This window comes from Burkholderia sp. Bp8994 (genome assembly GCF_003853805.1).
Lineage (GTDB): Bacteria > Pseudomonadota > Gammaproteobacteria > Burkholderiales > Burkholderiaceae > Burkholderia.
On sequence record NZ_QTQH01000007.1, the window covers coordinates 55335 to 167889 of the forward strand.

103 protein-coding genes, 1 tRNA gene, 1 pseudogene and 1 riboswitch (1 of these 106 running past the window's edge) are annotated in these 112555 nt (G+C 68.3%); of the genes and pseudogenes, 46 read left to right on the plus strand and 59 right to left on the minus strand.

What is annotated here, in order from left to right; all coding sequences use genetic code 11:
* Positions 1-39, plus strand: the end of a protein-coding gene (locus DIE04_RS08955) for a sugar-binding transcriptional regulator (protein WP_044844466.1). Its footprint begins 918 nt before the window's first position; only the last 39 of its 957 coding nucleotides appear in the window; its start codon lies off the left edge, out of view; the stop codon is at positions 37-39.
* A 13-nt stretch (positions 40-52) separates the two neighbouring features.
* On the opposite strand, the gene DIE04_RS08960 is transcribed toward DIE04_RS08955, so the two are convergent.
* Both DIE04_RS08960 and DIE04_RS08965 read right to left on the minus strand, forming a co-directional pair.
* Positions 53-1291 (minus strand): MFS transporter, encoded by a 1239-nt coding sequence (locus DIE04_RS08960; protein WP_124522977.1) that lies wholly within the window; start codon positions 1289-1291, stop codon positions 53-55.
* Positions 1288-2490 (minus strand): serine hydrolase, encoded by a 1203-nt coding sequence (locus tag DIE04_RS08965; RefSeq protein ID WP_124522975.1) that lies wholly within the window; start codon positions 2488-2490, stop codon positions 1288-1290. The genes DIE04_RS08960 and DIE04_RS08965 overlap by 4 nt, the downstream gene beginning before the upstream one ends.
* A gap of 113 nt (positions 2491-2603) precedes the next feature.
* Between DIE04_RS08965 and DIE04_RS08970 the strand changes: the two genes are divergently transcribed.
* Positions 2604-3488, plus strand: a complete 885-nt coding sequence (locus tag DIE04_RS08970) for a LysR family transcriptional regulator (protein ID WP_124522973.1) — start codon at positions 2604-2606, stop codon at positions 3486-3488.
* A gap of 13 nt (positions 3489-3501) precedes the next feature.
* Here DIE04_RS08970 and DIE04_RS08975 read toward each other — a convergent pair whose 3' ends face one another.
* The 8 genes from DIE04_RS08975 to DIE04_RS09010 all read right to left on the minus strand — a co-directional run bounded on the left by DIE04_RS08975 (position 3502) and on the right by DIE04_RS09010 (position 11857).
* A complete protein-coding gene (locus DIE04_RS08975; protein ID WP_124522971.1) occupies positions 3502-4611 on the minus strand; it encodes an ABC transporter ATP-binding protein in 1110 nt (369 codons plus the stop codon).
* A gap of 62 nt (positions 4612-4673) precedes the next feature.
* Positions 4674-5402: an HAD family phosphatase gene (locus DIE04_RS08980; protein WP_124522969.1), complete on the minus strand. Its 729-nt coding sequence runs from the start codon at positions 5400-5402 to the stop codon at positions 4674-4676.
* Positions 5399-6250 carry a carbohydrate ABC transporter permease gene (locus DIE04_RS08985; RefSeq protein ID WP_124486945.1) on the minus strand — a complete coding sequence of 284 codons (852 nt, stop codon included), beginning with the start codon at positions 6248-6250 and terminating at the stop codon, positions 5399-5401. Before DIE04_RS08985 ends, DIE04_RS08980 begins: the two co-directional genes overlap by 4 nt.
* Entirely contained in the window at positions 6247-7194 is a 948-nt protein-coding gene (locus DIE04_RS08990; protein WP_044844473.1) for a carbohydrate ABC transporter permease, read from the minus strand. The genes DIE04_RS08985 and DIE04_RS08990 overlap by 4 nt, the downstream gene beginning before the upstream one ends.
* Before the next feature lie 102 nt (positions 7195-7296).
* Positions 7297-8622, minus strand: coding sequence for a sugar ABC transporter substrate-binding protein (locus DIE04_RS08995; protein ID WP_044844474.1), 1326 nt, complete (start codon positions 8620-8622; stop codon positions 7297-7299).
* A gap of 89 nt (positions 8623-8711) precedes the next feature.
* Positions 8712-10064 (minus strand): D-tagatose-bisphosphate aldolase, class II, non-catalytic subunit, encoded by a 1353-nt coding sequence (locus tag DIE04_RS09000; protein ID WP_124522967.1) that lies wholly within the window; start codon positions 10062-10064, stop codon positions 8712-8714.
* Positions 10052-11008 carry a sugar kinase gene (locus DIE04_RS09005; protein ID WP_185500338.1) on the minus strand — a complete coding sequence of 319 codons (957 nt, stop codon included), beginning with the start codon at positions 11006-11008 and terminating at the stop codon, positions 10052-10054. Before DIE04_RS09005 ends, DIE04_RS09000 begins: the two co-directional genes overlap by 13 nt.
* A gap of 72 nt (positions 11009-11080) precedes the next feature.
* Positions 11081-11857 (minus strand): L-iditol 2-dehydrogenase, encoded by a 777-nt coding sequence (locus tag DIE04_RS09010; protein WP_124486942.1) that lies wholly within the window; start codon positions 11855-11857, stop codon positions 11081-11083.
* Positions 11858-12185: 328 nt separating this feature from the next.
* Here DIE04_RS09010 and DIE04_RS09015 point away from each other — a divergent pair, with 328 nt between their 5' ends.
* The 5 genes from DIE04_RS09015 (at position 12186) to DIE04_RS09035 (ending at position 15769) form a co-directional block, all read left to right on the plus strand.
* A complete protein-coding gene (locus DIE04_RS09015) occupies positions 12186-12647 on the plus strand; it encodes a Fur family transcriptional regulator (RefSeq protein WP_014896195.1) in 462 nt (153 codons plus the stop codon).
* A gap of 48 nt (positions 12648-12695) precedes the next feature.
* Entirely contained in the window at positions 12696-13610 is a 915-nt protein-coding gene (locus tag DIE04_RS09020) for a metal ABC transporter solute-binding protein, Zn/Mn family (RefSeq protein ID WP_044844477.1), read from the plus strand.
* A 13-nt stretch (positions 13611-13623) separates the two neighbouring features.
* Positions 13624-14517, plus strand: a complete 894-nt coding sequence (locus DIE04_RS09025; protein WP_124522963.1) for an ABC transporter ATP-binding protein — start codon at positions 13624-13626, stop codon at positions 14515-14517.
* Entirely contained in the window at positions 14510-15295 is a 786-nt protein-coding gene (locus tag DIE04_RS09030; RefSeq protein ID WP_044844479.1) for a metal ABC transporter permease, read from the plus strand. The genes DIE04_RS09025 and DIE04_RS09030 overlap by 8 nt, the downstream gene beginning before the upstream one ends.
* 195 nt (positions 15296-15490) lie before the next feature.
* Positions 15491-15769 carry a hypothetical protein gene (locus DIE04_RS09035; protein ID WP_124522961.1) on the plus strand — a complete coding sequence of 93 codons (279 nt, stop codon included), beginning with the start codon at positions 15491-15493 and terminating at the stop codon, positions 15767-15769.
* Between the two features lie 28 nt (positions 15770-15797).
* Here DIE04_RS09035 and fghA read toward each other — a convergent pair whose 3' ends face one another.
* Genes fghA through DIE04_RS09050 form a run of 3 tightly spaced genes read right to left on the minus strand, consistent with a single transcriptional unit; the run spans position 15798 to position 18355 of the window.
* Positions 15798-16646: an S-formylglutathione hydrolase gene (fghA, locus tag DIE04_RS09040; RefSeq protein WP_124522959.1), complete on the minus strand. Its 849-nt coding sequence runs from the start codon at positions 16644-16646 to the stop codon at positions 15798-15800.
* Positions 16647-16661: 15 nt separating this feature from the next.
* Positions 16662-16883, minus strand: coding sequence for a hypothetical protein (locus DIE04_RS30365; protein ID WP_185500333.1), 222 nt, complete (start codon positions 16881-16883; stop codon positions 16662-16664).
* Positions 16884-16903: 20 nt separating this feature from the next.
* A complete protein-coding gene (locus DIE04_RS09050; protein WP_124522957.1) occupies positions 16904-18355 on the minus strand; it encodes a xylulokinase in 1452 nt (483 codons plus the stop codon).
* Between the two features lie 449 nt (positions 18356-18804).
* Between DIE04_RS09050 and DIE04_RS09055 the strand changes: the two genes are divergently transcribed.
* Complete coding sequence (locus DIE04_RS09055; RefSeq protein ID WP_185500334.1) at positions 18805-20181, plus strand: nucleobase:cation symporter-2 family protein; 1377 nt, start codon at positions 18805-18807, stop codon at positions 20179-20181.
* A 258-nt stretch (positions 20182-20439) separates the two neighbouring features.
* On the opposite strand, the gene DIE04_RS09060 is transcribed toward DIE04_RS09055, so the two are convergent.
* From DIE04_RS09060 to DIE04_RS09070, 3 genes are read right to left on the minus strand one after another with little or no spacing between them, the layout of a single operon-like run.
* The gene (locus DIE04_RS09060) at positions 20440-21963 is read right to left on the minus strand and encodes an efflux transporter outer membrane subunit (RefSeq protein ID WP_044844485.1); all 1524 of its coding nucleotides are present in this window, start codon (positions 21961-21963) and stop codon (positions 20440-20442) included.
* A complete protein-coding gene (gene bpeB, locus DIE04_RS09065; protein WP_044844486.1) occupies positions 21963-25163 on the minus strand; it encodes an efflux RND transporter permease BpeB in 3201 nt (1066 codons plus the stop codon). Before bpeB ends, DIE04_RS09060 begins: the two co-directional genes overlap by 1 nt.
* Before the next feature lie 15 nt (positions 25164-25178).
* A complete protein-coding gene (locus DIE04_RS09070; RefSeq protein ID WP_124486935.1) occupies positions 25179-26456 on the minus strand; it encodes an efflux RND transporter periplasmic adaptor subunit in 1278 nt (425 codons plus the stop codon).
* Positions 26457-26854: 398 nt separating this feature from the next.
* Between DIE04_RS09070 and DIE04_RS09075 the strand changes: the two genes are divergently transcribed.
* Positions 26855-27496, plus strand: coding sequence for a TetR family transcriptional regulator (locus tag DIE04_RS09075; RefSeq protein ID WP_124486934.1), 642 nt, complete (start codon positions 26855-26857; stop codon positions 27494-27496).
* 5 nt (positions 27497-27501) lie between these two features.
* Here the strand turns inward: DIE04_RS09075 and DIE04_RS09080 are convergent, their stop codons facing one another.
* Positions 27502-28155 carry a cysteine hydrolase family protein gene (locus DIE04_RS09080; RefSeq protein WP_124486933.1) on the minus strand — a complete coding sequence of 218 codons (654 nt, stop codon included), beginning with the start codon at positions 28153-28155 and terminating at the stop codon, positions 27502-27504.
* 152 nt (positions 28156-28307) lie between these two features.
* Between DIE04_RS09080 and DIE04_RS09085 the strand changes: the two genes are divergently transcribed.
* On the plus strand, positions 28308-29309 hold the full coding sequence (locus tag DIE04_RS09085) for a helix-turn-helix domain-containing protein (protein WP_124521101.1): 1002 nt from the start codon (positions 28308-28310) through the stop codon (positions 29307-29309).
* 73 nt (positions 29310-29382) lie between these two features.
* Here the strand turns inward: DIE04_RS09085 and DIE04_RS09090 are convergent, their stop codons facing one another.
* The 6 genes from DIE04_RS09090 to DIE04_RS09115 all read right to left on the minus strand — a co-directional run bounded on the left by DIE04_RS09090 (position 29383) and on the right by DIE04_RS09115 (position 34768).
* Complete coding sequence (locus tag DIE04_RS09090) at positions 29383-30093, minus strand: CoxG family protein (RefSeq protein WP_124521099.1); 711 nt, start codon at positions 30091-30093, stop codon at positions 29383-29385.
* A 28-nt stretch (positions 30094-30121) separates the two neighbouring features.
* Entirely contained in the window at positions 30122-30481 is a 360-nt protein-coding gene (locus tag DIE04_RS09095; protein ID WP_044844491.1) for a DUF427 domain-containing protein, read from the minus strand.
* A 138-nt stretch (positions 30482-30619) separates the two neighbouring features.
* Positions 30620-31057 (minus strand): carboxypeptidase-like regulatory domain-containing protein, encoded by a 438-nt coding sequence (locus DIE04_RS09100; RefSeq protein WP_124521097.1) that lies wholly within the window; start codon positions 31055-31057, stop codon positions 30620-30622.
* A gap of 93 nt (positions 31058-31150) precedes the next feature.
* A complete protein-coding gene (locus DIE04_RS09105; RefSeq protein WP_044844493.1) occupies positions 31151-32635 on the minus strand; it encodes a DegQ family serine endoprotease in 1485 nt (494 codons plus the stop codon).
* 120 nt (positions 32636-32755) lie between these two features.
* Entirely contained in the window at positions 32756-34102 is a 1347-nt protein-coding gene (locus tag DIE04_RS09110) for an ATP-binding protein (RefSeq protein ID WP_124486929.1), read from the minus strand.
* 3 nt (positions 34103-34105) lie between these two features.
* A complete protein-coding gene (locus tag DIE04_RS09115) occupies positions 34106-34768 on the minus strand; it encodes a response regulator (RefSeq protein ID WP_044844495.1) in 663 nt (220 codons plus the stop codon).
* Positions 34769-34951: 183 nt separating this feature from the next.
* On the opposite strand from DIE04_RS09115, the gene dacB reads away from it, so the two are divergent.
* The 3 genes from dacB to DIE04_RS09130 all read left to right on the plus strand — a co-directional run bounded on the left by dacB (position 34952) and on the right by DIE04_RS09130 (position 39084).
* Positions 34952-36487: a D-alanyl-D-alanine carboxypeptidase/D-alanyl-D-alanine-endopeptidase gene (gene dacB, locus DIE04_RS09120; protein WP_124486928.1), complete on the plus strand. Its 1536-nt coding sequence runs from the start codon at positions 34952-34954 to the stop codon at positions 36485-36487.
* 441 nt (positions 36488-36928) lie between these two features.
* Positions 36929-37843, plus strand: coding sequence for a sterol desaturase family protein (locus DIE04_RS09125; protein WP_124521095.1), 915 nt, complete (start codon positions 36929-36931; stop codon positions 37841-37843).
* A gap of 95 nt (positions 37844-37938) precedes the next feature.
* A complete protein-coding gene (locus DIE04_RS09130) occupies positions 37939-39084 on the plus strand; it encodes an SGNH/GDSL hydrolase family protein (RefSeq protein WP_124486926.1) in 1146 nt (381 codons plus the stop codon).
* 91 nt (positions 39085-39175) lie between these two features.
* Here DIE04_RS09130 and DIE04_RS09135 read toward each other — a convergent pair whose 3' ends face one another.
* The 6 genes from DIE04_RS09135 to pyk all read right to left on the minus strand — a co-directional run bounded on the left by DIE04_RS09135 (position 39176) and on the right by pyk (position 45972).
* A complete protein-coding gene (locus DIE04_RS09135; protein ID WP_044844499.1) occupies positions 39176-40204 on the minus strand; it encodes an L-threonylcarbamoyladenylate synthase in 1029 nt (342 codons plus the stop codon).
* 11 nt (positions 40205-40215) lie between these two features.
* Positions 40216-41409, minus strand: a complete 1194-nt coding sequence (locus tag DIE04_RS09140) for a 5-(carboxyamino)imidazole ribonucleotide synthase (protein WP_044844500.1) — start codon at positions 41407-41409, stop codon at positions 40216-40218.
* An 88-nt stretch (positions 41410-41497) separates the two neighbouring features.
* Positions 41498-42019 carry a 5-(carboxyamino)imidazole ribonucleotide mutase gene (gene purE, locus DIE04_RS09145; RefSeq protein WP_044844501.1) on the minus strand — a complete coding sequence of 174 codons (522 nt, stop codon included), beginning with the start codon at positions 42017-42019 and terminating at the stop codon, positions 41498-41500.
* A gap of 17 nt (positions 42020-42036) precedes the next feature.
* Positions 42037-42927, minus strand: a complete 891-nt coding sequence (locus DIE04_RS09150) for a phosphoribosylaminoimidazolesuccinocarboxamide synthase (RefSeq protein WP_124521093.1) — start codon at positions 42925-42927, stop codon at positions 42037-42039.
* Positions 42928-43158: 231 nt separating this feature from the next.
* A complete protein-coding gene (gene fba, locus DIE04_RS09155; protein WP_044844503.1) occupies positions 43159-44223 on the minus strand; it encodes a class II fructose-bisphosphate aldolase in 1065 nt (354 codons plus the stop codon).
* Positions 44224-44535: 312 nt separating this feature from the next.
* Positions 44536-45972: a pyruvate kinase gene (gene pyk / locus DIE04_RS09160; protein ID WP_044844504.1), complete on the minus strand. Its 1437-nt coding sequence runs from the start codon at positions 45970-45972 to the stop codon at positions 44536-44538.
* On the opposite strand from pyk, the gene DIE04_RS30080 reads away from it, so the two are divergent.
* Positions 45971-46099 carry a hypothetical protein gene (locus DIE04_RS30080; protein WP_257773798.1) on the plus strand — a complete coding sequence of 43 codons (129 nt, stop codon included), beginning with the start codon at positions 45971-45973 and terminating at the stop codon, positions 46097-46099. The genes pyk and DIE04_RS30080 overlap by 2 nt on opposite strands.
* A 157-nt stretch (positions 46100-46256) precedes the next feature.
* On the opposite strand, the gene DIE04_RS09165 is transcribed toward DIE04_RS30080, so the two are convergent.
* The 3 genes from DIE04_RS09165 to DIE04_RS09175 form a co-directional block, all read right to left on the minus strand.
* Positions 46257-47453, minus strand: coding sequence for a phosphoglycerate kinase (locus DIE04_RS09165; RefSeq protein ID WP_124521091.1), 1197 nt, complete (start codon positions 47451-47453; stop codon positions 46257-46259).
* A gap of 279 nt (positions 47454-47732) precedes the next feature.
* The gene (locus DIE04_RS09170; protein ID WP_124486924.1) at positions 47733-48056 is read right to left on the minus strand and encodes an AzlD domain-containing protein; all 324 of its coding nucleotides are present in this window, start codon (positions 48054-48056) and stop codon (positions 47733-47735) included.
* Entirely contained in the window at positions 48053-48808 is a 756-nt protein-coding gene (locus DIE04_RS09175) for an AzlC family ABC transporter permease (RefSeq protein WP_124486923.1), read from the minus strand. The genes DIE04_RS09170 and DIE04_RS09175 overlap by 4 nt, the downstream gene beginning before the upstream one ends.
* A 207-nt stretch (positions 48809-49015) precedes the next feature.
* On the opposite strand from DIE04_RS09175, the gene DIE04_RS09180 reads away from it, so the two are divergent.
* The 6 genes from DIE04_RS09180 (at position 49016) to DIE04_RS09205 (ending at position 53594) form a co-directional block, all read left to right on the plus strand.
* The gene (locus DIE04_RS09180; protein WP_047898927.1) at positions 49016-49939 is read left to right on the plus strand and encodes a branched-chain amino acid transaminase; all 924 of its coding nucleotides are present in this window, start codon (positions 49016-49018) and stop codon (positions 49937-49939) included.
* A gap of 50 nt (positions 49940-49989) precedes the next feature.
* A complete protein-coding gene (locus tag DIE04_RS09185; protein ID WP_006749970.1) occupies positions 49990-50184 on the plus strand; it encodes a zinc-finger domain-containing protein in 195 nt (64 codons plus the stop codon).
* A 141-nt stretch (positions 50185-50325) separates the two neighbouring features.
* Positions 50326-51363 (plus strand): lipopolysaccharide heptosyltransferase II, encoded by a 1038-nt coding sequence (gene waaF / locus DIE04_RS09190; protein WP_044844509.1) that lies wholly within the window; start codon positions 50326-50328, stop codon positions 51361-51363.
* 115 nt (positions 51364-51478) lie between these two features.
* A complete protein-coding gene (locus DIE04_RS09195; protein WP_006749968.1) occupies positions 51479-51925 on the plus strand; it encodes a nuclear transport factor 2 family protein in 447 nt (148 codons plus the stop codon).
* A gap of 33 nt (positions 51926-51958) precedes the next feature.
* Entirely contained in the window at positions 51959-52996 is a 1038-nt protein-coding gene (locus DIE04_RS09200) for a hydrolase (RefSeq protein WP_044844510.1), read from the plus strand.
* The gene (locus DIE04_RS09205) at positions 52989-53594 is read left to right on the plus strand and encodes a DUF2946 family protein (RefSeq protein ID WP_044844511.1); all 606 of its coding nucleotides are present in this window, start codon (positions 52989-52991) and stop codon (positions 53592-53594) included. Before DIE04_RS09200 ends, DIE04_RS09205 begins: the two co-directional genes overlap by 8 nt.
* A 30-nt stretch (positions 53595-53624) precedes the next feature.
* On the opposite strand, the gene DIE04_RS09210 is transcribed toward DIE04_RS09205, so the two are convergent.
* A complete protein-coding gene (locus DIE04_RS09210; RefSeq protein WP_124521089.1) occupies positions 53625-55319 on the minus strand; it encodes a M48 family metalloprotease in 1695 nt (564 codons plus the stop codon).
* A gap of 275 nt (positions 55320-55594) precedes the next feature.
* On the opposite strand from DIE04_RS09210, the gene moaC reads away from it, so the two are divergent.
* From moaC to DIE04_RS09230, 4 genes are all read left to right on the plus strand, one after another.
* On the plus strand, positions 55595-56083 hold the full coding sequence (gene moaC / locus DIE04_RS09215; RefSeq protein WP_044844513.1) for a cyclic pyranopterin monophosphate synthase MoaC: 489 nt from the start codon (positions 55595-55597) through the stop codon (positions 56081-56083).
* 215 nt (positions 56084-56298) lie between these two features.
* The gene (locus DIE04_RS09220) at positions 56299-58986 is read left to right on the plus strand and encodes a type VI secretion system Vgr family protein (protein WP_124521087.1); all 2688 of its coding nucleotides are present in this window, start codon (positions 56299-56301) and stop codon (positions 58984-58986) included.
* Positions 58979-59848, plus strand: coding sequence for a hypothetical protein (locus tag DIE04_RS09225; RefSeq protein WP_124521085.1), 870 nt, complete (start codon positions 58979-58981; stop codon positions 59846-59848). The genes DIE04_RS09220 and DIE04_RS09225 overlap by 8 nt, the downstream gene beginning before the upstream one ends.
* A 79-nt stretch (positions 59849-59927) precedes the next feature.
* Positions 59928-61076, plus strand: a complete 1149-nt coding sequence (locus tag DIE04_RS09230; RefSeq protein WP_124521107.1) for a glycosyl hydrolase — start codon at positions 59928-59930, stop codon at positions 61074-61076.
* An 82-nt stretch (positions 61077-61158) separates the two neighbouring features.
* On the opposite strand, the gene DIE04_RS30085 is transcribed toward DIE04_RS09230, so the two are convergent.
* From DIE04_RS30085 to recA, 9 genes are all read right to left on the minus strand, one after another.
* Positions 61159-61863 carry a TonB family protein gene (locus DIE04_RS30085; protein WP_260426205.1) on the minus strand — a complete coding sequence of 235 codons (705 nt, stop codon included), beginning with the start codon at positions 61861-61863 and terminating at the stop codon, positions 61159-61161.
* A 62-nt stretch (positions 61864-61925) separates the two neighbouring features.
* Positions 61926-63704 (minus strand): Wzy polymerase domain-containing protein, encoded by a 1779-nt coding sequence (locus tag DIE04_RS09240; RefSeq protein WP_124521083.1) that lies wholly within the window; start codon positions 63702-63704, stop codon positions 61926-61928.
* 171 nt (positions 63705-63875) lie between these two features.
* Positions 63876-64472, minus strand: coding sequence for a pilin (locus DIE04_RS09245; protein ID WP_124521081.1), 597 nt, complete (start codon positions 64470-64472; stop codon positions 63876-63878).
* A 97-nt stretch (positions 64473-64569) separates the two neighbouring features.
* On the minus strand, positions 64570-65274 hold the full coding sequence (locus DIE04_RS09250) for a TerC family protein (protein WP_044844520.1): 705 nt from the start codon (positions 65272-65274) through the stop codon (positions 64570-64572).
* A gap of 166 nt (positions 65275-65440) precedes the next feature.
* A complete protein-coding gene (sucD, locus tag DIE04_RS09255; protein ID WP_006477916.1) occupies positions 65441-66322 on the minus strand; it encodes a succinate--CoA ligase subunit alpha in 882 nt (293 codons plus the stop codon).
* 68 nt (positions 66323-66390) lie between these two features.
* Positions 66391-67557: an ADP-forming succinate--CoA ligase subunit beta gene (gene sucC / locus DIE04_RS09260; protein ID WP_006755512.1), complete on the minus strand. Its 1167-nt coding sequence runs from the start codon at positions 67555-67557 to the stop codon at positions 66391-66393.
* A 68-nt stretch (positions 67558-67625) separates the two neighbouring features.
* Positions 67626-68234 (minus strand): DUF2889 domain-containing protein, encoded by a 609-nt coding sequence (locus DIE04_RS09265; protein WP_044844521.1) that lies wholly within the window; start codon positions 68232-68234, stop codon positions 67626-67628.
* 146 nt (positions 68235-68380) lie between these two features.
* Positions 68381-69250, minus strand: a complete 870-nt coding sequence (gene recX, locus DIE04_RS09270; protein WP_124521079.1) for a recombination regulator RecX — start codon at positions 69248-69250, stop codon at positions 68381-68383.
* The gene (gene recA / locus DIE04_RS09275; protein WP_044844523.1) at positions 69250-70320 is read right to left on the minus strand and encodes a recombinase RecA; all 1071 of its coding nucleotides are present in this window, start codon (positions 70318-70320) and stop codon (positions 69250-69252) included. The genes recX and recA overlap by 1 nt, the downstream gene beginning before the upstream one ends.
* A gap of 190 nt (positions 70321-70510) precedes the next feature.
* On the opposite strand from recA, the gene DIE04_RS09280 reads away from it, so the two are divergent.
* The 5 genes from DIE04_RS09280 to DIE04_RS09300 all read left to right on the plus strand — a co-directional run bounded on the left by DIE04_RS09280 (position 70511) and on the right by DIE04_RS09300 (position 76036).
* Positions 70511-71239: a response regulator transcription factor gene (locus DIE04_RS09280; RefSeq protein ID WP_124486916.1), complete on the plus strand. Its 729-nt coding sequence runs from the start codon at positions 70511-70513 to the stop codon at positions 71237-71239.
* Positions 71240-71256: 17 nt separating this feature from the next.
* Positions 71257-72810, plus strand: coding sequence for a sensor histidine kinase (locus DIE04_RS09285; protein ID WP_124486915.1), 1554 nt, complete (start codon positions 71257-71259; stop codon positions 72808-72810).
* Between the two features lie 238 nt (positions 72811-73048).
* Entirely contained in the window at positions 73049-74707 is a 1659-nt protein-coding gene (locus DIE04_RS09290; RefSeq protein WP_124486914.1) for an MFS transporter, read from the plus strand.
* A 124-nt stretch (positions 74708-74831) separates the two neighbouring features.
* Positions 74832-74908: transfer RNA gene (locus DIE04_RS09295), tRNA-Met, on the plus strand.
* 354 nt (positions 74909-75262) lie between these two features.
* Entirely contained in the window at positions 75263-76036 is a 774-nt protein-coding gene (locus tag DIE04_RS09300) for a hypothetical protein (protein WP_124572980.1), read from the plus strand.
* 110 nt (positions 76037-76146) lie between these two features.
* Here DIE04_RS09300 and DIE04_RS09305 read toward each other — a convergent pair whose 3' ends face one another.
* Both DIE04_RS09305 and DIE04_RS09310 read right to left on the minus strand, forming a co-directional pair.
* The gene (locus DIE04_RS09305) at positions 76147-77121 is read right to left on the minus strand and encodes a LysR family transcriptional regulator (RefSeq protein WP_044844527.1); all 975 of its coding nucleotides are present in this window, start codon (positions 77119-77121) and stop codon (positions 76147-76149) included.
* Between the two features lie 197 nt (positions 77122-77318).
* Positions 77319-78287: a GlxA family transcriptional regulator gene (locus DIE04_RS09310; protein WP_124521075.1), complete on the minus strand. Its 969-nt coding sequence runs from the start codon at positions 78285-78287 to the stop codon at positions 77319-77321.
* Between the two features lie 116 nt (positions 78288-78403).
* Here DIE04_RS09310 and DIE04_RS09315 point away from each other — a divergent pair, with 116 nt between their 5' ends.
* Both DIE04_RS09315 and DIE04_RS09320 read left to right on the plus strand, forming a co-directional pair.
* Entirely contained in the window at positions 78404-79087 is a 684-nt protein-coding gene (locus DIE04_RS09315) for a DJ-1/PfpI family protein (RefSeq protein WP_124521073.1), read from the plus strand.
* 82 nt (positions 79088-79169) lie between these two features.
* The gene (locus tag DIE04_RS09320) at positions 79170-79481 is read left to right on the plus strand and encodes a cupin (protein WP_124486910.1); all 312 of its coding nucleotides are present in this window, start codon (positions 79170-79172) and stop codon (positions 79479-79481) included.
* A 43-nt stretch (positions 79482-79524) separates the two neighbouring features.
* Here the strand turns inward: DIE04_RS09320 and DIE04_RS09325 are convergent, their stop codons facing one another.
* The 4 genes from DIE04_RS09325 to DIE04_RS09340 form a co-directional block, all read right to left on the minus strand.
* On the minus strand, positions 79525-79809 hold the full coding sequence (locus DIE04_RS09325) for a PAAR domain-containing protein (protein ID WP_044844531.1): 285 nt from the start codon (positions 79807-79809) through the stop codon (positions 79525-79527).
* A 127-nt stretch (positions 79810-79936) separates the two neighbouring features.
* Positions 79937-81139, minus strand: coding sequence for a porin (locus DIE04_RS09330; RefSeq protein WP_124521071.1), 1203 nt, complete (start codon positions 81137-81139; stop codon positions 79937-79939).
* A 114-nt stretch (positions 81140-81253) separates the two neighbouring features.
* Positions 81254-82726: an amidase gene (locus DIE04_RS09335; RefSeq protein ID WP_124521070.1), complete on the minus strand. Its 1473-nt coding sequence runs from the start codon at positions 82724-82726 to the stop codon at positions 81254-81256.
* A gap of 28 nt (positions 82727-82754) precedes the next feature.
* A complete protein-coding gene (locus tag DIE04_RS09340) occupies positions 82755-84071 on the minus strand; it encodes an MFS transporter (RefSeq protein WP_124486907.1) in 1317 nt (438 codons plus the stop codon).
* A gap of 199 nt (positions 84072-84270) precedes the next feature.
* Between DIE04_RS09340 and DIE04_RS09345 the strand changes: the two genes are divergently transcribed.
* On the plus strand, positions 84271-85188 hold the full coding sequence (locus tag DIE04_RS09345) for a LysR substrate-binding domain-containing protein (protein ID WP_044844534.1): 918 nt from the start codon (positions 84271-84273) through the stop codon (positions 85186-85188).
* Positions 85187-85507 (plus strand): annotated as a pseudogene (locus tag DIE04_RS09350) (LysR substrate-binding domain-containing protein); the annotation flags it as partial. The gene DIE04_RS09345 and the pseudogene DIE04_RS09350, both read left to right, overlap by 2 nt.
* 225 nt (positions 85508-85732) lie before the next feature.
* Here the strand turns inward: DIE04_RS09350 and DIE04_RS09355 are convergent.
* On the minus strand, positions 85733-86125 hold the full coding sequence (locus tag DIE04_RS09355; protein WP_124521067.1) for an MAPEG family protein: 393 nt from the start codon (positions 86123-86125) through the stop codon (positions 85733-85735).
* A gap of 420 nt (positions 86126-86545) precedes the next feature.
* Between DIE04_RS09355 and DIE04_RS09360 the strand changes: the two genes are divergently transcribed.
* Positions 86546-89644, plus strand: coding sequence for a transglycosylase domain-containing protein (locus tag DIE04_RS09360; protein ID WP_124521066.1), 3099 nt, complete (start codon positions 86546-86548; stop codon positions 89642-89644).
* Positions 89645-89678: 34 nt separating this feature from the next.
* Here the strand turns inward: DIE04_RS09360 and DIE04_RS09365 are convergent, their stop codons facing one another.
* The gene (locus DIE04_RS09365; protein ID WP_124486903.1) at positions 89679-90026 is read right to left on the minus strand and encodes a GFA family protein; all 348 of its coding nucleotides are present in this window, start codon (positions 90024-90026) and stop codon (positions 89679-89681) included.
* 152 nt (positions 90027-90178) lie between these two features.
* Between DIE04_RS09365 and DIE04_RS09370 the strand changes: the two genes are divergently transcribed.
* On the plus strand, positions 90179-90424 hold the full coding sequence (locus DIE04_RS09370; protein WP_124486902.1) for a DUF1272 domain-containing protein: 246 nt from the start codon (positions 90179-90181) through the stop codon (positions 90422-90424).
* Between the two features lie 27 nt (positions 90425-90451).
* Here the strand turns inward: DIE04_RS09370 and DIE04_RS09375 are convergent, their stop codons facing one another.
* Positions 90452-91171, minus strand: coding sequence for a FadR/GntR family transcriptional regulator (locus tag DIE04_RS09375; RefSeq protein WP_260426203.1), 720 nt, complete (start codon positions 91169-91171; stop codon positions 90452-90454).
* A gap of 119 nt (positions 91172-91290) precedes the next feature.
* Between DIE04_RS09375 and dgoD the strand changes: the two genes are divergently transcribed.
* Entirely contained in the window at positions 91291-92439 is a 1149-nt protein-coding gene (gene dgoD, locus DIE04_RS09380; RefSeq protein WP_044844540.1) for a galactonate dehydratase, read from the plus strand.
* 139 nt (positions 92440-92578) lie between these two features.
* Here the strand turns inward: dgoD and DIE04_RS09385 are convergent, their stop codons facing one another.
* Positions 92579-93511 (minus strand): CopD family protein, encoded by a 933-nt coding sequence (locus DIE04_RS09385; RefSeq protein WP_124486900.1) that lies wholly within the window; start codon positions 93509-93511, stop codon positions 92579-92581.
* A gap of 377 nt (positions 93512-93888) precedes the next feature.
* On the opposite strand from DIE04_RS09385, the gene DIE04_RS09390 reads away from it, so the two are divergent.
* The 3 genes from DIE04_RS09390 to DIE04_RS09400 all read left to right on the plus strand — a co-directional run bounded on the left by DIE04_RS09390 (position 93889) and on the right by DIE04_RS09400 (position 97555).
* Positions 93889-94653 carry a c-type cytochrome gene (locus tag DIE04_RS09390; protein ID WP_044844542.1) on the plus strand — a complete coding sequence of 255 codons (765 nt, stop codon included), beginning with the start codon at positions 93889-93891 and terminating at the stop codon, positions 94651-94653.
* 19 nt (positions 94654-94672) lie between these two features.
* Entirely contained in the window at positions 94673-95971 is a 1299-nt protein-coding gene (locus tag DIE04_RS09395) for a cytochrome c (RefSeq protein WP_044844543.1), read from the plus strand.
* A gap of 129 nt (positions 95972-96100) precedes the next feature.
* A complete protein-coding gene (locus DIE04_RS09400) occupies positions 96101-97555 on the plus strand; it encodes a DEAD/DEAH box helicase (RefSeq protein ID WP_124521065.1) in 1455 nt (484 codons plus the stop codon).
* On the opposite strand, the gene DIE04_RS09405 is transcribed toward DIE04_RS09400, so the two are convergent.
* The 3 genes from DIE04_RS09405 to DIE04_RS09415 form a co-directional block, all read right to left on the minus strand.
* On the minus strand, positions 97549-98058 hold the full coding sequence (locus DIE04_RS09405; RefSeq protein WP_044846780.1) for a hypothetical protein: 510 nt from the start codon (positions 98056-98058) through the stop codon (positions 97549-97551). The two genes, DIE04_RS09400 and DIE04_RS09405, sit on opposite strands and share 7 nt — an antisense overlap.
* Positions 98059-98126: 68 nt before the next feature.
* Positions 98127-98954: a ferritin-like domain-containing protein gene (locus tag DIE04_RS09410; protein ID WP_044846781.1), complete on the minus strand. Its 828-nt coding sequence runs from the start codon at positions 98952-98954 to the stop codon at positions 98127-98129.
* Between the two features lie 314 nt (positions 98955-99268).
* Positions 99269-100909, minus strand: a complete 1641-nt coding sequence (locus DIE04_RS09415) for a gamma-glutamyltransferase family protein (RefSeq protein ID WP_124521063.1) — start codon at positions 100907-100909, stop codon at positions 99269-99271.
* Between the two features lie 223 nt (positions 100910-101132).
* Here DIE04_RS09415 and DIE04_RS09420 point away from each other — a divergent pair, with 223 nt between their 5' ends.
* Positions 101133-101912, plus strand: coding sequence for a DeoR/GlpR family DNA-binding transcription regulator (locus DIE04_RS09420; protein ID WP_044846783.1), 780 nt, complete (start codon positions 101133-101135; stop codon positions 101910-101912).
* Between the two features lie 315 nt (positions 101913-102227).
* Entirely contained in the window at positions 102228-102425 is a 198-nt protein-coding gene (locus DIE04_RS09425) for a hypothetical protein (protein WP_044846784.1), read from the plus strand.
* Positions 102426-102516: 91 nt separating this feature from the next.
* On the opposite strand, the gene DIE04_RS09430 is transcribed toward DIE04_RS09425, so the two are convergent.
* Positions 102517-102885: a hypothetical protein gene (locus DIE04_RS09430; protein WP_185500335.1), complete on the minus strand. Its 369-nt coding sequence runs from the start codon at positions 102883-102885 to the stop codon at positions 102517-102519.
* A gap of 162 nt (positions 102886-103047) precedes the next feature.
* Here DIE04_RS09430 and glpD point away from each other — a divergent pair, with 162 nt between their 5' ends.
* The 4 genes from glpD to DIE04_RS09450 all read left to right on the plus strand — a co-directional run bounded on the left by glpD (position 103048) and on the right by DIE04_RS09450 (position 108023).
* On the plus strand, positions 103048-104571 hold the full coding sequence (gene glpD, locus DIE04_RS09435) for a glycerol-3-phosphate dehydrogenase (RefSeq protein WP_124486896.1): 1524 nt from the start codon (positions 103048-103050) through the stop codon (positions 104569-104571).
* A gap of 105 nt (positions 104572-104676) precedes the next feature.
* Positions 104677-106179, plus strand: a complete 1503-nt coding sequence (glpK, locus tag DIE04_RS09440) for a glycerol kinase GlpK (protein WP_124486895.1) — start codon at positions 104677-104679, stop codon at positions 106177-106179.
* Between the two features lie 96 nt (positions 106180-106275).
* The gene (locus DIE04_RS09445) at positions 106276-106992 is read left to right on the plus strand and encodes an MIP/aquaporin family protein (protein ID WP_044846788.1); all 717 of its coding nucleotides are present in this window, start codon (positions 106276-106278) and stop codon (positions 106990-106992) included.
* Positions 106993-107336: 344 nt separating this feature from the next.
* Positions 107337-108023 (plus strand): HAD family phosphatase, encoded by a 687-nt coding sequence (locus tag DIE04_RS09450; protein ID WP_124488633.1) that lies wholly within the window; start codon positions 107337-107339, stop codon positions 108021-108023.
* A gap of 91 nt (positions 108024-108114) precedes the next feature.
* On the opposite strand, the gene ribB is transcribed toward DIE04_RS09450, so the two are convergent.
* From ribB to DIE04_RS09465, 3 genes are all read right to left on the minus strand, one after another.
* Positions 108115-108825 (minus strand): 3,4-dihydroxy-2-butanone-4-phosphate synthase, encoded by a 711-nt coding sequence (gene ribB / locus DIE04_RS09455; RefSeq protein WP_124488632.1) that lies wholly within the window; start codon positions 108823-108825, stop codon positions 108115-108117.
* A gap of 118 nt (positions 108826-108943) precedes the next feature.
* Positions 108944-109092: riboswitch (FMN riboswitch) on the minus strand.
* A 189-nt stretch (positions 109093-109281) separates the two neighbouring features.
* Positions 109282-109965 (minus strand): helix-turn-helix domain-containing protein, encoded by a 684-nt coding sequence (locus tag DIE04_RS09460; RefSeq protein ID WP_044846799.1) that lies wholly within the window; start codon positions 109963-109965, stop codon positions 109282-109284.
* A gap of 217 nt (positions 109966-110182) precedes the next feature.
* A complete protein-coding gene (locus tag DIE04_RS09465) occupies positions 110183-111358 on the minus strand; it encodes an MFS transporter (protein ID WP_124488631.1) in 1176 nt (391 codons plus the stop codon).
* Positions 111359-111505: 147 nt separating this feature from the next.
* On the opposite strand from DIE04_RS09465, the gene DIE04_RS09470 reads away from it, so the two are divergent.
* On the plus strand, positions 111506-112438 hold the full coding sequence (locus DIE04_RS09470) for a LysR family transcriptional regulator (protein WP_044846801.1): 933 nt from the start codon (positions 111506-111508) through the stop codon (positions 112436-112438).
* Positions 112439-112555 lie beyond the last annotated feature (117 nt).

The following is a 112555-nucleotide window of genomic DNA, read 5'->3' on the forward strand; positions in this document are numbered from 1 at the left end:
ACCTGCGCACGCGCGGCGCTCGACGCGAAGGCGGCCTGACGCCGCCGCACGCTCACGCGGCCGCGCGCGGCGCCGGAAACGCATGCCGGCGCGCGCACCATGCGCCGAGCCACGCCGCCGCCAGCAGCGCGACCAGCACCCACGGAATCGCGCCCGCGCCCGTCGCGCCGAGCAGCATCCCGCCCGCGATGCCGCCGCCCGCGATCGCGAGGTTCCACACCGTCACGAGCATCGACTGCGCGACGTCGGCCGCATCGCCCGCCGCGTTCGCGGTGGCCGTCTGGAACAGCGTCGGCGCGCCGCCGAACGCGAGCCCCCACAGCGCGACACCCGCATAAACGATCGTCATCCCGGACCCGGCACCGAGCATCGCCGCCGCAAGCGCGAACAGCGCGATGCTCGCGAGCGTCAGCCGCCGCTGCGCGGCGCCGATCCATGCGCCCGTCAGCGCGATGCCGACCAGCGACGCGATACCGAACACGAACAGCACCGCATCGACCTGCGCGCCCATCCGCACGCCGGCAAGGAACGGCGCGACGTACGTGTACAGCATGTTGTGCGCGAGCACATAGGCGAACATCACGACCAGCACCGGCCGCACGCCGGGCAGTGCGATCACGCCGAGCACCGGCTCGCGGGCGCCGGCGGGCTGCCCCGGATAGTCGGGCACGCGCAGCCGGATCCAGCCGATCAGCGCGAGCGCCGCGACCGTGATGCCCGCGAACGCGATGCGCCAGCCGAACATCGCGCCGAGCGCGGTGCCGGCCGGGATGCCGATCGACATCGCGACCGGCGCGCCGAGCATCGCGACCGCGATCGCCCGGCCGCGCAGCGATGCGTCGACCATCCGGCTCGCATAGCCGGCCAGGAGCGCCCACAACAGCCCGGCCGACATGCCCGCGACGAAGCGCGCGGCGAGCGTGAGCGCGTAATACGGCGACGCTGCCGTCAACGCATTCGACACGACGAACCCCGCAAGCGCCGCGAGCAGCAGCCGGCGCCTGCGCATCGCGCGCGTCGCGGCGACGAGCGGGATCGCCGCGACGATCGAGCCGAGCGCGTAGACGGTCACGAGCTGGCCGATCAACGCCTCGGTCACGCGCAGGTCGATGCTCATCAACGGGAGCAAGCCGGCCGGCAACGCTTCGGTGAGGATCGTGATGAACCCGGCGGTGGCGAGCGCCAGCAGGTTCGCGACCGGCAGGCGTTCGCGCACCGGTGCGGACAGACCGGACGCCGGGTCGGCGACGCGGTCGGAAGCGCGGTCGGGAACGGATACGCACCCGCTCATGCCGCGCTCCGGTCGTCGACGCCATACACCGCGTCGCGCACGTCGGTGACGACACGCCCGTGCATCCCTTCGTACAACGTATTGGTCAGCGCGACGACCGTCAGCCCGGCCGCGCGGTCGACGAACCACGCATGCCCGTACGCACCGCCCCAGCGCCACGTGCCGACCGACTCCGGCGACTGCGCGGCCGCCGGATCGCGCAGCACCGAAAAACCGAGCCCGAAACCGAATCCCGGCGCGTCCGGCAGGTCGTGCGCGCCCGGCTGCACGCGCGCCATCTCGTCGATCCAGCGGCGCGCGAGCCAGCCGTCGCGGCCGGTGCGCAACGCATCGAGCAGCGTCATGCAGTCCAGCGCGGTGCCCACCATTCCCGCGCCGCCCGACGGCCACGCGGCCGCGTCGAACGCGCGCGCCGGCGCGAAGCGGATGCCGACCGTGCCGTCGTACACCGGCGCGAGATCGTCGTCGGCCATCCGGCGCGGCGCGCCCGGCGTGCTGACGTACGGCGTCGCGAAGCGCGCGGCGTCATTCGAGTAGAACGCGGTGTCGGTCATCCCGAGCGGCGTCGTGACGAGCGCGGCCACGGCTTCGGCGAGCGGCCGGCCGTCGACCGCCTCGATCAGCGCGCCGACCACGTCGGTCGCGAGCGAGTAGTCCCACGACGTGCCGGGCGCGAACCGCAGCGGCACGCCGGCGATGCGCCGCACGTTCTCCGCGAGCGACAGGTCCGCGCGGTCCATCCCGTCGGACACGCCGGCACGCGCATACGGGCCGTCGGCGTCGGCTTCGAGGAAGCGGTAGCCGAGCCCGGCCGTATGCGACAGCAGATGACGCAACGTGATGTCGGCCGGCGTGCCGTCGGGCAGCGTCGGCCGGAACGCGGGCAACCAGCGCGCGACCGGCTCGTCGAGCCCGATGCGCCCCGCCGCGACCAGCCGCATCGCGGCGGCCGTCACGATCGGCTTCGACACCGATGCGAGCCGGAACAGCGTGTCCTCCCGCATCGGCGAGCCGGCCTCGCGATCGGCCAGACCGGCCGCGCGCGCATAGCGAAGTTGGCCGTGGCGGGCGACCAGCACGACCGCGCCGACCACGCGCGCATCGGCCAGCGCGCGATCGAGCGCGGCGTCGAGGCGCTCGGGCAGCGCGGCGTCGGCATCCGGTTCGGCGCGGTGGGCGGTGACAGGCAGGGATGACATGGCGTGACCTCGAACAGTGAAGGAACGCCCATCGTAGGGAGCCGGCGCGAGAAGAAAAACCGGGTTAGAGTTCCGGACACTCCGGACATCGATGTCCGCAATCGAGAACCAGCATGGAAAATCTTGGCGGCTTCGTCGTGTTCGTCCAGGTCGCGGAAACGCGCAGTTTCGTCGCGGCCGGCCGCGCGCTCGGGCTGTCGGCGTCGGCGATCGGCAAGCGCATCGCGCGGCTCGAGGCGCGGCTGAACGTAAGGCTCTTTCACCGCAGCACGCGCAGCATCACGCTGACCGCGGAAGGCACGCGCTTCCTGGAACGGTGCCGACGCGTGATCGCCGAGATCGACGCGGCCGAGCAGGAACTGACGCACAGCGCCGAAGCGCCGCGCGGGCGCCTGCGCGTGAGCCTGCCGACGATCGGCACGCTGCTGCTGCCGCTGCTCGCCGATTTCATGGCCGCATATCCGGAGATCGAACTCGACATCGATTTCAGCGACCGCCTCGTCGACGTCGTCGAGGAAGGCTTCGACGCGGTGCTGCGCACCGGCCAGCCGACGGATTCGCGGCTGTCGTCGCGGCTGCTCCGCCATTTCCGCCAGCACCTCGTCGCGTCGCCCGACTACCTCGCGCGGCACGGCACGCCGCGCACGCCGGCCGATCTCGCGCAGCATCGCTGCCTGCACTACCGCTTTCCGAGCAGCGGCAAGCTCGAGACTTGGCCGCTGCGCGTGCCGCATGCGAGTACGCCGCCCGAGGTGCCGGTCGCGATGGTCAGCAACAGCGCGGAAGCGCGCCTGTGCTTCACGCTGCGCGGGCTCGGCATCGCGTGCCTGCCCGAGTTCTTCGTGCGCGACGCGCTCGACGACGGCACGTTGTGCGCGGTGCTCGACGAACACGTCGCGAGCTGCACGCCGATCTACGTCCTGTGGCCGTCAGGCCGCCATCCGACGCCGAAACTGCGTGCCTTCGTCGATTACATGGCCGACCACCTGCGGCTCTGACCGGCGCGCGCCCTCACGCCGCCTTCGCGTGCGCGCTCAAGCGCCGGAACGCCTGGCCTTGCTCGTCGAACAGGTGGCAGTGCTCGGCCTGCGCATGCACGTGCAGCGCCTCGCCGGTGCGGTACATGTCGAGCGGCGGAATCCGCGCGATCAGCCCGTCCGGCGCGACCGCCGACTCCGCATACAGGTACGCGGCATCGCCGAGCGATTCGACGGCCATCGTCCGCGCGGCCACGCCGGTCTCCGCCTGCCCCACCATCAGATGCTCGGGCCGCACGCCGACGGTCACCGCCGCGCCGCGCAGCAGCCCGGCCGCCTCGACCGCGACGCGCTGCGTCTCGCCGCTGCCGAAGCGCACCAGCACGCCGGCCGCGTCGACCGACTCGACGGTGCCTTTCAGGAAGTTCATCTTCGGCGAGCCGATGAAGCCCGCGACGAACTGGTTGGCCGGCGCGTGGTACAGCGCGTTCGGCGTGCCGACCTGCTGCACCGCGCCGCCCGACAGCACGACGATCTTGTCGGCGAGCGTCATCGCCTCGACCTGGTCGTGCGTCACGTAGATCATCGTGGTCTTCAGCTCGTCGTGCAGCCGCGCGAATTCCAGCCGCATCTTCACGCGCAGCGCCGCGTCGAGGTTCGACAACGGCTCGTCGAACAGGAACACCTTCGGCTTGCGCGTGATCGCGCGGCCGATCGCGACGCGCTGCCGCTGGCCGCCCGACAGCTGCTTCGGCTTGCGGTCGAGCAGGTGGTCGATGTGCAGGATCTTCGCGGCCTGCTTCACCGCCTGGTCGATCTCGGGCTTCTTCGCGCCGGCGAGCTTCAGGCCGAACGCCATGTTGTCGTACAGCGTCATGTGCGGGTACAGCGCATACGACTGGAACACCATCGCGATGCCGCGCTTGGCGCTCGGCACGTCGTTGACCTTCGCGCCGTCGATCAGCAGCTCGCCGCTCGAGATGTCCTCGAGCCCGGCGATCATCCGCATCAGCGTGGATTTGCCGCAGCCGCTCGGCCCGACGAACACGACGAATTCGCCGTCGGCGATGTCGAGGTTCACGTTGCGCAGCACTTCGGTGTCGTCGTAGCGCTTCGCGATGTTGCGCAGGAGCACGCTTGCCATGGTCTGTCTCCGTTCGTTCGTGATGCGCCGCGTTGAAGGCGGCGCGCATTCGTTCCTGGTTGCTAGCCCGGCAGCACCGCGCCAGTCGCCTGCCAGCGCGCGACGTAGCCGGGCAGCTCGTGCATGTCGTCGAATACGTGACGCGCGCCGATCCCGCGCAACGCGTCGATCTGCGCGGCCGACGCATGCCCGCCGCCGACGAAGCCGAGCACGGTCATGCCGGCCGCGGCGGCCGCGGTGATGCCGGTCACGCTGTCCTCGACGACGAGGCACTGCGCGGGCACCGCGCCGAGCGCACGCGCGGCCGCGAGATACACGTCGGGCGCCGGCTTCGGCCTCGCCACGGCGTCCGCGCAGAACAGCCGGTCGCCGAAGAAGCGCGCGAGGCCGGTGCGCGCGAGCGCCGCCTCGACGTACGCGCGGTAGCTGTTGCTCGCGCACGCGGTCGTCAGGTTGAGCGCCGCGAGGGCCTTGTCGATGCCGTCGACCATCGGCGCGTTGACGGCCGCCGCCTCGACCGCGCGGCGGATCGCGTCGACGTCGCCGGCCGACAGCGTGCGGCCGACGGCCTCGCCCGCGCCGGCCAGCACGCGCTCGATGCGCAGCCCGAGCAGCGGCATCACCGCCGGCCGCGCGTCGACACCCGGCCAGCGCGCATCGAGCTCGCGCACGATCACGTCGGCGGCGACGGCCTCGCTGTCGATCAGCACGCCGTCGCAGTCGCAGATCAGCACGTTCATCCCGTGACCGAACGCGCGTTCGCCGGCCGCACCTTCGCCGGTAGCGCTCATTTGACCGCCCCGAACGTGAGCCCGCGCACGAGCTGCTTCTGCGACAGCCAGCCGACGATCAGGATCGGCGCGACCGCGAGCAGGGAAGCCGCGGACAGCTTCGCCCAGAACAGCCCCTCGGGGCTCGAGTACGACGCGATGAACACGGTCAGCGGCGCGGCGTTCGAGCTCGACAGGTTGATGCTCCAGAACGCCTCGTTCCACGACAGGATCACGAGCAGCAGCGCGGTGGACGCGAGCCCCGGCAGCGCCATCGGCATCAGCAGGTAGACGATCTCCTGCCACGTCGACGCGCCGTCGATGCGCCCCGCTTCGAGGATGTCCTTCGGGATCTCGTTGAAGTACGTGAAGGTCATCCACACCGCGATCGGCAGGTTGATCAGCGTGTACACGATCACGAGGCCCGACACGGTATCGAGCAGCCCCGCGTTCTTCCACAGCAGGTAGATCGGCACGAGCACGCCGACCGACGGCATCATCTTGGTCGACAGCATCCACAGCAGCACCTTCTGCGTGCGGTGGTTCGGGAAGAACGCCATCGCGTAGGCCGCCGGCACCGCGAGCAGCAGCGAGATCACCGTGACGCCGGCCGAGATCAGCACCGAGTTCCACGCGAACGAGAAGTAGTTGCTGCGCGCGAACACCTCGCGGAAGCTGTCGAGCGTCGGCATGAAGAACAGCGTCGACGCATACGCCTGCTGCTCGGTCTTGAACGCGGTGATCGCCATCCAGAAGATCGGGAAGAACAGCAGCAGCGCGAGCAGCCACGCGAGCGCACCGGGCAGCGCGCGCCGCACGAGGTCGAATGCAGCCGGCGCGCGCCGGCCTTCCAAAGTCAGGTCGCTCATTTCTCGTACTCCCCCTTCAGGTTGCGCGCGAGCATCCGCACCAGGAAGAACGACACGACGTTCGCGACCACGACGGCGATGATCCCCCCCGCGGATGCGAGGCCGACGTCGAACTGCTGCAGGCCGAGCGCATAGATCAGGTACGACAGGTTGGTCGTCGCATCGCCCGGGCCGCCGCCCGTCGTCGTGTAGATCTCCGCGAAGATCGACAGCAGGAAGATCGTCTCCATCATCACGACCACGGCGATCGCGCGCTTCAGGTGCGGCAGCGTGATGTAGAAAAACATCGCGATCGGGCCCGCGCCGTCGATGCGCGCGGCTTCCTTCTGCTCCTGGTCGAGCGACTGGATCGCGGTGAACAGGATCAGGAACGCGAACGGCAGCCACTGCCACGCGACGATGATGATCACGGCGGTGAGCGGGTAATCGGCGAACCAGTCGATCGGCGTCATCCCGAGCGCGCGCATCGCGTTCGCGACGAGCCCGTACACCGGATGCAGGATCATGTTCTTCCAGATCAGCGCGGCGACCGTCGGCATCACGAAGAACGGCGCGATCGCGAGCAGGCGGGCCACGCCCTGCCCGTAGAACTTGCGGTCGAACAGCACGGCCATCAGCACGCCGCCGACCACGGTGATCGCGAGCACCGCGCCGATCAGCACGAGCGTGTGCCAGATCGCGGGCAGGAACGACGGATCGGTCGCGAGGAAGCGGTAGTTGTCGATCCCGGCGAAGCCCTTCACGTCCGGGTTCAGCAGGTTGTAGCGCGAGAACGAATACCAGATCGTCATCGCGAGCGGGATCGACATCCACAGCAGCAGCACCGCGACGGACGGCGACACGAGCCAGCTGGCGCCGCCGCGCGCGCGGCGCGGCGCGCCCGGCGGCGACGATGCATCGCCGACCGGCGACGCGTGGCTCAGGGGAAGACGCAAATGACGCATGATCGGAGTCCCTCCGGTTGAGACGCGGGCACGAACGGGCGGCCCGCCTTTCTGCATCGGCGACGCGCACCGTGCGCGGCGGCGCGCACGGTGCCAGCCGCGTTACTTCTTGTAGCCGGCCTGCCGGACCGCGCGGTCGGCCGCCGCCTGCCCGGCGGCGAGCGCCTGGTCGACCGTCATCTGGCCGGCCACCGCACCCGCGATCGCCTGCCCGACCACCGTGCCGAACGACTGGAATTCAGGAATCCCGACGTACTGCACGCCCGTGTACGGCACCTTCTTCAGCGACGGATCGTTCGGGTCGGCCGTCTCGATCGCCTTCAGCACGAAGTCCGAGAACGGCGCGGCGGCCTTGTACTCGGCGCGCTGGTAGGTCGACGTGCGGGTGCCCGGCGGCACCGACGCCCAGCCTTCGTCCTTGCCGACCATCTCGATGTACTGCTTCGACGTCGCCCACGCGATGAACTTGCGCGCGGCGTCCTGCTGCTTCGACGTCTTCGGCACGGCCAGCGCCCACGCCCACAGCCAGTGCGAGCCCTTCGGCGTGGCGGCGACCGGCGCGGCGGCGAAGCCGATCCGGTCGGCGACCTGCGACTGCTGTTTGTTATAGAGCATCCCGGCCGCGACCGTCGCGTCGATCCACATCGCGCACTTGCCCGACGCGGTCAGGGTCAGGTTCTCGTTGAAGCCGTTCGAGCTCGCTCCCGGCGGGCCGTCCTTCTTCAGCAGGTTCACGTAGAAGCCGATCGCCTTCTTCCATTCCGGCGACGTGAGCTGCGCGTTCCAGTTCTCGTCGAACCAGCGCCCGCCGAACGTGTTCACGACCGTCGACACGTACGCCATGTTCTCGCCCCAGCCGGCCTTGCCGCGCAGGCAGATCCCGTAGGTGCCCTTCGCCTTGTCGGTGAGCTTGTCCGCGAACTCGGCGATCTGGTCGTAGGTCGGCTGGTCGGGCATCTTGAGCCCCTTCGCAGCGAACAGGTCCTTGCGGTAGAACGTCATCGAGCTCTCGACGTAGAACGGCAGCGCATACAGCTGGCCGTTGTACGACAGGCTGTCGCGTGCGGTCTTCACGATGTCGTTCAGGTCGTAGTCGGCGGGCAGCCCCGTGATCGGCGCGAGCCAGCCGCGCTTGCCCCACTGCGGCGTCTCGTAGGTGCCGATCGCCATCACGTCGAACTGGCCGCTGCCGGTCGTGATGTCGGTGGTCGCGCGCTGGCGCAGCACGTTCTCCTCGAGGATCACCCAGTTCAGCTTGATATCCGGGTTCGCCTTCTCGAACGCCGGCGACAGCTTCTTCAACTCGATCATGTCCGGGTTGTTCAGCGTCGCGATCGTCAGCGTGCCGGCGGACGCCGCGCACGCGGCCGTCGCGAGCGCGGCCCCGGCGAAGCAGCGTACGGCGGCATCGAGCATCTTTCGTTGCATGGCATGTCTCCTGTGATTGTTCGAACTGTCGTCGGTGTTGCGTATTGCGTATTGCGTGTGTCGCGTTGCTGCACTTCCTTCGCGGCCCGTCACGCCGGCCGCTGCATCCCGCACGCGCGCGCATAGTGCGCGATCACGTCGCGTATCCGGTGGCGCACCCAGGCGCGCGGCTCCTTCGCGAGGCCACCCGCGCGGCACGCCGCGTACACGTCCGGCAGCCACTGCGCGACGAGCGTTTCGGGCACCGGTTGCCGCGCGAGGTTGTCGAACAACTGCTCGACCGCCGCCGCGACGGCCGGCTGCAGCCAGTAGTAGCGGATCCGGTCGCTGTAGCTGAACTGGCGCGCGAGCCGCTGCTCGGTCTCGTCGCCGCGGTAGTACGGCGCCCAGTGCTCGGGCTGCGCGCGCATCGCGGCATCGACCACGTCGCGCAACCGCGAGCGCTGCGCGCCGTCGCCGATCAGCGCGTCCTCGATGAAGGTGAGCGCGAACAGCGCCTCGCGCAGCGCGAAGGTCAGCGCGGGGCCAACCTTCAGCACCGCGAAGTGGTCGCGCACGAGCGCGGCGAGCGCGCCTTCGGTCTGGTAGTCGGTCGAATGCGCTTCGAACACGAGGCGCGGCGTGCGCAGGATGCTTGCACCGAGCGATGCGGCCTTCGCGCTGTCGTAGTCGAGCACGTGGCGATCGTCGAAATCGACGCCCGGCTGCGCGACGATCGCGACCACGCGCGTCCATGCGTCGTCGAGCCCGGCCGCCGCGAATGCGCTGCGATGCGCGTCGAGCGTCGCCGCGATGCTGTCGCTGCGCGTGACCGCGATCCGCGCGATCGCATCGCCGGCTGCGTCGCCGGCCACTTCGCCGCCCGGCGTCGGCACCTCGGTGCCGATCACGTAGACGGGCGCGACGCCGGCGCGCGCCGCCGCGTCTTCGGCCGCGCGGCACAGCCCGGCCGCGCGCGCGGCGATCGTCCGGTCGTCGAGCCGCGCCGGATCGTCCGCACACGCCATGCTCGCATCGAGATGGATCTTCTCGAACCCGGCTTCGACATACGCGGCGACCATCGCGGCCGCTTCGCGCATCGCGTCGGCCGCGCGGCGGTGCCGCCACGGGTTCGGTCCCAGATGATCGCCGCCGAGCACCAGCGCCGACGGCGCGAGCCCGCAGCGCTGCGCGATCGCATCGACGTCGCGCCGGAAATCGGCGGGCGTCATGCCCGTATAGCCGCCGAGATGGTTCACCTGGTTGCAGGTCGCCTCGATCAGGAGCGGCGAGCCGTCCGCGCGCGCGGCCTCGCACGCGGCCTCCAGCACGAGCCGGTGCGCGCTGCAGACCGAATAGATGCCGCGCTGCGCCTGCGCGCGGTTCGCGTCGAAGATCATTCGCAGCACGGCGCCGGCGTGCGCGCTGCGCGGGCGTTCGGCAGTGGAAGTCAGGCCGGGCATGCGACACCTCGTTCGGTCAGGAAGCGGTCGATCTCGGCCGCGCTGCTGTTGCCCTCCATCGGGCCGCGCCGCGTGACCGCGATCGCGCCGGCCGCGTTCGCGCGGCGCAGTGCGACGTCGATCGGCAGGCCGGTGACGAGACTCGCGACCAGCGTGCCGCCGAAGCAGTCGCCGGCGCCGGTCGGGTCGCGTTCGTCGACGGGATAAGCCGGCGCGTCAACGCGGCTCGCGCGGTCGAACGCCACGCTGCCGGCCGCGCCGCGCTTGAGCACGACGCGTTCGAGCAGCGGATGCGTCGCGAGCAGCCCGGCGATCGCGCGCTCGGCCGGCTGCGGCCCGCAGAAGAACGGCAGGTCGGCCTCGCTCGGCAGGAACAGGTGGCACGCGGCGAGCAGCGTGTCGAGCGCCGCGCGCATCGGGCGGAAGCTCAGCATCTCGGGCCGCACGTTCGGGTCGAACGACACCTTCGCGCCGGCGCGCGCCGCCTCGATCACGCCGCGCTGGACCGCCGCGATCGCCGATTCGCTCGTCAGCGACGAGCCCATCACGTGGAAGTAGCGGCAGCCGTCGAACATCGCGGTGTCGACGTCGGATGCGTCGACGCACGCGGCCGCGCTGGTCGACAGGCTGAACACGAAGCTGCGCGAACCGTCGTCGCGATACGCGACGAACGCGGTGCCGGTCGGACGTGCGACGCGGCGGATGCGCGCGACGTCGACGCCATCGCGCTCGAGCCGCGCGACGATCGCGTCGCCGAACGCGTCGCGGCCGACGCAGCCCGCATACGCGACGCGCACGCCGAGCCGCGCGGCCTGGTCGGCGAAGATCGCCGGCGCGCCGCTCGGGAACGGGCCCGCGAACAGGCCCGGCACGTCGAAGCCCTGGCCGCGCTCGGCGGCGACGAATTCGGCCAGCAGTTCGCCGGCAACCACGATCTCCGCCATCATGCGTGTCCTCGTGCGGCGGCGGCCGCGCGCGGCACGAACGCCAGGGGTAAGCGTGCGAGCGGCGCCACTTCAGCTCATCCAGTTGCCGCCGTCGACGTTCAGCGTCTGGGCGGTGATGTAGTCGGCGTCGGCCGACGCGAGGAACAGCGCGGCGCCCGTCAGGTCGCCCGGCACGCCCATCCGCCCGAGCGGCACGGCAACGCCGACGAGCCGCTTCTTCTCGCCGAGCGGCCGGTTCTCGTAGCGCGCGAACAACGCATCGACCTGCTCCCACATCGGCGTGTCGACCACGCCCGGCGCGATGCCGTTCACGTTGATCCGGTGCGGTGCGAGCGCGAGCGCGGCCGACTGCGTATAGCTGATTACCGCGGCCTTGGTCGCGCAGTAGTGCGAAACGAGTGCCTCGCCGCGACGCCCCGCCTGCGACGACATGTTGACGATCTTGCCGCCGCGGCCCTGCTCGACCATCCGCTGCGCGACCGCCTGCATCAGGAAGAACAGCCCTTTCACGTTGACCGCGAACAGCCGGTCGAACACGTCCCAGGATTCGTCGAGGAGCGGGCGCATGTCGAACAGCGCCGCGTTGTTGAACAGGATGTCGACGCCGCCGAAGCGCTCGACCGCGGTCGCGACGATGCGCGCGATGTCGTCGCGGCGCGTGACGTCCGCGGTAACGGCCACCGCCCGGCCGGGATTTTGCTCGATCAGCCGCGCGAGCGAGCCGCTCGGCGGCTTCACGTCGACCAGCACGCAGCGCGCGCCCTCGTCCAGATAGCGTTGCGCGACCGCTTCGCCGATGCCGCTTGCCGCGCCCGTCAGGATCGCGACCTTGTCTGCCAGTCTCACTGGTTGTCTCCGGTTCGTTCTGCTGCACGAAGGCCGCGAGGTGAGCGAACGCTCGCCGGCCGATCAATTGCTCTGTTGTTGATCGAATGATCGGATACGCGATTCATGCTGTCAAGGCGACACGGCGGCTTTCGATGATGCGCTGCGGCACGGCCGCGCCGTGCGCCGGCCGGCGACCCGCGCCCGGCAAGGCGCGGCGGGCTGGGTGCGGCGCGGCTGAAACGGCGCTGAAGGGGACAGAGCGCGTGCATCGGCAGGAATTCGGGCTGCACGGCATGGAGATACGTTATATCATCGCGATACTTCGTTTCATTGCCTGCTTCACGCCATGGCCACCTCATCGCCCATCGACGCCCGGCTGTCCCGGGCCGACGCATTCGCCGCCGAGCACGGGCTCGCGTGGACGCCGCTGCGCCGCCAGGTCTACGAACGCGTGCTGGCCGCGCAGCGCCCGATCGGCGCGTACGACCTGCTCGCCGAGCTCGAGCCCCAACGCGGCCGCGTGCCGCCCACGACCGTCTATCGCGCGCTGGATTTCCTCGTCGAGCACGGCTTCATCCACCGGATCGAATCGAAGAACGCGTTCTTCGCGTGCTGCGAGATCGGCGTGCCGCACGAAGGCCAGTTCCTGATCTGCGATTCGTGCGGCGAGACCGTCGAGATCCCGGGCAGCGACCTCGCGAAACAGTTGTCCGCGAGCGAGCCCGCGCACGGGTTCGAAGTCCACCACCAGGTCGTCGAGCTGAACGGCCTGTGCGGGCACTGCAAGGGCAAGCCCGCGCAACGCTGACACCGCACCGCGCGGCGCACGGCGCCGCCCCTTCCAACGAGGAGTTCCATGTCCATTGCCCTGAAGCGCGCGCCGCGGCGCGCCCTGCCGCTTGCCCGCCTGCTGGCCGCTGCTGCTGCCGCGCTGTCGATCGCGGCGCCCGCGTTCGCGCAGGCCGCGACCGTCAACGTGGTCGCCGCCGAGAATTTCTATGGCGACGTCGCGTCGCAGATCGGCGGCCGCCATGTCGCGGTAACCAGCATCCTCAGCAGTCCCGACCAGGATCCGCACCTGTTCGAAGCGAGCCCGAAGACCGCGCGCGCGCTGCAGCACGCGCAGGTCGTGATCTACAACGGCGCGAACTACGACCCGTGGATGGCCAAGCTGCTGTCCGCATCGAAGCAGGCGAAGCGCGCGACGATCGTCGTCGCGGATCTCGTCGGCAAGAAGGCCGGCGACAACCCGCACCTGTGGTACGACCCGGCGACCATGCCGGCCGCGGCGCGCGCGATCGCGGCCGAGCTCGGCCGGGCCGACCCGGCGAACAAGGCCGACTACGACGCGAACCTGCAGAAGTTCGTCGCGTCGCTGAAGCCGATCGACGACAAGGTCGCCGCGCTGCGCGCGCAGTACAAGGGCGTGCCGGTGACGGCCACCGAGCCGGTGTTCGGCTACATGTCGGATGCGATCGGCCTCGACATGCGCAACCAGCGCTTCCAGCTCGCGACGATGAACGACACCGAAGCCAGCGCGCAGGACGTCGCCGCGTTCGAGAACGACCTGCGCAAGAAGCAGGTGCGCGTGCTGATCTACAACAGCCAGGCCGAAGCGCCGATGACCAAGCGCCTGCTGAAGGTCGCGCGCGACGGCGGCGTGCCGAGCGTCAGCGTCACCGAGACGCAACCGGCCGGCAAGACCTTCCAGCAATGGATGGCCGGCCAGCTCGACGCGCTCGCGGCCGCGCTTTCCGCCAGCAAGAAATGATTCACGCTACGACATGACCGCCACTCCCCACGCACTCGCACTCGATCGCGTCACGCTCGAACTGGGCGGACGCACGATCCTGCGCAACGTGAGCTTCTCGATCGAACCCGGCGAATTCGTCGGCGTGCTCGGGCCGAACGGCGCGGGCAAGACGACGCTGATGCGCGCGGTGCTCGGCCTCGTGCCCGTCACGGGTGGCACGCTGTCGGTCGGCGGCGTGCCGGTCGTGCGCGGCAACGCGTCGATCGGCTACATGCCGCAGATCAGAAGCGGCCTCGCGAATCGCCGGATGCGCGGCTACGACTTCGTCGCGATGGCCGCCGACGGCCACCGCTGGGGGCTGCCGCACACGAACGCCGCGACGCGGCGCGACGTCGACCGCGTGCTCGACCTCGTCGGCGGCCCGACGCTCGCGCGCCGGCCGCTGTCGGAACTGTCGGGCGGCGAGCGGCAGCGCCTGCTGCTCGCGCAGTGCCTGCTCGGCAGCCCGAAGCTGCTGCTGCTCGACGAGCCGCTGATCAGCCTCGACCCGAACCACCAGCGCGGCGTCGTCGAACTCGTGCGCAACGTCCAGCGCGAGCTCGGCATCACCGTGCTGTTTTCCGCGCACGAACTGAATCCGCTGCTGAACGCGCTCGACCGCGTGCTGTATCTCGGCAACGGCGTCGCGGCGCTCGGCACCGTCGACGAGGTGATCACGAAACCCGTGCTGTCGCGCCTGTACGGCTCGCCGATCGACGTGATGCGCGTGAACGGCAGGATCTTCGTGATGTCGGGCGACGTCGAAATCGAGAAGCACGATCACGAACACGAGGACGACGACGGCCACTCGCACGGCGGCGGCGGTCACGATCACGGTCACCACCACCACGGACACGCTCATCCCGGGCATTCGCACGATGTTTGAATACGACTTCATGATCAACGCGTTCGCCGCGTCGGGGATCGTCGCGGTGCTCGCGGGCATCGTCGGCTACTTCCTGGTGCTGCGCGGACAAACCTTCGCCGGCCACGCGCTGTCGCACGTCGGCTTCACCGGCGCGACCGGCGCGGTGCTGCTCGGCATCTCGCCGATCTGGGGGATGGTCGGCTTCACGCTCGCGGCCGGGATCGGGATGGGCGCGCTCGGCGAACGGCTCGCCGGCCGCGACGTCGCGATCGGCGTGATCCTGTCGGGCGCGCTCGGCTTCGGGCTGCTGTTCCTGCATTTCTACACGTCGTTCGCGACGCAGGTCACCGCGCTGCTGTTCGGCAACGTGCTCGCGGTCAGCCACGATACGCTCGCGGTGCTGGCAGGCATCGGCGCGGTGAGCCTCGTCGCGCTCGCGCTGATCGCGCGGCCGCTGCTGTTCGCGTCGCTGCAGCCCGAACTGGCCGAAGCCAAGGGCGTGTCGCTGCGCACGGTGTCGATGCTGTTCCTCGCGGTGTGCGCGCTCGCGGTGGCCGCGGCGACGCAGATCGTCGGCGTGCTGCTCGTGTTCACGCTGCTGGTCGGGCCGGCCGCGGCCGCGCAGAACGTGTCGACGCGGCTGTCGACCGGCGTGCTGCTCGCCGCGCTGTTCGCGCTGTTCGAAGCGTGGGCCGGGATCGCGCTCGCGTATCACACCGACTGGCCGACGAGTTTCTGGATCACCGCGCTGTCCGCGCTCGTGTATGGGGCGAGCCTGTTGCGGCGACGCACATGACGTTCAGCGGGCGCTCGACAGGGTGCGCAATCGCGCATGTCGGCACGCCCCCAAAGGCGTGCAGGGAATCAGCAGGGTATGCGTGACCATCGAATCGACGATCGATTACGCGCGACTGAGAAACTTGCTGATCGCGCAGAAGCCGGTTCCGATCCCCGGCTCCTCCGTGCGTGCGTACGGCACGATTACAGTCAAATGAAGCGAGTCGCGTACCGAGCCGCGGTGACCGCTTGGGTACTCGTGGCATCCGTGTCGCTTGCACGGCTGTGCCTCACTCACGAGTCGTTCGCACCGCCGATACCCGAGCGCGCGTGGGCTTGGCTCGTCACGCATGTTCCCGGATTCTGGGACGGCGAGTCGGGCGATGATCTCGTCATCGTCGTGCATTTGCTGATAGCGCTTGCGGTCGTGATACCGGTGACCTGGCTCGCCTTGCGCACGCTGCGAAAGTGGAAGCGCCGCGCCACTCGCTGATGGCGGATGGCGCGGCCGGTTTATCGCACTAACGTGCCAGCACCCGCGCATGATGCGCGACGTGATCGGCGATGAACGTCGAGATGAAGTAGTAACCGTGGTCGTAGCCCGCATGGCGGCGCAGCGTCAGCGGCTGGCCGGCTTTCGCGCACGCGGCTTCGAACACGTCGGGGTTCAGCTGGTTCGCGAGGAACTGGTCGGCGAGGCCCTGGTCGACGAGAATGCCGTCCGCGAACTTCGGCGCATCCGCGCGCGCGACGAGCTCGCTTGCGTCGTGCTGTTTCCACGCTTCGCGGTCGGCACCCAGATAACCCGAGAACGCCTTCTCGCCCCACGGGCAGCGCGTCGGCGCGGCGATCGGCGCGAACGCCGACACCGACCGGTACAGGTCGGGGTGACGCAGCGCGAGCGTCAGCGCGCCGTGCCCGCCCATCGAGTGGCCGAAGATTCCGAGCCGCGCGCCGTCGATCGGCAGCTCGGCCGCGACGAGTTCGCGCAGCTCGCCCGTCACGTACGACTCCATCCGGTAATGCGTCGACCACGGTGCTTGCGTCGCGTCGACATAGAAACCCGCGCCGACGCCGAAATCCCACGCCTCCGACTCGCCCGGCACACCCGCGCCGCGCGGGCTCGTGTCGGGCATCACGAGCGCGAGGCCGTGCTGCGCCGCGTACTGCTGCGCGCCGCCCTTGATCGCGAACGTCTCCTCGGTGCAGGTGAGCCCCGCGAGATAGAACAGCGCCGGCACGCGGCCGTGCGCCGCCTGCGGCGGCAGGTACACCGAGAACTTCATCGGCAGGCCGATCGCCTTCGAATCGTGGCGATAGAAGCGTTGCTCGCCACCGTGGCAAGCATGCGAAGAAACGAGTTCGAGCATGGGGTTCCCTTCCGTTCAATACAGCACGATCGGGCGAATCGATTCGCCCTTCTTCATCGGGTCGACGCCGTCGTCGAGCATCTCGCGCGGCAGCGCATGCGTGATCAGGTCGAGCCGTACCGCGCGACACGGCGAAGCCGTATCGTGTCCGGCATGATCTCCGATCCCGCTGCCCGTCGCGCGCGGGAAACGGTCGTCGGCTTGCCGCGAGGCGTCACCGCTGTCGCAACAGGACAATCCAGGACAAGTGCCCGAGTTTAAACGCCGCTCGTGAACCACGCATCCGTTCGCGCATACAGATCGATGAAACGCGCATGACGGGCGGCCAGCGCGCGATCGTCGCGCGGCGCGGCGACGGGTGACGCAGCCGGCGCCAGCGTGCGCAGCGCGTCGTCGCGCCAGTGTCCGATCGCGACGCCGGCGAGCAGCGCGGCACCGCGCGTCGCGGCGTTCGGGCAATCGACCGCGTCCAGCGACGCGCCGAGCGCATCCGCGAGCAACTGGCGCCAGCGCGGATCGACCGAGCCGCCGCCGGCGAGGCGCAGCGTCGTCACCGGATCGGCCGGGTTCGCCGCGCGGATCGCATCGAGCCCCGCGCGCAGCGCGAACGCGACACCTTCGAATGCGGCGCGCATCATCGCGCCGCGCGTGTCGCCGAGCCCGAGCCCGAGCCAGCCGCCGCGCGCATCGGGATTCATCCACGGCGAGCGCTCGCCCGTCAGGTACGGCAGGAAGCACAGCCGCTCGGACGCCGGCTGCGCGAACGCGTCGTCGTACGCATCCGCCCAGCCCGGATAGCCGAGCCAGCCGCGCACGGCTTCGAGCGCGAGCCCGACGTTCTGCATCGCGGCCATCGTGTAATAACCATCGCCGGCTGCCGCGCGATAGCGGTGCAGCCCACGCCGCGCGGGCGGCAGCGCATCCGCGAGCACGACGATCTGGCCGCCGCTGCCGGTGGTCAGCAGCGCGTCGCCGGCCGCGACGAGCCCGCTGCCGAGCGCCGCGCACGCGGTATCGGCCGCCCCCGTCGCCAGCGGCACGCCGGCCGGCAGCCCGAGTGCCGCCGCGGCCTTCGCATCGAGCACGCCGCAGCGCGCGCCCGACGCCCGCACCGGCGCGAATCGGTCGAGCGGCAGGCCCAGCGACTCGATCAGCGCCGTATCCCATGCGCCGTCCGGCGTCGCGAGCGCGGTCGCGCACGCGTCGCTCGGATCGGCCACGACCTCGCCGCCCAGCGCCACGCGCAGCCAGTCCTTCGGCTGCACGGCCCAGCGTGCGGCCCGCAGCGCCTGCGGTTCGTGTGCGGCCAGCCAGCGCAACAGCGGCCCCGCCATGCCGGGCGCGACGGGATTCGGTGCGACGGGCAAACCGGCGGCGGGCCAATCCGCCGCGTCCGCTTCGCGCACCGCGCGCGTATCGGGCCACAACAGCGCGGGCCGCACCGGCTGCCCGGCCGCGTCGATCAGCACGACGCCATGCATCTGGCCGGAGAAGCCGATCGCGGCGACCTGCGCGCGCTCGCCGGCCGGCAGCCGCGCGGCGGCCCGCACGAGCGCCTGCCACCAGACGTCGGGCGCGATTTCGGCCCAGCCGGGCTGCGGCGACGACAACGCATAGGGTTCGCTCGCCACCGCGCGCTCGATGCCATCGGCATCGAGCGTGACGAGTTTGACGGAGCCGGTGCCGAGGTCGATTCCGAGCAGGCGCATGACGGGATGGCGTAGTCGAGTGGACGGATATCGATGATAGCGGGATCGCGCCATGCGCCCCGATTTTTGCGACGCTTTCGGCCGCGCGGCGACGCGAAAACACGGTCGTGAACGACCGGCTTCGCCGGGCCGCACCTTGCCCGCCAAAACAGCCGCCCGCGGGTTAACCCGGCGCGATCTTGCTCCGGTCGTTTTTGCCACTATGCCGCGGTCGCGATACACACCATAAAGCGGCCGATATTTGACACGGGGGTCCGCGCTATTTTGTAGGGCTATAAAACCGGGGAACCTCACTCCAGCGGCAGTTTCCCGATGATCGACACCCTGTTTCATGCCGACCAGGCATATCGAACCAGCAAAGAACGGAATAGAACCCAGCGCTCTTGTTGCGATGTGGCATTCCGCATAACTTCGTACCACCCCGAAAACAAGATCATGGAGTGAGACAGATGCAATCGAACACGGTCCATCCGTGCGATGAGGTGCTGCCGACCGGCAAGCTTGTAACGCTTGGTCTCCAGCACGTCCTCGTCATGTACGCCGGCGCCGTCGCCGTGCCGCTTATCGTCGGCGGCGCGCTGAAGCTGCCGAAAGACCAGATCGCGTTCCTGATCAGCGCCGATCTGTTTTCGTGCGGCATCGCCACGCTGATCCAGACGCTCGGCCTGTGGATCTTCGGGATCCGCCTGCCCGTCATCATGGGCTGCACGTTCGCGGCCGTCGGCCCGATGATCGCGATCGGCACCAACCCCGGCCTCGGCATTCTCGACGTCTTCGGCTCGACCATCGCGGCCGGCATCATCGGCATCGTGCTCGCGCCGATGATCGGCAAGCTGTTGCGGTTCTTCCCGCCGGTCGTGGTCGGCACCGTGATCGCGGTGATCGGGCTGTCGCTGATGGAAGTCGGGATCAACTGGGCAGCCGGCGGCGTCGGCAACCCCGAATACGGCAGCCCCGTCTACCTCGGCCTGTCGCTGCTCGTGCTCACGCTGATCCTGCTGATCAACAAGTACGGCCGCGGCTTCCTCGCGAACATCTCGGTGCTGCTCGGCATCGTCGCCGGCTTCGTGATCGCGTTCGCGATCGGCCGCGTGAATACCGACGGCGTCGCGCACGCACCGTGGGTCGGCTTCGTGATGCCGTTCCACTTCGGCCTGCCGCACTTCGACCCGCTGTCGATCGCGACGATGGTCACGGTGATGTTCGTCACGTTCATCGAATCGACCGGCATGTTCCTCGCGGTCGGCGACATGGTCGATCGTCCGGTCAACCAGGACCGCCTCGTGCGCGGCCTGCGCGTCGACGGCCTCGGCACGCTGATCGGCGGCATCTTCAACTCGTTCCCGCATACGTCGTTCTCGCAGAACGTCGGCCTGATCGGCGTGACGGGCGTGAAGAGCCGGTTCGTCTGCGCGACGGGCGGCGTGATCCTGGTGCTGCTCGGCCTGTTCCCGAAGATGGCGCAGGTCGTCGCGTCGGTGCCGCCGTTCGTGCTCGGCGGCGCGGGCATCGTGATGTTCGGGATGGTGGCCGCGAACGGCATCAAGGTGCTGTCGAAGGTCGACTTCGTGAACAACTCGCACAACCTGTTCATCGTCGCCGTGAGCGTCGGCATGGGCCTCGTGCCGGTCGTGTCGCCGCACTTCTTCTCGAAGCTGCCGCCGGCGCTCGCGCCGATCCTGCATAGCGGCATCCTGCTCGCGTCGGCCACCGCCGTGATCCTGAACGTCGTGTTCAACGGCGTGAAAGGCGAGAAAGACGCGCGTTGCGAGATCCGCCGCGCAGGGCACGACTTCGACGGACGCCCGGCCGACGTGCATCACTGATCGGTCCGACCCGGACGCGCCGAAGGACGGCGCGATACGGAAAAGGAAAAACGCCACGGCTTGCCGTGGCGTTTTGCTTTGCGGCGAGTGATTGAGCGACGATAGCGGAGGTGCCGGTGATGACGATCCGCGGTCGCGGCCAACCGAACCGGCCGCACAAAAAAAACGCCACGGACCTTCGTCCGTGGCGTTGTCGCATCCCGGGGACCGCGACTTCGGCGAACCGGCGCGGTCGCCCGCTCCTGCCCGCCGTCGCGCTTACCCGTTCGTCGCTGCCGCCGACGCAGCAGCCGGAGCAGCCGCCTTGTCGTAGTCGACCGTCTCGTCCGGTGCGCGCGGCGTCTCGCCCGCGTGCTGGATCCAGCCGCCGCCCAGTGCGCGGTACAGCGTGACGAGGTTCGTCCAGCGTGCCAGGCGCGCGCTGATCAGCGACTGCTGCGCCGAGTACAGGTCGGTCTGCGCGGTCAGCACCGACAGGTAGCTGTCGACACCGTTCTTGTAGCGCAGGTCCGACAGGTCGAAGCGACGCTGCTGCGCGTGCTCGTTGCGCTCGAGCGCGGCGATCTGCTGGTCGTACGTGCCGCGTGCGGCCAGCCCGTCCGACACTTCGCGGAACGCCGACTGGATCGCCTTCTCGTAGTTGGCGATCTCGATGCGCTTCTGCACGTTCGCGAGGTTCAGGTTCGCGATGTTCTGCCCGCCTTCGAAGATCGGCATCGTGATCTGCGGCGCGAACGACCACGCCGCGGTGCCGGCCTTGAACAGGCCGCCGAGCGTCGGGCTGCCGGTACCGAACGCGCCCGTCAGCGAGATGCGCGGGAAGAACGCCGCACGCGCCGCGCCGATGTTCGCGTTCGCGGCCAGCAGCGTCTGCTCGGCCTGCATCACGTCCGGACGACGCGTCAGCAGGTCGGACGGCAGACCGGCCGGCACGTCCGTCAGCAGGTTTTGCGCGTCGAGCGGCATGCCCGCCGGCAGATCGTCCGGCAGCGGCTCGCCGATCAGCAGCACCAGCGCGTTCAGCGCCTGCGCACGCGCGCGCGCCTGCGCCTGCTGGTTCGCGAGCGCCGTCTCGACGACCGTCTGCGCCTGACGCAGCTCGAGCTCGGAGCCCGTGCCGTTGTCGAACTGCAGCTTGGTCAGGTCGTAGGACGCCTGGGCCGACTTCAGCGTGTTTTCCGTGACCTGCAGCAGGTCGTCGGTCGACAGCAGCGTCAGGTACTGATCCGCCACCTGCGACACCAGCGAGATCTCGGCAGCCTGCCGTGCGTACGACGTCGACAGGTACTGCGCGAGCGCCTGGTCCTTCAGGCTCTGCACGCGACCGAACAGGTCGAGTTCCCACGACGCGGAAACGCCGACGTTGTAGGCCCGCGAGATATACGGCGCACCCGTCTGCGACAGGCCCTGCGGTACGCGCTGGATGCTGCCCGTGCCCGTGCCGTCGAGCGTCGGGAACAGGCCCGCGCGCGTGATCTGGTACTGCGCGCGCGCCGCCTCGATGTTCAGCACCGACACGCGCAGGTCGCGGTTGTTCTTCAGCGCGATCTCGATCAGCCGCTGCAGGCGCGGATCGACGAAGAATTCGCGCCAGCCGATGGCGGTCGCCGCCTGGCCGTTCGCGCTGCGCGCGCCGGCAGCGCCCGGCTGCGTCGCATAGACGCCGCCGGCCGGGTACGCCTGCGCGACGGGCGCGTCGGGCCGCGTGTAGTGCGGCGCCATCGTGCAGCCCGTGGCCAGCAGCGCGACCGCGATTGCAGTCAAAGCGTGTTTTTGCATCATCACTGTCCCTTGTTGCCTTCGTCGCCGTTGCCCGGCTTCTCTTCGTGGTGCGAGTGCTCCTGAGCCAGACGCAGCGCCTGGTCGACGTCTTCCTTCTCGCCGCTGAAGATCGCGCGGATCTTCACGAAGAACATCGGGATCATGAAGATCGCGAGGAACGTCGCCGTGATCATCCCGCCGATCACGCCGGTACCGATCGCGTGCTGGCTCGCCGAACCCGCGCCGTTGCTGATCGCGAGCGGCATCACGCCGAGAATGAACGCGAGCGACGTCATCAGGATCGGACGCAGCCGCAGGCGCGCGGCTTCCAGCGCGGCCTCGATCGGCCCCATCTTCTCGGTCATCTGCAGTTCGCGCGCGAATTCGACGATCAGGATCGCGTTCTTCGCGGACAAGCCCACCGTGGTCAGCAGGCCGACCTGGAAGAACACGTCGTTCTCGAGGCCGCGCATCGTCGCCGCGAGCAGTGCGCCGACCACGCCGAGCGGCACCACCATGATCACCGAGAACGGGATCGACCAGCTTTCATACAGTGCCGCGAGACACAGGAACACGACGAGGATCGAGATCGCGTACAGGATCGGCGCCTGCGAGCCGGACTGGATTTCCTGGAACGACAGGCCGGTCCACGAATAGCCGATACCGACCGGCAGCTTCTTCGCGAGCCCTTCCATCGCGGTCATCGCCTGACCGGTCGACTTGCCCGGTGCGGCCTGACCCTGGATTTCCATCGCCGACACGCCGTTGTAACGCTCGAGCTTCGGCGAACCGTACGTCCAGTGACCGGTCGCGAACGCGCTGAACGGCACCATCCCGCCCGACCCGTTGCGCACGTACCAGATGTTCATGTCCTCCGGCGTCATCCGGAACGGCGCATCCGACTGCACGTACACCTTCTTGATCCGGCCGTCGGTGTCGAGGAAGTTGTTCACGTACTTCGACGCCCACGCGATCGAGAACGTCTGGTCGATCGCATCCGCCGTCACGCCGAGCGCATTCGCCTTCTCGCGATCGATGTCGACCTTGTACTGCGGCGTATCGTTCAGCCCGTTCGGACGCACGCCCTGCAGCGTCGGATCCTTCGAGGCCATCCCGAGCAGCTGGTTACGTGCGGCCATCAGCGCGTCGTGGCCGAGACCGGCGTTGTCCGTCAGCTCGAAGTCGAAGCCGGCGGCGGTCCCGAGTTCCGGAATCGACGGCGGGTTGAACGGGATCACGATCGCGTCCTTGTAGCCCGAATAGCGCCCGAACATCCGGCCGATCAGCGCCTGGACCTTCTGGTTCGCGTGCTGGCGCTGCGAGTAGTCCTTCAGGCGCACGAACACGAGACCCGAGTTCTGGCCGCGGCCGGCGAAGCTGAAGCCGTTGACCGTGAACGCCGATTCGACGATTTCCTTCTCGTCCTTCAGCAGGTAGTCGGAAATGTTCGCGAGCGTCTTCGCGGTCGTTTCCTGCGTCGAGCCCGACGGCGTCTGCACGATCACGAACATCAGGCCCTGGTCTTCATCGGGCAGGAACGACTTCGGCAGGCGCACGAACAGCAGGCCGACCGCGACGATCACGACCAGGTAGATGATCAGCCAGCGGCCCGAGCGCTTGATCACGTGGTGCACGCCGACGTGGTACTTGTCGCGGCTGTTGTTGAACGTGCGGTTGAACCAGCCGAAGAAGCCCTTCTTCTCTTCGTGATGGCCCTGCGGGATCGGCTTGAGGATCGTCGCGCACAGGGCCGGCGTCAGAATCAACGCGACCAGCACCGACAGCACCATCGCCGACACGATCGTCAGCGAGAACTGACGATAGATCGCACCGACCGACCCGCCGGAGAACGCGACCGGCACGAACACCGCCGACAGCACGAGCGCGACGCCGACGAGTGCGCCGGTGATCTGGCCCATCGCCTTGCGGGTCGCCTCCTTCGGCGACAGCCCCTCTTCCGCCATCACGCGCTCGACGTTCTCCACCACCACGATCGCATCGTCCACCAGCAGGCCGATCGCGAGCACGAGGCCGAACATCGACAACGTGTTGATCGAGAAGCCCACCAGCGACATGATCGCGAACGTGCCGAGCAGCACGACCGGCACCGCGATCGTCGGGATGATCGTCGCCCGCAGGTTCTGCAGGAACAGATACATCACGAGGAACACGAGCACGATACCTTCGAGCAGCGTCTTGACCACTTCCTCGATCGACAGCTTCACGAACGGGGTCGTGTCGTACGGATACTTCACGACGAGGCCGTGCGGGAAGAACGGTGCGAGCTCGTCGATCTTCGCGCGCACGGCCTTCGCGGTCGCGAGCGCGTTCGCGTTGGTCGCGAGCTGGATACCGAGTGCCGCGGTCGGCTGACCGTTGTACTTCGTGTCGAAGTTGTAGTTTTCGCCGCCGAGGCCGATTTGCGCGACGTCCTTCAAGCGCACCTGCGAGCCGTCCTGGTTGACCTTCAGCAGGATGTTGCCGAACTGCTCGGGCGTCTGCAGCAGCGTCGATTCGGTGATCGTCGCCTGCAGCACGGTGCCCGGCTTGGCCGGCGTGCCGCCGATCTGGCCGCCCGCGATCTGCACGTTCTGCGCGGTGATCGCGCTCGTCACGTCGACCGGCGTGAGGCCGTAGTTCGTCAGGCGGGTCGGGTCGAGCCAGATCCGCATCGCGTACTGCGAGCCGAACAGCGTGACGGTACCGACGCCGTTCAACCGGCTGATCGGATCCTTCACGTGCGACGCCACGAAGTTCGCGAGGTCGTACTTGTTCATGCTGCCGTCTTCGGAGTTGAAGGCGAGCACCAGCAGGAAGCTGCTGCTCGACTTCGTCACCGACAGACCGAGCTGCTGCACGACCTGCGGCAGAACCGGCGTCGCGAGCGACAGCTTGTTCTGCACCTGGACCTGCGCGATGTCGGCGTTGGTGCCCGGCGCGAACGTCAGCGTGATCGTGGCGTTGCCCGAGTCGTCACTCGTCGACGACATGTACAGGAAGTTGTCGAGACCGCTCATCTGCTGCTCGATCACCTGCGTCACCGTGTCTTCCACCGTCTTCGCGGAAGCGCCCGGGTAGTTCGCGGTGATCTGGATCGATGGCGGCGCGATCGTCGGATACTGCGCGATCGGCAGCGTGAAGATCGCCGCAACCCCGGCCAGCATCAGGATGATGGCGATCACCCACGCGAAGATCGGGCGATCGATAAAAAACTTTGCCATGAAACAGGCTCCCTGTTATTGCGCGCTCGAAGCAGCGGCGGCGCTCGCCGGCGCTGCGCCCGATGCGGCGGCGCCGGACGCGGCGGCGGCGCCGGAACCGGCGGCAGCCGGCGCGGCGGTGGCAGCGGCGACACCCGATGCGGCACCGGCCGCCGGTGCGAGTTGTGCCTCCACCGACTTCACGGTCGCGCCCGGACGCACCTTCTCGCCCCCCTGCACGATCACGTGGTCGCCCGCCTGCAGACCGCCTTCGACGATCCAGTCCTGGCCGCGCATGCCCGCCGTCTTCAGCGGACGCGGCTCGACCTTGTTGCTCGCGTTCACCACCATCGCGATCGCCTGGCCCTTCTGGTCATGCGTGACGCCGATCTGCGGCACCAGGAACGCGTTCTCGTTCACGCCTTCCTCGATCCGTGCGCGCACGAACATCCCCGGCAGCAGCACGCGGCCCGGGTTCGGGAAGACCGCGCGGATCGTCACCGAGCCGGTGGCCTGGTCGACCGTCACGTCGGAGAACTGCAGCTTGCCGGCTTCGGAGTACGTCTTGCCGTCTTCCAGGATCAGCGACACCTTCGCCGCGCCCGGGCCGCTCGTCTTCAGGCGGCCGCTCTGCACGTCCTGGCGCAGCTTCAGCCCGTCGAGGCTCGACTGCGTCAGGTCGACATAGACCGGATCGAGCTGCTGCACCGTCGACATCAGCGTCGCCTGGCTCGCCTGCACGTACGCGCCCGGCGTCACCTGCGAAATGCCGACGCGGCCGGTGATCGGCGAGACCACATCCGTGTAGCCGAGATTGATCTGCGCGGTGTCGACCGCCGCCTTGCCGGCCGCGACGTCCGCCGCGGCCTGCCCTTGGGTGGCCACCGCGTTGTCGTAGTCCTGCTTGCTGACCGCGTTCGCGGCCACCAGCACCTTGTAGCGCGCGACCAGCGCGTTCTGCGTGACGAGGTTCGCCTGCGCCTTCGCGAGCGTCGCCTTCGCGCTGTTCAATGCAGCGAGGTACGGCGCCGGATCGATCTTGTACAGACGTTGGCCGGCCTTGACGTCGGTGCCTTCGGTGAATTCACGGCGCAGCACGATGCCGTCGACCCGCGCGCGGACCTGCGCAACGAGGAATGCGCTGGTACGGCCCGGCAGTTCGCTGTAGACCGGCACGGCTTGCGGCTGGACGGTGACGACGCCGACTTCCGGCGTTTGCGGCGGCGGTGCCGATTCTTTTTTTCCGCATGCAGCCAGGAAAACCGCGGCTGCCGCGACAGTGATCAAGCGGTATGGAACCCGTTCGACGCGCATGGAGCGACCTCTGTGTGTAACCAATGGAATGAGTGCGGCGCACGGACGGAGCGCCACACGGATGCGCCTCGCGGCGCAGATCGAACACCTGAATTACTGGACTACTGGATACAGCAAGTCGGCACGAGACCTCCATGCCGACGAGATGCCGCGAACTGCGGACTGGTACTTTGGCGGGAATCAGCAGAGTGGGATATTAACTGATTGCCACTTTGGTCATTCGATCGTAGGGTGGTATTGTATATACATTCACGAATGTATGTAAAAAGCCCGCTCGTCCGTCGCCAACCGCCAAGTCTTACGAATTATTACCAGTCGCAAGCATAGCCCGTCCGCACAGCCGCGACGAGGGTTACGGACCCTATATTCACCTACGATCGATCCATTCAGGCCTGCACATGGTCAGACGCACCAAGGAGGAGGCGCTCGAGACGCGCAACCGCATTCTCGACGCCGCCGAACACGTGTTCTTCGAGAAGGGCGTGTCGCACACGTCGCTCGCGGACATCGCCCATCACGCCGGCGTGACGCGCGGCGCGATCTACTGGCATTTCGCGAACAAGAGCGAGCTGTTCGACGCGATGTTCGACCGCGTGTTCCTGCCGATCGACGAACTCAAGCGGATGCCGCTCGATGCGCCCGGCGGCAATCCGCTGGAGAAGATCCGCAAGATCCTGATCTGGTGCCTGCTCGGCGTGCAGCGCGACTCGCAGTTGCGGCGCGTGTTCAGCATCCTGTTCATGAAGTGCGAGTACGTCGCGGACATGGAGCCGCTGCTGCAGCGCAACCGCGCGGGGATGAGCGAGGCGCTGCACGCGATCGATGCCGATCTCGCGGGCGCCGTGCGGCTCAAGCTGCTGCCCGAGCGGCTCGACACGTGGCGCGCGACGCTGATGCTGCACACGCTCGTCAGCGGTTTCGTGCGCGACATGCTGATGCTGCCCGACGAGATCGACGCCGAGCAGCATGCGGAACAGCTCGTCGACGGCTGCTTCGACATGATGCGTTACAGCCCGGCGATGCTGAAGACGGGCGACTGACCGGCTCAGGCCGCCTTCGCGCGTTGCGCGCGGGCCCGCCGGTTCGACGCGGCCACCGAATCGCGCGTCGGCATCGCCGCGCCGCCGAGTCCCGCGATCCATGCGTCGGTCGACATCACGGCCGCGAAATTCGACTGGAACACCACCGTGTACGCGCGGTGAATCTCTTCGGCGCTCGCCGCGCCCGCTTCGTTCGCGTACGGCAACGCGCCGGTCGCGTCCGCCAGGTATTCGACGGCGAGCCCCGCGTGGGCCGCGTGATAGACCGTCGACGCATTGCAGTTGTGCGTCATGTAGCCGGCGACCGCGAGCGTATCGATGCCGTGCGCGTCGAGCCACGCGGCGAGATCGGTGCCGGCGAACGAACTGGCCTGCGCCTTCACGACGAGGTGCGCATACGGCCGGTCGGCGACGACCGGATGCAGCGCGACACCGTCGGTGCCCGGTGCGAAGATCGGCGCGCCCGCCGGCGCGACGTGCTGGACGACGATCACCGGCACGCCGGCCGCGTGCGCGGCGTCGATCGCGCGGCCGATGTTCGCCAGCGACGCGTCGACGGGCGGATATTCGATCGGCAGGTTGCCGGTCACGTATTCGTTCTGGACATCGATCACGATCAGGGCACGGCGGGAAGCGGAAGACGATACGGCGTTCGACATGGCAGGCTCCGGGTTCGGCCGCGCCGCCCCGCTCCGGAACGGGGCGGACAGCAGCGCGATGCGATGCATTGTCGGATTGCATCGCGCCGGCGGACAGTGGCCCGATAGCCATTCTTCGATAGAATCGGGCCATCGCCACCCCGGAGCCCGTCATGCGCGCCGCTGCGTCGTCCGTTGCCCCCGCCTCGACCGTCGTCGCCGTGATCGCGTACGACGGCATCAGCCCGTTCCACCTGTCGGTGCCGTCCGTCGTGTTCGGCAAGGAGCGCGATGCGGCCGCGATGCCCGCGTTCGAGTGCCGCGTGTGCTCGGCCGAGCGCGGCCCGCTGTCGACGACGGGCGGCTTCACGATCACCGCGCCTTACGGGCTCGACGCGCTCGACGACGCGGACATCGTGATCGTGCCGGCATGGCGCGATCCCGACGAAGCGCCGCCGGACGTGCTGGTCGATGCGGTACGCGCGGCCGCCGCGCGCGGCGCGCAGGTGGTCGGCCTGTGCCTCGGCGCGTACGTGCTCGCCGCGGCCGGGCTGCTCGACGGGCGCCCGGCCACGACACACTGGGCGTGGGCCGACGACTTCGCGCAGCGCTTTCCGCGCGTGAAGCTCGACCCCGACGTGCTGTACGTCGACGACGGCAACCTGATGACGTCGGCCGGCACGGCCGCGGGGCTCGACTGCTGCCTGCACGTCGTGCGGCGGCGCTTCGGCTCGGACGCCGCGAACCGGATCGCGCGGCGTCTCGTGATCCCGCCGCACCGCCAGGGCGGCCAGGCGCAATACGTGCCGCAGCCGGTCGCCGCGCATCCGCGCGACGCGCGCCTCGCGGGCCTGCTCGACTGGGTGCGCGCGCATCTCGACGTCGCGCACAGTGTGGATTCGCTCGCAGAACGCGTGCTGATGAGCCGGCGCACCTTCACGCGCCACTTCCGCCAGGCGACGGGCACGACCGTCACCGCGTGGCTGCAGGCCGAGCGGCTCACGCGCGCGCAGCATCTGCTGGAAACCACCGGACAATCGATCGACGCGATCGCGCAAGCGGCCGGCTACGGCTCGAGCGTGTCGCTGCGCCAGCATTTCGCGGGCGCGCTCGGCACGTCGCCGTCGGCATATCGGCGGGAATTTCGCGGCGCCGGGCCCGACGCCCGACGCTAGCGGCGGCCGCACCGCCGACGAACGGCCGGCGACCGGCCGGACAATGAGACAGCGCGGCGGCGCGCGCAGGCGCTCAGGTGCCGTTGATCCAGCGCGCCGCGTACAGCAGCAGCGCCACGAACACGACGATCGCGGCCCACGCCCAGACGGGCAGCGGACCCGATTCGCGATGATGCACGGCGCTCGCGGCGCGGCCGCCGAGCGCCCCGCCGAGGTGCGGCGGCAGCGGACGCTTCGCCGCGGCCATCAGCGACGCCGGCCGCAGGAACACATGCTGGCGACGCTGCGGGCTCGAGCGCGCGCGGTTCGGCACGAGACCGTGCTTCGCCTGCACGACCGCGCAGAATTCGCGGAAGAAATCGTCCGTCCACTCGTGCAGCGCGTTCTCGATCTGCCGCGCCGGCAGCTCGGCGAGCGGCCCGCTCGCCGTCGCCCACACCACGTATTCGATGCACGTCTCGGCCGTGTCGTCATCGTCCGGCCGCAGCACGAGCTCGACCTGCCCGCGCAGCGCGCCGAGGCCGTCGGCCCGCGCCTTGAAGTTGAGCACGCGGCGCGGCTGCCCTTCCGCGTCGCCCTGCTCGCTCGCCGAATGCGCACGCACGTCGTAGCGCGCGCGCAGCGGGCCGAGCGGCACCGTGATGGTCAGCGCGAACTCGCCGCGCGCGAGCTTCACGAACGATTCGCAATGATCGAAGCTCGCCCGCAGCAGCGCGAGATCCTCGAGCGCCGCCCGCACGACGGCCGGCGCGAGCGGTACGCGTAACGTGTCGTTCAGTTCCATGATGCCTCCCCGATGAACACGCGCCGCATCAGGACGTCTCGACGAGACTGTCGACCCGTGCGACGTCGAAGGCGACGTAGTGCGCAAGCGCGGACGCGGTCGCCCCCGGTTCCTCGTAACTCCATGCGGCGTTCTCGATCACGCCGTCTTCGGTCTGCAGGTCGAAATACACGGCCCGGCCCCTCAGCGGACAGTCCGTCGTGACGCTCGACTTCACGAGCCGGTGCATGTTCACGTCGCCGCGCGGCAGGTAATGGATATCCGGCAGGCCCGTTTCGCGCACGGTCAGCGCGCCGTGCGAATCGGCATACGTGATGCCGCGATGGATCACGCGCACGCGATGGCGGTTCGGCACGATTTCGAGGCGAGGGTCGGCGGCATCGGACATCGTTTCTCCTCCGGGCGGCGGTCCCGGCGCGCAAGCCGCGGGCCGGAAACGAAAAAGCCACGGCACAAGTGCCGTGGCCTTCATTATGGGCGAAACTGGGCCCGATTGCGCGGCCCGGCCGGGCCTGCGCGCGACGCGCTACTGCGCACTCCACTGAAACGCGACCTTCGCGCCGCCCTTCGCGCCGACCGTGACCGCGCGCGATTCGTCGCTGCCCTGGTACGACGCGTGCACGGTGTAGCGCCCCGGCGGCAGCTTCACGAGCATGTACGGCCCGCGCGCGTCCGTCGCCAGCAGCTCGGTGCCCTTGCCGTCGACGATCCGCACATGGACGTCGGCCAGGTATTCGCCGCCCTTGCCGGTGAACCGCAGCGCCAGCGGCCACGCCGCCTCGTTGCTCTCGAATGCCGTCGATTGATCCTTGCCGATGCCGCCCGACACGTAGCTGACATCGCCCTGCTGGCTCGCCGCGGGCAAGCCGTCCGATTGCGCGTACGCGCCGGGCACGGCGGCGGCGAAGCCGGCGGCCAGCGCCGCCGCGACGGCAAATCGGGACACGTTGCGTAGATATTGCATGGCTCCCTCCTTTCGGGTCGGAACACAGCACCACGGGCCGAACGCCGGCGACGCCCGTCGGGGCCGGCCAGGCCGGCCCGCAACGGCCGCCGGTCAGCTCAGGTCGACCGGCACGAAGATCTGTGCATTATCCCGCTGGATCAGGAGAGCAAGACTGTTGCCTGCTCCCTTGACCGCGTCGCGCAACTGCTCGGGGCTCGTGACCGGGCGGCCGTTGACCGCGAGGATCACGTCGCCGGGCTGGATGCCCGCGCTGGCTGCCGGCCCACCGGCCTGCTGCACGATCAGCCCGTGCGACAGGTTGGCGGCACTGCGCTCCTGCGGCGTGAGCGGACGCACCGCGACGCCGAGGCGCCCCTGCTCGACGGGGCCGCCGTCGTTCGATGCCAGCTTCGCGTCGGTCATCGCGCCGAGCGTCACGCTGATCGACTTCGTCGACTTGTCGCGCCACACCTGCAGGTCGGCCTTCGAGCCCGGCTTCAGGTTCGCGATCTGCGCGGGCAGCGACGTGGAGTCGGCCACCGGCGAGCCGTTGACCGCGAGGATCACGTCGCCCGGCTGCAGGCCGGCCTTCGCGGCCGGGCCATTCGGGTCGACCGAGCTGACGAGCGCGCCGTCCGGCTTCTGCAGTCCGAACGAGCTCGCGAGCGTCTGGTTCAGCCCCTGCACGGCGACGCCGAGGCGACCGCGGCTCACGTGGCCGGTCTTCACGAGCTCGTCCTTGACCTTGATCGCCTCGTTGATCGGGATCGCGAACGACAGGCCCTGGAAGCCGCCCGTCTGCGAGTAGATCATCGAGTTGATGCCGATCACCTCGCCCTGCAGGTTGAACAGCGGGCCGCCCGAGTTGCCGGGGTTCACCGGCACGTCGGTCTGGATGAACGGCGTGTAGTTCTCGTCGGGCAGCGCGCGCGATTTCGCGCTGATGATGCCGGACGTGACCGTGTTGTCGAAGCCGTACGGCGAACCGATCGCGACGACCCACTGGCCGACCTTGCTCTGTGCCGGGTCACCGATCTTCACGGTCGGCAGGCCGCTCGCGTCGATCTTCAGCACCGCCACGTCGGACTGCTTGTCGGCGCCGACGACCTTCGCCTTGTACTCGCGCTTGTCGGTCAGCTTGACCGTAACGACGTTCGCGCCGTCGATCACGTGCGCATTGGTGAGGATGTACCCGTCCGAGCTGACGATGAATCCCGACCCGAGGCTCGCGCTCGGCTGGTCGTCCGGCTGCGTGTCGCCGCCCATGCCCGGCACCTGGCCGTAGAAGTGCTTGAAGAACTGGTAGAACGGATCGCTCGGATCCATCGGCAGCTGCGGCTGCGGCACGCGCCGCGACACCTGCTTCACGACGTGCTTTGCGCTGATGTTCACGACCGCCGGGCCGTAGGTTTCGACCAGCCCGGAGAAATCGGGAATGCCGGTCTTCGCCGCGGCCTCGGCCGGCATCAGCGCGGCGGCCTGCGCGGGCGTGATGATCTGCGGATCGGCGCGGCGGGTGCCCGCGACATAACCGGCGGACAGGGCGGCCGCCACGGCGACCGCGACGGCGCCGCGCGCAAGGAATCGGGTGTTCATCGTAGGACCTCCTCGTTGTTAGGACGCAGCGTAACGACGCTGACTTAAAGGAGGCTTAATCGACCTTAAGCGGGGCTTAGGCCGCCGCTACCGCGCGGCGCCCGCGCGGTGTGCCGTTCGTCATACGGATTCGGACGCCTGCGGCGCCGGCTGCGGCAGCTCGGCATCGCGGAACACGACGCTCACGAGCAGGCCGCCCGCGGCCGCGTCGCCGAGCGTCACGGTCGCGCCCTGCTGAGCCGCCACGCGCTTGACGATCGCGAGCCCCAGCCCGCTGCCCGACACGTCGGCCCGCGCCCGCGCGGAGCTGTCGCGGTAGAAGCGGTCGAACACGCGCTCGCGCTCTTCGGCCGGGATGCCGGGGCCGCTGTCGCCGATCTGCACGCACGCGCGGCCGGCCGCGTCGCGCGTCAGCGACACGTCGATGCGGCCGCCGTCCGGCGTGTACTTCACCGCGTTGTCGAGCAGGTTGCCGAACATCACGCGCAGCGCGCCGACGTCCGCGACGACGGTCGCCGCGCGCGTCTCCTCGAAGCCGAGATCGATGCTGTGCCGTTGCGCGAGTGGTGCATGCGCGGCCACGCATTCGACCAGCAGCGCCTGCAGGTCGACCGGCTCGCGCATCGTCGCGCCGTCCGGTTCGGCGCGCGCCAGCGCGAGCAGTTGCTCGGCGAGGCGCGTCGCGCGCGTGACGCCGTCCTGCAGATCGGCGAGCGCCTCGCGGCGCGAAGCGTCGTCCTTCGCGCGCGCGACGAGCTGCGCCTGGATCTGCACGGCCGCGAGCGGCGTGCGCAGCTCGTGCGCGGCATCGGCGACGAAGGCCTTCTGCGTGTCGAGCGCGGCCGCGAGCCGCGCGAGCAGCCCGTTCAGCGCGCGCACAAGCGGCTGCACCTCGAGCGGCAGGCGCGCATCGGGCAACGGATCGAGCGCTTCCGGCCGGCGCGCCTCGACCGCGCGCGTGAGGCGCTCGAGCGGCGCGAGCCCTTGCCCGACGATCATCCAGACCGCCGCGCCGAGAAACGGCAGCAGCACGATCAGCGGCCACAGCGTGCGCAGCGCGACGTTCGCCGCGAGCCGGTTGCGCACCGACAGCGGCTGCGCGAGCTGCACGACGTTGTCGCCGACGATCGCGCCGTACACGCGCCATTCGCCGCGATCGGTGCGCTCGGTCGAGAAGCCGAGTTCCGCGCGCGGCGCGATCGGCGCGCGCGGATGCGAGAAGTACATCAGCACGCCGTTGCGGTTCCAGATCTGGATCACGATGCCTTCGTCGCCGTTGGTGCGCGAACCGAACACCTGCGAAAACGGCTCGGACGGCAGCGCCGCGGCGATTTCCTGCAGCTGGTAGTCGAACAGCTCGTTCGCTTCGGCGAGCGCCTGCCGGTAGATCAGCCAGCCCGCGGCGCCCACGCCCGCGACGACGATCGCGAGCAGCCAGATCAGTAGTTGATGACGAATCGACCGCACGCGTCAGCTTTCCTTGACGACCATGTAGCCGAGCCCGCGCACGTTGCGGATCAGGTCCGAGCCGAGCTTCTTGCGCAGCGCGTGGATGTAGACCTCGACCGTGTTGCTGCCGATCTCCTCGCCCCAGCCGTACATCTTTTCCTCGAGCTGGCTTTTCGACAGCACCGCGCCGGGCCGCGCGAGCAGCGCCTCGAGCAGCGCGAACTCGCGCGCGGACAGCGCGACGGGCGCGCCGTCGAGCGTCACCTGGTGCGACGCGGGGTCGAGCGTCAGCGCGCCGTGGCGGATCAGCGACTCGCTGCGCCCCGCCTGGCGGCGGATCAGCGCGCGCATCCGCGCGCCCAGTTCGTCGAGGTCGAACGGCTTGACGAGGTAGTCGTCGGCGCCCGCGTCGAGCCCCTTCACGCGATCGGCCACCGCATCGCGCGCGGTGACGATCAGCACCGGCAGCGACTGCCCGCGCGCGCGCAGCGTGCGCAGCACGTCGATGCCGTCGCGCTTCGGCAGGCCGAGGTCGAGCAGCAGCAGGTCGTACGTCTCGCCGCCGAGCGCCGTGAGCGCGGCGTCGCCGTCCTGCACCCAGTCGACCGCGAAGCCGTCGGCGCGCAACGCCTTGCGTACGCCCTCGGCGATCATTCGATCGTCTTCAACAAGCAGAATCCGCATCGGAACCGGAACCCATCTGACGAGTAAGACATGGCGACCATTGTAGCGCCGCGAATCGGGTGCGCCGCCTGCAATGCAACAGAAAGGCGGATTGCAAGGGGCGTGTGCGCACTTGTCTCTACAATGTGCGCTCCGGCGCCGCGCGCGCCCTGCCCGAGCCCGATGCTTTTCCCGTATTCGCCCATGCCGATTTCCGATTTTTCCGCCCGGTTCGCCCCCCGCGCCCGCCCCTTCCTGCGGGCGGCCGCCGTCGTCGCCACCTGCACGGCCCTTGCGTTCGCACCGTCCGCGCAGGCCCGCAAGAAGTCCCACAAGGAAGCGCGCAAGACCGCCGTGGTGTCGCCCGCCGCGCGGGCGGCCGGCCTGCCGGCGTCCGTGCTCGTCGCACTGCAGCGGGCGAAGGTGCCGGCCTCGGCGATGAGCGTCGTCGTCGAGCGCGTCGGCGATCCCGAGCCGCTGATCGCGTGGAACGCGAGCCGGCCGATGATGCCGGCGTCGACGATGAAGCTCGTCACGACCTTCTCGGGGCTGTCGATCCTCGGCCCCGACTTCCGCTGGCGCACCACCGCGTACGCGGACGGCCCGGTCGATCCGGACGGCACGCTGCAGGGCAACCTCTACATCAAGGGCACCGGCGATCCGAAGCTCGTACCGGAGGAACTGATCGACCTCGTCGACAAGATCCGCAAGGCGGGCATCAAGCGCGTGGCCGGCGGCCTCGTGCTCGACAAGAGCTATTTCGCCGCGTCGACACGCGACCTGCCGTCGTTCGACGACGACGTGAGCGCGCCGTACAACGTCGGCCCCGATCCGCTGTTGTATGCGTTCAAGGCCGTGTCGTTCACGGTGACGCCGGGCGACGACGGCAAGATCGCCGTCGACGTGCTGCCGCCGCTCGCGAACCTGTCGATCGACAACCAGCTGGTCGAAGGCACCGGGTCGTGCGGCGCGGCGGCCGCGGCCGCGCGTCCGACGTTGTCGGCGGGCGGCGGCGGCATAATGACCGCCTCGTTCGCCGGCGACTATCCGCTGCGCTGCGGCGCGCACACCACGAACCTCGCGATCCTCGATCACACGACGTTCTTCGCACGCGGCTTCCTCGCGCTGTGGCAGCAGGACGGCGGCACGATCGCGGGCCCCGTCAGCGAAGGCAAGGTGCCAACCACCGCACGGCCGCTCGCGGTCCATCACAGCCCCGTGCTCGGCAGCATCGTCTACGACATCAACAAGTTCAGCAACAACGTGATGGCGCGCAACCTGTTCCTGACGATCGGCGCGGTCGCCGGCAAGCCGCCCGCGACGCCCGAGCAGTCGAGTCGCGCGATTCGCGCGTTCCTGCAGAAGAGCGGGATCGCGATGCCCGACCTCGACCTCGAGAACGGCTCGGGCCTGTCGCGCGAAGAACACGTGAGCGCGCAGTCGCTCGCCGCGCTGCTGCAGGCGGCGAACGCGAGCCCCGTCGCGCAGGCGTTCATCGATTCGCTGCCGATCGCCGGCATCGACGGCACGATGAAGAACCGTCTCACCAACGCCGGCGTGCTCGGCAACGCGCACATCAAGACCGGCACGCTGCGCGACGTGCGCGCGATCGCGGGCTACGTCGCGGGCGCCGACGGGCAGAGCTACATCGTCGTCAGCTTCATCAACGACGATCGCGCCGAAGGCGCGCGTGCCGCGCACGACACGCTGCTCGAATGGATCTACGCGGGCGCGCACTGACGACGCACGCGCCGCGAAGCGGCGCACGCATGCCGCGCTGCCGGCTTGCGTCGATCGCGGGCGGCGCCACATGTCGGGGCGCCCCGCACCCCGGGCGTTCTCGCCGCGCGGTTTGAAACGGTCCCGGCCGCCGGCGCGCCGCGCAGCGCCCGCCAGCCGTGCCCATGAAACGGGGCCGCACCGCGCGGCCCCGTTCCGCATGGCTTCCGTAGAAACCCTGTCCTCAAGAAAACGCCGGGCCGCCCCCAGGTTTTCCGCCCCGCACGACGCCCCCTCGGCGGCCTGGCGCGAAGCGACCGGTTTGGGCCGCTCAGAGGGAACCCTCTACGCTGCCCCCTCGCCTAGCGCGTGCCGATTGCGTAGGCTGTTGGCCTGACCGATATCTACAACGGGCCATACGCCCGGCCTCACGGCTTGCAGGGGAAAGGAGGAGACACGTCCATGCGATTCGACGTCGAATTGCTTCTGCTCGCGCTGGCGCCCGTCTTCCTGCTCTGCATCGCGTGGGAGGCCTGGCACCTCGCCCGCACGCGCGCGCAGGATCATCTCTATGCGTGGGGCGACACGCTGTGCAATGCGGCGCTCGCGCTGATGCACCAGGCCGCCGACAAGCTCGCGTGGCTGTTCGTGATCCCCGTTTATGCGTACTGCTACGCACATTTCCGGCTGTTCACGTGGCACGACGGCTGGCTGTCGTTCGCCGTGCTGTTCGTCGGCCAGGATCTCCTCTACTACGGGTTCCATCGCGCGAGCCATCGCGTGCGCTGGCTGTGGGCCGCGCACGTCGTGCACCACTCGTCCGAGCGGATGAATTTCTCGACCGCGTTCCGGCAGAGCCTGATGTATCCCGTCGCGGGCATGTGGGCGTTCTGGCTGCCGCTCGCGTTCCTCGGCTTTCCGCCGCAGCAGATCGTCGGCGTCGTGCTGATCAACCTCGCGTTCCAGTTCTTCGTGCATACGCAGGCGATCGGCAAGCTCGGCTGGCTCGAATACGTGCTCAACACGCCGTCGATCCATCGCGCGCACCATGCACGCAACCCGCGCTACATCGACCGCAATTACGCAGGTGTGCTCGTGATCTGGGATCGCCTGTTCGGCAGCTACGTCGAGGAGTCGCCCGACGATCCGCCGCAATTCGGAATCGTCGAGCCGCTCGGCTCGAACAACCCGCTCGTCGCGACGTTTCACGAGTGGGTGTCGATGGCGGCCGACGCGTTGCGCGTCCATGGATGGCGCAACAAGCTGCGCGCGATTTTCGGCCCGCCCGAATGGGCGAGCGCTTATCATGCGCAGATCGCCGAGGCCGCAAACCACGATCCGCGCACCACGCCGCTCGCGGCCGTGCGCGACCAATAATCCGCTTCAGCCAACGGCCGCCGCGCAGCCAGTACCGGAGGAGACGCGCGGCAGATGCACAATACATCAGGCCATATCTACGAGGAGATCCATCGATGCAGTCACGACAACACACTCCGTCGCGCAACCGCCAACGCCTGCTGCGCACCGCGCAAGTCGCGATCGCGGGCGCCGCGCTCGCCTTGCTCGCCGCATGCGGCGGCGGTGACGACAACAACAGCAGCAGCGCGTCGAACACGCCGCCGTCCGGCGTGAAGATGCAGATCGTATCGTTCGGCGACAGCCTGTCGGACGCCGGCACCTACTCGCAGATCAAGCTCGGCTTCGGCGGCGGCCGCTTCACGACCAACCCCGGCCAGGTGTGGACCCAGGATGTCGCGCAGTACTACGGCGACACGCTGCAGCCCGCGAACCAGGGCGGCTTCGGCATTCCGCTGCAGGCGACGGGCGGCCTCGGCTATGCACAGGGCGGCTCGCGCGTGACGCTGCAGCCGGGCATCGGCCACGCGGACGCGAGCGTGCCGAACGCCGACTACGCGCAGGCGACCACGACGCCGATCGCCGATCAGGTCAAGCAGTACCTGACGCAGCACGGCAGCTTCAACGCCGGCCAGATCGTGCTGGTCAACGGCGGCGCGAACGACATCTTCTACCAGGCGCAGGTCGCGCAGGCGCAAGGCAACACGCCGGCCGCGCAACTCGCGGCGGCGCAGGCGATCGGCCTGGCCGCGCAGCAGCTCGGCGGGATCGTCCAGCAGATCGTCGCGGCGGGCGCGGCGCACGTGTACGTGTCGAACGTGCCGGACATCGGCGGCACGCCGCTCGCGCTGCAGGGCGGCGCGCAGACGCAGGCCGCGTTCACGCAACTGTCGGGGCTGTTCAACCAGACGCTCGCCGGCACGCTGGCTGCGCTGAAGGTCGACACGACGAAGGTCGCGTTGCTCGACACGTTCACGTGGCAGGACGGCATCGCGGCCAACTACCAGGCGAACGGCTTCAGCGTGTCGAACACCGACACCGCGTGCAACCTGAAGGCGATGGTCGCGGCCGCGACGCAGTACGGCGTCGCGAACGCGACCGCATTCGGCTCGTCGCTGTTCTGCTCGCCGCAGACCTACACGGTCCCGAACGCGGACCAGACCTACATGTTCGCCGACACGGTCCACCCGACGACGCGCCTGCACGCGCTGTTCGCACAGTTCGTGGAGAAGCAGATCGCGGCTTCGGGCGTCGGCAAATAAGCCGCCCGCCACGCGCGCAAACAATAACGCCCGACCGGTTCGCCGGTCGGGCGTTGTTTCATTCCGGAGCGGACGGCGTCGGAAAGCCGCGTCAGTCGCGCGCTTCGAACGCCGCGGCCGCACGACCGAGACGATCGTTGACCGCGATCCACTCGACGGTCTCGGGCAGCTTCTCGACGAGAATGCGGGCGACCTGCGCACGATCGAGCGCGCGCAGCATCCCGTACAGATCGCGCGCATATGCCTGCGGATCTTCCGGCGCCGCGACGAAATGCACGCCGTCGGCCTGCGCCCAGCGTCCCGCGCGCGACGCGCGCGCGACGAGCGCGACGCGTTCGCCGTCGGTCTGCGCGGCCGCGAGCAGCGGCTCGAGCGCGTCGAACGGCAGCAGCGCGAGCGGCGTGCGCGGCGCGTAATGCGCCTTCAGCGTGCCGGACGCGCGCGGCGCGGTCGCATCGCTGCCGTCGGGCAGGCGCGGCGCGCGGCCGAGCACGTCGGCGATCTGCTGCGGCGTCACGTGGCCCGGGCGCAGCAGCGCCGGAAAACCGCGCGACAGGTCGAGGATCGTCGATTCGATGCCGACTTCCGACGGACCGCCGTCGAGCACGTGCACGGTGTCGCCGAATTCTTCGCGCACATGTTGAGCGGTGGTCGGGCTCACGTGGCCGAAGCGGTTCGCGGACGGCGCGGCGACGCCGCCGTGGCCGCCGCGCCGCGCGCTGAATGCGGCCAGCAGCGCCTGCGCGACCGGATGCGACGGACAGCGCAGGCCGACCGAATCCTGGCCGCCGCTCACGGCATCCGGAATGCGCGCATGACGCTTCAGGATCAGCGTCAGCGGGCCCGGCCAGAATGCATCGATCAGCGCCTGCGCATCGGCCGGCAGGTCGTCGGCCCAGTAGCCCGGGTCGCCGCCGGGCGGCAGATGCACGATCACCGGATGGTTCGCCGGCCGCCCTTTCGCCGCATAGATGCGCGCGACGGCCTCGGGATTCGCCGCGTCGCCGCCGAGCCCGTACACGGTTTCGGTCGGGAATGCGACGAGTTGCCCCGCGTCGAGCAGCGCGGCAGCCGCGTCGATCTGCGCGGGCGTCACGGTGTTCGGGAGATCGATGGACATCGGCCGGTGCCTCAGTCGAGCGGCACGCGCAGCAGCTGCGCGCACGCGGTGGCCGCGGCAACCGCGTCGTCGCGCGTCTCGGCCGTGAAGTTCACATGACCCATCTTGCGGCCGACGCGCGCTTCTTCCTTGCCGTACAGGTGCAGGTGCGCGGCCGGCATCGCGGCGACCGTGTCCCACGGCGGCGTGACTGCCTCGGCCGCACCGTTCGGAAACCACACGTCGCCGAGGATGTTCAGCATCGCGGCGGGCGAATGCTGGCGCGGGTTGCCGAGCGGCATGCGCGTCATCGCGCGCACCTGCTGCTCGAACTGGCTCGTTGCGCACGCATCGACCGTGTAGTGGCCGGAGTTGTGCGGGCGCGGCGCCATTTCGTTCGCGACGAACGAGCCGTCTTCCAGCACGAAGAATTCGACGCACAGCACGCCGACGTAGCCGAGCGTATCGGCGATCCGCACGGCTGCCTGCTGCGCCTCCTCGACGCGCGCGGCATCGGCGGCCGGCGCCGGCACGACCGTCAGCGCGAGGATGCCATTGTGATGCACGTTCTGCGCGAGCGGGAACGCGGCCGAGCGGCCGTCCGCGCCGCGCGCGATCAGCGCGGACACTTCGTATTTCAGCGGCAGGCGCTTCTCGAGCACGCACGGCACGCCGCCGAGCGACGCATGCGCGTCGCGCGCTTCCCGCGCGGTGCTCACGCGCACCTGGCCCTTGCCGTCGTAGCCGAGGCGCGCCGTCTTCAGGATGCCCGGCAGCACCGCGTCGAGCGCGGCATCGTCGAGCGCGGCGAGCGCCGCCGCCGATTCGATCACGACGTGCGGCGCGACCGGCACGCCCGACGCCTCGATGAAACGCTTCTCCGCGATCCGGTCCTGTGCGACCGCGACGCAGCGGCCGGCCGGCGCGACGAACGTCGTGCGTGCGAGGAAATCGAGGCTCGCGGCCGGCACGTTCTCGAATTCCGTCGACACGGCATCGCACAGTTCGGCCAGTTCGGCGAGCGCGGCTTCGTCGTCGTAGGCCGCGCGCAGGTGACGGTCGGCGACCGCGCCGGCGGGGCTCGTCGGATCGGGATCGAGCACGGCGACGCGATAGCCCATCGACTGGGCGGCAAAGCAGAACATGCGGCCGAGCTGGCCGCCGCCGACCATGCCCAGCCACGCGCCGGGCAGGATCGGGGAAACGGAATCAGGAGTTGCGGTCATGTCAGTGGTCGGTCGCAGCGGGCAACGCCCGCCGCAGTGGGGAGGATCAGGCGGCCGCTGGCATCGCAGTGCGGCCGCCGGTGCGCCGTCACGCGAGCGGCGGCAGCACCATCGCGTGCGCGGCTTCGTTCTGGCGCACGCGGAACGCGGCGAGCCGGTTCGCGTAGTCGACCGAGTTGCCGGACAGGATCGACACCGCGAACAGCGCGGCATTCGCGGCGCCGGCCTCGCCGATCGCGAACGTCGCGACCGGCACGCCCTTCGGCATCTGCACGATCGAGTGCAGCGAATCGACGCCCTTCAGGTACTTGCTCGCGACCGGCACGCCGAGCACCGGCACCGTGGTTTTCGCGGCCAGCATGCCGGGCAGGTGCGCGGCACCACCGGCGCCCGCGATGATCGCGCGCAGCCCGCGCTCGCGCGCCTTCTCCGCGTAGTCGAACATCTCGTCGGGCATCCGGTGCGCGGACACGACCTTCGCTTCGTACGGCACGCCGAATTCCTGCAGGATCGCGACCGCGTTCTTCATCACGTCCCAGTCGGAACTCGAACCCATCAGCACGCCGACGAGCGGCGCGCTGTGCGTGTGGGCAGTCTGGACTTCACTCATTTCGTGCGTTCCTTCGTTCAGGCGAGCGGCTGGCCGGTGATGCGCTCGAGCGCTTCCTGGTACTTCGCGGCCGTCTTCTCGACGACGTCGGCCGGCAATGCCGGTGCCGGCGCGGTCTTGCCCCACGGCTGCGCCTCGAGCCAGTCGCGCACGAACTGCTTGTCGAACGACGGCGGGTTGGTGCCGACCTGGTACTGGTCGGCCGGCCAGAAGCGCGACGAATCGGCCGTCAGCACTTCGTCCATCAGGTACAGCTTGCCGTGGTTGTCGAGGCCGAATTCGAACTTCGTGTCGGCGATGATGATGCCGCGCGTCGCCGCGTAGTCAGCTGCTTCCTTGTACAGACGGATCGAGATGTCGCGGATCGTCGCGGCCAGCTCGGTGCCGATGCGGCGCTCGGTTTCCTCGAACGTGATGTTCTCGTCGTGCTCGCCGAGCTCGGCCTTCGCGGCCGGCGTGAAGATCGGCTCGGGCAGCTTCTGCGCGTTCTGCAGGCCTTCCGGCAGCTTGACGCCGCACACGGCGCCCGACGCCTGGTATTCCTTCCAGCCGCTGCCGGCCAGGTAGCCGCGCACGACCGCCTCGATCATGATCGGCTCGAGGCGCTTGACGACCACGGCGCGGCCCTTGACCTGCTCGACCTCGTCGGCCGCGACGACCGCTTCCGGCGTGTCGCCCGTCAGGTGGTTCGGCACGATGTGCGCGAGCTTGTCGAACCAGAAGTTCGCCATCTGGTTCAGCACGCGGCCCTTGTTCGGAATCGGCTCGCCCATGATCACGTCGAATGCCGACAGGCGATCGGTCGTGACGATCAGGAGCTTGTCGTTGCCGACCGCGTAGTTGTCGCGGACCTTGCCGCGACCGAGGAGCGGCAGCGAGCGGAGCGTGGATTCGTAAAGGGTAGACATCGTCTTTTCGCAGATAAGGAGCCAAACAAAAAGGGAAACGCCGTTCCCCGCGGCAGGCGGGAACGGCGGTCTTGCAATGCGTCGGCGAACCGCCGGGAGATCACGCCCGTCGGTTGCCGGCCGGCCCTTGTTCGGCCGGACGGAACGGCTGCCGGAGCCGGATCCGATCCGGCCCCAAGGCAGTCAGCCCCGGCCCGGCGCGAAACCGGGCGGGGCAATCGTACTACAGTCTCAGCGCACGACCTGCGCGAGCGCGCCGGACTTGTACTGTTCGGCGATCTTGTCGAGCGACACCGGCTTGATCTTCGCGGCCTGGCCTTCGCAGCCGAACGCGAGGTAGCGGTCGACGCAGACCTGCTTCGCCGCTTCGCGCGCGGGCTTCAGGTAGTCGCGCGGATCGAACTTGCCCGGGTTCTCGAACAGGTAGCGGCGGATCGCGCCGGTGATCGCGAGACGCAGGTCGGTGTCGATGTTGATCTTGCGCACGCCGTGCTTGATGCCTTCCTGGATTTCCTCGACCGGCACGCCGTAGGTTTCCTTCATGTCGCCGCCGAATTCGCGGATCTCGGCCAGCAGTTCCTGCGGCACCGACGACGAACCGTGCATCACGAGGTGCGTGTTCGGGATGCGTGCGTGGATTTCCTTGATGCGCTGGATCGACAGGATGTCGCCCGTCGGCTTCTTCGAGAACTTGTACGCGCCGTGCGAGGTACCGATCGCGATCGCGAGCGCGTCGCACTGCGTGAGCTTCACGAAGTCGGCGGCCTGCTCCGGATCGGTCAGCAGCTGCTCGCGGGTCATCGTGCCTTCCGCGCCGTGGCCGTCTTCCTTGTCGCCCTTCATCGTCTCGAGCGAGCCGAGCACGCCGAGTTCGGCTTCGACCGTCACGCCGATCGAGTGCGCCATCTCGACGACCTTGCGCGACACGTCGACGTTGTATTCGTACGAGGCGACCGTCTTGCCGTCGGCTTCGAGCGAACCGTCCATCATCACGCTGGTGAAACCGCTGCGGATCGCGGCCGTACAGACCGCCGGCGACTGGCCGTGATCCTGGTGCATCACGACCGGGATGTGCGGATACGACTCGACCGCCGCTTCGATCAGGTGGCGCAGGAACGGCTCGCCCGCGTACTTACGCGCACCGGCCGATGCCTGCATGATCACGGGCGCGCCGACCTGGTCCGCTGCCGCCATGATCGCCTGGACCTGCTCCAGGTTGTTCACGTTGAAGGCCGGCAGGCCGTAACCGTGCTCTGCCGCGTGGTCCAGCAATTGACGCATTGATACGAGAGGCATTGTGGAACTCCTTGGAATGAAAACCGGTGCGCCCTGACGCCGGCGCGGCGCTCGCTCCCCGTCGAATCCGGGGCGGCACAGCGCGGCTGAGCGTCGAATAGCCGCATTTTATCGCGAAGCGCCTCCGATTCCGACCGCCCGGTGGCGCGTACTCGCATTTTGTTACCTTCGCACGGCACAATGCGGCCAAAAAACAGAAAAAAAGCCGCGCGGGGCATCGAACCCCACGCGGCTTTCGTCGAATAAACGGTGCCCGATCAGTTCGGGCGGCCGTCGGACCGGTCGACGGACCGGCCCGGTGCACGCCGGCGCTCAATAATGTTCGCCGACCCGCACGATCTTCAGCGTGTTGGTGCCGCCCGCCTGCCCCATCGGCTCGCCGACGGTCAGCACGACCATGTCGCCGTGCTGCACGTAGCCCTGCTTGACGACGATCTCGAGCGCCGCCTGCAGCGCCGAGTCGCGGTCGCTGTTGAAGTCGACGTGCAGCGGCGTCACGTTACGGTACAGCGCCATCGTGCGCTCGCTGCCGACGCGCGGCGTCAGCGCGAAGATCGGCACGTGCGTGTAGTGACGCGACATCCACAGCGCGGTCGCGCCCGATTCGGTCAGCGCGACGATCGCCTTGGCACCCAGGTGATAGGCGGTAAACAACGCGCCCATCGCGATCGACTGGTCGATCCGCGTGAACGTGCGGTCGAGGAAATCCTTGTCGAGTTCGACGTGCTCCGACTTTTCCGCCTCGACGCACACGGCCGCCATCGTCTCGATCGTGACGACCGGGTACTTGCCGGCGGCCGTCTCGGCCGACAGCATCACCGCGTCGGTGCCGTCGAGCACCGCGTTCGCGACGTCCGACACTTCCGCGCGGGTCGGCACGGGCGCGTGGATCATCGATTCCATCATCTGCGTCGCGGTGATCACGAGCTTGTTCGACTCGCGCGCCATCCGGATCATGCGCTTCTGCAGCGCCGGCACGGCCGCGTTGCCGACTTCCACCGCGAGGTCGCCGCGCGCGACCATGATGCCGTCGGACGCGTCGAGGATGCTCTGCAGCGCCGGAATCGCTTCCGCGCGCTCGATCTTCGCGATCATCTTCGGCTTGATGCCGTACGGCGCGCCCGCGATGTTCGCGAGCTGGCGCGCCATTTCCATGTCGGTCGCGTTCTTCGGGAACGACACCGCGACGAGATCCGCGCCGAGCGACATCGCCGTGCGGATGTCTTCCATGTCCTTCGCGGTCAGCGCGGGCGCCGACAGGCCGCCGCCCTGGCGGTTGATCCCCTTGTTGTTCGACAGCTCGCCGCCCACCTTGACGATCGTGTGAATCTCGTCGCCGAGCACGCGCTCGACGGTCAGCACGATCAGGCCGTCGTTCAGCAGCAGCAGGTCGCCCGGCTTCAGGTCGCGCGGCAGCTCCTTGTAGTCGAGGCCGACCCGCTCGTCGTTGCCGAGCTCGCAGCCCGCGTCGAGGATGAAGGCCTGACCCGGCACGAGCGTCGTCTTGCCGTTCTCGAACTTGCCAACGCGGATCTTCGGGCCCTGGAGGTCGGCCATGATCGCGATCTCGCGGCCGACCCTGCGGGCGGCCTCGCGCACCATCTCGGCGCGCTGGCGGTGATCGTCGGCCGTGCCGTGCGAAAAATTGAGCCGCACGACGTCGAGGCCCGCCTGCATCATCTGCAGCAGAATCTCCGGCGAACTGGAAGCCGGGCCGATCGTGGCGACTATCTTGGTGGCGCGCTGCATGAAACTCCTCATCTGGATCAAGGTGGATGCGCTGGGTGAAACGCTGCGAGAGCCGGAATCGGCGAGCCCAGCGGCGGCCGTTCCGGGGGGCGTGCCGGTGCTTGCGCCCGGCATCGCTTTGTTCTGAATCTCGTGGTGCTGCATGGCCGCGTCGCCGGCGGCCGCCGGTGCGCGCGGGGTGGAGTTCGCCCGCGCGGGCGCGCGTTTGCGCTTGCCCGCGCCGGCCGGCTGCTCCGCTTTCGCGGAGCGCGCGGCCTTCGTCACCCCTGCGCGCGCCACCACGCTCAGGCCGCCCGCGTTTCGAGCACTTCCACGGCCGGCAGCTTCTTCCCCTCGAGGAACTCGAGGAAGGCGCCGCCGCCCGTCGAGATGTAGCTGACCTGGTCGTGGATGCCGTACTTCGCGATGGCCGCGAGCGTGTCGCCGCCGCCCGCGATCGAGAACGCGGACGATTTGGCGATCGCTTCGGCGAGCGTCTTGGTGCCGTTGCCGAACTGGTCGAACTCGAACACGCCGACCGGGCCGTTCCACACGATCGTGCCGGCCTTCTCGAGCTGGCTGGCGAGCGCGCGGGCCGTATCCGGGCCGATGTCGAGGATCATGTCGTCCGCTTCGATGTCGGCGACCTGCTTCACCGTGGCTGCTGCCGTCGGCGAGAATTCCTTGGCGGTGACGACGTCGCTCGGGATCGGCACCGACGCGCCGCGCTCGCGCGCCTCGTCGATGATCGCCTTCGCCTCGGCGACGAGATCGGCTTCCGCGAGCGACTTGCCGATCGACAGGCCGGCCGCAAGCATGAACGTGTTCGCGATGCCGCCGCCGACGATCAGCTGGTCGACCTTGCCGGCCAGCGACTTGAGAATGGTCAGCTTGGTCGACACCTTGGAACCGGCGACGATCGCGACCAGCGGACGCGCCGGGTTGCCGAGCGCCTTGCCGAGCGCGTCGAGTTCGGCGGCCAGCAGCGGGCCCGCGCATGCGACGGGCGCGTACTTCGCGATCCCGTGGGTGGTCGCTTCCGCGCGGTGCGCGGTGCCGAACGCGTCGTTCACGTACACGTCGCAGAGCTTCGCCATCTTCTGGGCGAGCTCGTCCGAATTCTTCTTCTCGCCCTTGTTCACGCGGCAGTTCTCGAGCAGCACGACCTGGCCCGGCGCGACGTTCACGCCGTTCTCGACCCAGTTCGAGACGAGCGGCACGTCGCGGCCGAGCAGTTCGGCGAGTCGCTTCGCGACCGGCGCGAGCGAGTCTTCCGGCTTGAATTCGCCTTCGGTCGGACGACCGAGGTGCGACGTGACCATCACGGCCGCGCCGGCGTCGAGCGCGGCCTGGATGGCCGGCACGGACGCGCGCACGCGCGTGTCTTCGGTGATGTTGCCTTGATCGTCCTGCGGGACGTTCAGGTCGGCGCGGATGAACACCCGCTTGCCGGCGAGCTGGCCGGCGGCGATCAGGTCGGTAAGACGCTTGACTTGGCTCATGTTGAACAGATTGAAGTAGTGGATGGGGAAAGGGGGTTCACGCTGGACGTGCGCGGGCTGCCGCGAAAGGGCGCCGGATGCGGCCGTGGCTGGCGGTTCGCATGACGCGCACGGGTAAAAAATCTCGAACGGGCATTCTAGCCGATCCATCCGGCAGACTGACCCGTGCGGCGGCGAATTCCGCCTATTTGGGATCGCGCGTGGCCATCGACACATTGCCGCAACGCAGCAATGCGCGCGCGCCAGCGGCCGGCCCCGGCCGGCCGGCGCGGCGATTCGTCAGAAGATCAGGCGCAGCACGGTGAAGACGAGCATCCCGATGACGATCGTACCGAGCATGCTGCGCCGCCACAAGAACCAGCCGAGGCCGGCGAGCGCCGCGTAGAACGGGTGATTGGACAGCGCGAACGACAGCCCGGCCGGCGTTTCGAGCACGTCGGGCAGCACGACCGCGACGAGCGCGGCGGCCGGCGCGTAGCGCAGCGCGCGCTGGGCGCGCTCGGGCAGCACGGTGCGTTCGCCGCCGAGCAGGAACAGCGCGCGCGTGACGGCCGTGACGACCGTCATCCCGACGATGACGATCCAGATCTCGGTCGCGCTCATTCGATCTCCTTCTCGTGCACGGTTTCGGTACGGATGCGCCGCCAGTCGGCCCGTTCGACGAAGAAATCGGCCATGCTGCCCGCCGCGAGCGCGGCCAGCACCGCGATCGGCAGCGCGAGCCGGTACGGCAGGTCGAACGCGACGAGCGACACGATGCCGGCGACCGCGACGGCCGCGAGCGTCGAGCGGTTCGCGACCGCCGACACCATGATCGGGATCAGCGCGAGCGTGCCGGCCAGCTCCAGCCCCCAGCTCGCGGGAACGAAGCTCGCGAGCAGGATGCCGGCGAGCGACGACGCCTGCCACGACGCCCAGCTCGCGAGCGCCATCCCCCAGAAATACGCCTCCTTGCCCGGCACGTGGCCGTTCGCGAAGCCCTGTTTCTGGAACAGCAGGTAGATCACGTCGCCGTTGAAATAGCCGATCGCGAGGCGCCGCCACAGCGGCAGGTAGGAAAAATGGGGAGCAAGCCCGGCGCTGAAGATCACGAAGCGCAGGTTGACCATCGTGGCCGTGAGCAGGATCGTCCAGATCGGCAGCTTCGCGACGAGGAGCGGCAGCACCGCGAGCTGCGACGAGCCCGCGTAGACGAAGATCGACATCGCGCTCGCCTGCCCGAGCGTCATCACCGACTTGCTCATCGCGACGCCGGTGACGAGCCCCCAGGACAGGATCGCCATCAGGGTCGGGGAATAGTCACGCGCGCCCTGGATCAGCGCGAAGCGGTCGGTGGCGGACAATCGAGCGAGCATGGGAAAGCGGGCCGCAGCGGGCGGTTCGTCCGGGCTCCGGCGTCTCCCGCCGGCACGGCCCGTCGTCATTGGAATCGGTGCCGGACGATTATAGCCCCGGCCCTCGGCCGACCGACCGGCTCGACGCCAAATGACGCTAAAATATGCGTCTTTCCGGCTCAACGCTGCACACAACCCGCAGCACCTCACCGCTTCCAGGAGAATCCTATGTCAATGGCCGACCGCGACGGCAAGATCTGGATGGACGGCAAGCTGATCGACTGGCGCGACGCCAAGATCCACGTCCTGACCCATACGCTGCACTACGGCATGGGCGTCTTCGAGGGCGTGCGTGCGTACAAGACGGCCGACGGCAGCACCGCGATCTTCCGTCTGCGCGAGCACACCAAACGTCTGCTGAATTCGGCGAAGATCTTCCAGATGGACGTGCCGTTCGACCGGGAAACGCTCGAAGCCGCGCAGCTCGAAGTCGTGCGCGAGAACAAGCTCGAGTCGTGCTACCTGCGCCCGATCATCTGGGTCGGCTCGGAAAAGCTCGGCGTGTCGGCGAAGGGCAACACGATCCACGTCGCGATCGCCGCATGGCCGTGGGGCGCGTACCTCGGCGAGGAAGGCCTCGCGAAGGGCATCCGCGTGAAGACGTCGTCGTTCACGCGCCACCACGTGAACGTGTCGATGGTGCGCGCGAAGGCGTCGGGCTGGTACGTGAACTCGATCCTCGCGAACCAGGAAGCGACCGCCGACGGCTACGACGAAGCGCTGCTGCTCGACGTCGACGGCTACGTGTCGGAAGGCTCCGGCGAGAACTTCTTCCTGGTGAACAACGGCAAGCTGTACACGCCCGACCTGTCGTCGTGCCTCGACGGCATCACGCGCGACACGGTCATCACGCTCGCGAAGGACGCCGGCATCGAGGTGATCGAGAAGCGCATCACGCGCGACGAGGTCTACACGGCCGACGAGGCGTTCTTCACGGGCACGGCCGCCGAAGTCACGCCGATCCGCGAACTCGACAACCGCACGATCGGCAGCGGCGCGCGCGGCCCGGTCACGGAAAAGCTCCAGTCGGCGTTTTTCGATATCGTGTCGGGCAAGAACGCGAAGTACGCGCACTGGCTGACGAAGGTCTGAGTGCGCTGCGCCACCGACCGCCCCACAAAAGAGTGATAAGAGAAAGTCTCATGAGCGAAATCAAGGAAATGCCGCTGGTCGAGCTGACGGCCAAGGATCTCCCCGCCTACTGCCCGAACCCGGCCATGGCGCGCTGGAGCGCGCACCCGCGCGTGTTCATCGACGTCTCGCACGGCGAGGCGCGCTGCCCGTACTGCGGCACGCGCTACAAGCTGCGCGACGGCGAGGTGGTCAAGGGCCACTGAGCCCCGGCCGGCCGGGCCCGCGGGCCCGCCGCACGCAAGGCGGCGCAGCCGGAATCCCGGCGCGCCGCCCTTTTCCTGTTCTGACAACCCGAACGCGGTGCCTGTGCGCCGTGCTTCATTACGACATCGGAAGTCGACCTGATGCGTCGAGCGCTGGTTATCGCACCGAACTGGATCGGTGACGCATTGATGGCGCAGCCGCTTTTTGCGCTGCTGAAGAAGCTCCATCCCCGCATCGCGATCGATGCCGTCGCGCCCACCTGGGTCGCGCCCGTGCTCGAGCGGATGCCCGAGATCCACGATGTCTACGCGACCGACCTCGCGCACGGCAAGCTGCAGCTGCTGCGCCGCTGGCAGCTCGCGAGCGACCTGCGCGACGTCGGCTACGACGCGGCGTACGTGCTGCCGAATTCGCTGAAGTCCGCGGTGATCCCGTGGCTCGCGAACATCCCGCTGCGGATCGGCTACACGGGCGAGCATCGCTACGGCCTGCTGAACGTGCGGCACGCGAACCCGGACAAATCGGCCGAGCGAGCGCCGATGACGACCCACTACGCGGCGCTCGCGTATGCGCCGGGCGCGAAGCTGCCCGAGTCGATGAAGACGCTGCCCGCGCCGCGCCTCGACGCCGACCTGAACGAGACGGCGCGCGTGTCCGCGCGTTTCAATCTCGATACGCGCAAGCCGCTCGTCGTGTTCTGCCCGGGCGCGGAATACGGCCCGGCCAAGCGCTGGCCGCCCGAACATTTCGCGACGCTCGCGACGATCGTCCACCAGTCGTTCCCGTACACGCAGATCGTCGCACTCGGCTCGCAGAAGGACGCCGCCGCCGCGCAGGCGATCGCCGACCACGCGCCGAACGTGCGCAACCTGTGCGGGCAGACGTCGCTGTCCGAGGCATGTGCGCTGATCGCGCGCGCGAACGCGGTCGTGACCAACGATTCGGGGCTGATGCACGTCGCGGCCGCGTTGCGCCGGCCGCTCGTCGCGCTGTACGGATCGACCGATCCGCGCCACACTCCTCCGCTGTCTGACCTGGCGAAGGTACAATGGCTGCATCTCGAATGCAGTCCCTGCTTCGAACGCGAGTGCCCGCTCGGCCATCTGAAGTGCCTGCGCGAACTCGGTCCCGAGCAGGTATTCGGCGATTTGCGCGGCATGCTCGTCGGGCAGCGCTGACCCTGGCCGGCAGCGTCGCACGACGCGCCGGGCAATCCGATTCACCGGTGTACGGCGGCTCCATCCGGGCCGCCGTGCTGAATACGGCGCGCGACGCGCGCGAGAGATAACCCCGATGCCACGTTTTGCCCGCCTTTTCGAAGCCGCTGCCGATACGCTGAACGCCTACTACCAGGCCGTCGCCGATGCCAATCTCGACGCGCTGCTGGGGTTGTGGATCGACGAGGACTTCGCCAGCTGCGTCTGGGCCGACGGCGAGCATCTGCACGGCCTCGACCAGATCCGCAGCGGGCTGGCCAACCGGCTCGCGACGCGCCCCGTGACGATCGAACCGCTCGACATCCGCGTATACGACAGCCTCGGCACCGTCGTCTACACGATCGCCGAAGCGCATCAGCAGGCCGACCTGACGGCCGAACCCGACATGGTTTTCGCCACGTACGTGATGATTCACGAACGCGGCGAGTGGCGCATCGCGCATATTCACGCGAGCCCGATTCCCGAACAAGCGGCCGGACAATTCGCCGCGAAGATCCGTCACGGGCAGGGTCCGCTGCACTGACGAAGAACGAAGCAACGCATTAGCGGGGCGATCATGAGTACGGCTTCTCCGCCCACCTCGCCGCTGACAGGGGCCCCGGCCCCCGACGACGATTCACTGCGCTATCGCGCACCGCGCTGGCTGCCGAACAGCCATGCCCAAACCATCGTGCCCGCGCTGTTCGCACGGCGTCCGGCGGTCGCGTACCGACGCGAGCGATGGGAAACCCCCGACCACGACTTCATCGATCTCGACTGGGTCGCGCATCTCGACAGTGCCGCGCCGCCGCCCGACGCGCCGCTGTTCGTGCTGTTCCACGGCCTCGAAGGCAGTTCCGGCTCGCACTACGCGCTGGCAATGATGGCCGCCGCGCGCGCGAAGGGCTGGCACGCCGTCGTCCCGCACTTTCGCAGCTGCAGCGGCGAACTCAACCGGCAGCCGCGCTTCTACCATCTCGCCGACAGCGCCGAGGTCGACTGGATCCTGCGCCGGCTCGCCGCGCGGCATCGCGGGCCGATCGTCGCGGCCGGCGTGTCGCTCGGCGGCAACGTGCTGCTGCGCTGGCTCGGCGAGCACCGCAGCGACACGTCGATCGTGCACGCGGCCGCCGCGATCTCGACGCCGATCGACGTGCACGCGGGCGGCCGCGCGCTGTCGCAGGGCTTCGCGATGGTCTATACGCGCAGCTTCCTGAAGACGCTGAAACGCAAGGCGCTCGCGAAGCTCGACCAGTATCCGGGGCTGTTCGACCGCGACGCGATGCTGCGGGCCGTGACGATGCGCGACTTCGACGAAGTCGTGACCGCACCGCTGCACGGCTTCGCCGACGCCGACGACTACTGGACCCAGGCCACGACGCGCCCGCTGCTGCCCGCGATCGACGTGCCCACCCTGATCCTCAACGCCCGCAACGATCCGTTCCTGCCCGAATCCGCGCTGCCGAGTGCCGCCGACGTGTCGCCGGCCGTCGAGCTCGACCAGCCGGCGGACGGCGGCCATGCGGGATTCATGACCGGGCCGTTCCCCGGCCGCCTCGACTGGCTGTCGGCGCGGGTGTTCGGCTATTGCTCGAAATTCGTCGACCATGGATGACATCGTCAGGCAGGCCCTCGCCAAGTGGCCGAACGTGCCGCACTGCACCGGCTGGCTGCTGCTCGACCGGCGCGGCGAATGGCGGCTGCGCGACGACGCCGCGCAGGCCGCCGGCGAGCTCGGCTCGCCGGTCCGGCATGCGGCGCTGAACGCGTTCATCGGGCGCAACTACGAATGCGATGCGCACGGCCAGTGGTTCTTCCAGAACGGGCCGCAACGCGTGTATGTCGAGCTCGCCTATACGCCGTGGGTCGTGCGCCTGGCCGAGCGCGACGGGCAGCTCACGCTGGCCGACCAGACCGGCGCGCCGTTCGAGCCGGACGCCGCGTGGCTCGACGATGCGGGCGGCGTGCTGTTGCGCGCGCCCGGCACGCCGCCGCGCATCGCGGCGTTGCACGACCACGACCTCGGCCTGTTCGCCGATCACGCGGACTTCGACGCGACGCCGCCCGTGCTGCGCTGGCGCGACGGGCGCACGCTGCCGCTCGGCAGTCTCGCCCGTGCCGACGTGCCGGCGACGTTCGGCTTCGTCGCGAGTCCCGCGCAGCGGGCGCACGATACGTCGGGCGCGCCGAACGGCGGCAGCACCGGAAGCTGAAGCGCAAGCGCCCTGCCCGTCTGACGGCCGTCATCCGCGGCCGTTCTTCTCGTCCTCGCGCTCCTCCTTGTAGCGCGCCTCGAATTCCAGCAGCCGCGCGCCGATGATCGACTGGTCGTAGAACGACACGTCCTTCGCGTCGCGCGCCTCCTTCAGCTGGCGAATCGCCGACGGCCACGCGCCGTCGAGCGCCAGCTTCTCCGCGAGCGCGCGGCGCCGCGCGAGCACGTCGCCACGGCCGTCGCTCGCCTTCGCGAGGTAATCCCACCAGTCCGGCTGCTCGGGGTCCGCCTGCGCCTGGTTGCGCGCGAGCGCCTGTGCGTCGGCGAAGCGGCGTTCGGCGATCAGCGCCTGCAGGTGCGCGACGATCGCCGCATGCGACGCCGGCCAGCGCCGCTGCGCGAGCGCCGCGAGCCGCACCGCGTCGTCGGTCCGTCCCGCGCGGCGGGCGATGTCGGCCGCAAGCACGTCGAGGCTCGGCGAACTCGTCGCCGGATCGTCCGCGCGCCGCTCGCGCGCGTCGAACGCGGCGCGCGCCGACGCGAGCGCCTTGTCGGCCGCATCGTACTGGCCGAGCAGCGTGTTCGCGAGCGCGATCCCGTACGCGTTCGCCGCGACGTTCGGTGCCGTCCGATCGTCGAGCTCGAGCTGCATCCGGCGCACCTCGGCCGCGATGTCGTTCGGCGCGCGGTTCTGCAGAATGCGCAACCGCGCGCGCACGAAGCCATATTCGGCCGACTGGTGCGGCTGCCGATACGGCGCGCGGCGTGCGCGATCCTCCATGTCGGCGATCCGCTCGCCCGTCAGCGGGTGCGTGCGCGCATAGGCCGGCACGCCCGCGTCGCCCATCGACGTGCGCTCGAGCCGTTCGAAGAAGCCCGGCATCCCGTACGGGTCGTAGCCGGCACCGGCGAGCAGCTGGAACCCGACGCGGTCGGCTTCGCGCTCGGCCGACCGCGAGAAGCGCAGCTGATTGTCGACCGCATAGGCCTGCCCGCCCATCGCGATCGCGCTGCCGAGATCGCCGCTGCGCGCGAGCACGCCTGCCAGCACGCCGAGCAGCATCGTCGCGAGCGCCGTGTAGCCGGTCTTCTCGTTCGCGCCGATCATCCGCGCGATGTGCCGCTGCAGCACGTGGCCCATCTCGTGGCCGACCACCGATGCGAGTTCGGATTCCGTCTGCGTCGTGACGACCAGCCCGCTGTTGATGCCGATGAAGCCGCCCGGCATCGAGAACGCGTTGATCTGCGGATCGCGCACCGGGAACAGTTCGAAGTCCGGCATGTAGCCGCCGATGTAGCGCGCCGCCGCAGCCGCCGCGAGCCGCTTCGCGATCGCGTTCAGGTAATCGCGTGCGAGCCAGTCGTCGAGATAGTCCGGATCGCGCCGCACCTCGCGCATCACGCGCTCGCCGAGACGGCGTTCGGCCTGCGGCGTGAGCGAACCGCCGGAGCCGTCGCCGAGGTCGGGCAGCTCCAGCGTGCGCAGCGGCGCGCGCAGGCTCGCGCCGGGCGCGGACGCGCCGTCGGCGCCGGCAAACCGGCTTTCCGCGCCGCCGTAGGTGCCGAACACGCCGGTCGCGATGCCCGACGGCACCGTGGAGATCGACGGCGAGGCGCCGGTCGCCGGCTCGAGCGGCAGCGCGGAGGTGCGCTGTGCATGGCCGCTCGGCGGCAGCGCGAGCGCCGCCGAAAGCAGCACGGCAAGCAACTGTTTGACACGCATGGCAGGATGAAAGCGACGCCGCACCGCGCGCCGGGCGCGCATTGCGGCGTGTGGTCTGAATATTCGGGTCATTGTACCGGCGACATCGCAACTGTCCCGTGCGGCAAGTGCGCCATCTGCGCGCCCGGTGCCGCGAAGGCCACTGCTATGATAGGCGCCCGTTGAAACGTTGGATCGGATCGGGGTGCAGAGAGGGATTCGGCGCCCCAGCCGGTCACGAAGCAGGATCGGGTGACGTGCTCGCGCGTGCGCACGCCGTTCCACTGGAGCAAGACATGTCAGGACTGACCCATTTCGACGCCGCCGGCCACGCACACATGGTCGACGTCGGCGGCAAGCAGGAAACGCAACGCATCGCGATCGCGCGCGGCACGATCCGGATGCTGCCGGCGACCTTCGCGCTGATCCGCGACGGCAAGGCGAAGAAAGGCGACGTGCTCGGCGTCGCGCGGATCGCCGCGATCCAGGGCGCGAAGCGCACCGCCGACCTCATTCCGCTGTGTCACCCGCTCGCGCTGACGCGCGTGGCCGTCGACTTCGAACTCGACGATGCGCTGCCGGGCGTGCACTGCGTCGCGCAGGTCGAGACGTTCGGGCGGACCGGCGTCGAGATGGAAGCGCTGACGGCCGTGCAGGTCGGGTTGCTCACCGTGTACGACATGTGCAAGGCGGTGGATCGCGGGATGGTGATCACCGAGGTGAGCGTGCGGGAAAAGCGCGGCGGGAAGTCGGGGGACTGGAAGGCGGAGGATGTCGCGGGCTGAGCGGCCCGGGCCTGGTCGATCCGGCCTGAACCACCCACGCCCGACCATTGCCCGACCGGGTGACGTGCACGCCCTGCCCCGTCAGGCCGACGCGCCGACCGCATTTGAAATGTCGTTGAAAGGCAAATTCGAGATAGCTGACGTTTATCTCATACAATTGGCGGATTCCGCACGGGAGAGCGTGCGACCCAGCACAAAAAAAGCGAGCACGGGTGATGAATTCGCAAGCATTGAGAAACGCACGGCTGGCCGGGCCGATCCAGGACGAACGACTCGTCCAGCTAGAGACGCCGCTCGGCCCTGACGTCCTGCTGCCCCATCGCGTCAAGGGACGCTCCCGGCTCGGGCGTCATTTCGAGTTCACCGTCGACGCCGTGTCGGTGTCCGACGACATCGAGCTCAAGAAGCTGATCGCGCAGCCCGTCACGCTGCGAATCCAGCAGGCCGACAAGTCGTACGCGCCGCACCACGGGTACGTGCACGCTGCCCGCCGGCTCGGGTCGGACAGCGGCCTCACGCACTACCAGATCGTCTTCGCGTCGTTCCTGCACTTCCTGAAGTTCCGCCGCGACCAGCGCATCTGGCAGGACAAACCCGCCGACGAGATCATCGCCGACGTCCTGAACCAGCACCCGCAAGCCAGGGGCTGCTTCGAATTCAGGCTCTACCAGCCGCTGCCGTCCCGCTCGTTCTGCATGCAATACGAGGACGACTGGAACTTCGTGCACCGCCTGCTGGAATCGGAAGGCCTGTACGGTTTCTGGGAGCAGGCGCAAGACGGCAAGTCGCACACGCTCGTCGTCGTCGACCGGATCGACGCGCTGCCCGCGCTGTCGCCGCCGACCGTGCGCTTTCATCACGCCGGCGCACGCGACGAGGCCGACACGCTCGTCCAGTTCTCCGGCACGCGCACGCTGCGCAGCGTCGAGCGTACGACGCGCACGTTCGACTACAAGCAGCCGCCCACCGCGTCGAATCCGAAGGCGACTCATTTGCCGACGATCGCGAACCAGGGCGACCTGCCGCAGCAGCTCGAAGTCTACGAATACACCGGTGCCTACACGTACCCCGAACAGTCTCGCGGCGACCATCTGTCGAAGCTCTGGATGGAGCAGCAGGAGTCGCTTGCGAAGCGTTTTCACGGCATCGGCGGCGTCCGGCGCATGGATGCGGGACGCACGTTCGAGCTCGCCGATCACCCCGAACACGACAAGGACGACGCGGGCCAGCGCCGCTTCGCGGTGATCGAGACGGCCTGGCTGATCGCCAACAACCTGCCCGTCGCCGACCGACAGGCCGGGTTCCCGCACAGCCTGCAGGCCGACATCGGCGAGCTCGTGCGGGCCGGCGGTGCGGACCTGTCGTACGTCCGGCATCCGGACGGCAGCGAGGGTATTTTCCAGGTCAGCATCGAGGCGCAGCGCACGACGGTGCCGTTCCGCAGCCCATTCGAGCACGCGAAACCGCCGATGCATCTGCAATCCGCGATCGTCGTCGCACCGCAGGGCGAAGAAGTCCACACCGACGCGCTCAACCGGGTCAAGGTCCGATTCCATTGGGATCGCCTGAACGACGGCGACGAGAAGGCGTCGTGCTGGCTGCGTGCCACGGCATCGGATTCCGGAAACGGCTATGGCGCCGTTCATCCGCATCGCAGCGGCGAGGAAGTGCTGGTCGACTTCCTCGGCGGCGACTGCGATCGTCCGATCATCGTCGGCAAGGTCTACAACGGTGCGACGAGCCCGCAATGGCACAGCAACGGCATCCTGTCCGGTTACCGGTCGAAGGAATATGCGGGTGCCGGCTACAACCAGCTGGTGCTCGACGACGCGACGTCGCAGAACCGCGTACACCTGTACAGCAGCCAGGCCAACACGCACCTGCACCTGGGCTACCTGATCGACCACACGGGCAACGATCGCGGCGGCTATCTCGGCAGCGGCTTCGACCTGCGCTCGGATGCATACGGCGCGGTGCGCGCGAACCGCGGGCTGTACGTCACGACGCACCCGAAGCAGCCGGCAAGCCAGCCGCTCGACGTGAAGGAAACGCAACAGCAGCTCGTCCGCGCGGAAGGCCTGATGGAAACGATGTCGGAGGTCAGCGCGCAGCATCAGGGGGAGTCGCTCGACCCCGGCCACACGGCGCTGAAGCAGTTCAGCGACGCGACGCAGAACAGCGTGAGCGGCAGCACCGCGGGCGGCAGGACCGCCGGCGGCGGCACCGGCACGGCCAACGCGTTCAAGGAGCCCGTGATGCTGTTCGGCAGCCCGGCCGGCATCGCGCTGTCGACGCAGCAGTCCGTGCAGTTCGCCGCGGACCGGCACGTCAACCTCGTCAGCGGACAAAGCACACACGTCGCGGCCGGCAAGTCGCTGATCGCGAGCGTCCTCGACCGGATCAGCCTGTTCGCGCAAAACGCAGGCATGAAGCTGTTCGCCGGCAAGGGCAAGGTGGAAATCCAGGCGCAGGCGGACAACATCGAACTGACCGCGCAGAAGGCGCTGAAACTGGTGGCGGCCACGCAGTCGATCGAAGGCGCGGCAGCGAAAGAAATCCTGCTGACTTCCGGCGGCGCCTACATCCGCATCGCGGACGGCAACATCGAGGTGCACGCGCCCGGCAAGATCGACATCAAGGGTGCGCAGCACCTGTTCAACGGCCCCACGCACCTGTCGCAAACCATGCCGACGCTGCCGAACTCGAGCGGCAACTACGACCAGGCGTTCATCGCGCACTGGGCCGGCACCGACATTCCGGTCGCGAATACGCGATACCAGATGTTCTCGAACGGCACGCTGATCTCGGAAGGCGTCACCAACGCGGCAGGCGAGACCGGGCTCACGCAGAGCCACGTGCCGCACGACGTCGTCGTCAAGTTCTTGGGGAAATCGAATGGCTGACGTGCAACAGAAGGACAACGTGCTGGGTACCGGCGCGGGGATGCTGACGCCGACGGGGTACAAGGATCGGCCGAAGGTGGCGATCAATATCTGCGACAAGCATGTGACGCCGGCACCGAAATGGATCGTCGGCACATGTCCGTTCTACTATCGGCCACTTCACGGGGCCTATATGGAGACGGTCGAGAAGGTCAGCATGTCGAGCATCTGGTCGACCATCAAGGGTTTCGCGCTGTCGTGGGATCCGTGGACCGACTCGAACGTGGCGCACCGACTCCTGCACCGGCGCGAGGAACTGATCAAGATAGACAGCACGAATTCCGACTGGTCTCGTCACGGCAACTTCATGATGCGTCACGTCGGATGCGGACATAAGCCGCCGGATTACTACATCAGCTACGGCTACTACTATTGCTCCGACTATGGCAAGAATCTTTACCCTCGACTCAGCCCCCAGGGAAAAGCGTGGTTGAACAAAGCGCGAAAACTGCTTCAGGTCAACATGGAAGACGGCCTGAATCAAAACATGGTGGGCAACACGATCCAGATGGCCAGCCCGACGCCAGGAAACGGTAGCGTCGATATGACGTGGCCACAGTTCGAGTTGGAAATGGACACCGAAAAGTTCAAGGAATTCGCATTCAAGACGCACCCGATGGCCTACCTCGACGGCGGCTTGGCGGATCTGCCGATCATGGATCTCGTCAGGATCGGAATGCGCCCGAACATTCAGGAATGGGGCGACGGAAGAACGTGGGGACAGGCGCGCGACTCGGCCATCCCCGTTCTGAGGAACAAGGCCGAGGAATGGGACGTCGATGATCCGGTCGGCAAGGCACTCGGAAGACTGCTGGTGAAGTGACATGCGAAAAAGCAAACGATGGCTTTTGATCGCGGGATGCGTTCTTGTTCTGCCGATCGCTATTTACGGATATACGGAAATGACTTCAGGGTGGGAAACGGTATCGACCGAATTCATGCGCAACGACAAGCCGTACGGCGCAGGCGCATTTCGCGTACAGCGCAACGACTTCATGTCGTTGAAGGTTGCAAGACCGGAACTCACGTTCAAGCCGGAAAGCGAGCAGAAGAACCCGGACGTCGCGGAGTTCGCCGAACCGTGGATGGACGATTCAAACGAGCGGCTGAACCGGTCCACCGTCAGTTTCCTGCGCGGCACGCTGGGCGGCAGCGTCGTGCGCCACTTCCAGCAACCGGGCCAGACCGCGTCATGGTGGTACTCGCCCGACTGGCGGGTCCTGTACGTCAGTACCGGCTGGATGGACTACAAGGCACCTCGCCCCGACGACGGCGCGGTCCTCCAGACTACGAGGCTTTGGAAATCGAGCGACGGCGGCCAGCACTGGTCCCAACTCCAATGGCCTGCGGATCACAACATCAGCCGATTGCTGTTCATCGATGCCCAGCGTGGTTACGCGATCGGCTGGGGACCGCGCGTCTGGCGAACGACAGACGGCGGCCAATCGTGGCAGGAAATCAAGGCGCCTCCGGGCGCAATCATCCCAGGCAAGCCGCGCAGATCATTCGATGGAGTCGCCCTCGGCCCGGACGGTACATTGCGCGTCGCCTATCTGGCCAACGAGCCCGGTTATCCGCAACCGACCAGCGTCGTCAGCAGGCTCGACCGGGATCAGCCGGACTTCGCCCATGAAGCCGAGCTACCCGGCCACGTCGTCGGCCTCGAAGCACCGCCAGCACCGTATCGAGACTACCCGCTGTATGTGCTGTCACGCGCGGCCAATGCATCCGGCAACAACCGCGATACAGGAGGCATTTCGACCTGGACCAGCGAGCATCCTGATCGCATCCGGCAGTTGCACACGTTCGAGGACCGCTTGACGCTCAACGGGCTGAGTGTCGGGCGCAACGGCGTTCTGCTTGTTCACGCAACCGATCCAAACACCGCAAACGGCGGCGGCTCGCCCATCGACGTGACCATCAGCAGCACCGATGGCGGCAAGACCTGGCAGCAAACCACCGACAAGGCCTCGCAGGGCGGCTACTTCGACCCGGAAACGAATACGCTCTATTCGGTGTTCGCCTACACCCTGCGGAAGCGACAATTCTGATTGCCAACTGACGCGCTTGCCGCGGGCCACGTCCGCAGAATCGGACAGTGCCCGCGGCACGACCGGCCGCGTCGCCCGCCCATCACTCGCCGCGACGCGGCTCGAACACGAACGGTTGCGTGAGCAGGAACGGATTCGCGGTGGCGCCGGTCTGCGCGCAGGTCGCATGCGTCATCGCGTCGACGGCCGCGCGGTCTGCCGCGGCATTGCGGCTGCTGGTCGTCACGGTGACGTTCTGGGCTTCGCCCGAGGTCGTCATCAGCGCGCGCACGAGCACGGTGACGGGACGCGTGAGCGGCTTCGCGCCATCCGGGTAGACGGCGCGCGGAATGCGGCAGGTCAGCTTGCTTTCCTGCGACGACGACAGCATCGCGCAGCCGGAAAGCAGCACGGCGACGGCAGGCAGGATCAGGATGGTCGAGCGAAGAGCCATGGTCGAATATCGTTCTTGAGTACTGTTGCGGACGATTGCCGCGCCGGCCGACATCGTCCGGCCGCATCGCGTGCATCGCCCCGCGCCGCGGCCATCGGACCGGCGCCCCGTTGCGGCCGCACGACCGATGGTTGCCCGGTCGCGATCCTGCTTCGCGGGTTCCCGGAGATCCGGGGGCAGCGTTCGTGCCGGCAACCCGCTCCGGGCGGCCATGCACGCGAACGCTTTCGCGCATTGTGCACGCGCCGCCTCGCGCGTGGCGGCGATTTGACAATGGTTGACGCGAATCGCGCCGTATCCGGCCGGCATCCATTCTTCGCGGGAAGCAATCGCCGCACCGTCCCGGGCCGCCATCGCTCCCCTGCTCCACCGCAATCCGACCGACGCCGGGATTCCCCGCCCGGCGCCGCGCGGCGTCACTCCGAATCGTCGTCCGAGTCGTCGTCGTCCGCGTCGGCCGGGACTTCTCCGTACTTCGCGACCACCGCCGCCTTGAACGCCTTCAGCGCCGGCTGCTGGTCGCACAGCTTGTACAGCAACCCAAGCTGCTGCGGCCAATCCTTCAACTCCTTCGCGAACACATGCAGGCGCGCAACCGTATCGAACGCGTCGGCGTCGCGGCCGGCCAGCGCCTGCAGCGCCGCATAGCGGCGCAGCACCGTCTCGCCGGGCAGCAGCGCGATCGCGCGCTCGTGCGCGATGAGCTTGAGCGGCAGGTTGTCCGGCGAAATCGTCAGCAGCGTGGCCGCGCCGTAATCGCCCCACGCGCCGAACAGCAGCGACGGCGCGTCGCGGTACTGCGCGGCCGGTTCGCTGCCGTAGTACAGCACTTCCGCGCGCTGGTAGTCGCGCAGCACGGGCACTGCCGCCAGCACGCCGCCGACCGACAGCACCGCGAACAACCCGAACGCCGCGCGGCCCGGCAGGATACGCAGCGGCTTCACGTCGAGCAGGCCGATCACGAACATCGCCGGCAGCAGGAAGAACATGTATTGCTGCGGATATTCGACGAGCGCATGCATCAGCAGGATGCCGATCAGCGCGAGGCCGAACACGCGCGTGCTCGACTGCGGCGCGCGCACCGCGCGCACGAACCATGTGACGAGCGCGACGACGAGCACGCCGAGGCCGACGAGGCCTGACTTCGCGAGCAGGTCGATGAAGATGTCGTGCGAGTTGTTCGCGATCTCGACACCGCCGAGCGTACGCACGAGCGCGAACTGATGCGACGGGAATTCGCCCCAGCCGACGCCGAGCAACGGATGCTCGCGGAACATCGCAAGCCCGTACTTCCACAGCGCGAGGCGCGGCGCGATCTGCCCCGCGTCGCGCATCCTGTCGGCCGCCGACTCGGCGAGCCCCAGGTGGAAGTGCACGTTGGCCCAGCGCACCGCGACGTTCACCGCGACGAAGATCACCGCGAGCGCGACCGGCATCAGCCATGCGCGGCGGTTGCCCGGCGCGCGGCGCGACTCGAGCCATGCCATCCAGAAACCCGCGACGACCAGCACCGCGACCTGCAGCCACGGGCCGCGCGACACCGTCAGCGCGAGCCCGACCGACAGCGCGATCGACAGCGCGAGCCACGCCCATGCCGCGAGCCGGCGCGTCTGCGCCAGATACAGCGCGCCCGCGAGCGCGAACGCGATGTAGGTCGCCAGGTGGTTCGCCTGCGCCATGTTGCCGTACGGGCGGCGATCGACCGCGATGTTGTACACGACGACGAACGGCGACACCGCGGACTCGAGATGGAACAGCTGAACGATCTGGCTCGCGACCGCGAACACCCCGCCGACGAGCAGCGCGCCGGACATCATTCGCGCGACGGCTTCGGCGAGCCCCTCGCGCGCGAGCGTGTAGCCGGCCTGCATCGCGACCAGCGCGGCGGCCAGATAGCCGACCGCCAGCCAGTTCATCGACGGCACCTTCAGCGGCATCAGCGCGACCTGCGCGATCAGCACCGCCGCGAACCCGAGCGGCGCGACGAACGCGGCCGGCGCGGCGAACGGCTCGGCCGGGCGGCCCGTGCGCGCGAGCAGGACGACGGAGAGCCCCACCAGCAGATACAGCACCAGCGCGGCAAATTCTGAATAGAAGGTTGGAATCGGATACGTGTGATTCGTGATCGAGTACGGCACGATCAGGGCGACAGCCAGCGCAACGAGCGGCAACGAACGGGAAAAAGTAGAAGGCATGAGCGAACCGGATGTCAGCAACCGGCGCACTATACAAAACTTTCCCCGCTCTGTGCGGGCCCGTCGCACCGTCACCCGACGCGGCGCGACCGGTGCGACCGGCGCAACCCGCCGGCACGGCGGGCGCCGTGCCGTGCACGCGGCCCCGCACTGGCCGGCATGCCCCCGCCCCTACGCGCGGCATTCCGCCGGCGCATATTTCGCGGGCAACGTCGCGGCCTCCGCCGGTAGCGGGCCCGCTCCCGGCGCCGGGAGCGACGACGCAGCCTTGCCGGCGGCAAAGCACTCCCATGCGATCGCCCCGGCCTGCATCGTGCCCTTTTTCAGCGGTACGCGCGCGGTCGGCGTATCGGCCTTGTCCGGCGCGGACGGCACGAGGACGAGCGTATTCGCGCCGGCCGCGGCGACGCGGGCGGTAAACGCCACCGTGATCTGGCCCGTGTCGCCGTCGATGACGACGGATTCGACGTTGCGGGTGGCGGCCGGCGGGCTGTAGCCGCCGTCGAGGCCCGCGCCGCTCGCGGCATTGTCGGCGACCGCGAGCCGCGCGGACGACGCGAGCGCGAGCCCCTCGCCGACGCGCGAGCGCGCGAGGTAATCCTGGTACGCGGGAATCGCGTAGGCCGCGATCACGCCGACGATCGCGAGCACGATCATCAGTTCAATCAGCGTGAAGCCGGCCGGCCGCCAGCGCGGCGCCGACCGGCGCGCGCGCCGCAGATCGGCGGCGATGCGACGGAACAGGGAAACGGAAAAGGCTTCGAACATGACTGGCTCCGGAAACGAAAAACGCCTGCCGGATCAGGCAGGCGTTTCGATCGTAGCCAGCGGGCCGCGGCCCCGGCAGTCGGCCGGACGGCCAACGTCAATGCGCGCGCGGGACGCCGCGGCGGCGCCGGAGCGCGTAACCCGCGGTGACGACGAACAGCGCGCCGGCGATGCTCGCGCCGTAGATCGCGGCCTGCGTATCGAGTACCGGCCAGCGGTCGCCGACCGGGTCGTGCACCATCAGCCCGCCGGCGATCCAGCCCAGCAGCCCGGCGCCCAGCGCGACGACGACCGGAAAGCGGTCGAGCAGCTTCAGCACCAGCGTGCTGCCCCACACGATGATCGGCACGCTGACGACGAGCCCGAAGATCACCAGCGCCAGCCGGTGCGACGGATCGGCCTGCTCGGCCGCGCCGGCGATCGCGATCACGTTGTCGAGGCTCATCACGGCGTCGGCGATCACGATCGTCTTCACCGCGTCCCACAGCCGGTCGGCCGGCTTCACGTTGTCGTGCGCATCGGCGTCCGGCGCCATCAGCTTGACGCCGATCCACAGCAGCAGCAGGCCGCCGCCGAACTTCAGGAACGGCACGTCGAGCAGCACGACCGCGAATGCGATCAGCGCGACCCGCAGCAGGATCGCGCCGGCCGTGCCCCACACGACGCCGCGCAGCCGCTGGTTGGCGGGCAGGTTGCGGCATGCGAGCGCGATCACGACCGCGTTGTCGCCGCCGAGGAGAATGTCGATGATGACGATCTGAAACACCGCGCCCCAGTGGAGCGACGTCAGGAATTCAAGCATGAGCAGTATCGGGTGATCGGGTGCGGGGCAACGGCTGTCGAACAGGCGGCCCGGGTCAATGCCGGAACATGCATCGCGCAGCCCCGGGGCTTACAAATTCATTGCGCGAGCATAACAAAAAACGCCGGCGAAGCCGGCGTTTTTTGCAGGATGAACCACGCGGAAATTACAGCGCCTTCTTCAGCAGGCGACCCATTTCCGACGGGTTGCGCGTGACGGTGATGCCGCACGCTTCCATGATTTCCAGCTTCGCTTCGGCCGTATCCGCACCGCCCGAGATCAGCGCGCCGGCGTGGCCCATGCGCTTGCCCGGAGGCGCCGTGACGCCAGCGATGAAGCCGACGACCGGCTTCTTCATGTTGTCCTTGATCCACTCGGCGGCATTGGCTTCGTCCGGACCGCCAATTTCGCCGATCATCACGACCGCATCCGTATCCGGATCGTCGTTGAACATCTTCATCACGTCGATGTGCTTCAGACCGTTGATCGGGTCGCCGCCGATACCGACTGCCGACGACTGGCCGAGGCCCAGTGCCGTCAGCTGCGCAACCGCTTCATACGTCAGCGTGCCCGAACGCGACACGACGCCGATGCGGCCCTTGCGGTGGATGTGACCCGGCATGATGCCGATCTTCAGTTCGTCCGGCGTGATCGTGCCCGGGCAGTTCGGCCCGAGCAGCAGCGTCTTGCGGCCTTCGCGACGCATGCGGTCCTTCACTTCGATCATGTCGCGAACCGGAATGCCTTCCGTGATGCAGATCGCGAGATCGAGGTCGGCTTCGACCGCTTCCCAGATCGCAGCAGCAGCACCTGCCGGCGGAACGTAGATGACCGACACGGTCGCGCCGGTTTCGGCCTTCGCTTCCTTGACGCTCGCGTAGATCGGAATGCCTTCGAAATCTTCGCCGGCCTTCTTCGGGTTCACGCCCGCGACGAATGCTTCGCGGCCGTTTGCGTATTCACGGCAGGCGCGCGTGTGGAATTGACCGGTCTTGCCGGTAATGCCCTGCGTGATGACCTTCGTGTCCTTGTTGATCAGAATCGACATGTATTTTGACCTCTGTTCGATTGGCGTCGCGTGCAAACCGCGCCGCCATACCTATTCATTGAGCGCGCTTACTTGCCTGCGGCAGCCGCGACAACCTTCTGCGCAGCCTCTTCCATGCTGTCAGCCGAGATGATCGGCAGGCCCGAATCGGCCAGCATCTTCTTGCCGAGGTCTTCGTTCGTGCCCTTCATGCGCACGACGAGCGGCACGTTCAGGTTCACGGCCTTCGAACCGGCGATCACGCCTTCCGCGATCACGTCGCAGCGCATGATGCCGCCGAAGATGTTCACGAGGATCGCCTTCAGGTCCGGGTTCTTCAGCATCAGCTTGAACGCTTCCGTGACCTTCTCGGTCGTCGCGCCACCGCCGACGTCCAGGAAGTTCGCCGGCTCGCCGCCGAACAGCTTGATCGTGTCCATCGTCGCCATCGCGAGGCCTGCGCCGTTCACGAGGCAGCCGATGTTGCCGTCGAGCGAGATGTACGCGAGGTCGAACTTCGACGCTTCGATTTCAGCCGGATCTTCTTCGTCCAGGTCGCGGTACGCGACGATTTCCGGGTGACGGAACAGCGCGTTCGAGTCGAAGTTGAACTTCGCGTCGAGTGCGATGACCTTGCCGTCGCCGGAGACGTTCAGCGGGTTGATTTCAGCCAGCGATGCGTCGGTTTCCCAGAATGCCTTGTACAGGCCTTGCAGGATCGCGCGTGCTTGCGGAATCGAAGCGGCCGGCACGCCGATCTTCGCGGCCAGGTCGTCGGCTTGCGCGTCGAGCAGGCCCGTCGACGGCTCGACGATGACCTTGTGGATCAGTTCCGGGTGCTTTTCGGCAACTTCCTCGATGTCCATGCCGCCTTCGCTCGAACCCATCAGCACGATCTTCTGCGAGATGCGGTCGACGACGAGGCTGACATACAGTTCCTGCTTGATGTCGGCGCCTTCTTCGATCATCAGGCGGTTGACCTTCTGGCCTTCCGGACCGGTCTGGTGCGTGACGAGCTGCATGCCGAGGATCTGGTTCGCGTATTCGCGGACCTGCTCGATCGACTTCGCCACCTTCACGCCGCCGCCCTTGCCACGGCCACCCGCGTGAATCTGAGCCTTCACGACCCATACCGGGCCGCCGAGCTCTTCTGCCACCTTGACGGCCTCGTCAACCGAGAACGCCGGCTTGCCGCGCGGTACCGCGACTCCGAATTTCCGCAGGATTTCCTTACCCTGGTACTCGTGAATCTTCATGCGTGATTCCCTTCAGTCTGAGAGTTGGATGAAATGTCGCTTAAGACGCTTCTTCGAATGATTTCCGTTCATTCCTTCGTGCTGCCCTCACCGGGCAGATCCGGCCGAAGCGGGCCGTACCACCGCGGGTAGTACTGCCGCACGACCTCGCCGTCGAACCGCAATGCCCGGCAGCGGCCGAGCTGGAAAGGCGGCTCGACGTGCTCGCCGTCATGGTCCGGCCCTTCGCCGCCCTCTTCGCGCACGTTCCACACGTCACCGGCGAACGCCTGGATCGCTGCCGTCGGCAGCACGGCGCACAGTTCGGTCAGATGGGAACAGCCCGCGACGCCGGCGAGCAGCCGGTTCGCGTTGCGGCGGAAATTGCGGAAGAGGTTGAGCCCGATGAGGGCCCGATAGGCGGGAGGGGCGGATTGACAGTGACCGGGATAGGGAACCCACTCCGAAGACGCTTCGGCGTCGACGACATTGAGGTCACGATCGATGGTCACGCGCAGCCAGAGTTCGTGGATCGGCAGGCCCTGGGGCCGGATGCCCGACGCAAGCGCGACATCGCGCGGCTTGTGGTCGGTCAGGCAGGCTTCGATGTCCCACAAGCCGTCGTCGCGCTCGTAGGCTTCCGCTCGGATTGCGCGTCGATGTCGCAACTGACGGGGCACGGGCTCGGATAGCGGCATGCTGGAGGTTGAGGCCGAAGAGGAAAACCCGTGGATTTTAGCATATTGGGTATTTGAGGCATCCGGCCGCGACGGCGGGTATTCCCGCCTGTCCGGAAACGGTTGCATTGCAGCAAAATCGCGCGCAGCGCGCGCGACCGAAGCGGTCAGTCGTCGATCGGGAAATCGTCGCCGACCTTCAGCAACTTCACGATGGTCGCGCTCGAAAAGCCGCGCGCGGCAAGGAAGCGCGCCTGCTTCGCGCGCTCGGCGGGCGTTTGCGGCAGTGCACCGAATTTCTTGCGCCAGACGGCCTGCGCGCGGGTCCACTCGGTCTCGCGCAACTGCGCATTCACTTCCTCGACGAGGTTGTCGCCGACCGCATGGCGCTTCAGTTCGCTGACGATGCGTGCGACGCCGACGCGCGATGCGCGGCGATGCACGAGGCTCTCGGCAAAGCGTGCATCGGACAGCCAGCCTTCCTGTTCCAGCGCATCGAGCACCGGCTCGACCGATTCGTCCTCGCCGACGTACGGCGCGAGCTTGCGCGCGAGTTCGGCGCGGCTGTATTCGCGCCGTGACAGATAGCCGAGTGCGCGGCCCTTCAGCGAACGTGGCGGTTTCGACGACTTGCGCCCGGTGGCGCCGGCCTCGTCGCCGGAAGCAGCGCTGCCTGAACCGCCGGCCGCACGGCGTGTGCGACTCGGATGCTGGCTGCTGCGCGTATACACATCTTCCTTGACCGACGCCGCCGCATCGGCTGCGCGCTCGCCCGGGAAGCCGACACCGGACACGCGACGGCGCGACCGGTCGTGCGCGTCGAACGATTCGTCGTCGTCGAACGGATCGACCGGTGCGGTGATCTCAAACGAAACGAGGGCATCGTCGGATGCCCTCGTCGCGGTGCGGTGCGCGGACTGACTGCCCGCGCCCCGCCGGTCGGCACCCGAGGATGCGGCTCGCCGGCCGGAGCGGCCCGCCGTGTCGGGCGCGTCGCTCGGGTCCGGTTCGCCAGCGTGACCTCGGCGCCCGACCATCACTCTTCTTCGTCCATCGCCTCGGCTTCGTCGACTACGCCATCGGGCATCGCGGCAACGCCGAGCGACTCGCGAATGCGGTTTTCGATCTCGCGGGCGATTTCCGGGTTCTCGCGCAGGAATTCACGCGCGTTGTCCTTGCCTTGGCCGATCTTCTCGCCGTTGTAGCTGTACCAGGCGCCGGCCTTGTCGACGATCTTCGCCTGCACGCCGAGATCGATGATCTCGCCCTGGCGCGAAATGCCTTCGCCGTACAGGATGTCGAAGATCGCTTCGCGGAACGGCGGCGACACCTTGTTCTTGACGACCTTAACGCGGGTTTCGTTGCCGATCACCTCGTCGTTCTTCTTGATCGAGCCGATCCGGCGGATATCCAGACGCACCGACGAGTAGAACTTCAGCGCGTTGCCGCCCGTCGTGGTTTCCGGGTTGCCGAACATCACGCCGATCTTCATCCGGATCTGGTTGATGAAGATCACGAGGCAGTTCGTGCGCTTGATCGTGCCGGTCAGCTTGCGCAGCGCCTGCGACATCAGGCGAGCCTGCAGGCCCGGCAGCGAATCGCCCATCTCGCCTTCGATTTCCGCCTTCGGCACGAGCGCCGCGACCGAGTCGATGACGATCATGTCGATCGAGCCCGAGCGCACCAGCGCGTCGGTGATTTCGAGCGCCTGCTCGCCGGTGTCCGGCTGCGAGATCAGCAGCTCCGGCACGTTCACGCCGAGCTTCGCTGCATATTGGACGTCGAGCGCGTGCTCGGCGTCGATGAACGCTGCGGTGCCGCCCAGCTTCTGCAGCTCGGCGATGACCTGCAGCGTGAGCGTGGTTTTACCCGACGATTCCGGACCGTAGATCTCGACCACCCGGCCGCGCGGCAGACCGCCGACGCCGAGCGCGATATCGAGACCCAGCGAGCCCGTGGAGACGACCTGGATGTCTTCGGCCGCTTCGCCGTCGCCCATCCGCATGATCGACCCTTTGCCGAACTGCTTCTCGATCTGCGCGAGTGCGGCCGCCAGCGCCTTGCTCTTCTCGGCGGTCATCCCGGAGCCCTTCTTGCTATCTTCCATGAATCGTCCTTTGCTATGATGAGCAGCGTCTGTCAGAGGCGCGCCCGCTTTCAAGCGCTGCCCACGAATGCAGACACTGTATAAAAAAACAGTGTTTTATGCAAGCCCGCAATGCAGGCTGCGTTGTACACGGATAACTTCGGAGACAGCCGCGCCGGCGCGCACGCCCCGCCGGCCATCGGTCAGCAACATGCGAATTCTCATCGCCGAAGACGACAGCATACTCGCGGACGGCCTCACCCGATCACTCCGCCAATCGGGCTATGCGGTCGACCACGTGAAGAACGGCATCGAGGCCGATACCGCGCTGTCGATGCAGTCCTTCGACCTGCTGATCCTCGATCTCGGGCTGCCCAAGATGTCCGGGCTCGACGTGCTGAAGCGCCTGCGCGCGCGCAATTCCAACCTCCCCGTGCTGATCCTGACCGCCGCCGACAGCGTCGACGAGCGCGTGAAGGGGCTCGACCTCGGCGCGGACGACTACATGGCCAAGCCGTTCGCGCTCAACGAGCTCGAGGCGCGCGTGCGCGCGCTGACCCGGCGCGGCGCGGGCGGCGGCCCGACCGTCGTGCGCCACGGCTCGCTCGCGTTCGACCAGGTCGGCCGCATCGCGTATGCGAACGAACGCGTGCTCGATCTGTCCGCGCGCGAGCTCGGGCTGCTCGAGGTGCTGCTGCAGCGCATCGGCCGGCTCGTGTCGAAGGAGCAGCTCGTCGACCATCTGTGCGAATGGGGCGAGGAAGTCAGCAACAACGCGATCGAAGTGTACGTGCACCGGCTGCGCAAGAAGATCGAGCCGAGCGGCGTGCGGATTTCCACCGTGCGCGGCCTCGGCTACTGCCTCGAGAAAGTCGCGCCCGCGGCGCCAGCCGACCCGGCCGCGCCCCAGCCCGCGGCGGCCGGCACGCCGCTGCGCTGAACCCGGCCGTCGCCGCGATGGCCACGCCGGCCCATTCCCGCCATCCGACCGGCGAGCCATCGTCCGCCGCCGACGCCGTGCGCGACGCACGCTACGAGAACCCGTTCGCGCCGCCCGACGAAACCGATACGCCCGAGGCCGCACGCCCGCGCTCGCTGTTCGGCGAAATCCTCGACTGGATGCTCGCGCCGCTCCTGCTGCTGTGGCCGATGAGCATCGCCGTTACCTATCTCGTCGCGAAAACGATCGCGAACGGCCCGTTCGACCGCGCGCTCGAGACCAACGCGTACGTGCTCGCGCGGCAGATCCATCCGGTCAACGGCGTCGCCGAGCTGACGCTGCCGCAGCAGACGCGCGACTTCCTGCGCGCGGACAACGTCGACAGCGTTTACTTCCAGGTGCTCGGCACGCGCGGCGAGCTGGTCGCGGGCGAGGCCGACATGCCGCTGCCGCGCGACGAGGACCGCCCGCCGCCGGGCGTCGTCGTGTTCCGCGACGACCTGCTGCGCGGCAACGACGTGCGCGTCGCGTATACGACCGTCGCGCTGCCGGAGTCGAGCAGCACGCAGCCCGTGCTCGTGCAGGTCGGCGAGACGCTCGACAAGCGCAACGCGCTCGCGAACGACATCATCAAGGGCGTGATCCTGCCGCAATTCGTGATCCTGCCGCTCGCGATCCTGCTCGTGTGGTTCGGGCTGTCGCGCGGGCTCGCGCCGCTCAACGCGCTGCAGGCGCACATCCGCGCGCGGCGGCCCGACGACCTGTCGCCCGTCGAGGCGCAGCGCGCGCCGCCCGAGATCGAGCCGCTCGTCACGTCGTTCAACGACCTGCTCGCGCGCCTCGAACAGAACATGGCGCTGCAGAAGCGCTTCATCGCCGACGCCGCGCACCAGATGAAGACGCCGCTCGCGGGGCTGCGCACGCAGGCCGAGTTCGCGTTGCGCCATCCCGTGCCGCCCGACGTCCAACGTTCGCTCGAGCAGATCGCGACGAGCTCCGAGCAGGCCGCCCGGCTCGTCACGCAGTTGCTCGCGCTCGCGCGCGCCGAGAACCGCGCGAGCGGGCTGACCTTCGAGCCGGTCGAGATCGGGGCGCTCGCGCGCCGCACGGTGCGCGACTGGGTGCAGGCCGCGCTCGCGAAGCGCATGGACCTCGGCTACGAAGGCCCGGAGGACGACACGCCGCTCGACGTCGACGGCAATCCCGTGATGCTGCGCGAGATGCTCGGCAACCTGGTCGACAACGCGATCCGCTACACGCCCGAAGGCGGCCGCATCACGGTGCGCGTGCGGGCCGAGCCTGCGGCGCGGCGCGTGCATCTCGAAGTGGAGGATACGGGCCCCGGCATCCCGGCCGGCGAACGCGAGCGCGTGGTCGAGCGCTTCTACCGGATCCTCGGCCGCGAAGGCGACGGCAGCGGCCTCGGGCTCGCGATCGTGCGCGAGATCGCCGCGCAGCACGGCGGCACGCTGACGCTCGACGATCACGTCTATCAGAGCGCACCGCGCCTCGCTGGCACGCTCGTGCGCGTCAGCCTGCCGTTGTCGGACACCGCCGCGGATCGATCCTGATACGGGCGGATCCGAACCGCATACCGCCGCATACGCGCTGCGATCGCATCGAAACCGGCGTTTTACCGCCCTGCCGCGACACGATCGGGGCACGAAACGGCCGATTCGGCGCGGGTTAACGTGCAGTCGTTTTGCGCCCGCGAGTCAGTGCGCCGTAAGTTTCCGTGCCAATAATCGTCGACAGGCCCGCCCACCCAAGGCGGCCACACATCTATATCAAGGGACTTGGAGACGATTCATGGCAACGTTAGGCGGGCAAATTTCGCACTCGCCGATGACGGGCGAAGAGAAGAAGGTGATCTTCGCGTCGTCGCTCGGCACCGTGTTCGAGTGGTACGACTTTTACCTGGCCGGCTCACTCGCGGCCTACATCAGCAAGAGCTTCTTCTCCGGAGTCAATCCGACCGCGGCATTCATCTTCACGCTGCTCGGCTTCGCGGCCGGGTTCGCCGTGCGTCCGTTCGGCGCGATCGTGTTCGGCCGGCTCGGCGACCTCGTCGGCCGCAAGCACACGTTCCTCGTGACGATCGTGATCATGGGCATCTCGACCTTCGTGGTCGGCTTCCTGCCCGGCTACGCATCGATCGGCATCGCGGCGCCCGTGATCTTCATCGCGATGCGGCTGCTGCAGGGCCTCGCGCTCGGCGGCGAGTACGGCGGCGCGGCGACCTACGTCGCCGAGCATGCGCCGGCGAACCGCCGCGGCTTCTACACCGCGTGGATCCAGACGACCGCGACGCTCGGCCTGTTCCTGTCGCTGCTCGTGATCCTCGGCGTGCGCACCTTCATCGGCGAGGAAGCGTTCGGCAGCTGGGGCTGGCGCGTGCCGTTCGTCGCATCGATCGCGCTGCTCGCGGTGTCGGTGTGGATCCGGCTGCAGCTGAACGAATCGCCGGTGTTCCTGCGCATCAAGGCGGAAGGCAAGACGTCGAAGGCGCCGCTGACCGAAGCGTTCGGCCAGTGGAAGAACCTGAAGCTCGTGATCCTCGCGCTCGTCGGCCTGACCGCCGGCCAGGCCGTCGTGTGGTACACGGGCCAGTTCTACGCGCTGTTCTTCCTCACGCAGACGCTGAAGGTCGACGGCGCCAGCGCGAACATCCTGATCGCGATCGCCCTCCTGATCGGCACGCCGTTCTTCCTGTTCTTCGGCTCGCTGTCGGACAAGATCGGCCGCAAGCCGATCATCCTCGCGGGCTGCCTGATCGCGGCGCTCACCTACTTCCCGCTGTTCAAGGCGCTTACGCACTACGCGAACCCGCAACTCGAACTCGCGACGCAGAAGGCGCCGATCACGGTCCTCGCCGATCCGGCCGCCTGCTCGTTCCAGTTCAACCCGGTGGGCACGTCGAAGTTCACGAACTCGTGCGACATCGCGAAGAGCGCGCTCGCGAAGGCCGGCCTGAACTACGAGAACGTCGCGGCACCGGCTGGCACGACCGCGCAGATCAAGGTCGGCGATACGGTGATCCCCGCGTATGACGGCAAGGCGGCCGACGCGAAGGCGCAAGGCGCGGCGTTCGACAAGACGCTCGCGTCGACGCTGAAGGCGGCCGGCTACCCGGCCAAGGCCGACCCGGCGCAGCTCAACTGGCCGATGACGATCGTGATCCTGACGATCCTCGTGATCTACGTGACGATGGTCTACGGCCCGATCGCGGCGATGCTGGTCGAGATGTTCCCGACGCGGATCCGCTATACGTCGATGTCGCTGCCGTATCACATCGGCAACGGCTGGTTCGGCGGCTTCCTGCCGGCGACCGCATTCGCGATCGTCGCGGCGAAGGGCAACATCTACTCGGGGCTCTGGTATCCGATCGTGATCGCGCTGGCCACGTTCGTGATCGGTGTGCTGTTCGTCAAGGAGACGAAGGACTCCAATATCTACGCGCAGGATTGAGGTCGGGTAGCGGGCGGCCACCGCGCCCGCTACACTGCCCGAACGGGCCGCCGGCAACTTTTTTCAGGGAAGATGAAAAAAGGTGTTGACAGCCCGGCGGCACATCAGCATAATTCAAGTCTTCGGCGAATTAGCTCAGTCGGTTAGAGCGACGGAATCATAATCCGCAGGTCCGGGGTTCGAGTCCCTGATTCGCCACCAAATGCGAAAAGCCGCTGTTCCGCAAGGATCAGCGGCTTTTTTCATTGCTCCGCGATCCGCGCGCGGCATCCATCGCCCTCCAGCCGACCACGCGGCGCCACGCACGCGACATCCAGCATCCGGTTCGCCCGAGTCGCGCATAGGCACGAGCGACCTCCGTCCTCCTCCTGCCAACCGAAATCCAGCGCCATTCATCACGCCGGGCCCATCCGTTCGGCCTCGCGAATCATCGTCGTCGACTACGTGCGTTACAGTGCGGTTCGAACGCCGAGCACCGACGGGCTCGCGGCCATCCCGATTTGATTCGAACCGAGGCAATCGGATCCGGTCGGCAACACAGATAACAACAATCCCATGACTGAACACAACGAATCGAAGCACGACCAGTCCGTTCGACGTACGCGAAAACCGTGGCTGGTGGCGGGCGTCGCGATCGCGGTCGCCGCATTTTTCGGCGCGCGCTTCATGACGACGCGAGACGATCTGGACAAGCGCACGATCGACGACATCCTGAAAGTCGCGCTCGCGGACAAGAACACCGCGCCAACGGACGCCTGCGTCGGCCTGGCCGGCGCCGAACTACCCGCGGACGTGAACGCGAAGGAATTGCTGAGAGTCGACGGTGTGGTGAGAAAGGACGTGCAGGCGTTGATCAACCGTGGCCTGATTACCGTGAAATTCAACGCGGGCCGGGGCAAGCCGACGATCAGAAATCCGGACTACGAGCCGCATGACACGAATGTCCCGCTGAGCCATATCGAGCTCACGCCGGCCGGCAAGGCGTTCTATCGGTACAGGGAATTCGAGAGCAAGGACGCGTCCGCTCCCGGCGGGAGTGTCCTGTACATGATCAATTTGTTCTGCGCGCACGTGACCTACGGCGGCGTCGAGAAATTCATCGAGCCGATGAAGAATCCGTTCGACGACAATCCGCACCTGGTTTCGTGGGTCAACTTCCTGTGGAAACCGGATCAGCATGCCACGCCGTGGCTGGCAGACCCGGACCTCATGGACTCCCTGTCGTTCTACCCCGAAAAGGATGGCTGGGCGCACAAGGGGATTCTCATCGAACGGGACGACAACGGACACTGGGCGCTCGGCGACAATCCGTACGCGATCCGCTGGTAGACGCACCATTGCGCGGCACGGCTCACCAGCCTGACGACCGATGAAGACGAGACGAGGCGTTCACGACCTCACTCATCTTCATCGTCAACGCCCGGCAGCGTACCGCCGCCCTAAGCGACCACCGCCCCGCGCTGGGCGTCGGGCACCTCCGCCCGCACCTTCCCCCGCCAGTTCTCCCCGCCCTCCAGCGCCGGCGTCGACTCGAACAGCTCCGCGATCCAGTCCGCGAACACGCGAACCTTCTGCGACAGATGCCGGTTGTGCGGATACACGATCGAGATCGGCTTGGGCTTCGGATTGCAATCGGGCAGCACCTCGACCAGCGTGCCGTCGCGCAGGTTCGGCAGCACCATGAACAGCGTCGGCTGGATCATCCCGAACCCTTCGACCCCGCACGTCACGTACGCATCCGAATCGTTCACGGTGACACTGCCGTTCATCCGCACCTCGACCGGCTTGCCCTCGATCATGAACACCCACGGAATCGCCCGCGCGCCGTGGCTCGCGCGGAAATTCACCGCATGATGGTCTGCCAGGTCGGCGATCTCCTGCGGCTCGCCGTGACGCGCGAGATAGTCGGGCGACGCGCAGGTCACGCGCTTGAGCATGCCGATCCGCCGCGCGACCATCGACGAATCTTCTAGCGGCCCGACCCGGATCATGCAGTCGATACCCTCCTCGACCGGATCCACGTAGCGGTCCGCCAGGCCGAGGTCGAGCGTGATGTCCGGATAGCGCTGCCGGAAGATCGACAGCGCCGGCAGCACGACGCGCCGCCCGAGCGAACTCGGCATGTGGACGCGCAGCACGCCGCTCGGCTTGCGGTTGCCGGTCTGGAAACTCGCGTCGGCTTCCGCGATCTCCGAGATGATCTTCACGCAGTGCTCGTAATACGCGGCGCCCTCCGGCGTCAGCGACAGCCGGCGCGTCGTCCGGTGCATCAGGCGCACGCCGAGCAGCGCCTCGAGATTCTGGATGATGGTCGTGACCGACGCGCGCGGCATCGCGAGCGTGTCGGCCGCGCGCGTGAAGCTGTTCGCGTCGACCACGCGGGTGAAAACTTCCATTGCCTGGATGCGGTCCATGCTGCGCCCCCTTCGAATCGCCAACGGAACAGAATAGAGCGCGCAACGCGCGCGGCACAAGCCCCCGCCCATTGTTCTCCTCGCCCGAATAGTCGCAGCGTTTCGGACTCGAAAGTGATCGCGATTCGCGCAGTTCCGAACGTCGACGGCTCCGTCCCCGGTTGCCACGCGCGGCATGCTCGCCGCGCACCGGCACGTTATCGCACGAACCGCTCGCGATAGCCCTGCGGCGACACGCCGAGCACGCGCACGAAACTGCGCCGCAGCGTCTCTTCCGAACCGAAGCCGCACCGCGTGGCGATCCGTTTGACGGGCCACGCGGTTTCGCCGAGCAAGCGCTGCGCGGCCTCGACGCGAATCTGTTCGACCGCGCGCGCGGGCGTGCGGCCGGTCCCCGCGCGGTAGTGCCGCACGAAGCTGCGTTCGCTCATGCTGACGCGCTCGGCGAGCGCCGGCACCGACAGGTCGGCCGTCAGGTGCTCGGCGATCCACGCATGCAGTTCGCCGAAACGGTCGTCGGTGCGCTGCATCGACAGCATCGCGCTGAACTGCGCCTGCCCGCCCGGCCGCTTCAGGAACACGACGAGTTCGCGCGCGACATCGAGCGCGATCGCCCGCCCGAGATCCTCCTCGACCAGCGCGAGCGCGAGATCGATGCCGGCCGTCACGCCGGCCGACGTCCACAGCGCGCCTTCGCGGATGAAGATCGGATCGGGCTCGACGCGCACGTTCGGATAGCGCGCGGCGAATTCGTCGCAGCGCGCCCAGTGCGTGACCGCGCGCCGCCCGTCGAGCAGGCCGGCCTCGGCGAGCAGGAACGCACCGGTGCAGACCGACGCGACACGTCGTGCGCGCTGCGCCTGCTGCCGGACCCAGCGCACCGTGCGCGCATCGCGCGACGCGGCCTGCACGCCCTTGCCGCCGGCCACGATCACCGTGTCGGGCCGCCCGGCCGAGCGCAGCGAATCGGCCATCACGACGAGCCCCGACGACGTCTCGACCGGCCCCGCCTCGGCGGCCACGACGCGCGGCGCATACGGCGCGGGCCGGCCGCACCCCTGCGCGAGTTCGTTGACGGAGGCGAACACCTGTAGCGGCCCGGTCACGTCGAGCAACTGCGCACGGGGGAACGCGAGGATCAGGATCGAGCGCGGAGCGGCTGGCATGGCGATTGGCTGAAAACGTGGGCGATCTGGCAATTTCGCCAAACACTACGCGCCTAGAATCGATCTGTCCATCGTGCGCCGGCCGCGGCGCCGCCCCTTCCCTTCGGAGTGTTCGCATGACCCTGCATATCGGCTTTCTCGTGTTTCCGGGTGTCCAGCAACTCGATCTCACCGGCCCGCACGACGTGCTCGCATCGCTGCCCGACGCGGCGGTTCATCTGGTCTGGAAATCGCGCGACACCGTCGCGTCGAGCAGCGGCCTCGCGCTCGCGCCGACCTGCACGTTCGACGACTGCCCGCCGCTCGACGTCATGTGCGTGCCCGGCGGAATCGGGATCAACGAGCTGCTGCTCGATGCCGAAACGATCGCGTTCGTGCAGCAGCGCGCGGCCGCCGCGCGCTACGTGACGTCGGTCTGCACGGGCGCGCTGCTGCTCGGCGTGGCCGGCCTGCTGCGCGGCCGCCGCGCGACGACGCACTGGGCGTTTCATGCGCTGCTCGCGCCGCTCGGTGCGGTGCCCGTGCGCGAACGCGTGGTGCGCGACGGCAACCTGATCACCGGCGGCGGCGTGACGGCCGGCATCGACTTCGCGTTGACGATCACCGCCGAACTGGTCGGCGACGAAGAGGCGCAGGCGATCCAGCTCGCGCTCGAATATGCGCCCGCGCCGCCGTTCGATGCAGGCTCGCCGGATACCGCGCCGGCATCGGTCCTGAAGCGCGTGACCGAGCGTTCGGCTGCGGGGCTCGAGAAGCGGAAGCAGACGATCGACGCGGCCTTGCGCGCGATGTCGCGCTGATCCCCGGTACACGGAAACCGGCGCGCGGACGTGCAGCCTGCCCGCGCTCCGCAGCCTTCACATTCACGGACCGGACCTACCGATGAACATCATCCGCAGCACCGCGTTCACCGCACAGCGCGCATGGGGCGCGCTGGACATCGCGAACCTGAACGGCATCACGGTCCGCCTGCACTGGACCGATCAGCCGTACCGGTGGCACGTGAACGACGGCGAGGAAGTCTTTGCGGTGCTCGACGGCCGCGTCGAGATGCGTTACCGCGAAGCAGGCATCGAGCACGCGACGGTGCTCGAAACGGGAGACGTCTTTCATGCGACGGTCGGCACCGAACACGTCGCGCATCCGCTCGGAGAAGCGCGCATTCTGGTGATCGAGACCGCAGGCAGCGTCTGACGACGGGCGGCGCGCCGCGCGCGTCGCACGGAGTCGACGGGCATCAGCCCGAGATGGTGCCCGTCCCCTGCGACGGGATCAGCTTCGGCTGCGGCGCGCACAGGCACTGGCACAGGTCGTGTTCGAGCGCGACGACCTTGCCCATCACGGTCATCGTCCGCTCCCCGCCATCGGAGACGATCACCCCCTGGGTCTTGCACGCGGCGCAGAACACCGGCGCGCCGAGATAGGCAAGCTCGCGGCCGTCGAACGACGAATTGGCGATCCCGTCGAGCACGACGCCGCCGTGATCGGTCGTGTCGCCCTTCAGAATGAATTTGCGGCTCATGGTTCGGCTCTCCCTCGGAAACGCCGCGCAGCGCGGCGTCGGGCCGCGTGCGGGCAGTCGGTATCCGCCCGTCGGTCGCGGGCGTTTCGCGAGGATATCACCGCGCAGCCGCTCGCCGTCTCCCTGATCAGAACTTGTGGCGCATGCCGATCCGCGCCTGGAACTGCCGGTCGTTCGCGGAGGCGCCGGGGCCGTTGATCGCCGCGACCGCCGCATGCCCGGTCGAGTCGGTGCCCGACGCACGCTGGAACACGGCGCTCACGTAGACGTCGGTGCGCTTCGACAGGAAATAGTCGAGCCCCGCGGCAACCTGGTGATACGTCGCGCCGTCGCGGCCGTCCACGCCGCCGCCGCGCGTGTAGTCGTACGCCACGCCGCCGAACAGGTAAGGCGTGAACTGATAGCGCACGCTCGCCTCGGCGTCGTTGAACACCGCGTTGCCGGACACGCCACCCGGATTCGGGCCGGACGACAGATCGCCGAGCTGGCGAAACGACGTGTTCGTGTACATCGCACCGAGCGTCACCGCGCCGATCGCATAGGTGCCGCCGAGCGCCACGACCTGCAACGTGCGCGCCGACGCATAGCCCGAATACACCGGCGACAGCATGTTGTTGCCCGGCACGCCGCCCACGGTCGGCGCGGGGCTGCCGGTCGTGCCGAAGAACGACACGTTCGGGTTGCGCGCATTCAGGTAGCCGGCCGCCACCGCGAGCGGCCCGCGCGTGTAGCCGGCCGTGGCCGACCACACCTGGTTGCGCGTCGTCGCGCCCGCCACGCCGCCGACCCCGTACATCGCGGCGACGCGCAACCCGCCGTAGTCGTTGCTGGTGAACTTGATCGCGTTGTTGGTCGAGTTCGCGTTGTTCACGTTGTCGAGGTCGCCGGGGTGCGCGACCATGTAGCCGCCGAACAGCGCAGCGGCCTCGAGCGGGCCGAGGAAGTCGACGTTGGTGTCGTACTGCCGCCCGAGCGTGACGGTGCCGAGCGGTCCCGACAGCCCGACGAACGCCTTCTTGCCGAAGATCAGCCCGCCCTGCCCGAGCTTGCCGGTGCTCGGATCGAACCCGTTCTCGAGCGTGAATACGGCCTTCAGCCCGCCGCCGAGATCCTCGCTGCCACGCAGCCCCCAGCGGCTCGCCTGCTGCACGCCGCCGAGCATCCGCAGCGCGGGCTTGCCGCTTGCCACGCCGTTCGCGCCGGTCACCGCGACGTTGCTCGAGTAAGTCAGCCCTTCATCGATAATGCCGTACAGCGTGACGCTGCTCTGTGCGTGCGCCGCACCCGCGATCAGCGCGACGCCCGCGCCTGCCAACAGCCGTTGTTTCATCGAGAGATCTCCATTGCGCGGGTCGAATGGCCAAACGCTGGCGTGCGCGCCCCCCGCAGGCGCGCGGCCTGCCGGCACGGACCGGAACGGTCCGCTATCAGCCGGGAAAAGTGGTCAGCGCAGCGCGTCGGCGACGACGGGCGGCAGCGTCCGGCGACTGCCGGCCGCGACTTCGTACGCATGGCCGAACTGGAGCACGCCCCAGTCGTCGCGGTAGCGGCCGACGATCTGCATGCCGATCGGCAAGCCGGTCGCGGAGAAACCGCACGGCACGGACAGGATCGGCGCCTCGGTCGACGACAGCAGCCAGCACACGCGCATCCAGTCGATGTAGGTCGTGTTCGCGATACCGCGCACATCGGCGGGCACGCGCAGCGCGGCGTCGAACGGCATCACCTGCGTCGTCGGCAGCAGGTAGAACGCATAGCGCTGCATGAACGCACGCATCCGGTCGAACAGCCGTGTCTTGCGCACGAACATGCGGCCGAGATCCGCGGCCGAGAGCGACCGATGCAGCCGGTATTCGTCGAGGAGTTCGGGCTTCAGCGCGGCACGCTGCCGTTCGTCGAAGCCGTCGACCAGCGTGCCGATCATCCAGGCACGCTCGATGCGGAATACTTCTTCGGCTTCCGAAAGATCGGGATCGTCGAATTCGACTTCGCAGCCGAGCGACGCAAACACGCGCGCCTGCGCATCGACGGCGCGCCGGATCTCCGGATCGACCGGCACGCCGGGCAAGCCGCGCGACATCGCGATGCGCGTGCCGCGGAAATCGCGTTCGAGCGGCTGCGCGAAGCGCGCGCCCGGCTCCGCGATTTCAGTCGCGGTTTCGCCGCTCGGCCCGGCGATCGCGGACAGCAGCAGCGCGGTGTCGGCGACGTCGCGCGCCATCGGCCCGTCGACGCCGAGCGTCGCCCAGCCGTTCAGGTCCGGCGCGCGCGGCACGCGGCCCGGCGACGGCCGCAGCCCGACCACGCTGTTCCACGCGGCCGGGTTGCGCAGCGAGCCGCCCATGTCGCTGCCGCACGCGAGCGGATTCATCCCGCAGGCGAGCGCCGCGGCAGCGCCGCCGCTGCTGCCGCCCGCGGAACGCGTCAGGTCCCACGGGTTGCGGGTCGCGCCGAACACCGCGTTGAACGTATGCGAGCCGGCGCCTAACTCCGGCGTGTTCGACTTGCCGATCATCAGCGCGCCGGCACTCGCGCAGCGGCGCACGATCAGCGCGTCGTGCTGCGGCACGTGATCGGCGAACAGCGGCGAGCCGAAGGTCGTGCGCACGCCGCGCGTCGCGGTCAGGTCCTTCTGCGACACCGGCAGCCCGTGCAGCGGCCCCAACCATTCGCCGCGCGCCCAGCGTGCGTCGATCTTGCGTGCGCGGGCACGCAGCGCATCGGGATCGACGACAGTGACGAGCGCGTTCACGCGCGGGTTGACCGTCGCGATGCGCGCGAGATGCGCATCGAGCAGGTCGCACGCGCTGATCTGCCGCGCCTTCAGCAGATCGAGCATGGTGCGTGCGGGCAGGTCGCACAGGTCGCCGGCGGCAACGTCGGCCGGCGACGACGAAAACGAAACGGTGGTGGTCATGGGGCGAATGGAAGAAAAGGAAGATCGGTCAGTCATCCTGAGCGCTTCGATCGGACGCAAACGCGAGCGCGACGAGCGACAGCACGCCGCAGACGATCACGTACCACGCCGGCGCGGCCGGATTGCCGGTTGCCCCGATCAGCCAGGTGACGATGAACTGCGCGAAGCCGCCGAAGATCGACACGCCGCCCGCATACGCGATCGACAGCGCGGTCGCCCGCGTGCTCTTCGGAAACAGTTCCGCGAGGATCACGCCGTTCGCGCCGGCATTGATCGAGTGCAGCGCGGCGAGCAGCATCACGACCGCGTACATCGTCGCGATCGACGGCACCGCGCGGATCAGCCAGAAGCCCGGCAGGATCAGCACGGTCAGCGCCACGCGCGTCCACAGTGCGACGCGCTTGCTGCCGGTGCGGTCCGACAGCCGTCCGCCGATCGGCGCGGCGACGAACATCACCGCACCGGACAGGATTCCGCACCACAGCGCGGTATCCATCGGCAGGTGCAGCACGCGGATCGCGTACGTCGACATGTAATAGAGGACGATGAAGTGCGCCGCGGTGCCGCCGACCACGAGGCCGAGCGCGGTCAGCACGGCGCCGCCGTCGCGCCGCAGCACGGTGCCGAGTACCGCGGACGAGCGCCGCGCGGCCGCGGCCGGCGCGTGCTGCTCGATCGCATTGAAGCGCGCGCGCAGATACAGGCCGACCGGCGCGATCAGCACGCCGGCGAGGAACGGCACGCGCCAGCCCCACGATTCGAGCGCGGCGGGGGCGAGGAAATGCGACAGCAGGAAGCCGACGAACGAGCCGGCCAGCGCCGCGGCGCCCTGGCTCGCGAACTGCCAGCTCGTGTAGTAGCCGCGCTCGCCGGGCGGCGCGCGTTCGGCGAGCAGCGACGTCGACACGCCGACCTCGCCGCCGGCCGAAAAGCCCTGCAGCAGCCTGGCGAGCACGACCAGCACGGGCGCCGCGATGCCGATCTGCGCATAGGTCGGCAGAATGCCGATCATCCCGGTGCCGAGCGCCATCGTGACGAGCGTGAGGTTCATCGCCGGCACGCGGCCGAAGCGGTCGGCCACGAGCCCGATCACGACGCCGCCGACCGGCCGCGCGATGAAGCCGACGCCGAACGTCGCGACCGACATCAGCAATTGCTGCTGCGCGGACGCGGCCGGAAAGAACAGTTTGCCGAGCAGCACCGCGAAAAAGCTGAACACGGTGAGATCGAAGAATTCGAGGCCGTTGCCGATCGTGATCGCGACGATCAGCTGGCGATTGGACGGGGATGCGGCAACGTCGCCGACATGCCCGCCGAACATGCTGTCCGCTCGGGGCGCCTTCATGAAGATGAGTCTCCGTACTGGTTATGCGGGTCTGGTGCGCGGCCCGTTCGACGGCCTGCGCATGCAGTCTAGGCATTCAAAATACGCAGCCCGGAGCGACATTTTCCGATCGTGATAACGCCCGGTTATCGCGTGCTTTTCGCGCGCCGCCGCGGTGTAGGATGCGAAGGTCGCCACTGCCGCCGCGCCCTGCCACGCCGTGAAACACCACCAGCTCCGGGCGCTTGCCGCCATCGCCGAACACGGCAGCCTGCGCGCCGCCGCGCGCGCGATCCACCTGTCGCAGCCCGCGCTCACGAAGGCGATCCGCGAACTCGAGCAGGACCTCGGCGTGCCGCTCGTCACGCGCAACGCGCGCGGCGCGCAGCTCACGCGCTTCGGGCAGGCCGTCTATGCGCGTGCGCGCCTGATCCTCGCGGAGATGCAGCACGCGCGCGACGACGTGATCCAGCTTTCAGGCGGCAAGGAAGGCGCGCTCGCGTGCGCGCTGACGCCGCTGATGTCGCTCGGTTTCCTGCCGGCCGCGCTCGACGCGTTTCGGCAGCGGATGCCGACGATCCGCCTCGACGTGCGCGAAGGCTTTCTCGACACGGCGCTGCCGCGCCTGCGCGACGGCTCGCTCGACTTCGTGATCGCGATCGTCGATGCGACGCGGCTGTCACCCGAATTCACGTTCCGGCCGCTGCTCGAATCGGAGCTGATCCTGATGACGCGCGCGAGCAATCCGCTGCGCCACTGCACGTCGCTCGCGCAGCTGCAGGATGCGCAGTGGGTGCTGAACACGTCGCCGGAAAGCATCGGCCGGCTGCTGCAGAACGTGTTCGTCGCGCACGGCTACCGGGCGCCGCAGCCGATCGTCGAATGCACCTCGTTCAGCGCGGCGTTCTCGCTGTCGGTGCACACCGACACCGTGTCGTGCGTGCCGAAGCATTTCATGGAAGTCGACTGGATCCGGGAGCGGATGGTCACGATCGACGTGAAGGAGACGATTCCGACCGTGTCGGCCGGCGTGCTGACGCGCCGCGACGCGCTCAACACGGTCGCGTGCGACTACCTGATCCACTGCTTCGTCGAGGCCGTGCGGCGGCACGATCCCGCGAAGCTTCTGTGGCGATAGCGACGCCGGTCATCTGTACCTCGCCCAGATCCGGCACGTAATCGAGGAAATCGACCGCGTCGAGGAAACGATCGCGTCGATGCACCACGAGCCCAACAACATCGGGCTGATCCGCAACTGGGCGCTCGCCGGCATGGGCATCGCGGTGCTGCCGGACTTCCTCGCCGCACCGGATCTCGCCGCCGGCCGGCTGCGCGAACTGCTCGCCGACTATCGGCTCGAGGAACTCGAGATGAACGTCGTATACCCGAGCCGGCGCCATTTTCCTCGCAACGCGCGGCTTTTCATCGATCACCTGATCGATCATTTCGTCAGGTGAATGAAAGGCTGTAATCACGCGCCATTTTTACCAACGCCGGCGTCGCCGTACGACCAGCGCCTCGGTTATTCGATGCTTCCCGCATTCCAGCAGCAGCTGCTCGCGCGCGGCTTCGTCATCGGCAAGCAGGTGCGCGATTCGGGCGTGCGACCAGCTGATCCACTGCTTCGTCGAGGCCGTGCGGCGGCACGATCCCGCGAAGCTGCCATGGCGACAGCGACCTGCTCAGACGAACAGCGCGACGCATAGCGCGGCGCCGCACAGATACGTGCCGAGCGCGCCGATGAAACGCAGGGGATTCGGCCTCGCCATGGTCGGCCATGCGAGCAATCCGATCACGAGCAGGCAGCGGCACACGGTTGCCGCGACGATCAACGAGACGATCGCGCGCGATGGGTCGTGTGCGCCGAAATAGAGAAACAGCACCGCGAGAAACGGTGCGTATTCGGCCGTGTTGCCATGCGCGCGCACGATCTTGTGCAATCCGTCGGTCGGATCGGACGCACACCCGGAATTGGTGGTACGCCGGAAGCGCGTGACGGACACGACCAGGCCGAGCCCGAACAGCATCAACCCCAGGATCGCCGTGCAAACGAGCGCGACGGGATGAATCGACATGGCACCCCCGGCGAAAACGGACATGCGCCGCATATCCGGCGATCGTACCTGCGGCCCGTGCATCCGGCTATCTCGGAAATTCGTAGCTTCGTCGCGCATCGCGCCATGACTTCGGCAATACGATCGGACCCGATTTGTCGCGATTTCGCAATGCACAAGGCCGGTGCGTAAAACGATCGGCGCGATCGGCACGGCCCCCCTCGTCGCCGTTGACACACGCGGGCACGCGAGCGGAACGCGCAAACGTTACGTCACGGCGACACGCGCCACCCGACCACCGGCCGGTTCCCGCATGTCACAGGCATGCGCGTTGCGCCGACGCATCTCGGTAGTGAACCACCCTTGGCAGCCCGCTGCGGAGGACTACACTAATCCTTAATGGGGTGCGGCCGGAGCCTGCGCCTTCAGGGAGACGCCGCTATGAATCGGCCGCTGAATCGCATCCTGCCGCGCGTGACCGGGAGTGCATCGGTCTGGACGTGGATCAAGTGGTCCTTGCTCGCCGCACTGGTGATCGCGGTGGCGATCATCGCCCGGCTCGTGATGACCGAGTTCGAGACGTCGCGCCTGCAGGCGCGCTACCTGTCCGAGCTCACCCGCGACATCGGCTATACCGTCGAGGCGGGCGCGAGCGATCACATCCGCTTCCCCGTCAACGGGCCGTACGACCAGCGCCTCGGCTATTCGCTGCTTCCCGCGTTCCAGCAACATCTGCTCGCGCGCGGCTTCGTCATCGGCAAGCAGGCGCGCGATTCGGAACGGATGCTGTCGCTCGCCGATCGCGGCCTGTTCCTGCCTTACGAAGAGAAAGACCAGGCCGGGCTGATGCTGTTCGACTCGACCGGCTCGCCGCTGTTCGCGACCGTGTTCCCGCAACGCGTGTACGCCGACTTCGACACGGTGCCGCGCGTCGTCGCCGATTCGCTGCTGTTCATCGAGGATCGCTACCTGCTCGACGCGAACCAGCCGAACCGCAACCCGGCGATCGACTGGGGCCGCTTCGGCCGCGCGCTCGCCGACCAGGCGCTGCACGTCGTCAACCGTCATCAGGCACGCCCGGGCGGCAGCACGCTCGCGACGCAAATCGAGAAGTTCCGCCATTCGCCGGACGGCCGCACCGCGACGCCGCCGGAGAAGCTGCGGCAGATCGCGTCCGCGTCGATCCTCGCATACATGAACGGCCCGCAGACGATGCTCGCGCGCCGCGCGATCGTCGTGCGCTACCTGAACTCGGTACCGCTCGCCGCGCGGCCGCACGTGGGAGAAATCACCGGCATCGGCGACGGTCTCGCCGCGTGGTACGGCCGCGACTTCAACGACGTGAACCGCATCCTGTCCGCGCCGACGACCGGCGACAACGTCGACGAACAGGGCAAGACGTTCCGCGAAGTGCTGTCGCTGATCATCGCGCAGCGCGCGCCGTCGTACTTCCTGAATCGCGGCTATCCGGCGCTGCAGAAGCTGACCGACAGCTATCTGCGGCTCCTGTCGAACGGCGGCGTGATCTCGCCCGCGCTGCGCGATGCGGCGCTTGCCGCGCAGATCGAACGCAGCGCGCCGCCGACCGCCGCGCACGTGCAGTCGTTCGTGTCGCGCAAGGCCGTGTCGTCCGCGCGCGCGTCGCTGCTGTCGGCACTCGGGATCAGCGACCTGTACCAGCTCGACCAGCTCGACCTGGAAGCCACCAGCACGCTCGACAACGGCGTGCAGCAGGCGGTCGCCGAACGGCTCGCGAAGGCGTCGACCCGCGACGGCGCGCAGGCCGCCGGCCTGTACGGCTTCGAGATGCTCGCGCCGAAGGACGACCCGTCGCACCTCACGTACAGCTTCACGCTGTACGAGCATCGCAACGGCGCGAACATGCTGCGCGTGCAGACCGACAGCGTGAACCAGCCGTTCGACGTGAACCGCGGCGGCCGCATCAACCTCGGCTCGACCGCGAAGCTGCGCACGCTGATCACCTACCTGCAGATCGTCTCCGACCTGCATGCGCGCTACGGCAACCTGTCGAACGCGCAACTCGCGAAAGTGAAGCCCGACCCGCTCGACGGGCTGTCGCACTGGGCGCTCGACTACCTGTCGCATACGCGCGACCGCTCGCTGCAGGCGATGCTCGACGCGTCGGTCGAACGCAAGTACTCGGCGAGCCCCGACGTGTTCTACACGGGCGGCGGCGCGCAGGTGTTCTCGAACTTCGAGAAATCGGACAACGGCCGCATCCTGACGCTGCATACGGCGTTCGAGCACTCCGTCAACCTCGTGTTCGTGCGGCTGATGCGCGACATCGTCCATTACGAGATGCTGCAGGCGGCCGGCCCGTCGTCGTCGTGGCTCGACGATCCGGCGCAGCGCAAGCATTACCTCGAGCAGTTCGTCGACGGCGAAAGCCAGGTCTACGTGAAGCGCTACTACACGCGCTATGCGGGCAAGGCGCCCGACGATGCGCTCGCGCTGCTGCTGCAGACCGTGCGCAAGTCGCCGCCGAAGATCGCGACGGTGCTGCGCAGCGTCGCGCCGAACGAATCGCTCGCGTGGTTCGATGCGCAGATGCGCGCGCAGCTGAAAGGCACGCCGGCCGCGACGCTGTCGGACGACGATCTCGCCGCGCTCTACGCGAAATACGCGATCGACCGCTTCAACCTCAACGATCGCGGCTATATCGCGAGCGTCCACCCACTCGCGCTGTGGACGCTCAACTACCTGCGCGCCCACCCGAACGCGTCGCTCGCCGAGGTCCGGCGCGACAGCCGCGATGCGCGCTTCTACACGTACTCGTGGCTGTACAAGACGCGCTACCACGCGACCCAGGACCGGCGCATCCGCCGCATGGTCGAGCTGCGCGCGTATGCGGAAATCACGAAGGCGTGGCGCGCACTCGGCTACCCGTTCGAGGAAGTCACGCCGTCCTACGCGGCCGCGATCGGCGCATCGGGCGACCAGCCCGACGCGCTCGCGAAACTGATCGGCCTGATCGCGACCGGCGGCCGAAAGGCGCCGACCGAGACGATCACGCGCCTCGACTTCGCGAAGGGCACGCCGTACGAAACGCGCTTCGTGCGCGCGGCCGCGCAGCCGCAGCCGATGCTGTCGCCGGAGATCGTCAACGTGGCGCGCACGCTGCTGCGCGACGTCGTGCTGAACGGCACGGCGCGGCGCCTGTCGGGCGGCTTCACGCTGCCCGACGGCAAGACGCTGCAGGTCTACGGCAAGACCGGGACGGGCGACCAGCGCTTCAATGTCTACGCGCGCGGCGCGCGGCTGATCGAGTCGCGCAAGGTCAATCGCAGCGGCACGTTCGTGTTCGTGCTCGGCGACCGCTTCTTCGGCGTGCTGACGGCGACCGCGCACGAGCCTTACGCGGCGCGCTACGACTTCACGAGCGCGATGGCCGTGCAGTTGCTGAAGTCGATGGCGCCGGCGCTCGCGCCGCTGATCGAACGCCCGGCCGCGGCCGGCACGCGCACGACGGGCCCCGCGCCGCAGGCGGAAACGCCGGCGCCGCAGGTCGAGCCGTCCTGACGGCGGCCCGCGCGCTCATGCAACGACGCGCCGCTCAGTGCGAGCGGCCGTCGTAGTGCGTGACGGGCAGCGCATCGAGATCGACATCCTCGAGGCATCGCACGTTGATCGCGGCCATCGCGGTGCCGTCCGGATGGGTCCCCTCGGCGAACGTGTGGATCCCGCAGCGCTTGCAGAAGCGATGGCGGATCACGTGCTTGTTGAACAGGTAGGTGGCGAGATTGTCGTCGGGCGTGAGGAGTGTCATGTGATCGCGCGGCACGAACCACATCAGCGCGCCCTTGCGCCGGCAGATCGAGCAGTTGCAGGCCATCACGCCCTGCAGGTCGCCTTCCGCCTCGAACTTCACGTCGCCGCAATGACAGCTTCCGTGATAAAGCATGGTCGTCTCCCGGGGCGGCCCGTGCGCGTCGGCGGTATCCGGGCGGACACCGTTGGCCAGGCCAGTCCAAACGCGTACAGTAGCGCTCGCATGCGCCGCACGCAACGTCCGGCGGCGCCCGTCCCGACCCTCTCCGACCAAGGAAAATCGTCATGCTCGAACTGCGCCCCGGCTGCGAATGCTGCGACAAGGACCTGCCGCCCGATTCGGCGGAGGCGCGCATCTGTACGTTCGAATGCACCTTCTGCGCGACCTGCGCCGACGACGTGCTGAAGGGCCGCTGCCCGAACTGCGGCGGCGACCTGGTCGCGCGTCCGCGGCGGCCGGCGAGCCTGCTCGCGAAGTACCCGCCATCGACGGAGCGCATCGTCAAGCCGGGCGGCTGCGCGAACGCCTGACGGCGCCGCACCGCCCGTCCCTTTCCGTCACGCCATCTCGATCCGCGCGCGCGTCACCGCGAGCAGCGACGCCATCGCGCGGCGCGCGCCGTCCTCGTCGCGCACGCGGATCGCATCGCTGACGGCAACGTGCTCGGCGAGCGATGCATTGTAGACGTGCGCCCGGCGCGCGTTCAGATGCAATTGCGCTTCCAGCGTGCGGTCGATCAGCGCGCCGAGCGGCACCAGCAGTTCGTTGCCACCGGCCTCCAGCACGCTCAGGTGAAAACGCAGGTCCGCACGCACCCACTCGTCGACGTTGCGCGCGGCGGCCATCGCGCGCGCCGCACCATCGATCGCATCGAACGCTTCGGGCGTATGCGTGCGAGCAGCCAGCGCGGCCGCATGCGGCTCGATCATCTCGCGCATTTCCTGCAGCTTCAGCGCGAACGCGAGCGGCGGCGCGACGCGCGCGTACCAGTCGAGCAGGTCGGCGTCGAGCAGGTTCCATGCGCGGCGCGGCCGCACGCGCGTGCCGACCTTCGGCCGCGATTCGACCAGTCCCTTCGACGTCAGCGTGCGCAGCGCCTCGCGCAGCACCGTGCGGCTCACCCCGAACATCGCCATCAGGTCCGGCTCGCGCGGCAGCAGCGACTCGGGCGGATAGTCGCCCCGCAGGATCGCCGTCGCCAGCCGGAAGGCCGTCTGTCCATGCAGGTCGCGTTGAATGATCGTTCTCCGGTGATGGGCAACGCCGCGGCTGCCCACTATCTGCACAATAGTGCTATTAATACTATTTTTTAACGCGCTACGCTAGGATCGTCGTCACGTACTCGACCGGCGCCGCGTCCGCACGTCCGCGCCGGTCCACCCTGGAGACAAGCGACATGAAAATCACCCGCCTCGAAACCTTCGTCGTCCCGCCGCGCTGGCTGTTCCTCAAGATCGAGACCGACGAGGGCATCGTCGGCTGGGGCGAGCCGATCGTCGAGGGCCGCGCACACACGGTCGAGGCCGCGGTGCAGGAACTCGCCGACTACCTGGTCGGCCGCGACCCGCTGCTGATCGAGGATCACTGGCAGGTGATGTACCGCGCCGGCTTCTACCGCGGCGGCCCGATCACGATGAGCGCGATCGCGGGCGTCGACCAGGCGTTGTGGGACATCAAGGGCAAGCATCACGGCGTGCCCGTGCATGCACTGCTCGGCGGCCAGGTGCGCGAGCGCATCAAGGTGTATTCGTGGATCGGCGGCGACCGGCCGAGCGACGTCGCGAACAATGCACGCGCAGTGGTCGAGCGCGGCTTCAAGGCGGTGAAGATGAACGGCTCCGAAGAGCTGCAGATCGTCGACACCTACGACAAGGTCGAGCAGGTGATCGCGAACGTCGCGGCGGTGCGCGACGCGGTCGGCCCGCACGTCGGGATCGGCGTCGACTTCCACGGCCGCGTGCACAAGCCGATGGCGAAGGTGCTCGCGAAGGAGCTCGATCCGTACAAGCTGATGTTCATCGAGGAGCCGGTGCTGTCGGAGAACGCCGAGGCGCTGCGCGACATCGTCAACCAGACCAACACGCCGATCGCGCTCGGCGAGCGGCTCTACTCGCGCTGGGACTTCAAGCACATCCTCGCGGGCGGCTACGTCGACATCATCCAGCCCGACGCGTCGCACGCGGGCGGCATCACCGAGTGCCGCAAGATCGCGACGCTCGCGGAAAGCTACGACGTCGCGCTCGCGCTGCACTGCCCGCTCGGCCCGATCGCGCTGGCCGCATGCCTGCAGCTCGACGCGGTCAGCTACAACGCGTTCATCCAGGAACAGAGCCTCGGCATCCACTACAACCAGGGCAACGACCTGCTCGACTACCTGCGCAACCCCGAGGTGTTCCGCTACGAGGACGGCTTCGTCGCGATCCCGCAGGGCCCGGGGCTCGGCATCGACGTCAACGAGGAGAAGGTGCGCGAGATGGCGAAGACGGGCCACCGCTGGCGCAACCCGGTGTGGCGCCACGCGGACGGCAGCGTCGCCGAGTGGTGATGCCGAGGTGAGATGAGACGCGTTGCGCGGCGGGCATGCCGCGCATCGGCTTCGAGACGGCCGCCCGGCAGGCGGCCGTTCTTGCATCCGCAGCACGCGGCGCGCGGGCACCCGGCCCTGCGCCGCGCCGAGCCGGCCGTCAGCCGAGCGCCGCGAACCCCGGCACGCAGGACGCCAGCACGGCGGCCGCGACGAACACGCCGATCATCGTCAGCGCCTCGAGATGCAGGATGTTGCGGAACGTGTGCGCATCCTCGGTCGACGCGGTACGGCGCAGGCGCGGCAGCGCGGAGAAGCGGTTCAACCCGCCGAGCACGAGCGCGAGCGCGACGAGCAACAGCTTGAGCAGCAGCACGCGCCCCCACGTGCTGCCGTCGAGCGGCGCGAGCGCGCCGCCGAGCCCGCGCAGTGCATTGAGCACGCCCGTGCCGAGCACGAAGACGACCGCGATCACCGACGTACGCGACAGGTGCTGGCCGATCCGGATCAGCGCGCCGCGCGCGACCGACGAGCCGAGCACCGGCAGCACCGCGAGCCCGCCCGCGAGCACGAGGCCGCCCCACACCGCGGTGGCGAGCAGGTGCAGCGTCTGCACGCCGACCGCCGCGGACAGCAGGCCGGTATCGGCCGCATGGCCGAGCGACGCCTTGCCGCCCGCGACCACGATCACCGCGAGCCACAGCACCGCGTGCGCGACCGGGCCGTCCGGCTTCGCGAGCGCGACGATCGCGAGCGCCACGGCGCCGGCGAACGCGACGCTCCACGCGAAGCCCGCGTGGGTCTGCGCGAGCATGACGGGAATCGCGGCGAACGCACCGCCGAGCCCCGCGCCGCTCATCGCCGCGGCTTCGTACACGAGCCAGCCGAGATCGGCGAGCACGAGCGCGAGCGCCGCCGCGACCAGCGAATGTTGCGCGCGCAGCCATGCGGGATGCGACGGCGCGACGACCGGCCGCGCGCCGTCCTTGCCGAGCCACGCCTTGAGCAGCGCCGAGCCGACCGCCATCGCGAACGTCGCGTCCATCAATGCCGCCAGCGCGACCTGCCCGATCCACAAGCTGTCTATCCTCATCGCGCGCACCCTCCCGGGAACGGCCGGCCGGCGGCGCGGCGGCAAGTGGAACGACAGCGGGAAGACGGCAACGGCACGGTAAGGAACGTCATCGATGAATCCGGAAACGGGAGAAATGACTGGATCTGCGGCGGAGGCGGCGCCGCGCGACCCGCGAGTGTACGGTCTTCGATGGTCAAAGCGCACGCCGGTTCACACGATGCGTGCAGATAGCGCGTCAAATTGTCGCAAGTCGTAAACAGGCAGGAACCGATGACCTTTTGCCAAATAGCCGTCATTACCCATCGATGATAGAATGCCGCGTCGCAGCAGCCCGGCTGTCCTGCCGTCCATGCGCCGAGCCGATCGTAGCCCGGACAGGTCCCCGACGAATAAACATGGAGTCTCGTGTGTCTTCAAGACGCCTCTTCCGTCCGTTGCTTGCCGTTCTCCTGATCGGTGGCGCGGGCCTTATGAGCGCTGCCCAAGCGCAGACCAAGCCCACGGAGCAAGCGCACGCCCAGCAGGCGCCGCTCAAGGCACCCGATACGATGGCCGAGCGTGTGCGCGGCTGTACCGCATGTCACGGCGTTCACGGCCAGGGCACGGACAACGACTATTTCCCGCGTCTTGCCGGCAAGCCGGCGGAGTACCTGTACAACCAGCTCGTCAACTTCCGTGATGGCCGGCGCAAGTACCCGCCGATGAACTATCTGCTGACCTACCTGAACGACGATTACCTGAAGGAAATCGCCGAGCACTTCTCGGCCGAACGTCCGCCGTACCCGACGCCGGCCAAGCCGACGCTGCCGGCTGCCACGCTCGCGCGCGGCAAGCAGCTCGTCACGCAAGGCGATCCGTCGCGCAAGCTGCCGGCCTGCGTGGCCTGCCACGGCGCAGGGCTGACCGGCATGCAGCCGGCGATCCCGGGCCTCGTCGGCCTGCACGCCGATTATCTGAGCGCACAGCTCGGCGCATGGCGCTCGGGCAACCGCCACGCGAAGGCACCGGATTGCATGCACGACATCGCCGCGAAGCTTTCCGACGAAGACGTGACGGCCGTGACCGCATGGCTCGCCGCGCAACCGGCGCCCGCCAACCCCGTGCCGGCACCGGCGCGTTCGATGAAGACTCCGCTCGCCTGCGGCAGCGAACCGCAATAAGGCAAGGGAGACAGACACAATGAAACGCAAGTCCCTGTTTGCACTCTCGGCTGTCGCGATCGTCGCGGCCGCCGCCCTCGTGCCGGTCCTGTGGCCGGGCAACGACACGCTGCACGGCGCTGCCGCCGTCGCGGCCACGCCGGCCGACCAGGCCGCGCTGATCAAGAAGGGCGAATACCTCGCGCGCGTCGGCGACTGTATCGCGTGCCACACCGTGCGCGGCGGCAAGTCGTTCGCGGGCGGCCTGCCGATGGCGACGCCGTTCGGCACGATGTACACGCCGAACATCACGCCGGACGACAAGGACGGCATCGGCAAGTGGACGTCGGACGACTTCTACCGCGCGATGCACACCGGCCGTTCGAAGGACGGCAGCCTGCTCTACCCGGGCTTCCCGTTCGCGAGCTACACGAAGGTCACGCGCGCCGACTCGGACGCGATCTACGCGTACCTGCGTTCGGTCCCGCCGGTCTCGGTGCCGAGCCGTCCGCACGAACTGAAGTTCCCGTTCAACAACCGCAACCTGCTGATCGGCTGGCGCACGCTGTTCTTCAAGGAAGGCGAGTACAAGCCGGATCCGACCAAGTCGGTCGAATGGAACCGCGGCGCGTACCTCGTCGAAGGCCTCGGCCACTGCTCGATGTGCCACACGTCGATCAACATGATGGGCGGCCCGGTGAACTCGGCAGCCTTCGCGGGCGGCCTGATCCCGCTGCAGAACTGGTATGCGCCGTCGCTGACGAACGACAAGGAACTCGGCCTCGGCGACTGGCACGTGCAGGAGCTGTCGGACCTGCTGCAGGCCGGCGTGTCGAACAAGGGCGCGGTGTTCGGCCCGATGGCCGACGTCGTGCACAACAGCCTGCAGTACATGAGCGACGAAGATACGCGCGCGATGTCGACGTACCTGAAGTCGATCCCGCAGAAGGCTGAAGCGCCGAAGAACATGCAGTACGAGCCGTCGAAGCAGTTCGGCAACACGCTGTTCGACCAGGGCAAGAAGATCTACGCGGACAACTGCGCGACCTGCCACGCCGAAACCGGCGCGGGCAAGCCGCCGGCGTATCCGCCGCTCGCGGGCAACCATTCGATCGTGATGGAATCGGCGGTCAACCCGATCCGCATGGTGCTGAATGGCGGCTATCCGCCGAGCACGTTCAAGAATCCGCGTCCGTACGGGATGCCGCCGTTCGCACAGTCGCTGTCGAACCAGGAAGTCGCGGCAGTCGTCACGTATATCCGGATGTCGTGGGGCAACAACGGTACGCCGATCTCGCCGCAACAGGTGAGCGACCTGCGTTCCGCGCCGCTTGACTAAATAGCGCGCGACACAAACGGGGGCGCGGCTGCGGGAAACCGCAGCCGCGCCCCTTTGCTTTTTTGCGACGCCGTTCCCCGCGCTGGCCGCGCGAGGCGTCGCCGATCATAAAACTCAAGAGTGGTATCTATGTCTTTCGAATCTCTCGGCCTGGCCGAACCGCTTGTCAAGGCGGTCAACGAGCTCGGCTACACGTCGCCGACGCCCATCCAGCAGCAGGCGATCCCTGCCGTCCTCGGCGGCGGCGACCTGCTCGCCGGCGCACAGACCGGCACCGGCAAGACCGCCGGCTTCACATTGCCGATCCTGCAGCGCCTGCATACGTTCTACGCCGAGCATCGCGGCGCGAAGCGCGCGGTGCGCGCGCTGATCCTCACGCCGACGCGCGAACTCGCCGCCCAGGTCGAGGAAAGCGTGCGCGCGTACAGCAAGTACCTGAAGCTGCGCTCGACCGTGATGTTCGGCGGCGTCAGCATCAATCCGCAGATCGATGCGCTCAAGCGCGGCGTCGACATCGTCGTCGCGACGCCGGGGCGTCTGCTCGATCACATGCAGCAGAAGACGATCGACCTGTCGGATCTCGACATCCTCGTGCTCGACGAAGCCGACCGGATGCTCGACATGGGCTTCATCCACGACATCAAGCGCGTGCTCGCGAAGCTGCCGCCGCAGCGCCAGAACCTGCTGTTCTCGGCGACCTTCTCCGACGAGATCAAGTCGCTCGCCGACAACCTGCTCGATTCGCCGGCGCTGATCGAAGTCGCGCGCCGCAACACCACCGCGGAAAGCGTCGCGCAGAAGATCCACCCGGTCGACCGCGATCGCAAGCGCGAGCTGCTCACGCACCTGATCCGCGAACACAACTGGTTCCAGGTGCTCGTGTTCACGCGCACCAAGCACGGCGCGAACCGGCTCGCCGAGCAGCTGACGAAGGACGGTATCAGCGCGATGGCGATCCACGGCAACAAGAGCCAGTCGGCCCGCACGCGCGCGCTCGCGGAATTCAAGAACAGCACGCTGCAGGTGCTGGTCGCGACCGACATCGCCGCGCGCGGGATCGACATCGACCAGTTGCCGCACGTCGTCAACTTCGACCTGCCGAACGTGCCGGAAGATTACGTGCACCGGATCGGCCGCACGGGCCGTGCAGGCGCGACCGGCGAAGCCGTGTCGCTCGTGTGTGTCGACGAGAAGCAGCTGCTGCGCGACATCGAGCGGCTGATCAAGCGCGAGATTCCGCAGGAAGTGATCGCGGGCTTCGAACCCGATCCGACCGCGAAGCCGGAGCCGATCCAGCAACGCCGCGGCCAGCAGCCGCGCGGCGGCAACGGCGGCGGCGGTGGTGGCGGTGCCGGCAATCGCCAGCCGCGTGCAGGCGGCTCGGGCCAGCCGGCCGCGAAGCGCGACGGCAATGCACAGCCGAAGGCCGCGAAGGCGGCCAAGCCGCGCGCGGCCGGCGGTGCGAGCGGCAACGCCGGCGGCGGCGGCCGCCCGTCAGGCGGCAACGGCGCGCGTCCCGCGAACGGCAACGCCGCGCACGCGAACCGCAACCGTTCGTCGCGCAGCGGCCAGCGCGGTCACTGAAGCCGCGCGGCCGCGCGCCGCAGGTGCTCGACCTGGCGCTGCCAGCGCGCGAGCACCTCGGCGCGCGCCTCCCCTTCCAGCGCAAACGTGACGCCGGTCGCGAGACGCGCATAGCCGACCCGCTGCGCATCGCCGTGCGCGATCGTCGCAGCGAATCCGGCAAGGCCCCCGAAGTCCCCTTCGAGCGGCTCGATCCTCAGTTGTGCCTGAAAGAATGCGCCGTCCGCGACGAGCGTCAACGCGGCCGCGCGCCGTTGCGTCAGCGCACGCGCCGCGCGCGATTGCGGCCAGAGCGCGAGCAGCAGCGTATGCGCGTCGCGCGCGTGGATCTCGCCGACGCTGAGCAGCGTCGTGCGCAGCTGGCCGTCGTCGGTCGCGACGATCAGCGATGCGGCGAAGTCGGCATGGCGTTCGAGCGCGGTGCCGTCGAACAGTGCAACGACGGCCGGCGGCCACGCGTCGAACGTCCATTGTTCGAGCGCGTGGCGATGGGAATCGGTCATGATGGCGGCCCCGGTGAAAAGCAGATGATGATCGCGCAGCATACGCGCGCCGGACCGCGCGGTGACGATCAGCGCATGAACACGTGCCGCGTGATCTTCGTCAGCGGATAGTGGACGCTCGGCTGGATCTTCGCGGGCAGGTCGAGCGGCTTGAGCAGCATCTTCACGCACATGTCGGCCGACAGGTTGCGCCGCACGAGCGAGCTGATGCGCGCGGCACGCTCGCGGTTGTATTGACTGTCGCCGACGCGATCCGGGTAGCGGACTGCGAACACGTGGCGCAGCGCGATCTCGGAATCCTCGTTCTTGATTTCCATCACGCGGCGCATCAGCGCGCCGAGCACCGCGAGACGGCCGTTGCCTTCGAGCTTGTTGTACTTCTTGAAGAACTTGAAGAAGTGCTTGTAGTGACGCACTTCGTCCGAGCGGATGTTGTCGGTGATTTCCTTCAGCACCGGCTCGTCCGAGCATTCGTTGATCGCGCGATAGAGCGTGGCCGTGCCCGTCTCGACGACGCAGCGCGCGACCATCTCGAGCGCGCGGGTCTTCTCGAACGCGTCGACCGAGCAGGTCTTCGAATACTCGGCGAAGAAATTCGCGAACGCGGTGTCCCAGTCGAACTCCGGCCACACGTGCGCGATATACGCCTTCAGCGCGCGCCCGTGCTGCAGTTCCTCGTGCTCCCACGCATTGTTGAGCCACGCGGACACTTCCGGATCGTCGTTGAAGAACTCGCTCAGGTTGCTCGTGTAGAGATCCGAGCCGCTTTCGATGAACGACGACGCGCACAGCAACAGCAGCAGATCCTCGTTCGCGGCGGCGCGCTGACGATCGATCCGGTTCAGGTCGATGTCCTCGATACGCCACGGCATGACATGCGTCGTTTCAGTAGGCATGGTGATGCGCTCCCAGTCGTCGCGCGGCAGGCCGGCCCCTCTCTTCGCACAGGCCCGGCGTGCCCGCAGGCGACGTTTTGCTTACATTTATTAGTGGATTGGTCCGGCCGAACCATGCTGGCATCTTAGCCGGACTTTTATGTTCGTGCTTCAAAGCACTGACCATGCCCGCCGCGCGCAGTTCCGCCGCGCATGTTGCGGATCGTTAGATGAGTTGTTCGAACCGGTTGCGCGCGCGCGACGGCATGCGCTGCATCCAGGCAAAACGGGCGGCCATCCGGCCGCCCGTCGGGCACAACGCTGGAAGCGTTCCGTCAGAAACCGGCCGCAAGACCGTCGCGGCGGCTGTCGCTCGCGGCCACGTAGCCGCGGTCGGGATCGTCGCGATCGAGACGCCACACGAACTGCCCCGAACCGAAATCCATGTAAGGATCGTCGATCGACTTGATCGTATGGCCGCGCGCGGCGAGCCCGTCGACCGTCTCGCGCTTCATCGTCGACTCGACGTCGAGCGTGAAGTCGCGATTGACCTTCCAGCGCGGCGCGTCGCAGGCGGCCTGCGGCTGCTGTCCGTAGCCGAGCATGCGCACGACGGTCTGCAGGTGGCCCTGCGGCTGCATGTCGCCGCCCATCACGCCGAAGCTCATCACGGCCTCGCTGCGGCCGTCGACTTCCTCGGTGACGAACGCGGGGATGATCGTATGGAACGGCCGCTTGCCGCCCGCGACGACGTTCGGCGACGCCGGGTCCATCGAGAAGCCGTGCCCGCGGTTCTGCAAGGCAATGCCGGTACCGGGCACGACGAGTCCCGAACCGAAACCCATATAGTTCGACTGAATGAAGCTCACCATCATCCCGCGCTCGTCCGCCGCGGACAGGTAGATCGTGCCGCCCGACTGCGGGCGGCCGGCAGCGAAGTGCGTCGCGCGCGCGCGATCGATCAGCTTCGCGCGTTCCGCGAGATACACATCGTCGAGCATCTGCGCGGGCGTCACGTCCATCGCGCGCGGATCGGCGACGTAGCGATAGACGTCCGCGAACGCGAGCTTCATCGCCTCGATCTGCAGGTGCTGCGAGTCGACCGAATCGACCGGCCATTCGCTCAGGCCCGCCCGCTCGGCGATCCCGAGCGCGATCAGCGCGGCGATGCCCTGCCCGTTCGGCGGGATCTCGTGAATCGTATGACGGCCGAAGCGCTTGCCGATCGGCTCGACCCATTCCGGCCGGTACGCGCGCAGGTCGGCTTCGGTCAGCGCGCCGCCGCCTTCGCGCGCGAACGCCGCGAGCTGCGCGGCGAGCGCGCCTTCGTAGAACGCGCGCGGGCCGTCGTTCGCGAGCGTGCGCAGCGTCTGCGCGTGGCCCGGCAGGCATATGCGCTCGCCGACGTGCGGCGCGCGCCCGCGCGGCATGAAGGTGTCGGCGAAACCCGGCAGTCCCTGCAGTTCGGGCACCGCGGCCGCCCATTTGTGCGCGACGATCGGCGACACCGCATAGCCGCGCTCGGCGATCTCGATCGCCGGCTCGAGCAGATCCGCGAACGGCAGCGAGCCGAACTTCGCATGCAGCGCTTCCCAGCCCGCGATCACGCCCGGCACCGTGACGGTGTCCCAGCCGCGCGTCGGCTTGTTCGCGATGCCGTGCGCGTCCTCGCCGTGGCGCTTGCGGAAATAGTCGGGACTCCATGCGGCCGGCGCGACGCCCGACGCATTCAGCCCGGACAGCCGCGCGCCGTCCCACACGAGCGCGAACGCATCGCCGCCGAGCCCGCACGACACGGGCTCGACCACCGTGATCGCGGCCGCGGCGGCCAGCGCCGCATCGACGGCATTGCCACCTTTCCACAGCATCCGCAGCCCGGCCTGCGCGGCGAGCGGGTGCGACGTCGACACGACGTTGCGCGCGAATACCGGGATGCGGGTCGTCGGATACGGGTTGTGCCAGTTGAAGCGAGTCATCGGTTCCACCTCGTCGAAAGCTGAATGAACGCGCCGGACGCACGACCGGCATGCGCGGACAGTCCGCCATTGCAGCGCGATCCGCGCGATCGCACAAATTCATTTGTCACATGAATCCATGTACTTTCCGCATGAATTCCGGGCGGTGATGCGCCGCAGGCCGGTCGAACGCCCTTCCCGCCCTTACAATACCCGCTCCGCCTCACGATCCGACCGCCGAGCCATGACCCGAGATCCCCGCCTCACCCTCAACGCGCGCCAGCAGGAACTGCTCGAATGGGTGCAGCGCGACGGCTTCGTGACCGTCGACGATCTCGCCGCGCACTTCGCGGTCACGCCGCAGACGATCCGCCGCGACGTGAACTGGCTCGCCGACCTGAACCTGCTGCGCCGCTACCACGGCGGCGCGAGCCTGCCGACCAGCTCGGAAAACGTGTCGTACACCGCGCGCCAGCGGATGTTCCATGACGAGAAGCGGCGCATCGCGGCGCTCGCCGCGTCGCACATCCCCGACCAGGCGTCGCTGTTCATCAATCTCGGCACCACGACCGAGGAAGTTGCGCGCGCACTGAATCGTCATCACGGGCTGCACGTGATCACGAACAACCTGAACGTCGCGTCGATGATGAGCGGCTATCCCGACTGCGAGGTGCTGATCACGGGCGGCATCGTGCGGCCGTGGGACAAGGGCATCGTCGGCGAGCTCGCGATCGACTTCATCCGCCAGTTCAAGGTCGACTACGCGATCATCGGCACGTCGGCGATCGAGGCCGACGGCACGCTGCGCGACTTCGACACGCGCGAGGTGCGCGTGGCCGAGGCGATCATGCAGCATGCGCGCACGGTCTACCTCGTCGCCGATCATTCGAAGGTCGGCCGTCCGGCGCTGGTGCGCCAGGGCCACCTGAGCCAGGTTCATGCACTCTTCACCGACAAGCCACTGCCGCCGGAGATGGCCGACGCGGTGGCGAACGCGGGCACCCAGGTGTACGTCGCGGAATGACCCCGCGGAATGACCCGCGCGATGCTGCACCGCACCTGAAACTTCAAGTGAAATCAAGAAGTTGGCGCGCCCGCTGAACCGCTAGCGGTTTGCGTGCCTGTCAAACTGAAAATTAACGGGGCACGATTTGTCGTTGCCCGCGCGCTCGACTAGACTCCAGTTCCCCGGCCCGTTCGCGCGATCCGCCCGTGCCAAGGCGTGTGCGAATCCGAAGGCCGGCGAATACAGCTTTCCCCCCAAGCCATACCCCGCCGGGTATCGCGCAGCGGCGTTTGCGCCGGCTGCGCGGGCAAACCGATTGCCATGGAGAGAACGATGCTGAGTCCGCATGAATTCGCCACGCTACTGCTTGTGAAGGATGCCCCCGATCACGGGGACATGGATCGCGATGAACTCGACGCGCTGCTCGAACAGCAGCTCGTGCGGCTGGAAGGGCTGGGATCGGGACGCAAATACTGCGTGACCGAAACCGGCGACGCCGCGTTGCGATCCATCAAATGCCGCTATTCCTGAAGTCCCGCTGTTCCTGACTTGAGCGCGCCGGCCGGATTTCCGGCCGCGCCGCTTTTCCCGCGCTTTTCCCGCCTCCCGCAGCGTTCCGGCGTCAGCCGCCGCGCAGCGTCGGATCGACCGCGGCCCGCCAGCTGACGGCCTGCGCGCGCGCGCCGTTGAAATACGCGACCCATCCGGCGCGCCCCGCCGCGTCGGGCGCCGCATAGTGCGCCGAAAGTTCGTTTACGAACGCGCAATAGTTCGCCTGCGTCAGCCCGCGATACCGTTTCGCCACATACGCGTCGTACAGCGTCGAATAGACCGGCTGCGCGTCCGCGCCCCAGTCGCGCGCGGTGCCGCCGCACGACGTCTGCAGGTCGACGAACGACGGCGCCCGCCAGTTGCCGGCAAGCGGCGGCGTGCCGGCGCTGCACCCCGCCAGGACGACGGCGCACGCGCCGACCCACATCCCAATACGCATGATTCACCTCGCGAAACGGTCGATTGCGCCAGTATCGTCCGGGATCGCGCCACGCGCTACTGGCCCCGCTTTTTCGAACTTTACTTTTTCGATTTCGTTCGTTAAATTTCGAATTCGAACATTTCATGTTCGTCCATTTCCATCAGACGATAAGGACAGCAGGTGACCCAACCGAATCGCTACGATCTGCTCGTCGTCGGCGGCGGCATCAACGGCGCCGGCATCGCGCGCGATGCGGCCGGCCGCGGCCTGTCGGTCCTGCTCTGCGAGCAGGACGACCTCGCGTCGCACACGTCGTCGTCCAGCACGAAGCTGATTCACGGCGGCCTGCGCTACCTCGAATACAACGAATTCGGACTCGTCCGCAAAGCGCTGCAGGAGCGTGAGACGCTGCTGCGCGCGGCGCCGCACATCATGTGGCCGCTGCGCTTCGTGATGCCGCACATGCCGAACCTGCGGCCGGCCTGGCTGATCCGCATCGGCCTGTTCCTCTACGATCACCTCGCGAAGCGCGAACTGCTGCCCGGCTCCCGCGGCATCGACATGCGCCGCCACGCGGCCGGCGCGCCGCTGATCGACTCGATCAAGCGCGGCTTCGTGTATTCGGACGGCTGGGTCGACGACGCGCGCCTCGTCGTGCTGAACGCGCTCGATGCGAAGGAGCGCGGCGCCGAGATCCTCACGCGCACGAAACTCGTGTCGGCGGAACGCCACGGCGACGAATGGGAAGCGCGGCTGCGGCACGCGGACGGCTCGATCCGCGTCGTGCGCGCGCGCGCGGTCGCGAACGCGGCCGGCCCGTGGGTCGGCGAAGTGCTGCACGGCGCGCTCGGTCGCGGCGCGCAGCACAGCGTGCGGCTCGTGAAGGGCAGCCACATCATCACGCGGCGCCTGTTCGATCACGACCACGCATACATCTTCCAGAACCCGGACAAGCGGATCATCTTCGCGATTCCGTACGAGCACGACTTCACGCTGATCGGCACGACCGACGTCGAATACACGAACGATCCCGCGAAGGTCGCGATCGATCGCGACGAGACGCAGTATCTGTGCGACTCGATCAACCGCTACTTCAAGCGCAAGATCTCGCCGGCCGACGTGCACTGGACCTATTCGGGCGTGCGCCCGCTGCTGGAAGACGAAAACGCGGCGAACGCGTCGGCCGTCACGCGCGACTATCGCCTCGAGATGGACGACGGCGCCGGCGCGCCGCTGCTGTCGGTGTTCGGCGGCAAGATCACGACGTTCCGCAAGCTCGCGGAGGAAGCCGCCGACCTGCTGTGTCGCGCGCTCGGCCGCGACGCGAAGACCTGGACGGCCGGCGCGCCGCTGCCGGGCGGCGACATCGCGAACGCGAAGTTCGACGTGTTCGCCGACGCATTCGCGAAACGCCATCCGTGGCTGCCCGCCGCGCTTGCGCGCCGCTATGCGCGCGCGTACGGCACGCGCGCGGAACGCGTGGTGGACGGCGCGACGTCGCTCGCCGACCTCGGCGCCGAGATCGCCCCGGGCATCCACGATGCCGAACTGCGCTACCTGCGCGACGTCGAATGGGCGACCTGCGCGCAGGACGTGCTGTGGCGCCGCTCGAAGCTCGGCCTGCACGTGGCGCCGGGCACGCTCGACGCGGTGACGGCCGCGGTCGATGCGTGGTTCGCCGCCGCGCACGCGCCGCACGCGTGATCCGTTTGCAGTTGCAGTTGCCTGACCGACGTTGATTCACCGACGCGCCGCGTAACATGCGGCGCGCATCACAACTACGCCAATCCACGGATGGAGATGAGAGACATGCAGGATCAGTACATCCTCGCGCTTGACCAGGGCACGACGAGCTCCCGCGCAATGCTGTTCGATCGCCAGGGCAACATCGTATCGATCGCCCAGAAGGAATTCGAACAGATCTACCCGCAACCCGGCTGGGTCGAGCACGACCCGCAGGAAATCTGGTCGACGCAGGCGGGTGTCGCCGCCGAAGCCGTCACGCGCACCGGCCTGAACGGCACGTCGATCGCCGCGATCGGCATCACCAATCAGCGCGAGACGACGATCGTCTGGGATCGCGAGACGGGCCAGCCCGTCTACAACGCGATCGTGTGGCAGGACCGCCGCACCGCCGACTTCTGCGATTCGCTGAAAGCACAGGGCCTCGAGGCGAAGGTGCGCGCGAAGACCGGTCTGCCGATCGACTCGTACTTCTCCGCGACCAAGATCCGCTGGATCCTCGACAACGTGCCGGGCGCGCGCGACAAGGCGCGCCAGGGCAAGCTCGCGTTCGGCACCGTCGACAGCTGGCTCGTGTGGAACTTCACGAAGCACGAGCTGCACGTGACCGACGTGACGAACGCGTCGCGCACGATGCTGTTCAACATCCACACGCGCGAGTGGGACAGCGAGCTGCTCGAGCTGCTCGACATCCCGCGCAGCATGCTGCCGGAAGTGAAGGCGTCGTCGGAAATCTACGGCCATACGAAAACCACGGTGTTCGCGTCGAAGATCCCGCTCGCGGGGATCGCCGGCGACCAGCACGCGGCGCTGTTCGGCCAGATGTGCACGACGTCGGGCATGGTGAAGAACACCTACGGCACCGGCTGCTTCCTGATGATGAACACCGGCGACAAGCCGATCGAGTCGAAGAACAACCTCGTCACGACGATCGCGTGGCAGATCGGCGACGACGTGCAGTACGCGCTCGAAGGCAGCATCTTCATCGCGGGCGCGGTCGTGCAGTGGCTGCGCGACGGTGTCGGCATCATCAAGACGGCCGCCGAAATCGAAGCGCTCGCCGCGAGCGTGCCGCATACCGACGGCGTCTATCTCGTGCCGGCGTTCGCGGGCCTCGGCGCGCCGCACTGGAACGCACGGGCGCGCGGTTCGGTGTTCGGCGTCACGCGCGGCACGACGTCCGCGCACCTCGCGCGCGCGGCGCTCGACGCGATCGCGTACCAGTCGCTCGACGTGCTGGCCGCGATGGAAGCCGACTCGGGCATCAGCATCGGCGAGCTGCGCGTCGACGGCGGCGCGAGCGCGAACGACCTGCTGATGCAGTTCCAGGCCGACCTGCTCGGCGTCGACGCGGTGCGCCCGCAGATCACCGAGACGACCGCGCTCGGCGCAGCCTACCTCGCGGGCCTCGCGATCGGCTACTGGAAGAACCTCGACGAAGTGCGCAGCCAGTGGCAGCTCGATCGCCGCTTCTCGCCGTCGATGCCGAAGGAGCAGGTCGAGCGCTGCATGGCTGGCTGGCAACGCGCGGTGCGCGCCGCGAAGGCGTGGGCCGACGACGTGCAGTAAGCACCGCGGCAGAAATCACAAGAACTCCGAACGAAATACAACAACACCGGCGGACCGCGCAACGCGCGAGTCCGCCGCGACCTACGAGAGACAAACATGTCACCTTATATTGCAGAATTCATCGGCACCGCCATTCTCGTGCTGCTCGGCAACGGCGCGGTCGCCAACGTGCTGCTGGCGAAGACCAAGGGCAAGGGCGCGGACCTGATCGTGATCGTGATGGGCTGGGCGATGGCCGTGTTCGTCGCCGTCTACGTGACCGCATCGTTCAGCGGCGCGCACCTGAACCCGATCGTCACGATCAGCCTCGCGCTCGCGGGCAAGTTCGCGTGGTCGAAGGTCGGCGGCTACATCCTCGCGCAGATGCTCGGCGGGATGGCGGGCGCCTTGCTCGTGTGGCTCGCGTATCGCCAGCACTTCGCGAAGGAAGTCGATGCGGACCTGAAGCTCGCGGTGTTCTGCACGGCGCCCGCGATCCGCAGCACCACGCACAATGTGCTGACCGAAGCGATCTGCACGTTCGTGCTGATCCTCGGCGTGCTGTATCTCGCGTCGCCGCAGGTCGGCCTCGGCGCGCTCGACGCGCTGCCGGTCGGCCTGCTCGTGCTCGGCATCGGCATCTCGCTCGGCGGGCCGACCGGTTATGCGATGAGCCCGGCGCGCGACCTGTCGCCGCGCCTGATGCATGCGCTGCTGCCGATCCCCGGCAAGCGCGACAGCGACTGGCGCTATGCGTGGGTGCCGGTGATCGGCCCGCTGCTCGGCGGCGCCGCGGCGGCCGGCCTGTATCTGCGCCTGCACGCGATGGCCTGAGCACGCCGTCATTCGACCTCGAGCCTGCGCGCGGCACGGCCTGCCGCGCGCTTCCGGCCACTCACTTCGTCGCGCGATCGTCGCTTCGCCGGCACCGCGAATCGCCCGTGGCCGATACCGGACGACTTCGACGCCGGGACCACGCTTCGCGACACGCAAGGGCTCGCGGGTCGGAACGGTGATCGACGACGAGTCCGCCGCGCTCGCGCCGCCCGCGCCGCGACGACGCCTCCGTCAACGAGGTGCGTCATCGTGACCGGGCACTCGCGCCGCACGGCGCAGCCGCGAAAGCACGTATCATGGCGGCATGATCGGCGTCGCCGACACCCCGCTTCTTCACCATCATGCTCGATCACCTTATCTGCGACTGCGACGGCGTGCTCGTCGACAGCGAAGTCATTGCCGACCGCGTGCTGCTCGAAACGCTGTCCGCCACCTTCCCGCACCTCGATTTCGAAGCCGCCGCGAAGTCCGCGTTCGGCCAGCAGACGTCGCGCTTTCTCGCGGGGCTCGAAGCGCATTTCGGCATCCGGATGCCGGACAACTTCATCGAGACCGTCGAGCGCAACATCGAAACCGGTCTCGCGCAATCGCTCGCGCCGATCACCGGCGTGCGCGACGCGTTGCTGAAGGTCGGCCTGCCGGCCGCGGTGGTGTCGAACAGCCGGCTCGTGCGCGTGCGCAGTTCGCTGAAGCGCGCGTCGCTCACCGAAATCTTCGGCGAGCGCGTGTTCAGCTCCGAGCAGGTCGCGCGGCCGAAGCCCTACCCCGACGTGTACCTGCATGCGGCGCGCACGCTTGGCGTCGCGCCGGCGCGCTGCATCGTCGTCGAGGACAGCGTGTCGGGCCTGAACGCCGCGCGCGCGGCGGGCATGAAGACGATCGCGTTCGTCGGCGCGAGCCACATCCCCGACAACTACGCGGACGCGCTGCGCGCGATGGGCATCACGCGGATCATGCGCAGGATGGATGAACTGCCGGCGCTCGTCGCGGCCGGCCTGCGCGGCGAATTCGGCGACGTGCAGTCCTGACCGACCGCCGCGCCGGAGCGACATCACCGGCGTGCGGCTCGCTGCGCACGCCGTACCCGCGGGCGCCACGGTGCGCCCGCCATGCCGGCCCTCAGGCCGGCTCGCAGCAGCGCTCGCGCGCGGCCGCCAGCGCTTCGCGGAATTCGACGAGCTCCGCGATCGTCAGCATCGGCAGCCCGTGCTGCTGCGCGAAACGCTCGACGTCGTCGCCGCGCGTCATCGTGCCGTCGGGATTCATCAGCTCGCACAGCACGCCCGCCGGCTTCAGCCCCGCGAGGATCGACAGGTCGACCGTCCCTTCGGTGTGGCCGCGGCGCGCCAGCACGCCGCCCGGTTGCGCGCGCAACGGAAACACGTGGCCGGGGCGCACGATGTCGTACGGCTTCGCATCGTCGGCGATCGCCGCGCGGATCGTCGTCACGCGGTCGGCCGCGGACACGCCGGTATGCACGCCTTCGCGCGCCTCGATCGACACGGTGAACGCGGTGCCGTTGCGGCTCTCGTTGGTCTGCACCATCGGCGGCAGCTCGAGCGCGCGGACCTTGTCGTCGGTCAGGCACAGGCACACGATGCCGCTGCACTCTCGGATCAGGAGCGCCATCGTCTCGGGCGTGATGCGTTCGGCGGCGACGATCAGGTCGGCCTCGTTTTCCCGGTCGTGATCGTCCTGCAACACGACCGCGCGGCCCGCGCGCAACGCGTCGAGTGCGGCGGCGATGCGCGGCGGCACCGGTTCGGAATCCAGCAACGGGAGATCGGCAAAGGCGTCGGCAGGTGCCGACGAAACGGACTTGAAGGACATGTGAAACGCTCCTCGCGATTACGATTTGGGCGAAAAACGTTTCAGGGCATTGCAAACAGACAGAACGACAACCCGCTTCGCACAGACGGCAAAGCGGCCCTGACGGACATGACTATCTGCACATCTTCTCTCATCCGGACTATGACCGTCGGCTCTGGCATTCGACCAGATCTGCTGACCCCGCGCAAATGCGCGGGCGCTCGCGGGCTCGCCGGCTTTCGCCAGCCTACCGCCGGTGGGGAATTTCGCCCCGCCCTGAAGACGCACTGATTACCGGCCACGGGGATCTCCCCGTGGAACGGCCGGCCAAGCATACATCAGCTGCGCGCACCGCGCAGCGAACCACACCTAAAACCTTACTGACGACGCCGTCTAACGGCATCGTCCGAACGGCCGACACCGGGCCTGCGCGCGTCCCGATGGAACCGGCGCCGGCCCGGCGACCCGCCCGCGCGCTCAGCCGGCCGCGTGCGCGGCGTCGGGCACGAGCCAGCGCGGCGGCACCTCGGGGCTCACCGTCACGCGGAACGCGCGCGCCTCGCTGTCGCCGGGATTGCGCAGGCTGTACGGCTGGTCGGCGTCGAACACGATTGCGTCGCCGGTCGCGAGCAACTGGCGGCGATCGTGCACGCTGACTTCGAGCGTGCCCTCGCTGACGACCAGGTTGACCGTCGTGCCGGGCGCGCGGCGCGTGCCGGGCTCCGTGTGCAGCGGCGCGATCCGCAGCTCGTGGAACTCTGCCGCGGCCGGTTCACCTTCAGGATACAGCGCACGCGCCGAGAAGCGGCCGTTCGAGCTGACGACGCGCGCCGCGCGCTCGGCCGCCAGGTGCTCGAAGCCGTTCACCGCGTGACGGCGCAGGAATGCGGCGACCGATACCTTGAGCGCCGCGGCGATCTTGCAGAGCACCTTGATCGACGGCACGCTGCGCGCGGATTCGATCTGCGCGAGCATCGCGCGCGACACGCCGGACAGCCGCGCGAGCGCATCGAGCGACAGCTGCCGCTCGGCGCGCAGGCGCGCGAGGTTCACGCCGACGACCTGCTCGAGGACGTCGAGCGACGCGGACGTCCGCGCGTCGACGGCATTGCCGGATTCGAAGGAAGACACGTCGCGCACCAGCGCAAGGGGTGAAGACATAGCATGGCCTCCGGGCCGCCGCGCGGCCCTGCGAATGGGGTAAGCCTGAATCGGAATCGGGTTGCGCCACGAACGGCGCGTATCGAGACGCTATCACCCGGCCCCGACCCGGCAAACGAAGTTATCTTCACACCGTTATCAGCATCGCGGAGGAATGCGTTTCTCGCGAACCTTTTCCTGTCGCCATAGCGCCGGTGCACCGCCGCCCGATGCACCATCAATGCGCGGCCGGTGCGGCGCCGCGCGCCGGCGCGCGCGCATCGAGCCGCATCGCGAGCCACGTGACGACGAGCGCCGCGAACGTCACCGCGACGGCGACCCACGGCAGCGCGTCGAGCGCGAAGCCGTGCCCCAGCGCGAGGCCGCCGAGCCACGCGCCGGCGGCATTACCGACGTTGAACGCGCCGATGTTCAGCGTCGACGCGAGATGCGGCGCGCTCGCGGCCTTCTCGACGACGCGCGCCTGCAGCGGCGGCACCGTCGCGAACGCGGCGATTCCCCATACGAACACGGTCACCGCGGCCGCGACCGGCAGGTGGCTCGTCTTCGCGAACACGGCCATCACGGCCATCAGCGCGACCAGGATCGCGATCAGCGACGGCATCAGCGCGCGATCGGCGAGCTTGCCGCCGAGCGTGTTGCCAACCGTCAGCCCCGCGCCGAACAGCACGAGGATCAACGCGACCGCGCGCGGCGAATAGCCGGTGACGGTTTCGAGGATCGGCGCGATATACGTGAACACGACGAACACGCCGCCGAAGCCGAGCACGGTCATCAGCAGCGCGAGCCAGACCTGCGGCTCCTTCAGCACGCGCACTTCGTGGCCGAGGCCGACGGGCCCGCTGTCGTGGCGGTTCGGCACCAGCAGCGCGACGCCGCCGAGCGACAGCACGCCGAGCGCGGCGACGATCCAGAACGACGCGCGCCAGCCGAGCAGCTGGCCGACGAACGTGCCGAACGGCACGCCGAGCACGTTCGACAGCGTGAGGCCCGTGAACATCAGCGCGATCGCGCTCGCGCGCTTGTCGGCCGGCACGAGCGACGCGGCGACCACGGCGCCGATCCCGAAGAACGAGCCGTGCGCGAACGACGTGACGACGCGCGCGACCATCAGCATCGCGTAGCCGGACGCGGTCGCGCACAGCACGTTGCCGACGATGAAGATCGCCATCAGCAGCTGCAGCGCGGCCTTGCGCGGCATGCGGCTCGTCAGCACCGCGAGCAGCGGCGCGCCGGCCGCGACGCCGAGCGCGTAGCCGGTGACCAGCAGCCCGGCCGACGGCAGCGACACGGCGAGGTCGTGCGCGACTTCGGGCAACAGGCCCATGATGATGAATTCGGTGGTGCCGATGGCGAAGGCGCTGATCGCGAGCGCCAGGAGCGGAATGGGCATGACGTTCTCCGAAAGGGCGGCGGACGCGGCGCCCGGTCGGTGCCGCACCGCACAAAAGGCGGGATCTGCGCGCATTGTCCCGAATACGCCTATCTTTGATAATTGGCGTGGCATTTGAACCATTTTCAAAAATTTCTGGGAAATCCGATGGATCGACTGGGCGACATCCGGCTGTTCGTCGAGGCGGCCGAACTGGGCAGCCTGTCCGCGGCCGGGCGCAAGCTGAACCTCACGCCGGCCGCCGCGAGCGCGCGCCTTGCGAAGCTCGAGGCGAAGGTCGCGACGCGGCTGTTCGAGCGCTCCACGCGGCAGCTGCGGCTCACCGACGAAGGCCGGCTCTACCTGAACTGCTGCCGGCAGGCGCTGCAGGCGCTCGACGACGCGCACGCGCTGCTGCAGGAAGGCCGCAACGTGGTGGCCGGCAAGGTGCGGCTGTCGTCGACGTCCGATTTCGGCCGCAACCAGCTGCTCGACTGGCTCGACGAATTCACCACGCTGCACCCGGGCGTCACGTTCTCGCTGACGGCGTCCGATTCGGCGTCGAACCTGTGGCAGGACGAGATCGACCTCGCAATCCGCTTCGCCGCCCCGCCCGACGGCGCGCTGATCGCGCGCCGGCTCGCCGCGAACCGGCGCGTGCTGTGCGCGGCGCCGTCGTTCGTCGAGCGCCACGGCGTGCCGGCCGACCCGCACGATCTGGCCCGCTTTCCCTGCAACGTGATCACGATCGCGTCGGGCCCGATGAACACGTGGCGCTTCACGCGCGGCGACGAGGTGCAGACCCACACGGTGCCGGTATCGACCGCGTTCGAGACCAACGATGGCGGCTTGACCCGCGAATGGACGCTGCGCGGCCACGGCATCGCGCTGAAGTCGCTGTGGGACATCGCCGACGACGTGCGCGCCGGCCGGCTGCGCGTGCTGCTGCCCGACTGGCGGCACCAGGACGCGCCGCTGCACGCGATCTATCACAGCAAGCGCTACATGGCGCCGCGCGTGCGCGTGCTGCTCGACTTCCTCGCCGAACGCTTCGCGCGCGAGGAAGCGGCGCTGGACGACCTGCTGAACGCGTGCCGCTGACGGCTGCCGCGCCGTCATATCAGGGTCGGAATGCAACGAAAGGCGTCGCGCGGCCGCAACCCGCCGCCCGCCCGGCACGGCGCGTAAAGCTATAATGGAAGGCTTTCCCGACGGCTT

Excerpts from the sequence above, each read along its gene's own strand:
- DIE04_RS08960 (WP_124522977.1), bottom strand. The coding sequence starts at position 1,291 with ATGAGCGGGTGCGTATCCGTTCCCGACCGCGCTTCCGACCGCGTCGCC.
- DIE04_RS08965 (WP_124522975.1), bottom strand. The coding sequence starts at position 2,490 with ATGTCATCCCTGCCTGTCACCGCCCACCGCGCCGAACCGGATGCCGAC.
- DIE04_RS08970 (WP_124522973.1), top strand. The coding sequence starts at position 2,604 with ATGGAAAATCTTGGCGGCTTCGTCGTGTTCGTCCAGGTCGCGGAAACG.
- DIE04_RS08975 (WP_124522971.1), bottom strand. The coding sequence starts at position 4,611 with ATGGCAAGCGTGCTCCTGCGCAACATCGCGAAGCGCTACGACGACACC.
- DIE04_RS08980 (WP_124522969.1), bottom strand. The coding sequence starts at position 5,402 with ATGAGCGCTACCGGCGAAGGTGCGGCCGGCGAACGCGCGTTCGGTCAC.
- DIE04_RS08985 (WP_124486945.1), bottom strand. The coding sequence starts at position 6,250 with ATGAGCGACCTGACTTTGGAAGGCCGGCGCGCGCCGGCTGCATTCGAC.
- DIE04_RS08990 (WP_044844473.1), bottom strand. The coding sequence starts at position 7,194 with ATGCGTCATTTGCGTCTTCCCCTGAGCCACGCGTCGCCGGTCGGCGAT.
- DIE04_RS08995 (WP_044844474.1), bottom strand. The coding sequence starts at position 8,622 with ATGCAACGAAAGATGCTCGATGCCGCCGTACGCTGCTTCGCCGGGGCC.
- DIE04_RS09000 (WP_124522967.1), bottom strand. The coding sequence starts at position 10,064 with ATGCCCGGCCTGACTTCCACTGCCGAACGCCCGCGCAGCGCGCACGCC.
- DIE04_RS09005 (WP_185500338.1), bottom strand. The coding sequence starts at position 11,008 with ATGGCGGAGATCGTGGTTGCCGGCGAACTGCTGGCCGAATTCGTCGCC.
- DIE04_RS09015 (WP_014896195.1), top strand. The coding sequence starts at position 12,186 with ATGGCCACCTCATCGCCCATCGACGCCCGGCTGTCCCGGGCCGACGCA.
- DIE04_RS09020 (WP_044844477.1), top strand. The coding sequence starts at position 12,696 with ATGTCCATTGCCCTGAAGCGCGCGCCGCGGCGCGCCCTGCCGCTTGCC.
- DIE04_RS09025 (WP_124522963.1), top strand. The coding sequence starts at position 13,624 with ATGACCGCCACTCCCCACGCACTCGCACTCGATCGCGTCACGCTCGAA.
- DIE04_RS09030 (WP_044844479.1), top strand. The coding sequence starts at position 14,510 with ATGTTTGAATACGACTTCATGATCAACGCGTTCGCCGCGTCGGGGATC.
- DIE04_RS09035 (WP_124522961.1), top strand. The coding sequence starts at position 15,491 with ATGAAGCGAGTCGCGTACCGAGCCGCGGTGACCGCTTGGGTACTCGTG.
- fghA (WP_124522959.1), bottom strand. The coding sequence starts at position 16,646 with ATGCTCGAACTCGTTTCTTCGCATGCTTGCCACGGTGGCGAGCAACGC.
- DIE04_RS09050 (WP_124522957.1), bottom strand. The coding sequence starts at position 18,355 with ATGCGCCTGCTCGGAATCGACCTCGGCACCGGCTCCGTCAAACTCGTC.
- DIE04_RS09055 (WP_185500334.1), top strand. The coding sequence starts at position 18,805 with ATGCAATCGAACACGGTCCATCCGTGCGATGAGGTGCTGCCGACCGGC.
- DIE04_RS09060 (WP_044844485.1), bottom strand. The coding sequence starts at position 21,963 with ATGATGCAAAAACACGCTTTGACTGCAATCGCGGTCGCGCTGCTGGCC.
- bpeB (WP_044844486.1), bottom strand. The coding sequence starts at position 25,163 with ATGGCAAAGTTTTTTATCGATCGCCCGATCTTCGCGTGGGTGATCGCC.
- DIE04_RS09070 (WP_124486935.1), bottom strand. The coding sequence starts at position 26,456 with ATGCGCGTCGAACGGGTTCCATACCGCTTGATCACTGTCGCGGCAGCC.
- DIE04_RS09075 (WP_124486934.1), top strand. The coding sequence starts at position 26,855 with ATGGTCAGACGCACCAAGGAGGAGGCGCTCGAGACGCGCAACCGCATT.
- DIE04_RS09080 (WP_124486933.1), bottom strand. The coding sequence starts at position 28,155 with ATGTCGAACGCCGTATCGTCTTCCGCTTCCCGCCGTGCCCTGATCGTG.
- DIE04_RS09085 (WP_124521101.1), top strand. The coding sequence starts at position 28,308 with ATGCGCGCCGCTGCGTCGTCCGTTGCCCCCGCCTCGACCGTCGTCGCC.
- DIE04_RS09090 (WP_124521099.1), bottom strand. The coding sequence starts at position 30,093 with ATGGAACTGAACGACACGTTACGCGTACCGCTCGCGCCGGCCGTCGTG.
- DIE04_RS09095 (WP_044844491.1), bottom strand. The coding sequence starts at position 30,481 with ATGTCCGATGCCGCCGACCCTCGCCTCGAAATCGTGCCGAACCGCCAT.
- DIE04_RS09100 (WP_124521097.1), bottom strand. The coding sequence starts at position 31,057 with ATGCAATATCTACGCAACGTGTCCCGATTTGCCGTCGCGGCGGCGCTG.
- DIE04_RS09105 (WP_044844493.1), bottom strand. The coding sequence starts at position 32,635 with ATGAACACCCGATTCCTTGCGCGCGGCGCCGTCGCGGTCGCCGTGGCG.
- DIE04_RS09115 (WP_044844495.1), bottom strand. The coding sequence starts at position 34,768 with ATGCGGATTCTGCTTGTTGAAGACGATCGAATGATCGCCGAGGGCGTA.
- dacB (WP_124486928.1), top strand. The coding sequence starts at position 34,952 with ATGCCGATTTCCGATTTTTCCGCCCGGTTCGCCCCCCGCGCCCGCCCC.
- DIE04_RS09125 (WP_124521095.1), top strand. The coding sequence starts at position 36,929 with ATGCGATTCGACGTCGAATTGCTTCTGCTCGCGCTGGCGCCCGTCTTC.
- DIE04_RS09130 (WP_124486926.1), top strand. The coding sequence starts at position 37,939 with ATGCAGTCACGACAACACACTCCGTCGCGCAACCGCCAACGCCTGCTG.
- DIE04_RS09135 (WP_044844499.1), bottom strand. The coding sequence starts at position 40,204 with ATGTCCATCGATCTCCCGAACACCGTGACGCCCGCGCAGATCGACGCG.
- DIE04_RS09140 (WP_044844500.1), bottom strand. The coding sequence starts at position 41,409 with ATGACCGCAACTCCTGATTCCGTTTCCCCGATCCTGCCCGGCGCGTGG.
- purE (WP_044844501.1), bottom strand. The coding sequence starts at position 42,019 with ATGAGTGAAGTCCAGACTGCCCACACGCACAGCGCGCCGCTCGTCGGC.
- DIE04_RS09150 (WP_124521093.1), bottom strand. The coding sequence starts at position 42,927 with ATGTCTACCCTTTACGAATCCACGCTCCGCTCGCTGCCGCTCCTCGGT.
- fba (WP_044844503.1), bottom strand. The coding sequence starts at position 44,223 with ATGCCTCTCGTATCAATGCGTCAATTGCTGGACCACGCGGCAGAGCAC.
- DIE04_RS30080 (WP_257773798.1), top strand. The coding sequence starts at position 45,971 with ATGAAACTCCTCATCTGGATCAAGGTGGATGCGCTGGGTGAAACGCTG.
- pyk (WP_044844504.1), bottom strand. The coding sequence starts at position 45,972 with ATGCAGCGCGCCACCAAGATAGTCGCCACGATCGGCCCGGCTTCCAGT.
- DIE04_RS09165 (WP_124521091.1), bottom strand. The coding sequence starts at position 47,453 with ATGAGCCAAGTCAAGCGTCTTACCGACCTGATCGCCGCCGGCCAGCTC.
- DIE04_RS09170 (WP_124486924.1), bottom strand. The coding sequence starts at position 48,056 with ATGAGCGCGACCGAGATCTGGATCGTCATCGTCGGGATGACGGTCGTC.
- DIE04_RS09175 (WP_124486923.1), bottom strand. The coding sequence starts at position 48,808 with ATGCTCGCTCGATTGTCCGCCACCGACCGCTTCGCGCTGATCCAGGGC.
- DIE04_RS09180 (WP_047898927.1), top strand. The coding sequence starts at position 49,016 with ATGTCAATGGCCGACCGCGACGGCAAGATCTGGATGGACGGCAAGCTG.
- DIE04_RS09185 (WP_006749970.1), top strand. The coding sequence starts at position 49,990 with ATGAGCGAAATCAAGGAAATGCCGCTGGTCGAGCTGACGGCCAAGGAT.
- waaF (WP_044844509.1), top strand. The coding sequence starts at position 50,326 with ATGCGTCGAGCGCTGGTTATCGCACCGAACTGGATCGGTGACGCATTG.
- DIE04_RS09195 (WP_006749968.1), top strand. The coding sequence starts at position 51,479 with ATGCCACGTTTTGCCCGCCTTTTCGAAGCCGCTGCCGATACGCTGAAC.
- DIE04_RS09200 (WP_044844510.1), top strand. The coding sequence starts at position 51,959 with ATGAGTACGGCTTCTCCGCCCACCTCGCCGCTGACAGGGGCCCCGGCC.
- DIE04_RS09205 (WP_044844511.1), top strand. The coding sequence starts at position 52,989 with ATGGATGACATCGTCAGGCAGGCCCTCGCCAAGTGGCCGAACGTGCCG.
- DIE04_RS09210 (WP_124521089.1), bottom strand. The coding sequence starts at position 55,319 with ATGCGTGTCAAACAGTTGCTTGCCGTGCTGCTTTCGGCGGCGCTCGCG.
- moaC (WP_044844513.1), top strand. The coding sequence starts at position 55,595 with ATGTCAGGACTGACCCATTTCGACGCCGCCGGCCACGCACACATGGTC.
- DIE04_RS09220 (WP_124521087.1), top strand. The coding sequence starts at position 56,299 with ATGAATTCGCAAGCATTGAGAAACGCACGGCTGGCCGGGCCGATCCAG.
- DIE04_RS09225 (WP_124521085.1), top strand. The coding sequence starts at position 58,979 with ATGGCTGACGTGCAACAGAAGGACAACGTGCTGGGTACCGGCGCGGGG.
- DIE04_RS09230 (WP_124521107.1), top strand. The coding sequence starts at position 59,928 with ATGACTTCAGGGTGGGAAACGGTATCGACCGAATTCATGCGCAACGAC.
- DIE04_RS30085 (WP_260426205.1), bottom strand. The coding sequence starts at position 61,863 with ATGGCGGCCCGGGACGGTGCGGCGATTGCTTCCCGCGAAGAATGGATG.
- DIE04_RS09240 (WP_124521083.1), bottom strand. The coding sequence starts at position 63,704 with ATGCCTTCTACTTTTTCCCGTTCGTTGCCGCTCGTTGCGCTGGCTGTC.
- DIE04_RS09245 (WP_124521081.1), bottom strand. The coding sequence starts at position 64,472 with ATGTTCGAAGCCTTTTCCGTTTCCCTGTTCCGTCGCATCGCCGCCGAT.
- DIE04_RS09250 (WP_044844520.1), bottom strand. The coding sequence starts at position 65,274 with ATGCTTGAATTCCTGACGTCGCTCCACTGGGGCGCGGTGTTTCAGATC.
- sucD (WP_006477916.1), bottom strand. The coding sequence starts at position 66,322 with ATGTCGATTCTGATCAACAAGGACACGAAGGTCATCACGCAGGGCATT.
- sucC (WP_006755512.1), bottom strand. The coding sequence starts at position 67,557 with ATGAAGATTCACGAGTACCAGGGTAAGGAAATCCTGCGGAAATTCGGA.
- DIE04_RS09265 (WP_044844521.1), bottom strand. The coding sequence starts at position 68,234 with ATGCCGCTATCCGAGCCCGTGCCCCGTCAGTTGCGACATCGACGCGCA.
- recX (WP_124521079.1), bottom strand. The coding sequence starts at position 69,250 with ATGGTCGGGCGCCGAGGTCACGCTGGCGAACCGGACCCGAGCGACGCG.
- recA (WP_044844523.1), bottom strand. The coding sequence starts at position 70,320 with ATGGAAGATAGCAAGAAGGGCTCCGGGATGACCGCCGAGAAGAGCAAG.
- DIE04_RS09280 (WP_124486916.1), top strand. The coding sequence starts at position 70,511 with ATGCGAATTCTCATCGCCGAAGACGACAGCATACTCGCGGACGGCCTC.
- DIE04_RS09285 (WP_124486915.1), top strand. The coding sequence starts at position 71,257 with ATGGCCACGCCGGCCCATTCCCGCCATCCGACCGGCGAGCCATCGTCC.
- DIE04_RS09290 (WP_124486914.1), top strand. The coding sequence starts at position 73,049 with ATGGCAACGTTAGGCGGGCAAATTTCGCACTCGCCGATGACGGGCGAA.
- DIE04_RS09300 (WP_124572980.1), top strand. The coding sequence starts at position 75,263 with ATGACTGAACACAACGAATCGAAGCACGACCAGTCCGTTCGACGTACG.
- DIE04_RS09305 (WP_044844527.1), bottom strand. The coding sequence starts at position 77,121 with ATGGACCGCATCCAGGCAATGGAAGTTTTCACCCGCGTGGTCGACGCG.
- DIE04_RS09310 (WP_124521075.1), bottom strand. The coding sequence starts at position 78,287 with ATGCCAGCCGCTCCGCGCTCGATCCTGATCCTCGCGTTCCCCCGTGCG.
- DIE04_RS09315 (WP_124521073.1), top strand. The coding sequence starts at position 78,404 with ATGACCCTGCATATCGGCTTTCTCGTGTTTCCGGGTGTCCAGCAACTC.
- DIE04_RS09320 (WP_124486910.1), top strand. The coding sequence starts at position 79,170 with ATGAACATCATCCGCAGCACCGCGTTCACCGCACAGCGCGCATGGGGC.
- DIE04_RS09325 (WP_044844531.1), bottom strand. The coding sequence starts at position 79,809 with ATGAGCCGCAAATTCATTCTGAAGGGCGACACGACCGATCACGGCGGC.
- DIE04_RS09330 (WP_124521071.1), bottom strand. The coding sequence starts at position 81,139 with ATGAAACAACGGCTGTTGGCAGGCGCGGGCGTCGCGCTGATCGCGGGT.
- DIE04_RS09335 (WP_124521070.1), bottom strand. The coding sequence starts at position 82,726 with ATGACCACCACCGTTTCGTTTTCGTCGTCGCCGGCCGACGTTGCCGCC.
- DIE04_RS09340 (WP_124486907.1), bottom strand. The coding sequence starts at position 84,071 with ATGAAGGCGCCCCGAGCGGACAGCATGTTCGGCGGGCATGTCGGCGAC.
- DIE04_RS09355 (WP_124521067.1), bottom strand. The coding sequence starts at position 86,125 with ATGTCGATTCATCCCGTCGCGCTCGTTTGCACGGCGATCCTGGGGTTG.
- DIE04_RS09360 (WP_124521066.1), top strand. The coding sequence starts at position 86,546 with ATGAATCGGCCGCTGAATCGCATCCTGCCGCGCGTGACCGGGAGTGCA.
- DIE04_RS09365 (WP_124486903.1), bottom strand. The coding sequence starts at position 90,026 with ATGCTTTATCACGGAAGCTGTCATTGCGGCGACGTGAAGTTCGAGGCG.
- DIE04_RS09370 (WP_124486902.1), top strand. The coding sequence starts at position 90,179 with ATGCTCGAACTGCGCCCCGGCTGCGAATGCTGCGACAAGGACCTGCCG.
- dgoD (WP_044844540.1), top strand. The coding sequence starts at position 91,291 with ATGAAAATCACCCGCCTCGAAACCTTCGTCGTCCCGCCGCGCTGGCTG.
- DIE04_RS09385 (WP_124486900.1), bottom strand. The coding sequence starts at position 93,511 with ATGAGGATAGACAGCTTGTGGATCGGGCAGGTCGCGCTGGCGGCATTG.
- DIE04_RS09390 (WP_044844542.1), top strand. The coding sequence starts at position 93,889 with ATGGAGTCTCGTGTGTCTTCAAGACGCCTCTTCCGTCCGTTGCTTGCC.
- DIE04_RS09395 (WP_044844543.1), top strand. The coding sequence starts at position 94,673 with ATGAAACGCAAGTCCCTGTTTGCACTCTCGGCTGTCGCGATCGTCGCG.
- DIE04_RS09400 (WP_124521065.1), top strand. The coding sequence starts at position 96,101 with ATGTCTTTCGAATCTCTCGGCCTGGCCGAACCGCTTGTCAAGGCGGTC.
- DIE04_RS09405 (WP_044846780.1), bottom strand. The coding sequence starts at position 98,058 with ATGACCGATTCCCATCGCCACGCGCTCGAACAATGGACGTTCGACGCG.
- DIE04_RS09410 (WP_044846781.1), bottom strand. The coding sequence starts at position 98,954 with ATGCCTACTGAAACGACGCATGTCATGCCGTGGCGTATCGAGGACATC.
- DIE04_RS09415 (WP_124521063.1), bottom strand. The coding sequence starts at position 100,909 with ATGACTCGCTTCAACTGGCACAACCCGTATCCGACGACCCGCATCCCG.
- DIE04_RS09420 (WP_044846783.1), top strand. The coding sequence starts at position 101,133 with ATGACCCGAGATCCCCGCCTCACCCTCAACGCGCGCCAGCAGGAACTG.
- DIE04_RS09425 (WP_044846784.1), top strand. The coding sequence starts at position 102,228 with ATGCTGAGTCCGCATGAATTCGCCACGCTACTGCTTGTGAAGGATGCC.
- DIE04_RS09430 (WP_185500335.1), bottom strand. The coding sequence starts at position 102,885 with ATGCGTATTGGGATGTGGGTCGGCGCGTGCGCCGTCGTCCTGGCGGGG.
- glpK (WP_124486895.1), top strand. The coding sequence starts at position 104,677 with ATGCAGGATCAGTACATCCTCGCGCTTGACCAGGGCACGACGAGCTCC.
- DIE04_RS09445 (WP_044846788.1), top strand. The coding sequence starts at position 106,276 with ATGTCACCTTATATTGCAGAATTCATCGGCACCGCCATTCTCGTGCTG.
- DIE04_RS09450 (WP_124488633.1), top strand. The coding sequence starts at position 107,337 with ATGCTCGATCACCTTATCTGCGACTGCGACGGCGTGCTCGTCGACAGC.
- ribB (WP_124488632.1), bottom strand. The coding sequence starts at position 108,825 with ATGTCCTTCAAGTCCGTTTCGTCGGCACCTGCCGACGCCTTTGCCGAT.
- DIE04_RS09460 (WP_044846799.1), bottom strand. The coding sequence starts at position 109,965 with ATGTCTTCACCCCTTGCGCTGGTGCGCGACGTGTCTTCCTTCGAATCC.
- DIE04_RS09465 (WP_124488631.1), bottom strand. The coding sequence starts at position 111,358 with ATGCCCATTCCGCTCCTGGCGCTCGCGATCAGCGCCTTCGCCATCGGC.
- DIE04_RS09470 (WP_044846801.1), top strand. The coding sequence starts at position 111,506 with ATGGATCGACTGGGCGACATCCGGCTGTTCGTCGAGGCGGCCGAACTG.